The following is a 115,343-nucleotide window of genomic DNA, read 5'->3' as shown; positions in this document are numbered from 1 at the left end:
TCTGTGCGCGTCCCATTCGCTTGGGGTCAGTGAGGGGTTGAACGCCGAATTCTGCGGCTGACACGACGGTTCATACAAACGCTCTCGGTGATCGTTCCATGGCACGTAGTAATGGTGGCGACAATCCAATCCATCGTTGTGTTTGGTCGCACTGGGGCTGGAGTGAGCCATGATGCGGATGCGCCAGGAGTGAATTCGCGGACCCCAATTCGAAAAGGCCCTTGACCTGCGGGTTCGCTGAATTTATACCCGCATCAAAGGTGATGATCGATATATGACGCGTCGGGCCATTGGGCGCTTGTCGAGGCAGTTGGATCCAAGTCCTCTTTGTGTCCGGTAGGGCCAGGGCCCGGTCATTCTTTCGGACTTGAAGGGGTCACCTGCCAGGTGCCCGATCAATTACCTTCGCCGGGGAATCTGCACACCGTTTGATTGCTTATTGACCGGTTGGTGGAGTCGCCGGGACGGTGCCGTTACGTACCGTTTTCACCTATCGCTTCCCAGCGGTTCGAGTCGCTTGAGGCGATGCGACGACAGCACAACGCAGCGGAGGTTCGGTTATGAGCGAGCAGACCCCAGGCACGCACGGCGTCAACCGACGCGATCTGATGCGACGGGCGGGCGCCGCAGGCGCGCTGGTCGCCACCGGGTTGGCGCTGCCGCTGGGCCGTTCGGTGCAGACCTCGTCGGTCAGCCTGCTGCCGTCGAACAAGATGCCCAAGCCGTTCAAGGCGCCGTTCCGTCGACCGCCGGTGCTCAAGCCGCGGGCTGTCACCCGGGACGCCCGCGGCTTCTACACCCAGCACTACACCGTGAACGAGCGCCTGGGCGCCACCGAGATCGCGCCAGGCATCCAGACCCCGGTCTACGGCTACAACGGCATCTTCCCCGGGCCGACCATCGAGGTGAACCGCGGCGTCAAGACGGTCGTGCGGGTGCGCAACAAGCTGCCGAACCTGCACCCCGATCTCGGGCACAGCTTCGCCACCTCCACCCACCTGCACGGCTCGGCGTCGGCGCCGCAGTACGACGGGTACGCCAACGACATCACGCCGCCCGGGTTCTACAAGGACTACCACTACCCGAACTTCCAGCCGGCCCGAACGCTCTGGTACCACGACCACGGCGTGCACCACACCGCCGAGAACGCCTACTCCGGCCTGGCCGGGATGTACATCATCCGTGACGCCGCCGAGCGGGCGCTGCTCCCACAGGGGGAGTTCGACGTCCCCCTGGTCATCAACGACGTGATGCTCGGCGCGGACGGCCGGTTGGCCTACGACGACAACGACCACTCCGGACTGTGGGGCGACATCATCCTGGTCAACGGCGTGCCGTGGCCGAAGATGAAGGTCAAGCGCCGGGTCTACCGTTTCCGGGTCCTCAACTGCTCGATCGCCCGTTCGTACCGGTTCCGGCTCAGCACCGGCGACCCGGTGACCATGGTCGCCACCGACGGCGGCCTCATGCCGGTGGCCCGCAGGGTCGACCAGTGGCGCCACGGCGGCGCGGAGCGCTACGAGATCCTCATCGACTTCCGCAGGTACAAGCCAGGGCAGAGGATCGAGCTGCGCAACCTCAGCAACGACAACAACCGCGACTACAGCAACACCAACCGGGTGATGCAGTTCGAGGTCACCGACGACGCGTTCTCCACGGTGAACAACCGGATCCCCACCACGCTGGTTCCCAGCGCCGCCACGAGCCTGAAGCCATCGCAGGCCAAGCGTTCCCGGTACCTGCGGGTGCACCGCAGCAACAGCGAGTGGAAGATCAACGACCAGAGTTGGCATGACGTCGTCGCCAGCGGATACACGAGCGTGGTGTCCAGTCCGGAGATCAACGAGGTGGAGATCTGGGATATCGAGAACACCTCGGGAGGATGGTTCCACCCGGTCCACATCCACCTGGTGGACTTCCAGATCATCGGTCGCAACGGCAGACCGCCGTTCGACTACGAACGCGGCCCCAAGGACGTGGTGTACGTCGGCGAGGGCGAACGGGTGCGGCTGCTCATGCAGTTCGCCCACCAGCGGGGCAAGTACATGATCCACTGCCACAACCTGCCGCATGAGGACCACGACATGATGCTGCAGTTCAGCGTCGGTCTCAAACCCGGCGCGATCGACCCCAACGACCCGATCAAGGCGGCGCCGCCGCGTCGGGACACCCTTCCCCCCAACGCATGAGACGCGCCGCGCGGCGCTGGGCGGGCGCCGTCGCCCGCTGGCGGCGACCCGGCCGGACCGTCCTGAGCTGGACGGTGACGGCGCTGGCCGCCGCGTCGGTGGTCGTCGCCGCCCGGGTGTGGGTGGTCGAGCCGTTGCGGGTCGGGTCGGACAGCATGTCGCCCACGGTGGACCGGGGCGCGGTGGTGCTGGTGGAGAAGCTCTCCCCGCGGTGGCGCCAGCCCGCGCGCGGCGAGCTGATCGCCTTCTGTAGTCCCGAGGACGGTCAGCTCATCCTCAAACGGGTGGCCGCTGTCGGCGGCGATGTCGTGGAGATCCGCGACGGGCGGCTGTTCGTGAACGACGGCCCGGTGGACGAGCCCAGCCTCGACGCCGCGCTCGACGACGGTCACTACTTCGGTCCGGTCCCGGTCCCGACCGGCGCGGTGTTCCTGCTCGGCGACAACCGGACGAACTCGATCGACTCCCGCGACTACGGCCCGGTGCCGCTGGGCGAGATCGAGGCCCGGGTGCTGCTGGGCGCCCGCTGATCTGCCCTGTTCGCGACGCCCGGCGTCGTCTGGCCGAGAGGTTCTTTCATGATCAGGTTTCGTTGTCGGTGGGCTGCGGCGCTGAGCGTGACGCTCAGTCTGGGTCTGTTGCCGATGCTTCCGTCGGCCGCCGACGCGGCGCCGGTCGGGCAGGGGTTCAACCTGAACCCGTCCGACCTGAAGTTCATCCTTCAGCAGATCAGGATCGCTGAGGCGCACGCCGCCGGCGGCGAGCTGCTCGGGTCGGGACCGGACCAGATTCCCAACGCGGCCAGGCAGGGCGCGGAGCTGCCGTTCGGCCTGCGCACCGTCGACGGGACTTTGAACAACCTTACCGCCGGCAAGGGCGGATTCGGCGCCGCGGACCGGGCCTTCCCCCGACTCACCGACGCCGACCACCGCGCGGGCGAGCCGTGGGCCGCCGACCCGGACGGCCCCGGGCCGTTGGCGGTCGGCGCCCCGACCTCGTACGCCCAGAAGAAGGGGCTGGTCAACGACTCGCGCCCCAGGATGATCAGCAACCTGGTCGTCGACCAGACCGCGGGGAACCCCGCCGCGGTCGCCGCCGCCGGCCCCGGCGCCACGCCAGGCGCGTCCGGCGCCTTCGACATGCCCAACACCGCGCCCGACGCCGGCCTGTCCGCCCCGTACAACTCGTGGTTCACCCTGTTCGGCCAGTTCTTCGACCACGGCCTGGACATGGTCAGCAAGGGTGGCGGGACGGTCTACCTGCCGCTGCGGCCCGACGACCCGCTGTACGACCCGAACAGTCCGACGAACTTCATGGTCCTCACCCGTTCGCTGAACCAGCCGGGCCCCGACGGCGTGCTGGGCGACAACCCGGCCACCCCGGCCGTCGACGAGAGCGCCGACGACGTCCGCGACGCCACCAACCAGACCGCGACGTTCGTCGACCAGAGCCAGACCTACGCCTCACACCCGGCCCACCAGGTCTTCCTCCGGACCTACGCCGCGAACGCGGCGGGCCGGCCGGTGTCCACCGGCGCGCTGCTCACCGGCGAGCGCGGTGGCCTGGCCACCTGGACCTCGGTCAAGGCGCAGGCCCGCGCCATGCTCGGCATCGCCCTCACCGACAACGACGTCGCCAACATTCCGCTGGTGGCCACCGACCCGTACGGCAGGTTCCTGCGCGGTCCCAACGGCTACCCGCAGCTGGTCCGCCCCGGCAACGTCCTGGTCGAGGGCGACCCGGCCGCCAACGGCGGCGCGGGCGTGGCGGTCCCCGCGGACGCGATCCGCACCGGTCACGCCTTCCTGGACGACATCGCCCACCACGCGGCGCCGGGCACGGTCGATCACGACCGCAATCCGGCCACCCCGAAGGTGGCGCTGACCCCGGACGGCGACCCGGGGACCACTGACGACAACATCGCCACCACCTACGACGACGAGATGCTCGGCCGGCATTTCATCACCGGTGACGGGCGGGCCAACGAGAACATCGGCCTGTCCGCGGTGCATCACCTCTTCCACTCCGAGCACAACCGGGTGCTGGGCGACATCAAGAACGTCCTGACCACCGAGGACTCCGACAGCCTGCCGGAGTGGCAGCTGGGGTCCGCCGGGTGGAACGGCGAGCGACTGTTCCAGGCCGCGAAGTTCGTCACCGAGATGCAGTACCAGCACCTGGCGTTCGAGGAGTTCGCCCGGAAGGTGCAGCCGCGGGTGAACGTCTTCGCCGACTACGACACCACCGTCAACTCCGCCATCGCCGCTGAGTTCGCGCATGTGGTCTACCGGTTCGGCCACTCGATGCTCACCGAGACCGTCGACCGGGTGAGCGCCGACGGCGTCCGGTTCGACAAGCCGCTGCTGGACGTCTTCCTCAACCCGCCGGCGTACTTCGACGGCGGTCCGGCCGGTCAGCTCAGTCCGGAACAGGCCGCCGGCGGCATCGTGCGGGGCATGACCGGGCAGGTCGGCAACGAACTGGACGAGTTCGTGACCGAGGCGCTGCGCAACAAGCTGCTGGGGCTGCCGCTGGACCTGGCCACGCTGAACATCGCCCGCGGTCGGGAGACCGGGATGCCCTCGCTCAACGACGCGCGGCGACAGTTCCACGCGACCGCCGGGCATCCGGCGCTCAAGCCCTACGCCAACTGGAACGACTTCGGCGCCGGCCTGCGGCACCGGGAGTCGTTGGTGAACTTCGTCGCCGGCTATGGGACCCACCCGACGATCACCGGGACGTTGCCGCAGCGCCGCGCCGCCGCGGCCCGGTTGGTCGCCGGCGATGCGGCGGTCCCCGGCACGCCCGGCGACGCGGTGGCCTTCATGGAGGGCGTCGGCGCCTGGGCGGACACCGGGACCGGCCTCGACGATGTGGACTTCTGGGTCGGCGGGCTGGCGGAGCGCCAGCTGCCCTTCGGTGGCCTGTTGGGCTCGACCTTCAACTTCGTCTTCGAGTCGCAGCTGGAGCGTCTGCAGGACGGCGACCGGTTCTACTACCTGAGCCGCACCGCCGGCCTCAACCTGCTCACCCAGTTGGAGGGGAACTCGTTCGCTGAGCTGATCGAGCGCAACACCGATGTGGAGGGTCTGCCGGCGGATGTGTTCTCCCGCCCGGACCACACGTTCCGCCTGGCCGGACTGGGTTCCTCCGGCCCGATCCAGGACGACCCGGGCACCGTGGCCGACGAGCGGGCATTGCTGACCCGGATGCCGGACGGCACGGTCCGGTACGGCGGCGACAAACACGTCGTCCTCCTCGGGACGGCCGGCGCCGACCGGGCCCGCTCCGGCGACGGCGACGACACCCTGCTCGGCCAGGACGGCGACGACCGGCTCGAAGGCGGCGCCGGCAACGACGGTCTGGTCGGTGGCACGGGCGATGACATCCTCACCGACGAGTTCGGCGACGACGACCTCAAGGGCGGCGACGGCGACGACGCGATCGGCGCCGGCGCCGGGTTGGACCTGGTCCAGGGCGGTCTTGGCAAGGACTTCCTGCACGGCGGATCGGACCCGACCGAGCACCTGGCGGGCCCGGGCGACGATGTCGTCTACGGCGGCGAGTCGGCCGACACCGTCTTCGGCGACGACGGCGACGACTGGATGCAGGGCGGCGATCAGGGCGACCTGTTGCAGGGCGACAACGGCGCCCCGTTCCAGGATGACCCGAACACCCCCGGCGACGACGTGCTCCTCGGCGAGGGCGGCGCTGACGACCACCACGCCGAGGGCGGCCACGACATCATGGTCAATGGCCCGGGCGCGGACCGTTACCTGGGTAACCTCGGCTTCGACTGGGTGACCCACAAGGGTGACCCGGCCGCGGCCGACGCCGACCTGCGCCGCACCGGGCTGGTGAATCCGGCCCTGGACACTGTCAACGACCGCTACGACCAGGTCGAGGGACTGTCAGGCTGGGACCACGACGACATCCTCAACGGCGACGACGCGACCGCGGCCACGATGATCGAACACGAGCTGATGAACACAGCCCAGGTAGACAAGGTCCGCGGCCTGCGGGCGGCGCTGGGGGGCGCCGCCAGTTTCACCGGCGGCAACGTCCTGCTCGGCGGCGCCGGCAACGACCGGATCGCCGGCCATGGCGGCGACGACATCATCGACGGCGACGCCTGGCTCAACGTCCGGCTCAGCGTCCGCACGGACCCGGCCGACCCGGCCACCGAGGTGCGCAGCGTCGACAGCGTGTTGGCGATGCAGAGCGACGTGTTCGCCGGCCGGATCGACCCGGGCCACCTCGTCATCGTCCGTGAGATCCTCCACTCGCCGACGGCCGGCGACGACGCGGCGGTCTTCAGCGAGTTCCGGGCCAACTACGACCTCGTCCAGCTCCCCAACGGGGACGTGCGGATCACGCACGCCCGTGGCAGCCGGGCCGACGGGGTGGACACCGTCCGCAACATCGAACGACTGGTGTTCGGCGCGGGCGCCGGCGCCGAGGTCGTGCGGGTCCCGGACGCGCCGACGATCGGCGAGGCCACCGCGGGCGACGCCGCGGCCATGGTCCGCTGGACGCCGGTCGCCGGTGGCGTGCCCGCCACCGGCTACGAGGTGCGGGCGTTCGCGGGCGCCGGCGCGAGCCCGGCGAAGATCGTCCGGGTCGGCGCTGCGGCCACCGCGGCGACGCTTACCGGCCTGACGAACGGGACCGGCTACCGGTTCCGGGTGCTGGCCAGCAGCGCGGTCGGCAGCAGCGCGCCGTCGGCGCTGTCCAACGAGGTCATCCCGCTGGGGCCTCCGGGCGCTCCGACGGTTGGCGTGCCGAGCCGGGGACGGGCGTCGGCGACGGTCCGCTGGTCGGCGCCTGCGGGCGCCGGCGGCGCCCTGGTCACCGGGTACCGGGTCCAGGTTCTGGCCGGGACGTCCACTCTGGTCAAGACGGTGACGGCGCCCCCGGGGGCCCGCCACCTGTTGGTGACCGGGCTGGCGAACGGTCGGGCATACACGTTCCGGGTGGCGGCGGTCAATGCCGCGGGTGTCGGCCCGCTGTCGGCCCGCTCGGCGGCGGTGGTCCCGGCGACGGCGCCGTCCGCGCCGCGGATCGGCACGGCGTCCTCGGGCGCCTCCGGCGGCACGGTCACCGCGACCGCCCGGTGGGGCGCGCCGGCCAGCAACGGCGGCGCAGCGATCACCGGCTACCGGGTGGTGGCCCTGCGGCTGTCGGCCAGCGGGGCGGTGCTCAGCACGCGGACGTCCGGGCTCCGGGCGGCGTCGGGTCGGAGCTACTCGTTCCGTCTGTCCCAGGGCCGCTACCGCTTCCAGGTGTACGCGGTGAACGTGGCCGGCGCCGGCCCCAGGTCGTCCCGGTCGAACCAGGTGACCGCACGCTGACGGCGCCCGGAGCACGCGCCGGCCGCGCCGCGCCGGTCATCCGCCGGCTGACCGGCGTAGCTGGCCGACCTGGGCATCGCCGGCGTCGCGCAGCGTCAACATGTTGCCGTTGATCTCCACGGTCCGGGTCGAGGCGAGCCAGGGCCCGACGTTGACGTTGTCGCAGCCCATCTCGGTGCTTCCAGGAAAGGACGCCTGGAACGCGCCGCCCGGGCTTGCGCTCCATCGTCCTTTGAGGGGGTTGCACCCGTCGGAACCCTGCCAGGCGCCGTCGTCGGTGAACTGAACGTATGGGGGCGTTCCCCACTTATTTGACGAGGTGGGCGTGACCGGGGTCCACCGGCCCAACAACATCCGCCTGTCGATCGCCTGCGGTGTCGCCGCGGCGGTCGGGGTCGTGGCCGTCGGGCTGGCCCCGGCCGTGGTTGGCGGATCCTCGGCGGGCTTTGAGCCGGCGCACCCCGCCAGGGCCACGGGGACGAGAACAACGCTGCTGAACAGCGCACCCAGACGCATCACGTCACAGCTTCCTTCCATTGACAGCCCAGGGTGTCGATGCGGTCATCGAGGGTCACCCCCGCAGCCGTCTGCGCTTACTCAAGGTAGTCTATTTAGGCTGTCCTGACCCGTGACCGCGCCAACCCCCGTGAAGGACCGCCATGACCGCCGCCCGCCCCACGCCGATCGGTCCCCCCGACGCGGCCACGGTGCCGCGTTACGTCAACGCCACCACGTTCGCCAGGCTGCCCCGGCTGGACCAGGTCGGCCGGGCCGACATCGTCGTCGCCGGCGTTCCCTTCGACTCCGGGGTCACCTACCGGCCCGGCGCGCGGTTCGGCCCCAACCACGTCCGGCAGTCCTCGATGCTGCTACGGCCGTACCACCCGATGCTCGACATCGCCCCGTTGACCGACTTCCAGATCGCCGACGCGGGCGACTTCGCCGTGAACCCGTTCTCCATGGACTCGACCATCGAGTCGATCACCAACGGCGCCCGTGAGCTGATCAGCGGCGGCGCCCGGCTGATGACCATCGGCGGCGACCACTCGATCGCGTTCCCGCTGCTCAAGGCGACCGCTGAACAGCACGGCCCGCTGGCGGTCGTGCACTTCGACGCCCACCTGGACACCTGGGACATCGACTTCGGCAGCTGCCACTCACACGGCACGCCGTTCCGGCGGGCCGCCGAGGCCGGCTACACGCTGCGCGAGAACTGCCTGCACGTGGGCATCCGCGGGCCGCAGTTCGAGAAGGAGGACCTGGCCGCCGACGCCGACCTCGGTTTCCAGATCGTCTGGGGCGAGTGGTTCGACGAGCTGGGCATCAAGGGCGTCATCGCCCGGATGCGCGAGCGCCTCGGCGACCACCCGGTCTACGTGTCGGTCGACATCGACGTGCTCGACCCGGCGTTCGCCCCGGCCACCGGCACCCCGGAGGCCGGCGGTTTCTCGTCCCGGGAGCTGCTGGCGCTCATCAACGGGTTGGCCGGGCTCAACGTCGTCGGCGCCGATCTGGTGGAGGTCGCCCCGGCCTACGACCACGCGGAGATCACCGGTATCGCGGCGGCCCGGATCGCCTACGAGCTGATCTCGGTGATGGCGGTGGACCTGCACCAGCGGGCGACGGTCGCCGAGTTCGCCGAGGCGACGCCGGCCGAGGTCACCGAAGCGGTCATCGCCGAGGTCGGCGCCGGCGGGAGCAGCCCCGTGGCCGGTGACATGCCGTTCGCCGCCGTCGAACGCTGACCGGCCGCGCCTGAGGGCGGCGTAGACTCGGGCCACGGTGTCGAAGTCGTGGTTCAGGCCGGTCGAGGCCGGCCCCTGGGCTGCCGCCCGGCAGGCCGGTCTCATCATGGCGTTCGTCGCCGCCCTCGACTTCATGATCGTCGCGATCAGCATCAACCCACCGGCGCAGGTCGCCGTGGCCATCGCGGACACGATCGTGGCCGCCGTCGCCTGGTTCGGGCCGTGGCGTCGCTGGGCCCCGCAGTGGCAACTCGTTCTCGCGGCCCCGATCATCGCCATCATCACGTACGCCACGCTCGCCTTCGACGGCCTGGCCGCCGGCACCGGCCCGTACTTCGTCCTCCTGCACGCCTGGGTGGGTCTCAATTTCAGCCGCTGGGTGGCCTGGGCGCTCGCGCCGGTCACCGCCGTCTGCTACGCCGGCAGCCTGCTCTCGGTCGAGCAGAGCGCCGAGACGGTCGCCAACGCCGTCACCATCGTGGTGGCCGCGCTGCTGGTCGGGCTGCTCATCGCCACCCAGATCGACGCCCAACGCAGGGATCGGGACCGGATCGCCAAGGCCGAGCGTTGGCGGGCCGCGCTCAGCGCCACTCTCGCCCACGACCTGCGGTCGCCGCTGGCGACCATGCAACTGGCCGTCGAGCTGGTCCGTGGCGAGGACGACACCATGTCGCCCACCGAGCGGGCCCGGCTGCTCGACAACGTCCTGCGTCAGGTCGACCGGGTCAACCGGCTCGCCGCCAGCCTGCTGGACATGGAGCGCATCGACGCGAACGGCTCGCTGCGACTCGACCTGGAGCAGGTGCGGTTGGCCAACGTCCTCTACGAGGCCGTCGAACTGGTCGGTTCGGCCGGCATCGCCGTCGACGTCGACCCGGCCCTGTCGATCGAGGTTGACCGGGAGCGGCTGCTACAGATGCTGGTGAATCTGCTCGCCAACGCCCGACGGCACGGCCAGCCGCCGGTCGTCGTGCGGGTCGAGCAGGTGCCTGGCTGGGTGTCGATCGAGGTGCGCGACCACGGCCCGGGCGTGGCCGACGCCGTCCGTGGGTCGTTGTTCGGACGATTCGCCGCCGTCGACGCCGACGGCTCGGTCGGTCTGGGCCTGTGGATCGTCGACCAGCTCGCCCGCGCGCACCACGGCCGGGTCCGTTACGAGCCCGCCGAGCCGGGGGCGCGGCTGGTTCTCATGCTGCCGACCCGCCAGCCCGGACGGGTGACCGGCTGACGGAATCTGCTCGGAAAGCCGCCCCAGCGAGCGTGATCTTGCGGCAATCTCGACCTCAGTGTGCCAAGCGTCACCTGGCACTCCCAGCGCGGGCCGTTGTCGCATAACGTCCGCTCAACGGTAGACGACCGGCCGGTGACCGACACCGGTCCTGTCGGCGTCGGCCGGCGTCACCCGACGCGAGCACCCCACGGCGATCAGGAGGCTCACATGACTGGCCAGCAGCCGGCTACCCGGTCTACCGGCAAGTTCGTCTATGCCTTCGCCGAGGGCAACAGGCATCTCAAGGATCTGCTCGGCGGCAAGGGCGCCAACCTCGCCGAGATGACCAACCTCGGGCTGCCGGTGCCGCCAGGATTCACCATCACCACCGAGGCGTGCCAGGCGTACCTGGCTACCGGCGCACAGCCGCCGGCGCTCGCCGAGCAGATCACCGCGCACCTCAACAAGCTTGAGGCGGCCATCGGCCGGACCCTCGGCGATGCCGGTCACCCCCTGCTCATCTCGGTGCGCTCCGGGGCCAAGTTCTCGATGCCCGGCATGATGGAGACCGTCCTCAACGTCGGCCTCAACGACGCCAGCGTCGTCGGGTTGGCCGCCCAGACCGGCGGCGAGGCTGGCGACCGCTTCGCCTGGGACTCCTACCGCCGCCTCATCCAGATGTTCGGTAAGACCGTCTGCGATGTGCCGGGGGAGGCGTTCGAGCACGCCATCGACGCGGCCAAGGCGGCCAAGGGCGTCACCAGCGACCTCGACCTCACCGCCGCTGACCTGCGGGCGTTGGTCGACAGCTACAAGAAGATCTTCGTTGAGCACGCCGGACGGGACTTCCCGCAGGACCCGCGTGAGCAGCTCGACATGGCTGTCGGAGCCGTCTTCCGGTCCTGGAACTCCGACCGCGCCGTGCTCTACCGCCGCCAGGAGCGGATCCCGGCCGACCTGGGCACCGCAGTCAACGTCCAGTCGATGGTCTTCGGCAACCTCGGCGCCGACTCCGGCACCGGCGTGGCCTTCACCCGCGACCCGGGCACCGGCGCCCGCGGCGTCTACGGCGACTACCTGGCCAACGCCCAGGGCGAGGATGTCGTCGCCGGCATCCGCAACACCCTGCACCTGGACGAGCTGGAGCAGCTCGACAAGGCTTCCTATGACCAGCTGATGTCGATCATGGCGACGTTGGAGGCGCACTACCGCGACCTGTGCGACATCGAGTTCACCATCGAGCGCGGCAGGCTGTGGATGCTCCAGACCCGGGTTGGCAAGCGGACCGCGGCGGCGGCGTTCATCATCGCCAACCAACTCGTCGACGAGGGCGTCATCGACATCGACGAGGCCCTCGGCCGGGTCAGCGGCGCCCAGCTCGCCCACCTCATGTTCCCGGCCTTCGACCTGGACGCCGCCCCCGAGCGGCTGGCCAAGGGCATCGCGGCCTCGCCCGGCGCCGCCGTCGGCACGGTCGTCTTCGACTCGCGTCGGGCCGCCGAGATCGTCGCCGCTGACCCGGGCGCCCGGGTCATCCTGGTCCGCCGGGAGACCAACCCCGACGACCTGCCCGGCATGATCGCCGCCCAGGGCATCCTCACCTCGCGCGGCGGAAAGACCAGCCACGCCGCCGTCGTCGCCCGCGGGATGGGCAAGACCTGCGTCTGCGGCGTCGACGCTCTCGACGTCGACGTGGCCGGCGGGCGGTTCGCCATCGGCGGGGTCACCGTCAACGACGGCGACACCGTCTCCATCGACGGCACCACCGGCGCCGTCTATCTCGGCGAGGTCCCGGTGCGGCCCTCGGAGGTCGTCCAGTACTTCGAGGGCGCCGTAGGCGCCGAAGCATCCCCGCTCGTCACGGCCGTGGACCGGCTGCTGCGGCACGCCGACGGCGCCCGACGCCTGGGCGTGCGCGCCAACGCCGACACCGGCGAGGACGCCGCCCGCGCCCGCCGGTTCGGCGCTGCCGGCATCGGCCTGTGCCGCACCGAGCACATGTTCCTCGGCGACCGCCGGTCGCTGGTCGAGGCGCTGGTCCTGGCCGACACCGACGCTGCCCGTACCGCGGCGCTGGCGGCTCTGCTGCCGTTGCAGCGGGCGGACTTCATCGAGATCTTCACCGCGATGGACGGACTGCCGGTCACCGTCCGGCTCATCGACCCGCCGTTGCACGAGTTCCTGCCCGACTACACCGAGCTGTCGGTGAAGGTCGCGTTGGCGCAGGCGCGCGGCGAGGACGCCGGCCGCGACGCGGAACTGTTGGCCGCCGTCACCCGGATGCACGAGCAGAACCCGATGCTCGGGCTGCGCGGCGTGCGGTTGGGCCTGGTCATCCCGGGCCTGTTCGCCATGCAGGTGCGGGCCATCGCCGAGGCGGCGGTGGAGTGCGCGCGCCGCGGCGGCGCCCCGAAGCCGGAGATCATGGTCCCGCTGGTGGGCGCGGTGCAGGAGCTGGAGACGGTCCGGGTCGAGGCGGAGAAGATCGTTGACGAGGTCGTGGGCGGCCACGGGGTCGACGTGCTCATCGGCACGATGATCGAGGTGCCGCGGGCGGCGCTGACTGCCGGCCAGATCGCCGAGTCCGCGCAGTTCTTCTCCTTCGGCACCAACGACCTCACCCAGATGGGCTGGGGCTTCTCCCGCGACGATGTCGAGGGCGCCTTCTTCTCCCGCTATCTGGAGTTGGGCATCTTCGGGGTGTCGCCGTTCGAGTCGATCGATGTCGACGGGGTCGGCCGGCTGGTGCGGATCGCCGTCGAGGAGGGGCGGACCGCCCGTCCAGATCTCAAGGTCGGGGTCTGCGGCGAGCACGGCGGGGACCCGGAGTCGGTGCACTTCTTCCACGCCGTCGGTCTCGACTACGTGTCCTGCTCGCCGTTCCGGGTGCCGATCGCGCGTCTGGAGGCGGGCCGGGCGGCCGTCGCGTCGTCGGGCTCCGACTCCCGCTGACCGGCGCCCGTTGCCCGACGCCTGTCGGGAAACGGTGTCGTCGGCAGGTCTGGCGGTCGCTGGCGTACCCTGATCCTAGGCGTTCCGGACTTTTCGGGCGGGGGAACAGATGCCGACGACAGTGACCCGACGAGCGGGGCCAACGGCAGCCGCGGCGGCCGGGGCCATGGCGCTCGTCGCCGCCCTGGCCTCGGCGGCCCACGGGGCGCCGGCGCCTCCACCGGCTGACGGCGCGCTGATCAACGGTGTCCAGTCGATCCAGGGCAACGGCTGTGACCTACGACATACCACCATGATCCTGGGAACCCCGGCGGCGTTCGGGGCGACATTCGACCGCTTCGTCGTCCGCGACGACGGCCCGTCCGCCACCCGCAGCAGGGTCTGCGAGATCCGCCTCGATGTCGGCAACGGCGGACGGTTCGGCCAGCAGGTCACGTTCAACAACCTGCTACGCGGCCGCGCGACCGTCCCCGCCGGCGCCAGCGCGGTGGTGACCGTCCAAGCTGGTCTCGCCGGCGTCAAGCCCAGCCAGACCAGCCTGTCGTTGCGCCCGGGACCGGACCGCTCCTGGCGGACCACCGTCGTGACCAGACACCGGATCCCCGCCGGCGCCGACCGGGTCTACGTTCTACGGTTGACCACCACCGTCCGCGGCGCCAAGGCCACCCTGAGCGTGCGCCAGATCGACACTACCGGCGGCCCGACGCCGACGACCCGAGCCAGCCGGGCCCCTCTCCCGGCCTAGCCCGATACGCTTCCCCGGTGAGCGACGCGGCGCCCGACGAACGGTGGTCCCCTGAGCCGGCGAAGGAGACCGGCCAGGACCGGTCGCCGTTCGAACGTGACCGGGCCAGGGTCCTGCACTGCGCCGCGTTCCGGCGCCTGGCCACCAAGACCCAGGTGCACACCGCCGGCAGCGGCCCCGCCCACCCCGGCCCGGGCGGCAGCGGCGACTTCCTGCGCACCCGGCTCACCCACTCGCTGGAAGTCGCCCAGATCGCCCGGCAGACCGGCGAGAGCCTGGGCTGCGACCCCGACGTCGTCGACGTCGCCGGCCTGGCGCACGACCTGGGCCACCCCCCGTTCGGTCACAACGGCGAGGACGCGCTCAACGTCGTCGCCGCCGGCTGCGGAGGATTCGAGGGCAACGCGCAGACACTGCGGGTCCTGGTGCGGTTGGAGGCCAAAGTGCTCCGGCCGGACGACCGCTCGGCCGGCCTGAACCTCACCCGGGCATCCCTCGACGCGGTGTGCAAGTACCCGTGGCCGCGTCGCGCCGGCCAACGCAAGTTCGGGGTCTACGCCGACGACCTTGAGATCTTCGGTTGGCTACGCGCCGCCGCTCCCGTCGACGACCCGGACCGACGTTGCCTCGAGGCGCAGGTGATGGACTGGTCCGACGACGTCGCCTACTCGGTCCACGATGTCGAGGACGGCATCTACGGCGACCACGTCCCGGTCGCGCTGCTGTTGGCCGACGCCGACGAGCGCGCGCAGCTGTGCGCGGACGTAGCCCGGGTCCACTCGGACGAGCCGCTGGATTACCTGTCCGAGCAACTGACGGCGCTGCTGGCCGACCCGGTCCTGGCGGCGCTCGCCGGCTACGACCGCAGCCACCGCGCCCAGGTGGCGCTCAAGTGGGCCACCAGCGTACTCACCGGCCGGTTCAGCGCCGCCGCGGTCCTGGCCACCCGGGAGCGCTACGGCGCCGGCCCGCTGCGCCACTACGACGCCGACCTCATTGTCCCCCGGCAGGTCCGCGCGCAGGTGGCGCTACTCAAGGGCCTGGCGTTGCGGTACGTGCTGCGGCGGCGCGGCGCCGAGCCCGGCTACCAGCGGCAGCGGGAGATCCTCATCGAGCTGACCCACGCGCTGACGCTGCGCGCCCCGGCCGGTCTGGATCCGGTCTTCGCGCCGCTGTGGCGGGCTGCGCCCGACGACGCGGCCCGCCTACGGGTGGTGGTCGACCAGGTGGCGTCGCTGACCGACCCGGCCGCCGTCGCCTGGCACCACCACCTGGCCAGCTGATCACTGCCGGCAGCGCACACCCGGCGGCCGAACGCGCAGCAAGTCGCGGAAGCGGTAGCGGCCCATCGCCGGCGACTCCAGCACGTCCTCGGTGTCGAACGGATCCCGACGCAGTATCGCCGCTACGGCCGCCACCGGCACGTACTGAGAGACGGGTTGGGGCGCCACAATCGTTCTGAGGCGCGACCAATCGCGCGGCCGGGGAGGAGCTTGGGTCCGGGACGAGGACGTCGCGCTGGTCCGTGAATGCCACCGATGTCGATGTGACTTCGAGCTGGTCACGTCGACGGCCATCGGCGGCGGATCTCAAGGGCTAGCCCCGCCAAGCGGGCGTAGCGGCAGGCCGGCCCTGCGTTGTTGGCCTGCGGCTCAACCGTTGTCCGTGCTGGTCCGGCCGGTGCCTCAGCGGCGGCCACTCACCGGCCGAGCGCGTTGCGGGGGTCGGCGCGAACGCGCCGACCCCCGCAAGAACACTGGACCATCAGCGCGTCAACGCCGCCTTGTCCCACGCCCAGGCTGTGGCCGACCACGGGTTGCGTGGCGCCTCGAAGCCGTCGCCCTTGGCGCGGAAGACCCACAACTTGGTGGTCTTGTCGTTGTAGCGGTACAGGCTGACGAGGTCGTCCCGACCGTCGCCGTTGGTATCAGCGACCGCCAGCTTGTTGACGTTGGCGGTCCAGGTGGTGCTGTTCCATTTCTTGCTCACCGTGACGGCGCCGTTGAGCTTGTCGAAGCTCCACAGCTCCGTCTTGGAGCCACCCTCGCTACGCATCACGGCGATTTCGCTGGCGCCGTCACGGTCGAAGTCGCCGGCCACCGGCATCCGGAGGTCGGCCTTGGCCCAGTCGGTTGCCTTGCCGCTCCAGATCTCCTTGGGCTTGGCGATGCCGTTGGCCGTTGACGGCATGAGGAACAGCTTGGTCTTGTCCGCCTCGAAGACCACCGAGACGACATCGGCCTTCTTGTCGCCGGTCACCTCACCGACCACCGGCCAGCTGCTGAGCATCGGCGTATCGGTGGCGTGCTCGCTGAGGGTGACGCCGGCGGCGATCGCCTTGAATGTGAGGAACTTCGGCTTGTTGTCAGGCGACCGGCCGAACGCGCCGAAGTCGGTGCGCCCGTCGCCGTCGAAGTCGCCGGCCATCGGGAAGCCAATCTGGTAGCCGGTGGGCTTGGCGCCGGCGGTAGCCGTCTTGGGTGTGGTCTCCCAGACCTTGCGCGGCTTCGCCTTGCCCGAGTCGATGTCCTCGAACAGGTAGACCCGGTAGTGCAGGTCCTTCATCTTGTAGAGCGCGATCGCGTCCCGCTTGCCGTCGGCGTTGACGTCGCCGGTGACCATCTGGGTGCGGTTGAACGCCCAGCCCGACGGGGTCGTCCAGACCTTCTTCACCGCGCCCTTCTGCTGGCCGATCTTGCTGAACGTCCACAACGCGATGGAGTTCGTGCCCTTCGCGCTGTGGTCGTAGACTGCCGCGATGTCGCTGTCGCCCTCGCCGATGCTCTGGTACGAGTGGTAGAAAGCCTTCAGCTCGCCCAGCTTCTTCGCGGTGGCCAGCACCTTGTTCGCGGCTCGGGCCCGGTTCTTGAAGCCGTCACGCTCAGCTTCGTCGCGGATTTTGGCGACAGTGGCTTTCCAGTTCTCGAAGTCCAACTTCGCCAGGCGTTCCCGGTCCTCTTGTTTGGCGGCGTGGATGCCCTTGTCGATGAACTCGCGCCAGACCGCCTCGTCGCCGTCGGAGAGCAGCGTCTCGATGCGGTCGGAGGTGATGACGAACGCTTTGGGGTCCATCTTGTCGCGCAGCGTGCGCAGGAAGTCGTATCCGCTGATGTTCTCCCAGCTGGGAGCGCAGCCGACCACGACAGCGTTGCACGCTGACTCGCGGGCCGCCCACCGCAGCGCCTTCTCCCTAGCCTCCTTGTCGGCGGCGAGATCCTCGTTGATGATCCGTGTGGTGTCCGCGTCGAAGGCGGCGGCCAGGCCGGTGGACAGGTACGTCACCCGGTCGTCTGCCGTTCCATCCAGCGACGTCGTCGCGTCGTTGATCGTCTTCGTGAAGCGCGGCTTTTCCCGGCGTAGGTAGCCCCAAAGCTCAAAGATGAAGTCGCGATCGCTCTGGGCCAGCGTCATGGCCTGTTGTTCCTCGGTCGTCCCGAGGCTCATCTTGACCTTGGATGCCGCCTGCTGACGCCGCTCGCGCGCGATCCGCGCCAGCTCGCTGGCTTCCTTCTCGTTGCGGATGTCCCGGTCGTTGGCCTTGAAGATCTTGTCCCGGATGAAGGAGGCGCAGGCATCGCAGAGTCGACTCTTGGGGTCGTAGCCGTCCATGGCGATTTCAGCCTCGGCCCGGACCTCGGAGTTGGGCTTGGCCTTCTTCCAGACCGCCCAGGTGAAGTCGCGGTCTGGCAGCAGCAGCAACTCGTCGTCGTCGCTCGGAAGGCCGACGATGATCGCTGCCTTCGCTTTTTCTTGCATGCTGGTCATCGGGTCGAGGTCGGGAGTGGTCGGATCCTCGGACGGGCCGTCCGGATCTTCGCCTCCGGGGTCGCCGGGAGCGCCGGGGACATCGGGGTCGTTGCCGTCGCCGGGGTCGGGCAGCGCCGGGTCGGCCGGGTCGGAGTCGACGGCGAAGTGGGACGCAGGGCCGTCCGGCACGGCGACCGCCGCGCCGGGCACGACACCGGTGAGTGCCGCAGCGGCCGCCGATACGGCGACCAGCTTTCGGGCCATCCCCGCTGTTGTCTTCCTCACAGTGATCCTCCCGCGGGCCGCCCGGACGGTGGGTCAGACGGCAGTCGATTGACCGGCACCAGCGTTCTGGAGCCGACGATCCGGAATGTAGTGACGGGGAGGCGGCGACGACAAGCTTCAGCAATGTCGTTTAACCGACACTTGGTCGACCATCGACTGCCATCACTGTCATGACCTGCCGTTTAGCAGATCATGGCAATCTCCGGCCAGATTTGTCCGACTGTCGCGACGGCAGTGTCTCGTGCTGTTATGCCCACCTGGAGTTCACGGGGGCCCAACGGATCGCGGGCGGCCCAGACGCACCTGACCTGGGAGGTTTCGTGATTCGCCATGCACTTCGCGCGACGATCGCCTTGGGGCTGACAGCCGCTGTTTTCGGTACTGTCTCCGCCGCGGCTGCTGCGCCGGGATCGCCGGCAGCGTCCGAACGATCCAGTCTGGGCGCCTTCAAGCCTGCCGCGCTGTCGGACCATGACGCAGCTCTGGTCCGCTTCATCGCCTTCAAGGACCCCTACCCTCTCGTGCGCCGGACCGCGTACCACGCCTTCGCCTACGACAGCCCCACCGTGCCGCTCGTCAGGCGCTTTATCGACAAAGACTTCTCCCTGGCGCTCGAGCAGGCGCAGGCGACCGAGCAGCGGGATGAGGCGTTTATCGACCAGATCCTGCGGATGCACGACGATGCCACGTCGCCGCATGTCATGACAGAGGCGCGGCGCGCCCGCGCGTCCAGCCTTCCCGATGTCAAGGCGCGGTTCGTCGCCGACGGTTACGCCAAGGCGCGCCTCGCGGACCGCCGTATCAGGGAGTCGGAAGGTAAGCACGTGGCTGCGTTGAAGAAGTTCGACCGCGACTACGTGCTCATGCTGAGCGACAGGGCGCCTGGCAAGCAGGTCAAGATCTCAGCCGCCTGGGCCACCCGGGTGGGGTCCACTGACGCCGACATCGTCGAGTTCTACGCCTTCACCTGGGCGTCGGCCTCCAGAATGGATCTGGACCAGCATCGGATCGACTACTTCCACCGCGAGATGGCCTGGCGTAGATCTATCGCCGCGCTCGCCGATGAGGCCCTGGTCGCGCAGCGCAAAGCCGAGAACGCCTCCGCTGAGACCGAGCACGCGCTGCGGCAGGCCGCCGTCGACGCATGGGGGGCGGTGGCGGGCCAGACGACCCCGGCCCGGGTGGCATGGGTGGACGCCAGGAAGGTCGCCGAGGAGCAGGCGGCTCTGTGGGCGACGGTGCTCGCCGATGCGAAGCGCTTCGGTGGCCCGAACTGGGGCGCCGTCACCGACCCTGCCACGAAGTCTGTCGAGGAGTGGGACGAAGAGATCACCGCCGCAAACGAGCGAGCCGCCTACTGGAACGGGGTGCTGCGCCAGGCCCAGGCGGCCGCGGACGCCGTTCGCCCCAAGGCCCCGCGTTCCGCTGGCTGACCTGCGATTCGCCCTACCCGGCAGTCATGGAGCACGTCCATGCGCCGACTGCATCCAGGCCACCGGCCGCAACCCGGTGACCCATCAACGAGACCTGAGAGGAAGGCGCGGTCATGAACGCGCGTAGCTGGTTCGTGGGGGTGTTGACGGCGGTGGTCCTCGCGCCGCTCGCCCCGGTGGTCGCCCACGCGGCGCCCAAAGCCGACGGCGGCTCGCCGACCCTGGCGCAACAGGCGCTGGCGTCGTTGCGGGAGCAGGAGCAGCAACGACCACGATGGCAGGGCCGCGCCAACGGGGACAACACCCCGCAGGCCGTCGCCCGCCGGACGGTCATGAACATCGCCGAGACGACTGAGGACCCGGAGATCCGGGAAGCCGCCGAGGCGGCGCTGGCCGGCGGACATCCAGCCATCATGGAGTTCATCTCCAGCGGGCACGCCGCGGCGGAGAAGGCCGCGAAGGCCCGCAAAAGCAAGGCTGATCACGACAACATCGCGGCGATTGGCAAACTGGGCGTCGGCGGCCCTTGGTTCAACGCCGAGGTCGAGCGGGTGTTGAAAGGAACACCGGAGGACCGGGTCGCGTTCCTGTCGTACGGATCGAAGCTCGCGGCCGCTGTCGACGAGCGTGAGCGCGGCTGGTCGGCTGCCCGGGCGGCCCAACTTCGGTCCCGCGTCCAAGCGTTGACCACAGCAGGCGGCGTCAACGTGGCCAAGGCCGCCAACAACGCGCTGGCCAAGGGTGACGCCGCGATCCTGGAGTTCTTCACCAGCGACGCCTACATCAAGGCAGCCAAGGCCGATACCGACGCGTACGAGGCCAAGCTGAAGGCCGACGAGGCGGCCTTAGCGGCGACCCAGGAGCTTATCGAGCTCGCTCGGCGGGCGGGGGAGGCTGCCGAGGCGCGAACCCAGATCATCAAAGCCAATGGCGAGGCGGTGCTCCAACTCCAGACCGCCGCGAACGCGATGAACCTGGCGGCGGACCACGCCCGACAGGGCGAGCGGGTCATCACCGGACCGAGCACTGTGGCCCAGAAGTCGCAGGAGCTCGGAAAGCTCAAGCCGCTCATCGCCAACCAGGTGGATGCCGCGCACAGTGCCGCGGTGCTGGCCGAGTCCGCCGCACGGACCGCTGGCACGCATGCAGACCGGCTAGTCAAGATCGATATGCCGTACGGCGCCCAGTGGCGAAACCTGGCCGAGAGCATGAGCCAGGCCGCCGCCGCGGCGTCTGGCGCCACCCAGACCGCGGCGCACACCATCGACGCCACGATCGCGGCGAACAAGGCCACCGGTCACGCCGACCAAGCGGAGGCGCACAAGGCCAAAGCTGAAAAGTTCCTGCTCCAGGCGCAGAAGCACGCGAAGGCGGCCGAGGCCCTCGCCCGGGCAGCGAAGATCGAGGCAGATGCGGCCGAGAACGCCGCCGACCGCGCGCACGACGCCCGTCTGCTGGCCGAGAAGGCCGAGGCTGAGGCAGAGGCTGCGGCCGACCGGGCACACCAGAAGCGTCTCCTCGCCGAGCAGGAGCGCGACAACGCCGCGCGCTGGCGGGGCGTCGCCGAGTCGGAACGGGCGAAGGCTGCCGGCGCCTACCAGACAGCGCAGCGTAACGCCACCATCGCCAGCGGCGCTCGCGCCGAAGCCGTCCGGCTGGCCGGCGACGCGACCCGGGCTCGCGAGCGGGCCGAGGGTGTTGAGGAGCGCGCCAGCGAGGTTCGCGACCGCGCTGAGGAGCATGAGGCAGCCAGCGCCCGGGCGCGTGACAACGCGGTGCGTGCTGAGCGGGCCAAGCGGGCCGCCGACGCCCGTAAGGCCGCCATTGAGGCCGCTGCGAGGCAAGCTGAGACTCAAGCCGACAGGGACGAGGCGCTGGCGCTGCTCCCGCAGGCGAACCAGGCCGCTGGCGACGCGACCGCCGCCGCAAGCGGCGCCCGGGGCGCGGCCAACACCGCCACCGGCGCCGCCGCCGGCGCCCGAGCCGCCGCGACCGAAGCTCAGCGTGCCGCCGGCCGCGCCTGGCACGCCGCCGGGCAGGCTCAGGCGGCGGCCGGTCGGGCCGACGCAGCGGCAAGCGCCGCCGAGCGGGAGGCCCAGGTCGCTCACGCTGCAGCACTGCGCGCCGACGCCGCCGCGGCGACCGCCACCCATCAGGAGATCGAGGCCCGGGACCGGGCCGCCAACGCACAACGGCTTGCCGAGCAGGCGCGCAACGAGGCCATCCAGGCGCTGTGGGCAGCACAACGCGTGCGGGCCGAGGCCGACGCGGCCGCTCGGGAGTCCGTTTCGGCATCCGAGCAGGCGGAGAACGCGGTGCGCAGCGCGGGCGCGGCCCGGCAGGCCGCCTCGGCGCTGGCGCAGCCGGCGAGCACCGCGATCGTCCTGGCTGCCCCGTTCCTCGGCGAGGACCTCGCCGCCGATTTCGCCACCCAGGTGGCCAAGCTCGCGCTGAGCATCGGCGCGGAGCAGGCGACGCAGGCCGAGAACAGGGCCAACGAGGCCAACGCGGCCGCGGCGCGCGCCAGCCAGGCCGCGGAAGAAGCTGCGGACCTGGTGCGACCGGCTTTCCAGGCCGCGGCTGACGCAGCCAAGAGCGCCGCCGTAGCGGCGAAGGAGGCGGCGCGGGCTCGTAAGGCGGCAGCACGGGCAGCCAAGGAAGGGGCGCTGGCCCGCGAGGCTGCCGCCCGGGCGCACCAGCACGACCAGCGGGCCCAACAGGAGGCCAGCGCCGCACGTGCCGCTGCCAACCAGGCAGCCAGCGACGCCGCCATCGCCGGCCAGGCCGCCAGCGCTGCGCAGGGCTACGCGGACCGGGCCAACGCTGCCGCGAACCGGGCCGAACTCGACGCTGCGGCAGCTCAGAAGGCGGCGACGGCCGCCGAGAAGGAGGCCAAGCGGGCTCAGGACTCGGCCGCGCGGACGCAGAAATCGGTCGACGCCGTCGTCAAGTACGCCGAGAAGGCGCAGGCCAACGCGGACGAGGCGGAGAAGGCTGCCGAGCGCGCCGAGGACGCAGAGCGCGAAGCGGCGGCCAAGAATATAGACGCCCCGCCGGTGCAACTTTCTGCCGCCGAGGAGGCCGAGCTCAGGGACGTCCTCGGCGAGGAGGCCTACCAGGCGTATCTGGCGGCCAGAAATCTCAGCCTCAACGGCATCAAGCAGTACTTCGAGGACAACTGGAAGACGATCCTCGCAGGCATCGTTGGCTGGGACGACATCAAGGACTGCTTCGTCAAGGGCGACTTCGTCGCCTGCCTGTGGACGGTTGCCAGCATCCTGCCGATCGGCAAGGGACTCAAGCTACTCAAGACGCTCGGCGAGCTCATTCCGGGGCTCATCAAGCACTACGATAAGATCAAGGACGCCAAAAAGGCCCTCGACGATGTTGTCGATCGCTTCCGGGGCGTCAAGGGCTGCAAGAAGAAGCCGCGCGCTTTGGTCGCAGCAGCACGTAGCGACGATCCGGCAGATATCTGCGGGATCCCAGGCGGGGGCCTGAACGCTCATGAGGGCGTGGGCGGTGGTCACGTTCTCGCCAAGCACTCAGGCAAGAGCGACGATTGGCTGCGGGATCGGCTGGCGAAGGAAAAGAAGAAGCCGATGGTGTCCACCTTCACCGACCAGGCATCCGCGGAGAAGGCCATCACGCTGGCGCTTCAGCAGCAGCGCAAGAAGTTGGCAGCGTTCCTCAACAAGCCGGCCCAGCAGACGACCAGGATCACTGCTACTGGTATCTCGGGCTATGGTCGGGTTCTGGAGCGCGGCGCCAGTCAGACCCGGCCCGGATCCACGGTGATCGTCGAGATCGCCCGGGATCCGAATTTTCCGGGCAGCTATCGGATCAATACCGCATATCTTTCCTAGTGCCCCGCCAGCGCAACATCGAAAAGAGATTGACATGGACGAAGATCGACTCGAGGAGTTAAAAGACTTCATCGGCGTCAATTTCGGCGAGGACTGGGACATGAACGGCGACACCGATGACGCCGTAATCGAGGCGGCTATCAGGTTGTACATGGATTCGCCGTACGGGCTTGAGGGCTTGTATCCGGTCGTCCCGGAAATTGACCTGTGGTTCAGCGCCGATCCGAATGACGAGACGACGCGTCGCTTCCTGCGGGACGAGGTGCGGTCCTACTACGACCCTGAGGACTGGGGTCAACGGAGCAACGAGTGGCTTCGCAAGGTCCGTGATCGGCTCGTTGTGGGGTTCGCGGAGGACCGTAGACGCCGAGGTCTCCCTTCTGCCTAGTCGCTCGTGATCATGACAGCCCGGCCCCGCCGGCGCCTGCCCCGGCCTTCGCCGGGCGTGGCCGCCGACGGGGCCGGACTGCGACGGTGGCCCACTGGCTGGCGGTCGTGCGGGGCACGGTGGGGTGGCGTGTGTGGTCGGGGCGCCGCCAGGCAGGATGGCACCCGACGGCGAAAGGGGCCACGATGGCGGGGCGGATCCGGGACGAGGACATCGCGTTGGTCCGCGAACGCACCAACATCGTCGACGTGATCTCCGAGCAGGTGACGCTCAAGTCCGCCGGCGGGGGCAACCTCAAGGGCCTGTGCCCGTTCCACGACGAGAAAACCCCATCATTCACCGTTGCCCCTGGTCGAAATGTCTATTTCTGCCATGGCTGCGGGGTCGGTGGCGACGCGATCCGGTTCGTCATGGACGTCGACCACCTGTCGTTCGTCGAGTCGGTCGAACGGCTGGCCGCGCAGGCCAACATCCAGCTGCGCTACGTCGAGGGCAGCGCCGCCCCGGTCCGTCAGGGCCAGGGCCAGCGGCAACGCCTGGTCGCCGCGCACGCCGCCGCCGCCGAGTTCTACGCCGAGCAGCTGATCAGCCCCGGCGCCAGGATCGCCCGCGAGTTCCTGGCCAAGCGGGGCTTCGGCCGCGAGGACGCCGCCGCGTACGGCTGCGGGTTCGCCCCCGACAGCTGGGACGCCCTCACCAAACACCTGCGCGCCCGCGGCTTCACCAGCGACGAGCTGAACACCGCCGGCCTGGCCAAACCGGCCCGCTCGGGATCGTTCATCGACCGGTTCCGCCGCCGCCTGGTGTGGCCGATCCGGGAGCTGTCCGGCGACGTCATCGGCTTCGGCGCCCGCAAACTGTTCGACGACGATGACGGCCCCAAGTACCTCAACACCCCCGAGACCCCCATCTACAAGAAGTCGACCGTCCTCTACGGGGTAGACAAGGCCAAGCGGGAGATCGCCAAGCGCGGCCAGGCCGTCATCGTCGAGGGGTACACCGATGTCATGGCCTGCCACCTGGCCGGCGTCACGACGGCGGTGGCCACCTGCGGCACGTCGTTCGGCGCCGAGCACATCGGCGTGCTGCGCCGCCTGCTCATGGACAGCGACGACGTCGCCGGTGAGATCATCTACACCTTCGACGGCGACGCCGCCGGTCAGAAGGCCGCGCTGCGGGCGTTCGACTCGGACCAGAAGTTCGTCGGCCGGACGTTCATCGCGATCAGCCCAGACGGCATGGACCCGTGCGAGCTGCGCCTGGCCCGTGGCGACCTGGCCGTCCGGGATCTCATCGCCAGCCGCGAGCCGTTGGTCGACTTCGCCCTCAGACAGACCCTGGCCCGCTACGACCTGGACACCGTCGACGGGCGGGTCGAGGCGATGCGCCGGGCCGCGCCGTTGGTAGCTCAGCTCAAGGACCGGGAGAAGCGACCCGAGTACGTCCGCAAACTCGCCGGCGACCTGGGCATGGACCTGGAGCCGGTGCAACGGGCCGTCGCGGAGGCGGTCCGTGGGGCGGCGTCGGCGCCGGCCCAGCAGCGCCGGTCGTCCCCGGCGCCGGACAGCCCGCAGGCGTTGGTGGAACGGGAGGCCCTGAAACTGGCCCTTCAGGTTCCGGTGCTGGCCGGACCGATGTTCGACGCGGTCGGCGCCGACAGCTACCGGCACCCGGTGAGCATCGCGGTCCGGCAGGCGGTGGCCGACGCCGGCGGCACGGCCAGCGCCACGGCGGCCGCCGGCGGCGCCGGCTGGCTGCACCAGGTCCGGGACCACTGCCCGGACCTGGCCGGGCAGGCGCTCGCCATCGAGCTTGCGGTGGAGCCGCTGCGGGTCGACGGCGAACCGGACCCGTACTACGTTGCGGTCACCCTGGCGCAGTTGCAGCTGGGCGCCGTGTCGGGGCGGATCCGGGAGTTGAAGTCGAAGGTGCAGCGGATCAACCCGGTCGCGCACAAGGACGAGTACCTCTCGCTGGCCGGGGAGCTGTTCTCGTTGGAGCAGCACGCCCGCGCTCTGCGGGAGCAGGCGGTGGGAGGTCTGTGATGGCGTTCTGGAACCGTGACCGACTGCCGGCCGGGCGCCGCCCGGACCTGGACCGGGACGAGCGGGTGGCGCGGTGGGCGCTGGTTGGCGACGTGGCGGTGGTGGCCACGAACCGCGGCCTGTGGCTGCCGGGACGCCCCCGGCTGGGCTGGCACGAGATCAACAAGGCCACCTGGTCCGGCCGGGAGCTGACGGTGGTGGCAGCCGAGGCGATCCAGGAGCGCGACGGATACCAGGTCGTGGTCGACCTGCCCGCGATCTCGCTGCTGATCGACAGCCCGGGGGACCTGCCCGACGAGGTGCGGGCCCGGGTCACCGGTTCGGTCGGCCCAACCCAGCACTACGCCGGCCCGGACAACGGGCCCGGATTGCGGGTGGCGGCCCGCCGGGTCGCCGGCCGTGACGGTCTCACCTGGACGGTCCGCTACGACGAGGGCGTCGATCCGGACGGCCCCGGGGTGCGCGTCGCGACTGACGATCTGGTCGCCGCCGCACGGGCCGGGGTCCTCGACAAACCCTGACCGGCGGTGTCGGCCCCCGGGCTGACCGGCTGGTCGGGGTGGGTTCCGGAAACCGTTCGCGACTTTCGGTGGCGGGCGTTAGGGTCCCGGCCGTGGCTGACAACGCGACCGCGGCGGGTCCTGACGCCGACCTGATGATTCATGCGCGGGGGCTGGTCAAGCGCTACGGGAGCTTCACCGCCGTCGCCGGGATCGACCTCGACGTGCCTCGGGGCGAGGCGTTCGGGTTCCTCGGCCCCAACGGCGCCGGCAAGTCGTCGACGATGCGTATGGTCGGCTGCGTCTCGCCGCCGACCGAGGGCACGCTCCGGCTGGTCGGGAGGGACCCGCGGCGGGACGGGCCGGCGATCCGCGCCCGGCTCGGCGTGTGCTCGCAGAGCGACAACCTCGACGGCGAGTTGACCTTACGGGAAAACCTCACCACCTACGCCCGCTACTTCGGCATCGACCGGCGCTCCGCCCGACGGCGCGCTGACGAGCTGTTGGAGTTCGTCCAGCTCGCTGACCGGGCCGACAGCCGCGTGGAGCCGCTGTCGGGCGGGATGAAGCGACGCCTGGCGATCGCCCGGGCGTTGGTCAACGACCCCGAGGTCGTCCTGCTCGACGAGCCGACCACCGGCCTGGACCCGCAGGCCCGGCACCTGGTCTGGGAGCGGCTGTTCCAGCTCAGGAAGCGCGGCGTCACCCTCGTGCTCACCACCCACTACATGGACGAGGCCGAGCAGCTGTGCGATCGGCTGGTGGTGATGGACGGCGGCCGGATCGTCGCGGAGGGGTCGCCGCGGGCTCTCATCGCCGAGCACTCGACGCGTGAGGTGGTCGAGCTGCGCTTCGCCGACGACCACCGTCCGTACGCCGGCAAGCTCGACGGTGTCGGCGAGCGCCGCGAGGTGCTGCCGGATCGGCTGCTGGTGTACGCCGACGATGGCGACGCCGCGATGGTCGCGGTGCACGCCCGCGGGTTGACGCCCGAGTCGGTGCTGGTGCGCCGCAGCACCCTTGAGGACGTCTTCCTGCACCTCACCGGCCGGACATTGGTGGATTGATGACCACTGCGGTGATCGGGGTGTTCGAGTACCAGTGGGTGGCGTTCCGGCGGGTGTGGCGCAGCAGTGTGACGATGTCGTTCATCCTGCCGCTGTTGACGATCCTCGGGTTCGGGGTGGGCGTCGGCGCGTATGTGCCGAGCGTCGAGGGGCTGCCGTACCTGTCGTTCGTGGTCGCCGGGCTGCTGGCCTCGACGGCGATGCAGACGGCCGTCGGCGACGCGACCTGGCCGGTGCTGGACGCGTTCATCTGGAACCGGCTGCACTACGCGCAGGCCGCGGCGCCGCCGAGCCCGGCCGACATCGCGGTGGGCCGGCTGCTGTACATCGTCAGTCGGGTGATGATTCCGGTGGTGGTGTTCCTGGCGGTGGCGTACGCGTTCGGGGTGCCGCGGTCGGTGTGGGCGTTGGCGTCCGTGCCGGTGTGCGCGGCGCTGGCCTGGGCGACGGTGGGCCCGTGCATGGCGTTGAGCGCCGCCGTCGACTCGGATCTCCAGCTCAACTTGTTGTACCGGCTGGTGGTGCTCCCGATGACGCTGTTCTCCGGGGTGTTCTTCCCGGTGGAGCAGTTGCCGGAGGCGCTGCGCTGGCTGTCGTTCGTGTTTCCGTTGTGGCACGGCGTCGACCTGTGTCGGGTGGCGATGCTGGGCGTCGATCCGTCCTGGCCGGTGTGGGCGCACCTGACGGTCCTGGTCGCCTGGGGTGTGGCGGGGACCTGGGTCATGGTCCGGGTGTTCGCCCGGAGGTTGGTCCAGTGACCGCGGCGGGCGGCGCAGCGGCGAGGGCGGGAGCGGCCACATGGTGACCTCGGCGTTGATCCGGCTCGGCGTGGGCTCGGCCGGGGTGGTCGCGGTGGTGGAGCGGAACTTCGCGGTGTTCCGGCGGGCCCGGTTCCTGGTGTTGCTCTCCGGGGTGGCGGAGCCGATCCTCTACCTGCTGTCGATCGGCGTCGGCGTGGGCGCGCTCATCGGCGACATTCGCCTGGCCGACGGCCGAGCCGTGCCGTACGTGGCGTTCGTGGCGCCGGCGATGCTGGCCTCTGCCGCGATGAGCGGCGCGGTCGCGGAGACCGTCTTCAACTTCTTCGCCAGGATGCGCTACCAGAGGCTGTACGACGCGGTGCTGTCGACTCCGGTGCGTCCGTGGGAGATCGCGCTGGGCGAGCTGGGTTGGGCGACCATCCGCGGGGCGCTGTACTGCGCGGTGTTCCTGGCGCTGATGGTGGGCATGGGTCTGGCATCCTGGGGCGCTGCCGCGCTGGCGCTGCCGGCGACGTTGCTGGTGGGCGTGGTGTTCGGGGCGATGGGGATGGCCGCGTCGACGTTCCTGCGCAGCTGGCAGGACTTCGACCTGGTGATCACCGTCCAGATGGCGTTCTTCCTGTTCTCGGCGACCTTCGTCCCGGTGGAGCGGTTCCCGACCGGGCTGCGTTGGCTGGTGGAGCTGAGCCCGCTGACACAGGGGGTGCGGCTGTTGCGCGGCATCCTGGTCGGCGGGGAGTCGGGTTGGTCGATGGCGCTGGCGGCGTCGGCGCTGGTGGCGTTCGCGGTGGTCTGTTTCGCCGTGGCGGCGAGGCGGATCCGGCGGCTCCTGTGCCCGTGACGGCCGCGGGGTATCACCGGCTGGCCTGGACGCTCCTGGGATCGTGCCGGTGTTCCTCCGGGGGAGGGCCGCCGGGCATACCCTGACGACGTACCTGTCTGACAAATCGGTTTTGTCGCCGACGGCGGACAGGTGTGAGGAGGAGGGTCATGGCCACGACGATCTCGTCCGTCGCCCCGCCCTGGGAGGCCGCCGCCCGGGACTTCGCCGCCTGGCGGGCCGGCGACCAGGCCGCCCTCGACCGGCTGGTGCGCGCGGTGACCCCGGTGCTGTGGCACCTCGCCCGCTCCTACGGGGTGGACCGGGACACCGCCGATGACGTCGTCCAGACCACCTGGCTGTCGCTGGTGCGGGGCGCCGACTCGGTCCGGGACCCGCAGGCGGTGTGGCGCTGGGTCACCGTCACCGCCCGCCGTGAGGCCTGGCGGGCCGCCCGGGCCCGCCAACGTGAGGCCAGCGCCCCCGACGAGGTCCTCGACGTCGCCGGCCCGCCCGCGCCGAGCCCGGAGCCGGCCGTCCTGGCCACCGTCGAGGCCCGCGCCCTCTGGCGCCAGGTGACCCGGCTCGACGACCGCTGCCGTCGCCTGCTGCGCGTCATCGCCTTCGACGACCGCCCGGACTACAGCTCGCTCTCCGCGGAGCTGGGCATGCCGGTCGGGAGCATCGGACCCACCCGGGGACGGTGCCTGGACAAACTTCGTGCCCAACTGGCCGATGATCCAGAGTGGAGCGGACGATGAACGAGGACCGGGCCCTGTTGGACCAGCTCAAGGGCATGTGGGAGGCCACCGACCCGAGCCCGGCCGATCTGGCCGAGCGGGTGCTGTTCACCCTCCAGCTCGAGGACCTTGAGGTCGAGTTGATGAAGCTCACCGACATGCCGGTCCTGGCCGGCGCCCGCGGCGCCGAGGCCACCACGACCATCACCTTCAACTCGCCGACGTTGACCGTCATGCTCACCGTCTCCGGCGACCGCATCGACGACGACGGGCAGCAGTTGCGCCGCGTCGACGGCTGGATCGCCCCCGCCGCCGCGCTGCGGGTGGAGCTGCGCTCGGCGTCCGGCTCGCAACGGACCACCGCTGACGCCGACGGCCGGTTCTCCCTCGACGCCGTGCCTGGCGGACTGGCCCAGCTACGGATCGAGCCGACCGACGGGGCCGCCGTGGCCCTGGGTCGCCCGGTCGTCACCCCCGCGGTCCAGCTCTGACGACACCACCACGGAGGGATTGTCATGACTGATCCACACACCACCGCCGCCGCGTTCCGACCGGGCGACGTGGATCCGCCGATGCCCCCGCCGAGCGTCCTGGCCCAGTACGGCGCCCGGTCGTTGGACAACGCCACCGCGGCCCTGCTGCCCGGCCAGTCGATCCGGCCCACCGCGTACGTGGGGGACCGGCTGCTGGCCCGCGCCGACGCCGTCGACCGGGCGCTGCCTGCGCTCCAGGAAGCCGCCGACGAGCTGGGGATGAGCGTCGGCGTCGACGAGGGCTGGGGTGGCCGGTCCGCCGCCGCCGTCCGGCTGTGGGTGCGGCCGACGGGGGATAGGCCGGTGTCACTGGACGCCTGGCAGGTGCTCCAGACCGCCCGCGCCCGCTCCGGCCCGGACACGCTGCGCGGCGTCGGCCTGGACCACCTCATGTTCAGCACCACGACGTTCTTCGGCGCCCCCTACTACTCGGCGAACCCGTACTACTCGGCTAACCCCTACTACTCGGCCAACCCGTACGGTGGGGGCACGATCGCCCAGTACGCGCTGCCCGGGTACGGCGGCACCCAGCCGGTGGCGATGGTGGCCCCTGCCCCGGTCCGCGCCGACCTCAAGACCCGACCGGTGGTCGCGGTCTTCGACACCGGCTGCGGCGAGCACAGCTGGCTCACCGACGGCATCCTCACCGACGTCACCATCACCGATCCGGTGACCAGGACCGCCGAGGCGGTCGGCTACACCGTCCCGGACCCCGAACGCACCGGGGACCTCATCGGCCCCCTCGACGGCGGTCGGGACCCGCTGGCCGGGCACGGCACGTTCATCAGCGGCCTCATCCGCCAGGTGTGCCCGGACGCCGACATCCTCGCCGTGCGGGTCATCCGCTCCGATGGGGTCATCGCCGAGTCGGACCTGCTGCGGGCCCTCGAACAGGTCGCCGACCTGGCCACCCGGCACGCCCATAAGCAGGAGCACGGGCAGCGGGTCGACGTCGTCTCGCTGTCGTTGGGCTACTACCACGAGTCCCCCGAGGACGCCGCCGCCGACTCCGCCCTGTTGGCGGTGCTCAACCGCTTCGGCGAGCTGGGCATCCCGGTGGTCGCCGCCGCCGGCAACGACGCCACGATCCGGCGGCTGTTCCCGGCCGGGTTCAGCCCCCGACCAGGCGGCCCCGCGCCGGAGCCCGGGCGGGTCCCGGTGGTGAGCGTCGGCGCGCTCAACCCTGACGGCAGCGTCGCGCTGTTCAGCAACAGCGGTGCCTGGGTGCTGCGCTGGGAGGCCGGCGCCGCGCTGGTCAGCACCATGCCGCCGTTCATCAATGGGCTCAACCCGGCGGCCAGCGCCCCGGACCCGACCGGCCGGGAACGCCGCTCGCTGGACCTCGACAACTTCTCCGGCGTCCCCGACTTCACCGGCGGGTTCGCCGTCGGGAGCGGCACCTCCTACGCCACGCCGGTGTTCGCCGCCAGGCTCGCCAAAGCCCTCCTCGACCAGGCCGTCCGACCGGAGGGCATCCCGCTGGAGGCCACCGGGGACCAGGCCCTGGAACGTGGCTGGCGGGCTCTGGCCACCTACTTGAAGGTGTGAGCGTGGACCAGGCCGCCCAGCTCCACGCCCAGGCTGTCCAGGAGACCGAGCGCGGCCGACACGACCGCGCCCGGCGGCTCCTACGCGCGGCCCTGCGGGCCCGGCCAGACGCGCTGTGCCGGGCCCGCATCCTCATCAGCCTGGCCTTCCACGAGGCCGAGCAGCAGAGCCTGGTCGCCGGCCTGACCCTGCTCGACGAGGCGGACGCCACCCCCAGCCTGCCGGACCGGCTCCGAGGACTGGTCGCCAGCCAGCGTGGCCTGCTGCACATGCGCGCCGGCGCCCTGGGCCCGGCGCTGGACGGCTACGACGCCGCGCTGCGGCTGCTCGACGAGTCCGAGCCGCAGGACATCTGCCGGGCCCTGCTCAACCGAGGCATGCTGCGACTCAAGCCCGGGTCGCTGGCCCGCGCCCGCGCCGACTTCGCCCGCTGTGTCGACATCGCCAACCGGCACGGCCTCGACCTCATCGCCGCCAAAGCCAGCCACAACCTCGGGTACCTGTCGCTGCTCGCCGGCGACCTCCCCCGGGCGCTGCGGGAGATGGACACCGTCGCGCCGACCCTCGGCGAGCAGTCCCCGGCGTCGGCTGCCGTCTACCACGTCGACAGGGCCCAGGTGCTGCTCACCGCCGGCCTGTTCACCGAGGCCGACGACGACCTGGCGCAGGCCGACGAACTGTTCCGCCGCGCCCACAGCCGCCAGGACCAGGCTGAGGCGGAGCTGGCCAGGGCGCAGCTGGCGCTGCGGCAGCGCCGCTGGTCCGAAGCCCGTCGCCTGGCCACGGCCGCCCGCCACAAATTCAGCTCCCGCGGCGCCGCATCCTGGGGTCTGCTCGCCGACGCCGTCCTGCTCTCCGCCGATGTCGGCGCCGGCCGCGGCCTGGCCGCCGTCCAGACCGCCGGGGCGGCGCTCGCCGCCAGCCTGACCGCCCACGGACTCCGCGACGAAGGACGGCGGGTGGCCCTCACCGCCGCCGCCGCCGCGCTGCTCCGCCGCGACGTCCGCGCAGGCAGCCCCGGCCAACGCGCCCTGACCGCCCGGCAGATCGCCGCCAACGCGCTCACCCTGCGCCGCGACGACCCTATCGGCACCCGGATGCAGGCCCGCGCCGTGCGCGCCGATCTCGCCGACGCCGAGGGCCAACCTGCCCGCGCGCTGGGCGAGCTACGGGCCGCCGTCGCCGACCTGCACCACCACCAGGCATCGTTTGGCAGCCTGGACCTACAGGCCGCCGCCGCCGCCCATGTTGAACACCTGGCCGCCCAGGGGCTGTGCCGGGCCATCGACCAGGGCGCCCCAGCCAGCGTCCTGGCCTGGACCGAACGCGCCCGCGCCCTGTCCGCGCGGCTGTCCCCGGTCGTCGCCCCCACCGACCCGTACGCCGCCGAGATGCTCGCCGAACTCCGCCACGCCCGTGACGAGCTGCGCGTCCAGGAGCTCAACGGCGTCCCCGACCCGGCGCTGCGGACCCGCTGCCTGGCTCTGCAACGCCAGATCCGGCAACGCGCCTGGTACCGGCCGGGCCCACGCCTCGTCACCGCACCCGCCCCGCTGCGCGACATCGTCGACGAGCTCGCCGGCCAGGATGCCACCCTCATCTCCTACCTGGACGTCGACAATCAGCTGCACGCCCTCGTCGCCAGCGCCCAGCGGCGGATCGTCCGCCCGCTCGGGCCCTCGGCGCCCGTCGCCGAGGTGCGCCGCCGGCTGCGCGCCGACCTCGACCTGCTGGCCACCGAGAGCTTGCCCGACGTGATGCGGACAGCCGTCCGGGCCTCCACCCGCAGCTCGTTGGCCAGACTGGACGCCCTGCTGTGGCAGGCCGTCGCCCCGCTCGTCGCATCCGGACCGTTACTCATCTCGCCGCCAGCCACGATGGCCACCATCGCCTGGCCGCTCCTCCCGTCGTTGGCCGGTCGGGCGCTGTCAGTCGTGCGGTCACCGACCGCCTGGCTGCGCTCCCGGGCCAACGCGACCATCCCGCCGGCCCCACAGGTCGCCGTAGCGGCCGGGCCGGGAGTCGCCCGGGCCGAGGCCGAGGCCAAACTTGTCGCCGAGGCATGGCCGGTGGCTGAAACGCTCAGCGGGCTCGCCGCCACCGCCGCCGCCGTCCGGGACGCCGCCGAACGCTGTGACGTGCTGCACATCGCCGCCCACGGCTTCCACGAACACGACAACCCGCTGTTCTCCTGCCTACGGATGTCCGACGGGCCGCTGTTCGGCCACGACCTCGACGGCCTTGCCCACCCACCCCGGCACGTCATGCTCTCGGCGTGCGAGCTCGGCCTGGCGCACGCCCGCCCCGGGGACGAGACCCTCGGCATGAGCGCCGCGTTGCTGCACGGGGGCGTCGGCAGCGTCGTCGCCGGGGTAGCCCGCATCTCCGACGAGACCGCCTACGCGGTGGCCCCGGCGCACCACGCTGGGCTACGTCGCGGGCTCAGCCCGTCAGCGGCGCTCGCCGCGGCGCTGCCCAGCGGCGACGCCGACCCCGCGCCGCTGGTCTGCTTCGGCAACGGCTGGTGACTGTGCGTCCAGTCCGGCGCCGACCCTTCCGAATCCGCCTGGCCGTGGACAGCACGGAACGGGCGCGCTTCGTGAGCAGCGCCCGTCCCGGTCGTCGGCCGCGTTGACGCGGCGTGCGTCAGCGCGGGTTGTTCGACGTGCCGATGCCCGTCCCCGAACTGCGGTTACCAGTGGACGGGGCGCCCGTCGTGCTGGTCGTCGAGCCGCCGGAACGGCTGCCGGCGGTCGCCAGCGGCTTGTCAGCGCCGTGACTGAGCTTCTCGCCGAGCTTGGAGTGGGTGAGCTTGTCGTTGACCGTCCCCTTGCCCTCCTCGTAGAGGCGGGTGGCCTGCGCCTGCACCACGCCAGCGGCCTCCTGGACCGAGGGGTGGTCCCAGAACTTCCGGGCGGTCAGCGCGATCTGCTCGTACTTCTCCCGCCCTGCCCGCGAGCCGAGGACATACCCTGCGGCGGCCCCCACAGCGAACCAAAGCTTTCCGCGCATCACGCGCTCCTTCCTCGATGGCGCCGGCCAGGTCTGAACGCCGGGCCGACGGTGGCGGTGCGCCACCTGCGTCGTTCGTGCGTCAGTGCATACCCATCCTCCGCCTTCGTTATGCATGACGTGGCCCGGTGGCGAAACTCGTCAGCCCAGTGGGGTACGGACCGGGCAGCTCATGTACTCTTGTCCCCAGTCGCACGGCCCGTCCGTGGCGATCCCCGATAGCTCAATTGGCAGAGCAGCCGGCTGTTAACCGGCAGGTTATTGGTTCGAGTCCAATTCGGGGAGCTTGACTCAAGAAGGTCCGCACCCCAGTGGTGGCGGGCCTTCTCCCGTTGCGGCGCCGTGCGTGGACTCTGAGTCCCAACCGGCCGGAGGGCTACCACGAACGGGTTGATCCGGTAACCTCTTCGCTCATTGGGGCGGTAGCTCAGCCGGTTAGAGCAGGGGACTCATAATCCTTTGGCCGTGGGTTCGAGTCCCACCCGCCCCACCAACGGGTGCATCGCGCACACCGCGCCTTCGTCCGCCCTTCCTACCCCGGCCGCGTCCGAGCCTCCACCGCTCTGCCCGCCGGGGCGGTTTCAGCGATGGCGCGGACACGGCTGACGGCTATCGGTGCGGCTATCCGCGGCTCTCGAACGTCAGTGACGACTCGGTGAGGATGTCGCGGCCCAGGACGGTGCGGTACACCTCGTCGACGCTGCCGTACGAGGCGTCAGCGAGGTCCAGGCCGAGCGCTTGGGCGGCGTGGCGGACGGCGGTTTCGTCGGGGCCTTCGACTTCGAGGTAGGTGGGTAGGTCGGGCCAGGTGTCGATGTCGTAGGTGACGCCGTCGAGTTGCCATTCTTCGCGGTAGTTCTCCTGGTAGCGCTTGGCGGTGAAGCCCATCGCCTGTAGCACGGTGCGGGTGGCGTCGAGGTCGACGACCTCGGTTTCGGCTTCCAGGATGCTGTCGATGGCTGACGGGCCGTTGCTTACCTGCTTGTAGGTCAGGAAGGTGCACTCGCCCTGTTGGCGCAGGCGCAGCCAGCCGCCTTGGCGTCGGTTTCGTCGTTGATGAAGACGATGCGGCGCATGAGGGTCCGCGGCATGCTCTGACGGGCGCCGCGACTATCCAGCTATGCGGTGATCTTGTCTGGGTCGATGTCGAAGAAGCGGGCTTCGTACTCGGTCTGCATGGTGGCCTTCCGGTCGGTGACTGGCTGCGCCGTTGCCGGCGTCATCGTGTCGCCCCGGCGCAGGCGGAGGTGGCTCAGTGGTGGAGCAGAGCGGTGCGTGTGCAGGCGGTTCACCCGCTAAAGGCTGTTTGTGGAGTCACACACCGAAAGCCCGTGTCATCGTCTTGCATCGTTCGCGCGGCGTCATTGGTGGCGCAGGCCTGAGCGAGCCGGAACGGGCTGGTGAAGGCGCTGCCACGAAGCACGAACCGTCCGGGGTCAGTCTCGGTGGAGCACCACTCCCAGATATTTCCGCTCATGTCGTAGCAGCCGTAAGGGCTGGTTCCGCTGTGGTAGCGGTCCACCGGGGTGGTGCGGTCGATGCCGGACTCCACGACATTGCATTTGGCGGCCGTGGGCTGATCACCCCAGGGATAGGTGCGGCCGCGCTCTCCGCGCGCTGCCTTCTCCCACTGCTGCGAGGTGGGCAGCGCTTTTTGTGCCCACTGCGCGTAGGCGGTGGCGTCGTCGTGGGTCACGTGGACGATCGGGTGTCGCCTGATCTCAGGTGGGTAAGTGCCGTTGGGCCAGTGGGCTGGCCGGCGGTGTCCCGTAGCCTCGATGAAGTTGGCGTAGTCGGCGTTGGTCACCGGTTCGGCGTCGATGTAGTAGCCAGGGAGCCACACCGCCTCGCGGTCGGATCCGAATAGGAAGATCCCGGCGGGTACGAGAACCATCTTTTTGCCGTCGCTCGGGCTTCGCACCGGAGCAGGCGTGTCGATCGACGGGACGTGCTCGGCTGGCGCCGCTGCTGTCCCGGTAACGTCTACGGCGTTCGGCGGACCACCGACCACAAGGTGAAATCGCTGTTGCACGGCGGCGTCGAATCGGCTCAGAGCCGTGTCCAGGAGGGCTTGGCTGTCTGGGGTCGGCGCTATCGCCGCGCCTCGGGACTCCCACTTGGACACGGTGCGGTCGCTGATGCCGAGGTGCGAGGCGAACGCTCGGACTGTCATCCTCGCTGCTTCGCGGAGCGCGCGCGCCTCGCGGCCGGTCCACCGTTGCACCGTCGCCATATTGAACCTCCACCCCTCTTGCCGGGGCGGAGTCTAGTCCGTTCGTGACCGGTACAGCTGGCCCGAAGACCACCTCCGGCAGCGACCCGGTGTTGCTCTACAGCGGGTCGCCCATGTCTTCGTTGAACTCCTGGGTCAGCCTGCGCAGCTGTTCGCCGGCAGCTACGACCGGCCGACCGTTGATCGACGCGACCGGACGGAGGCCGACGGCGGCATTGGTGACAAACACCGCGTCGCGCCCGAGAGCGTCCTGGGGGGTCATCGTGGCGTGCGCGACCTTGAGCTGCCGCCGCTCGGCAAGCTTGCTGACCAGGCGCATCGTGACTCCCACGAGTTGATCGCCGTCGGGCCACAGCAGCGTCGAGCCGCTGAGGAAGCCGATGTTCCAGGTGGCGCCTTCCGTGATATGCCCGTGCCGGTTGACGAAAAGCACGTCGTCGTGGCCGGCCAGCTGCGCGGCGCGGCGGTGGCTGAGCGTGCCGAACAGGCCGACGTGTTTGACGGCAGGAGCCTCGCGTTCGTACTCGGCGGTGCCTAGCGCCAATGGTGACAGCGGCCCGCCGGCGGCAGATTCGCGGGTTGTCACGAGGATCCGCGGCCGGCAGGCGGCGGCCGGCCGACCGAGCTGGAGGTGCGGGTCGAACACCGTCACCCGGGCGATGACGTCCCCGCTCGGGCCTACGGCTGCGCGGACGAACCGACGCACGTCCTCAGGATCCAGATCCGCTCCGAAGACGCGCTTGCAGTCGCTGACGAGGCGGTCCATGTGCATCCCGAGCCCGCGGACACGCCCGTCGACAACCCGCATCGAGGTGAAGTGCCCGTAGTTGCACAGCGCCAGGGCAGCGAGGTCATCCGGGTTCACCGGCTGTCCTTCGAGCTGAATCATGCGCCCATCATGACACCGGCCGGGACCTCACTCGTGGTGCGCGGACCGCCGGTTCGACAGCGGTTCAGCAGCGGTGCGTTGGCCGTACCTTCACGACAGCGGCCGACGCGATGACGCTGAGTGCATGTTCGTCACCCCAAAGGCGCTGTCCGCGCGGCCCAACCCCAGGCGCCTCCAGTCACCAGAGGGCGCAACCGTCCTGCGCTTCGCGGCGCCGCCGAGCCAGCAGCGCAAGCATCATCCGGCCGATCCGGTGCCAGCCCGGTGCGCCGACGTTCCTGCTGGCTCCTGGTCAGCAGCCGTTCTCCATGCGCTCCTACGCGACCGGTCGGATGCCGCCGACGTGCGTTGGCGCCGATGGTGCGTCAAACTGCTGCGCAGCGATCGTCTCGGTCCCGAGCAGCTGCACGATTGGTGGACAGTCGTGACCGAGTTCGACCCGGTCCTCGCCGGCTATGCCGCAAACCCCGTGCCAGTGCCCGACGGAACTGTCGTGGTGGCCGGCAGCGGCAAAGAGCAATTCAAGACGTTTAACGTCAGCACCGCTGCGGCGGTGCTCGCTGCCGCGGCCGGCGTGCCGGTGGTCAAGGGAATCTCCCGGTCAGTGTCGGCGGTCTCCGGCGCCACCGACATCCTCGAGGCACTGGGCATTCGCCCGGTAACAGGTCCAGCGGCCGTCGCGCAGGTACTGGACCGGTACGGCATCGCGTTCGTCGCGTACCCGCAGTTTTGCCCTCGATACGCGGCCCGGTACGACGGCGTCTTCGACACGCTGAATCCCGCCAGCTTCTTCATGCCGGTCGCCACGATGTGTGTCCGGGCACGCAGCTTCGTCCTCGGCCTGGCCCACCACGAGGTCACGCTCGCGGCCGCCGCGCTGCGACGCATTCGGCCCGACCTCGCCACCGGCATCGTCGTGTCCACGGAACTGTCCCCCGGCGAGACCGTCGACGAGTACGGCGACGTCGGCGCGCTCAGGGTCGCCCGACAGGTCGCCGGCGTCATCACCAGCGACCTGAGCCAAGGAGCCCCACCCACCGAGTCCTGGCGGCGAGCCGTGGCGCACCGGTCCACCCACGACGCCAACGCCGCACTCGTGGCTCAAGCCCTAACCGACGGAGCCGACACCCCGGCCACCCGGCTGGTCGAAGTGAACGCCGCCCTGATCCTCGAGGCCAGTGGCGCCTCCGGAAACGCACGGGAGGCGGTCGGGCGGGTCCGCGACGCACGCCGGTCAGGCCACGCCATGCGACTGCTGACAACTCTCACCAACAACCGATAGGAGCCCGAAATGCCTGCTGAACTCATCGAAGGCCACGCCGCCGCCGCGGTGTCCGGACATCTGGGCCCGACCGCCGGCCGGTTCACCCACCTCGACGACGCCCTATCGGTACTGGACACCGCACAGCGGGACGGACTCGCCATCGTCACCGGATTCGGTCCTACGAACGCGCCGACGGCCGGAACCCTGTCAGTCATGCTCGGTGCCGTCGAGCTGCAACGACGGCTCGAAGCTCCCATGACCGTCGTCATCTCCGACCTCGGCGCGTGGAACTCCCGCAACGTCCCCTGGCCGGCGCTGATCCGGGTACGCGACCAGATGTCGTCGTTCCTGATCGAACTGGGCCTCGATCCGCGGACGGCCGGGTTGCGCTCGCACCTTGACCACGACAACCTCATCCGAGCTGGCCGAGTCGCCCGCTACCTGTCCCGCGCCGACTTCCAGCAGCACCGCGAGAGCCTGCTGGAGCTGTACGCCGACCATGGCCTCCTCGGCAGCGAGATCGGCGTGGTCGTCGACTCGCTCTACACCGTCGCCGACGTGCTCGGGCCCTTCGACTCCGGCGCGTCTCGCGTGCTGATGGTCTCCGGGATGGAAGAGGCGTACTTCACCGACCTCGCCCGGCTTGTGCTCCATCGGCAGGCCGACGCCGGCGAGCTGAGCCTGGGATGGGACGGCCGGATCGGCGCGCTCTACTTCCGGGTCCTCGAAGGGCTCGCTGGCTACCCGAAGATGTCCAAAAGCATCCCGGCCTCCAGCATCCACCTCAACATGACTCCCGACGAGATCGCCGAACAGGTGCTCAGCGACGACGGCACCAGCCAGACCGCCCTGCTGTCGGCCATCGAGCTGAGCAGCGGATGGGCCGTCCAGGATGTCGAAGCGGCGCGCCGAGCCTGCGCTGAACGCACCGAACGCCCCGGCCCCTGGCTCGAGATCCGCCGGGAATTCTGCGACACGTTCAATGCCTTCGCCCACACGTGGCGGCGGTGCGCGCCGTGACCGGGTCGATTGTCCTGCTGGGTGCCTCCGGGCGGCTCGGCGGCGCCGCGCTCCCGCTGTTCACCGCCGCCGGCTTCGAGGTCATCGCCGTCAGCCGCACGCGACCCGAGCCCCGGCGCGACAGTATGTGGATCGGCGCGGACCTTACCGATCAGCGGGCTCAGACTGCGGTGGCCACCGCCGTGGACCGCTTGACGGCCGGACAACAGCACGTCTGGGTGGTGGACAGCGTCCTTGACCGCAGCGGCGTCGATGCCATGCGCCGAAGCATCGACGCCGCCACCACGACTGTGCTGCGACTGCACACGAACCTGGCAGGACGGGGCCGGACGTGCGTGTTGATCGCCGCGAGCACCACAGCTGTCCTCGCACCCGGACTTCTCCAGACACCGTACGGGCTGACCAAACGTCGGCAGGTGGTCACGTACGCCCGCACCGGCCTTCCCGGCGGCGCGCTCCTCCTCCCTCAACTGGCGTCAACCCCGCCCTTCCCCAGCCGCTGCACGTTCAGCGAGGCGGCGCAGGAGCTGGTCAACTGCGCCCTGCGAGGGCCGGCAGGATTTACCCTGCGCATTCCCGCCGGGGTCGGCGCCACGACCGGCCCGAACGCGACGGCCATCCACAGCGAGGGGTCCGCGATGCTCGCTCACCTGTACAGCCTGCTGCTGCGGCGGGACTCGATGTACGCCCACCGTGCGGCGGCCCGCGCCCGGCTGCGCCTCACCCCCCGGCGGCTACGAAGTCTGGTTGACCACCGCCTCGCCCCGCCGGAACTGGTGCGCCGCTTCACCCACCGCTACCGCCTGACCGTCATCGACGACCGGGATCCCCGATTCACCCCTACCCACGAAGGAGCCGACCGTGTCTGACGCCAGCGTCGACGTTCTCGTTATCGGGTCAGGGATCTGCGGCCTGACCATCGCTATCACCGCAGCACGCCGTGGCCTATCCGTGCGATGCATCGGCGACGGCGGACCAAGTGCCTCGGTGGAGAACTTCGGGCAACTGCACTCCGGCGCGGTCTACGCTCCGGTCCTACCCGCCGTCGCGCAGGCATGCTGGCAGCACCGCCACCGGTGGAACGACCTCATCGGACCGGCACGGGCGGGCGGAACGAACGGGCTGGCGTTGTTCCACACCACCGACGCCGTTAACCGATACCGCACCGCATGGCAACGGCTCGGAATCGACGTCACGGAAGTCGACGCCCACACCACCGCACCCAACCGACAGGCAGCGGCAGCGTTCCGTCTACCGGACCACAGTGTGCATCTGCCGACGCTGCACGCCAGCCTCCTTGACCTTGCCCGGGCCAGCGACGTGCGGACGGACAATGGATACGAAGTGGCCCTTCACCGCGACCCCAGCACCGCGCTTGTCACAGTGGGGGATGTGACGACACGGGCCCGCACGGTTGTTCTGGCGACGGGAGCCGCCACCCCGGATCTGCTGACACACGCGGGAATCGAGCACACGCTTCGAACCCGCCGCATCGCGTGGGCCCGGCTTCCGCATACGGTCCCAGAGACGCTGACCTACTGGCTCGACGGCGACATGCTGGCGATCAGCCCGGACCGCGACTGCGTGCGAGTGGGCCTGCCCGGCGTCGCCGGACGGTACGGCACCGCCGAAGCAGAACACGCCCGACTGTGCGCCGCGCTCGCCCGTCGCGGCATCCATCCCGGCGGCCTCGACCTGCGCTGGGGTGCGGTGTGCGAGCCCGGCCAGGCCGGCCCGTCGACCCTCGTTACGGACCTCCGCGATCCGCCGCCGGGCTGGACTCCTACCGCGAACCTGATGGTCGCGCTGCCAGGCAAGTGGACCACCGCGTGGCAATGCGCCGATAAGGTCGTCGAGGCTATCGGCTGACCCGCGCGCTCAGCGGATGCCGATGGCCTCACGCACCCGCTCGAGCAACGGCTGGCTCTGCTTGCGGGCCTTCTCCGCGCCATGGGCCAGAAGGTCGTCAAGTTCGCTGCCCGGCGCCATCAGCGCCTCGTACTTCTCCCGCATCGGCGCGAACTGGTGGTTCAGCGCGTTGGTCAGCCTGGCCTTGACCTCGCCCCAACCCATCCCGCCAGCCAGCAGCGCCGCCCTGGTGTCAGCCACGACATCCGCGGTGCCGAAGTGCTCCAGCAAGGTGAACACCGACGAGGAGTCAGGGTCCTTGGGCGCCTCGACCGGGACGCTGTCGGTGGGGATACGCCGGATGGTCTTTCGCAGGGTGGCCTCGGGGGCGAACAGCGGGATCGTGTTGCCGTACGACTTGCTCATCTTCCGCCCGTCGGTGCCCGGCATCGTGTGCGCCGTCCCCTCCGCTGGAACAATGGGCGTGGGGATCTTGAAGGCGAACTGTTCGCCGTAGACGGCGTTGAACGCGCCAGCGATGTCCGCGGCATACTCCACGTGCTGAAGCTGGTCGCGGCCGACTGGAACCACGTCCGCGTCCATAAGCAGAATGTCGACGGCCATCAGCACCGGATAGTTGAACAGGCCCATGTTCACGCCCGCGTCCAGGTCATCCTTGCCCGCCTCACGGTTGCGGTCGCGCACCGCCTTATAGGCGTGCGCTCGGTTCATCAGACCCTTGCCGGTCACGCACGACACCACCCATGCCAGCTCGAACGTCTCCGGGATGTCCGACTGCCGGTAGAACGTCGTGCGGTCCGGATCGAGTCCGGCCGCCAGCCAGGTCGCCGCGACCGAACGGGTGTAGTGACGCAGCAGGTCGCGGTCGCGGATGGTCGTCAGCGCGTGGTGGTCGGCGATGAAGTACACCGAGTCGTAGCTGTCGGCCAGCTCGAGAGCCGGGAGGATCGCACCGATGTAGTTGCCCAAATGCGGCTCCCCGGTCGGCTTGATACCGGTGAGCGAGACCTTACGCGCCGTCGAACCCATGCCGGCGACTGTACCGCGAGCCACCGCTTGGGCTCCGCCCCATATCAGCCTCCTGACGCCTAATGACGCGGTGATCAAGGTTGAGACAGGCCCAGCCGTTGCGGCAAGTCCGCCATCCTGCTGAAGACGCCCTCAACACCTTGGTCCGAGGCGTTGGCGACGTAGCGCAAGACCCGCATCCCAGCCGCTCTCGCCGCTGAGACTCCTGACTCGCTGTCCTCGATCACCACGCAGCGCTCCGGCGATACGCCCATGGTCTCCGCCGCGAACAGGAACAGATCCGGTGCCGGCTTCCCCCGCAGCACCTGTGACGCCGTGAACACCCGACCGCGGAAGTAACAGGCCAGTCCGGTGGCGGCCAGCGTCAAGGCGACCTTCTCCGGTCGCCCGTTCGAGGCCACACAGTAGGGCGTCGTCAACTGGTCGAGCACCGCGGTCACGCCCGGCACGGCCTGGACCCGCTCAGCGAGCGCCCGGTCCACGGCCAGCGTGAGATCATCAAGCCATTTCTGCGGCAGCGGCGCGCCCAATCGAGCGGCGATCAGCTCAGCGGTGGCGCTCGTGGTGAGACCAGTGAAATCCCGAAGACATTCCGCATCGGTGATCGTGGCACCGAGCCGCCGCATCCGCTCCGCCAGCACCCCGAGGACAATCGGTTCACTGTCGACCAGCACACCGTCACAATCGAAGATGACCAGATCAGGGCAGCGCTGGACGGTCATGTCGCACTTCCGCCCAGCCACGATTTTGTGCCGGTGATGGAGGGGTCATCCTTGCGGCGCTCAATGTTCGGCATGGCGCGGGCAACGGTAACCTAGAAGTCGGGCGTGCGCTGACGGTGGGCCAGGTGCGCCAACTCCTGGCCGAGTACGTAGTCGCCCAGCGTCGGCGGCAGCTGACCGTCTGGTGATGCGCGATGATGTCCTGTGACGCACCGGCTGCCGGAGACTGTGCGCCACGCGTGCTCGGATGGCACGCACCGGCTTGCGCCGAGCGTCCAGCATCCGTCATCGAGCGATCTTCGTAAGGAGCCTTGTGAGCGCCCTCGGTAGCTTCATCTGGTCGATCGCGGACCAGCTTCGGGGCCCCTACCGCCCCAACCAGTACGGCAACGTAATCCTGCCGCTCACCATCCTGCGACGCCTCGACTGCATCCTGGAGCCCGACCGGGAGACGGTGCGGGCGCTGGCGAAGAGGTACGACAACCCCGTCCGGCTCAGGATCGAGGTCAAGAAGGCGACCGGCAGGCCGTTCTACAACACCTCGAACTACTCCTTCGCCAACCTGCTGGCGGACGCCGACGGACTGGCGGACAACCTGGCCGACTACATCGACCGGTTCTCGCCCGACGTCGACGTATTCCAGTACTTCGACTTCAAGAAGGAAATCCTCGCCCTGGAGAAGGCGGAGCTGCTGCGCGCGGTCATCACATCCTTCAATGCAGTCAACCTGCATCCGCGTAAGGTCTCCAACGCCGACATGGGTGATGCGTTCGAGTACATCATCCGCAAGTTCAACGAGGCTGCGAACGAGACCTCCGGCGATCACTACACCCCGCGCGACGCGATCCGACTGCTGGTGGACCTGCTGTTCGCCGAGAAGGACGCCGACCTGACCGAGGCCGGCATCGTCCGCACGCTGTATGACCCGACCGCGGGCACCGGCGGCATGCTCACCCTGGCCGAGGAGCACCTGCTCGCGCAGAATCCCGACGCGAAGTTGAGCCTGTACGGCCAGGAGTACAACCCGCAGTCGTACGCGATCTGCAAGTCCGACCTGCTGGCCAAGGGGCACGACACGACCAACATCGCCTTCGGGAACACGCTCACCGACGACGCGTTCCCGAGCCGCAAGTTCGACTTCTGCATGTCCAACCCGCCGTACGGCGTCGACTGGAAGCAGTACGCCAAGGCGGTCACCGCCGAGCGTGACTCCGCCGGCCCCTACGGTCGGTTCGCCCCCGGGCTTCCGGCGACCTCAGACGGGCAGATGCTCTTCCTGCTGCACCTGGCCCACAAGATGCGCGCCCCGTCCGACGGCGGCGGCCGGGTCGGGATCGTCATGAACGGCTCGCCGCTGTTCAACGGCGGCGCCGAGTCCGGCCCGTCCAACATCCGCCGGTGGCTGCTGGAGAACGACCTGGTCGACGCGATCGTGGCGCTGCCGACCAACATGTTCTTCAACACCGGCATCGCCACCTACATCTGGATCCTGGACAACACCAAGCACCCCGTTCGCAAGGGCCTGGTCCAGCTCATCGACGGCACGTCGTTCTGGACCAAGATGCGCAAGAATCTAGGCTCCAAGGGCCGTGAGATCAGCGACGCCGACCGTGCCAAGGTCGTGAAGCTGTACGCCGACTTCCGCGATGCCGACCCGGACTACTCGAAGGTGCTGCGCAACGACGAGTTCGGCTACTGGACCATCACGGTCGAGCGCCCGCTGTTGGGCGAGGACGGGAAGCCGGTTGTCGACCGCAAGGGAAAGCCCAAGCCGGACAGCAAGAAGCGCGACACTGAGAACGTCCCGTTCACCTACGGCGGCTCGACCGCCGGCGCGGCCGGCAAGATCGAGGTCATCCAGGCGTACTTCGACGCCGAGGTGAAGCCCCACGTCTCCGACGCCTGGATCGACTGGACGAAGGTGAAGGTGGGCTACGACATCCCCTTCACCCGCCACTTCTATAAGTACGTCCCACCCCGCCCCCTCGCCGAGATCGACGCCGACCTGGAAAAGCAGGTCGCCAAGATTCTCGACCTGCTGCGAGAGGTGGAGCAGTGAGTGCAGGTGCGCCGTATCCCTACTACAGGGACGAGTCGCGCCAAACGTTCTCCCGCATTCCGAGTCATTGGGATGTTGCCAGAGCGCGGCACCTCGTGCGCATCCGAACTGGCACCGGCGATACCGTTGATGCGGAACTAGATGGTCCATTTCCGTTCTATGTCCGGTCTGACGCACCACTTCTGTCGAGCAAATGGGATTTCGATACCACGGCGGTACTCACTGCGGGTGACGGGGCAGGCGTCGCTAAGGTGTTTCACCTCGTCGCAGGTCGCTTCATGGCGCACCAACGCGTGTACGTACTTGATGACTTCCGACGGGTGACGCCAAAATTCTTCTATTACGCCTTCAGTAACTTGTTTCATCTGATGGCCTTGGATGGAAGCGCTAAGTCGACCGTGGACTCCGTTCGTAGGCCGATGATCGCGGATATGCCGTTCGCTATCCCCCCGTTGGACGAGCAGCGAAGTATCGCCGGCTACCTCGACCGCGAGACCGCCCGCATCGACACGCTCATCGAGGAGCAGCAGCGCCTAATCGAGATGCTCCGCGAGCGACGCACAGCGGTCATCGCGAATGCGACTGCGCAGGGTGAGGACGTAGAACTGCGGCGCGTCATCGCGGTTCTACGTCAGGGGTGGAGCCCCAACTGCGAAAGTTGGCCGGCCGACGGGGTAGCGGAGTGGGGGGTCCTCAAGGTCGGGTGCGCGAACACTGGACGATTCAACCCCGCTGAAAACAAGCGACTTCCAGACGACGAGACTCCGCGGCCAGAGCTTGCGGTTAATCAGGGCGAACTCGTCATGTCTCGTTCTAATACTAAAGATCTAGTGGGTGCTGCTGCCGTGGTCGACGGGAGCTACCCGCGGTTGCTTCTCTCCGATCTTACGTACGGTCTCTCGCTTGCGGACGACGCGGATCCCGCGTTCGTGGCGTACGCTCTCGGGTCTCCTCGCATGCGTGCGCAGATCGGTGCTGCATCCAAGGGCATGAGTCAATCGATGCAAAAGATTTCTCAGCGAGACATTCGAGAGCTTCGCCTGCGATTGCCGGCCCTGACTGAGCAGCGACACATGGTCGCCCATCTCGACGGGCAGACGGCGAAGATCGACGCATTGATTGCTGAGACTGGGCGATTCATTGATCTCACTCGCGAGCGCCGGTCCGCGCTGATCACGGCGGCCGTGACGGGGCAGATCGACGTGCGGGAGATGGCGTGATGGCCGACCACCATGAGGGCGTGTTCGAGTCCGAGATCTGCGCCTATCTGGAGGCTCACGGGTGGCTGTACTCGGCGGACGACACCGGCTATGACCGGGAGCGGGCGCTCTTCCCCGATGACCTGTTCGCCTGGTTGGAGGAGACCCAGCAGGCGGCGTACGCGAAGGCGTTGAAGGCCGCCGGCTCACAGGCGAAGTTCCTCGACGTGCTGGCCACGGCGCTGGACAAGCCGCTGGAGCACGGCGGCGGGACGCTGAACATCCTGCGCAACGGCGTGCAGTACATCGGCGGTGGTCGGTTGAAGATGGCGCAGTTCCGCCCGGAGACCAGCCTGAACGCGACCACCAACGCGCAGTACGCCGCGATGCGGGTGCGGGTGATGCGGCAGGTGCGTTTCTCCACCGCCGACCAGCGCAGCATCGACTTGGTGTTCTTCGTCAACGGGCTGCCGGTGGCGACCGTCGAGTTGAAGACCGACTTCACCCAGTCGCTCGATGACGCGATCAACCAGTACCGCAAGCACCGCCACCCGCTGACCAACGGGCGGCCGGAGCCGCTGCTGTCGTTCGGGCACCGGGCGCTGGTCCATTTCGCGGTCTCCAACGACCTGGCGGCGATGACCACCAGGCTGGAGGGCGAGAAGACGCACTTCCTGCCGTTCAACACCGGTCACGACAGCGGCTCGGGGAATCCGCCGGCTGAGGGCGGGCGGTCGGCGACGGCGTACCTGTGGGAGCGGGTCTGGGAGATGCACGCCTGGCTGAACATCATCGGCCGGCTGATGATCGTGGAGACCCGGGAGGAGTGGGACGTCGCGACCGGGACGTCGGTGCGGCGTACGAGCATGCTCTTCCCCCGGTTCCACCAGTGGGAGGCCGTGACGAACATCGTGGCCGCGGTGCGCGAGGAGGGGGTGGGGCGTCGCTACCTGATCGAGCACTCGGCCGGGTCGGGGAAGACGAACACCATCGCCTGGACCGCGCACCGGCTGGCACGGCTGCACGTGGACGACGTGAAGGTCTTCGACTCGGTGATCGTGGTTGTGGACCGCACCGTGCTCGACGGCCAGCTACAGGACGCGATCCGGCAGATCGACGGGTCGGGGAGGATCGTGACGACGATCAGTCCCGAGGACGTCCGCAAGGCGGGGGCGAAGTCGAAGTCCGGGCTGCTGGCGACCGCGTTGAAGAATGGCGAGCTGATCATCGCGGTGACGGTGCAGACCTTCCCGTTCGCCCTGGAGGAGATCCGGGCCGACAAGGGTCTGAAGGGCAGACGGTTCGCGGTGATCGCCGACGAGGCGCACTCCTCGCAGTCCGGCCAGATCTCCTCGAAGCTCAAGGCCGTGTTGACCGCGGAGGAGGTCCAGGAGATCGAGGAGGGCGGCGAGGTCGACGTCGAGGCGATCCTGGCCGCGGAGATGACCGAGCGGGCCGAGTCGGAGAGCATCTCCTACTTCGCGTTCACGGCGACGCCGAAGAACAAGACTCTGGAGCTTTTCGGCCGCAAGGGTCCGGACGGGAAGCCGGTCGAGTTCCACCTCTACTCGATGCGGCAGGCGATCGACGAGGGTTACATCCTCGACGTGCTGCGGGGCTACCAGTCCTACGACACCGCGTTGAAGATCGCTGGCAAGGCGGGGGGCGGCGATGGCGACCAGGTGGAGGAGGCCGCCGCGCGTAAGGGGTTGATGCGGTGGGTGAAGCTGCACCCCACCAACATCAGCCAGAAGGTGCAGATCATCGTCGAGCACTTCCACACGAACGTCGCCCACCTGTTGGAGGGCACGGCGAAGGGGATGGTGGTGACCGACTCGCGCAAGGCCGCGGTGAAGTACAAGAGGGCGATAGACGCCTACATCGTCAAGCGGGCCGCCGAGGACGTCTCGTACCACTACCGCACCCTGGTCGCCTTCTCCGGCTCGGTGACCATGGCCGACGATGAAGAGTGGGCGTCGGACTGGGGGCCGCAGCCGGGCAGGGACGACGAGTTCACCGAGGCCAACCTGAACCCCGGCGCCGGCTCGGACCTGGCCGCCGCCTTCAAGGGCACGACATACAAGATCATGCTGGTCGCGAACAAGTTCCAGACCGGCTTCGACCAGCCGCTGCTGTCGGCCATGTACGTCGACAAGAAGCTCTCCGGGGTCGCCGCCGTGCAGACGCTCTCCCGGCTCAACCGCACCCACCGCACCGCGGGTGGGGAGCAGAAGCGCAAGACGTTCGTCATCGACTTCGTGAACAAGCCCGAGGACATCCGGGCCGCGTTCGAGCCGTACTTCACCAACGCGACCCTGGAGACCGAGACCGACCCGTACGTGGTCGTCCACCTCGCCACCAAACTCGCCCAGGCGGGGATCTACACGCCGGAGCAGGTACGCGAGGTCGCCGAGCTGTGGGTCACCCGCAGAGGCAACAACGCGCTCTCGGCGGCGATCAGCCCGCCCAAGTACGACTTCGCCAGCCGATACGTGGCCGCGATCGAGGCCGACGACAAGGTCACTCTCAACAGCCTCGACCTGTTCCGCAAGGATGTCTCCACCTACGTCCGGCTTTATGACTTCATGAGCCAGATCGTCGACTACGGCGACTCGGAGCTGGAAATGCTGTCGATCTTCCTGCGGCTCCTGGAGAAGGTCATCGCGGACTCGTCCTGGAGCGCCGAGGTCGACCTCTCCGACGTGGTCCTGGTCGGCGTCAAGCACCACAAGCGGACCGCGGTCGACATCTCGCTCACCGGTGACGGCGAACTCAAGGGCATCGGCGCCGCCGGCACCGGCACCCGCAAGGAACCCAAGTACGTCGCCCTGCAGGTCGTCATCGACAAGATGAACGACCTGTTCGGCGCCGAGTCGTTCACGGCGTCCCAGGTGCGGGAGTTCGTGCAGGGGCTGGTGGAGCAACTGCTCACCGACCCCGACCTGATCAACCAGACCAAAGTCAACTCGAAGAAGCAGTTCATGGAATCACGGGACTTCCAAGCGGCGGTCACTGAGGCGGTCGTCGACAACCAGGCGGCCCACAACACCATGGCCGACTACTTCTTCAGCGACGGACCCGGCGTCAACGCTGTCATCGTGGCGCTCGCGGACGCCTTCTACGAGGCAGCGATCGATCAGCCGAGTGACGCGTGATCGCGCCGGCTCCGGTTGGAGGTCCTATCGCCACCCGGCTCAAGACCGCCACCGTCACCTACGTCAGACCGCACGGCTACGACTACGAGGGAACCCGGGGGCCATGGCCGTAACCGAGGGCAACGGGCACCCCAACAACGGTGACTCAGGTGGTCCGCTGTTCGTCGACGGATGGCAGGTCGGGGTGGCCTCGGTCAGCAAGAGCCCGGCGATGTACACCCCGATCCACCCGCACCGCGCCTGGATCAGAAACACCACCAGGATTTGACGAAGACCGCCGCCGTCGCCGTCCGGGCTGAGACGCTTGGACCCATGGTTAATGGGACGAGCGGAGGACCCGCCCGGGCGGCGACGGCGGGCTGGCGGTGAACGTCAGCGAGCTGCTCGTCGAGCAGTACGGACGACTGCCCGACCTGGCGCGCGCCGCCGTCGAGGAGCTGACCCCGGACCAGCTGCGGTTCGCCCCGGCCGCCGGGGCGAACCCGATCGGCTGGCTGGTCTGGCACCTGACCCGGGTCCAGGACAGCCACATCGCCGAGATCACCGGCCAGGACCAGGTGTGGGCCGGCGGCGACTGGGCGACGCGCTTCGGCCTGGCGGCCGATCCCGACGACACCGGCTACGGGCACACGCCCGAGCAGGTGAGCCAGGTCCGTCCGCGGAGCTGGAAGGACCTGGCCGCCTACCTCGACGCCGTCGCCGCCAGGACCGACGCGTTCCTGCGCGCCCTTGCCGACGACGACCTGGACCGGGTGGTCGACGAGAGCTGGGACCCGCCGGTCACCCTCGGCGTCCGGCTCGTCAGCATCGCCGACGACGACCTCCAGCACGCCGGCCAGGCCGCGTACGTCAGGGGGCTGCTCGCCGCCGACCGGTGAGCTGCCGTGCCGCCGCCTGTAGCTGACGAGTCGGCCGGCAACGGCTCAGCCCATCGACTTCGCGCCGTCGAGCGCCTCCCGGATGATGTCGGCGTGCCCGGCGTGCTGGGTGGTCTCGCCGATGAGGTGCAGCAGCACCCGTCGGGCGCTCCAGCTGGCGCCGGGAGGGAACCACGGCGCCTCCGGCAGCAGGTGCGCGGCGTCGAGATCCGGCAGGGCCCGGATCAGCTCATCGGTGCGGCTGGCCTCCGCGTCGTAGGCGGCCAGCAGCCCGGTGAGGGTCTCCCCGTCGAGCATCCGGAACGAGTTGGTGAACTGTTCCATGGTCGACGGCTCCTGCCAGTCCGGCATCGCCGAGGCCCCGCGTTCGATGAAGCCCCGCCAGTTGCGCTCCATCAGCGTCACATGCTTGACGAGTCCGCCCAGGCACAGCTCGCTGACGGTGGTCCGTCGGGCGGCCTGTTCGTCGTCGAGGTCACGGCAGGTGTTACGCAGGAAGAACCGGTGGGTGGCGAGCGACTCCAGCAGGTCGGCCCGCTCCCGCGACAGCGTCTCGTCGTTCATGACTGGCCCCAGACGAGGCAGAACGGGTGCCCGAACGGGTCGGCGAAGACGCGGAACCCGCCGCCGTCGCCGTCCTGCCCGCCGGGGAGCGTGGTGGCGCCGGCGGCCAGGACCCGAGCCTGTTCGGCGTCCACGTCGTCGACCTCGATGTCCAGGTGCATCTGCTGCGGGTATGCCCGGTCCGGCCAGCGCGGGGCCTGGTAGCCGGCGACGTTCTGGAACATCACCGGCAGACCGTTGGACGCGCTGATCATGGCCCCTTCGTCGCCCTCGTAGGTGATCTCCTGACCGAGGACGGCGGCGTAGAAGCGGGCTGCCGCCCGCCCGTCGGGCACGTCGATGGCCACGTCGGCCAGGGCGACGCCGGTGGCGCCGTCGCTGGCGCACAGGCACAGCGGGTGCCCGGCCGGGTCGGCGACAACGACATGGCGGTCGCTGCCGCCGTCGAGCCGGACGGCGCCGAGCGCCACCGCCCGCTCCGTCGCCGTCGCCAGGTCCGGGACCTGGAGGTCGAGGTGGAACTGCTGGGGCGCCTCCTGCTGGTCCGGCCAGCGGGGCGGGACGTGGTCAGGGGCCCGTTGGATTGCGACCCGGACACCGACCGCGGCATCCATGGTGATCCAGTCGGCGTCGGTGTCGGCGGTTTCCTTGAAGCCGGCCAGCTCCTGGTAGAACCGCGCCGTCGCGGCGAGGTCAGCCGCGTCGATGACAAGTGTGTGTAGTTGGGCGCTCATGACCGCAGGGTCGCATCCGCCTCTGACATCCAGTCGACGACGACGAGGCCGCTCTCGGTCCCCACCCCGATGACGCCGTTGGCGACTGAGACCGCGACCGCCTCGCTGCCCAGCTCGATGCGGCGCGCCCCCTCGCCCTTGAGGGTCCGTGACTCCACCGCCGCGCCGACCGCCACGATCACCCGACCGGTCGACGGCGCGTAGGCCAGCGCGCTGACCGGCTCAGCGAACCGCAGCTCAGGCATGGTCAGCGCTGCCGGCTCGCGGCGTAGGCGCCAGCGCCGCTTGCGTCCGGCGTCCAGGTCCCAGATCCGTACCGTGCGGTCCCGGCTGCCGGAGATGGCCACGGGATGGCCGTCCAGGGTGGCGGTGACCACGGCCGTGACGCTTCCGCTGTGGCCGGTGAACGGGTCGCCCATCGGCCGACCGGTGGTCAGGTCCCAGACCCGGACCGTGCCGTCGCCGCTGCCGCAGACCGCGACCGGGTGTCCGTCGACCTCCCCGCTGGCCACCGCCATGACGCCGCGGGCGTGACCGGTGAGCGGGTCGCCGATGGGGGCGCCGCCCACCAGATTCCACATCCGCATGGTGTCGTCGTAGCCGCCGGAGATAGCGACGGTCTGGTCGTTGAGCTTGCCGAACGCCACCGCGCTGACCCCGCTGGCGTGCCCGTGTAGCGGCTCGCCGAACGGCTTGCCGGCCGCCAGGTCCCAGACCCGGACCGCGCCGTCGTCGCTGCCGGAGATCGCCAGCGCCCGCCGCTCCAGGCTCCCGACCGCCACCGCCGTGACGCCGCTGGTGTGCCCGGTGAGCGGCTCGCGGATCGGAGCGCCGGTGACCAGGTCCCAGATCCGCAGCGTGTGGTCGTGGCTGCCGGAGACGGCCACGGGCGTGCCGTTGACCTCGCCGAGCGCCACCGCCCGCACGTCGTGGGCGTGGCCGGCGGCGGTGTGGTCGATCGGGGCGCCGGTGGCCAGGTCCCAGATCCGGATGCTGTTGTCGTGGCTGCCGGAGATGATGATGGGGCGTTCGCCCAGCTTGGCCAGGGCAACCGCCCGCACCCCGCTGTCGTGGCCGGTCAGCGGCTTGCCGATGGGCCGGCGGGACTCCAGGTCCCAGACCCGGGCGGTGTTGTCGTCGCTGCCGGTCACCGCGATCGGACGGCCGTCCAGCTCGCCCACGGCCACCGACACGACCGCCTCGGAGTGGCCGGTCAGCGGGCCGCCCAACGCCTCCCCGCTGGTGAGGTCCCAGACCCGGACGGTGCGGTCGGCGCTGCCGGAGACCGCGACCGGCTGGTCGTTGACCACGCCCAGGGCCACCGTCCAGATGCCGCTGGTGTGGCCGGCGAGGCGATCGCCGATCGGTCTGCCGGTCGCGAGGTTCCACAGCCGCAGCGTGTGGTCGTGGCTGCCGGAGACGGCGACCGGACGGCCGTCCAGCTCGCCGACCGCCACCGACGTGACGCCGCTGCTGTGACCGCCCAGCGGCGACCCGACGGCCTTGCCGGTGGCCAGGTCCCAGATCCGGACGGTCTGGTCGTCGCTGCCGGAGACCGCCGCGGGGTGGCCGTCGCGTTCGCCGACGCCGACCCCCCACACCCAGCCGGTGTGCCCGATGAGGGGCTCGCCGATCGGCTGGTGGGTGGTGAGGTCCCAGACCCGGATCCGCTGGTCGGCGCTGGCGGAGACGGCGATGGGGCGGCCGTCCATGACGCCGAGCGCGATGGACCAGATGCCGCCGGTGTGCCCGAGGAACGGCTTGCCGATGGGGTGGCCGGAGGTGAGGTCCCAGACCCGCAGGGTGTGGTCGGCGCTGCCGGAGACCGCCACCGGGACTCCGCCCAGCTCACCGGCGACGATCGACATCACCGAGTCGCCGTGCCCGGCGAACGGCTCGCCGACCCGCCGGTCCACGTCGGCGAAGTCCCACAGGCCCAGGGTGTGGTCGCGGCTGCCGGACAGGACGACGGGGTGCCCGTCGCGGTGCCCGAACGCCATCGTCGTGACGCTGCCGGTGTGGCCGGCGAGGGCCTTGCCGAGCGCGGCGCCGCTGGTGACGTCCCAGATCCCGACGGTGTGGTCGGCGCTGCCGGAGACGACGATCGGGTAGCCGTCCAGCTCGCCGGTCGCCACGGCCAGCACCGCGCCGGTGTGCCCGGTCAGCGGCTTGCCGATGGGGCCGCGGGTCGCCAGGTTCCAGGTCCGGATGGTGTGGTCGTGGCTGCCGGACAGCGCGAGGGGATGGCCGTCGAGGTGCGCGAAGGCCACCGCGGTGACGCCGGCGGTGTGGCCGGTGATCGGGGTGCCGATGGCCTTGTGCCCGACCAGGTCCCATACGCCGATGCTGTGGTCGTCGCTGCCGGAGATGGCTACGGGCTGGCCGTCGAGCTGTCCGATCGCCACGGAGGTGACGGCGCCGGTGTGGCCGGTGAGCGGGGCGCCGTGGGCGGCGCCGGTCGCGAGGTTCCACACCCGGACGGCGCGGTCGTCGCTGCCGGTGACGGCGACCACGCGGCCGTCGAGCTGTCCGATCGCGACGGAGGTGATGGCGCCGGTGTGGCCGGTGAGTGGGGCGCGGTGGGCGGCGCCGGTGGCGAGGTTCCACACGCGGACGGCGCGGTCGTCGCTGCCGGTGACGGCGACGGGCTGGCCGTCCAGCTCGGCGAAGGCCACCGCGGTGACGGCGCCGTCGTGCCCGGTGAGCGGCTCGCCGATCTGCTCGCCGGTGCCCAGGTTCCACACCCGGGCGGTGCGGTCGTCGCTTCCGGAGATCGCGACGGGCTCGCCGCCTAGCTGCCCGAACGCCACCGACAGCACGCCGCTGGCGTGGCCGGTGAACGCCCGCCGCCGGGCGCCGGGCGCCCACGCGGCCCACCGGGTCGACCACGGCCGGTCGACGCCGCTGGCCGCGATGGCCCCGGCCAGCCCGGTCACCTCGCCGCACCGGGCGGCCAGCTCCAGGTAGGCGGCGCGCTCCGCCGGCGCTCCGCCGGCAGCGTCGAGCAGCTCGTCCGCCCGGCGGTAGGCGTCCGCGGCGGCCAGCGCCTCGTCGGACGTGGCCGTCGCGAGCGCCGCCAGCACCGGCGGCGGGGCCGCCGACACCAGGAACAGCGCGTCGGTGAGCAGCTCGTCGACCTCGCCGGCGTGGGCGGCGTGGGTGGCCAGATGCGCGCGGGTGTAGGGGTGGGCGTGCGGCCAGTCCCGACCGCCGTCGGCGCGGGTGGGCGCCGCCTCGGTCAGCGCCCGGACGATCGCCCGCTGGTCCTGTCCGGCGTCGCGGTCCTCGCGCAGGCACTCGGCCACCGCAGGGTGGGGGAGCCGGCGCACGGACCGGCCCTGCCAGAGCGTTTCGACCAGGTACGCGCCGCAGGCGTCGCCGAGCCAGGACAGGTCGTCGTTGGTGTGGCGGCTCTCCGGCGTCAGCGCGTTGGCCAGCCGGGCCCAGACGTCCTCCCAGGGCAGGCCCGCGCTCTCGGCGTAGGCCAGGGGCAGCAGCAGCTCCCGGGCCCGCTGCGCGTCGTCGCCGAGTCGCAGTTCGAGGTCCTGGCGGACGGCTTCGGCGATGGTCGTGGGCAGTCCGGCGCGCCACTTGCCGTCGGCCGGGTCGGCGGGCTCGGCGGCGGCCGCGGCGGTCCGGGCTGCCAGCTCGGCCACCAGGAACGAGCCATTTGCGGCCACGGCGATCGCGTCGACGGTCTGGATGAGGACTGCCGCGGGTACGCCCAGGTACGGGCTGGCGGGCGCGCCGGTCAGGGTGGCCGTGACGTGGGCGCGCAGGGCGTCCGAGTCGGCGAACCCGACGGCGTCCAGGTCGAGCAGGAGCGGATCCCCGCCGAGCGCCGGCAGCAGGGCGGAACCGGCGCCCAGGAGCAGCCTCAGGGCCCCGGCGCCTGGCTCGACTTCGTGCCCGATGATCGGGCGCAGCAACGAGCGGGCCAGGTCGGCGGGGTCGGCGGCCTCGTCGACGCCGTCGAGAAGGATCGTCACCGGACGAGGCGGGAGCTGCTCGAGCAGCGCTTCGATGGTTCCGGCCGCGCTCTGCGTGGCGGCCCGGATCTGCGTGAAGATCTCGCCGGTGGTCAAACCGCTGGCGTCGAGGCTGGCGTCGAGGCGGCCGGTGATCGCCAGCGCGGCGTCGGGCCGGGCGTCGGCGGGCAGTTCCGGCTGCCGGTCCGGGTCCGCCAGGGCGCTGACGATCCCCAGGGTCGCGCTCTTGCCGGCGCCTGCCTGGCCGGTGACGACGGCGGCGCGGCGCCCGTCGGCGGTGCTGGTGAGCCAGCGGGCGATCTCGATGAGCGCCTGGTGGCGCCCGGTGAACGACCTGGGCGCGGTGGCCGGCCGCGGCTCGTGCCGCGGGTTCGGCAGGAACCCGGTGGCCCTGCCCGCGCCGGGCTGGTGGACGCCGACGCTCAGGGCGGCCGGCAACGCCGGGTCGAGGGCGAGGACGCGGACGACAGCGGCGATGTCGAGCTCCGGCTGGGCGCGCCCGCCAGTGGCCGGGTGCGCGACGGCCCTGGCGAACGCGTCCGCGAAGGCGGTGGCGGGGGTGGTTTCCTCCCGGACGGCCAGCACGACGACGGTCCCGGTGGTGCTCCAGCCCGCGACGGCGTTGTGTGCCGTCTCGGCGGCTTCCGCTCCCGCGACGACGAGGTCCATGATGATCAGCGACGACCGCGGTGGGGAGTCGACCGTGAGCCAGTCGACCAACTGCCTGGCCCTGACGACGGCGCCTTCGGCGTCTTCGGCGACGGCCTTGATCGTCAGCTCGCCGTCGTCGGCGAGATCGCCACGCCCCTGGAGACACAGCGTCACGCGGTCGTCCGGGCGCCGGTCGTCGGCGAGCGCGAAAGCCTGAACCGCGTCGCGGATCCGCTCGGGGGTCCGGCTCAAATCGATGATCGGCAGGCGCTGGTAGCCGAACGTGGCGGCGAGCTGGTCGGCCACCGCCTGGTCTTCGGTGGCTGTCGTCAGCAGCAGTCGGCGACCGCCCGGGGCGGCCTCGGCGGTCACCGGAGCGCCCGGCGGATTGCTGCGCTCAGGTTCCGTCCAGCGACCATACGCACCCCATTCGGCGCTGCGGGGCAGTCGAGATGCCGGCGATAAAGGCGAATTATCCGTGAAAGGCAAGCTTAAAGGAATGTTCTTTTTGGCAAGCCTGAATGTCCCCGAAGCCGCGCGTTCGCCGACTCGAGGCTGGCGGGAGCGGGTCCCCTGACCGTCGGGGTATCAGGGTGTGCGCATGCTGCGCGCCATCATCCCTCGTCGTTGAAGACCTACCGCGAAGTATTGACGACCCGGACCGAATCGTCCTGATCTGCGATCACCTGATCGATCCCGTGCTCGCGACCGGTCGCCCATCGAGCCTCGGGCGTCCGCGGCGGTCGCTTTTGACGTCCGGCGTCCAGGAACGGCTCGAGGTGTTGCGCGGTGGCGGTACGTTGCACAGCCGTCGCCGGGACTCTGCCGCCCGCGGCCGACCCCGGGAGTTCCGAATGACTGACGCAACACCGTCCGCGAAGCCGGACGAGGATCCGATCCCCGACGCCCGGCCGGCGCCGGCTCTCGACGCACAGCCGGCGCCGGCTCCCCACGCTCCGCCTGCTTTCGCCCCCCAGACGCCGCCGACGGCGCCGCCGGGCCGGCCGCCGCGGCCGATGCCCCCTCGCCCGGGGTTCGTCGCCCGGCACTGGCCCGCGCCTACCCGTTCCGGCTCTCTCGCGCTGCCGGCCGCGATCGGCGTCTCGGCTGTTCTGGCGGCCCTCTTCGTCCCGTTGACCGCCAGCGGTGTCGGCTGGTTGTTGGGCGGCGCAGGCATCGTCGGCGCCGTCGCCGTCGCGACAAGGAGCATCGGCACGGACCTGCCCGCCCGCGAGCGCCTCATCCGCGCCGGCTGGGCGGCCGCCGCGCTGGCCCTGCTGTCGGTGCTGACGTTCCGTAACGCCTGGTGGCTGGTGACCTTCTGCGTCTTCGGCGCGCTCGGCTGCGCGATCATGGCTACGGTCGGCGGTCGTTCCGCCCGGGCGATCATGTTCGGCCTGATCGGCGCGCCGGTGGCGACCGCCCGGTGCCAGGCGTGGGTGGCGCGGTCCCTGGTCAGGGTGTCCCGTGAGTCGGGCGCCCAGGTGGCGACCGCCCGCCGGCTGACGCTGTCGGTTGGCTTGTCGATGCTGGTGCTGCTGGTCTTCGGCAGCCTGCTGGCTTCGGCGGACGCCGCGTTCGGCGAGGTCCTCTTCGCGATCGTCCCGGAGATCGGGTTCGGCTCCGTGGTCTCTGGCGTTTTCCTGTTCCTGGTGGGCGGGTTCATGGCCGGAGGCATCATGTTCGGGCTGGCGTCGCCGCCGGACCTGAGCGGGTGGGAGGGTTCGGCCACCAACCAGGTTGGGCGAACCACCTGGGCCCTGCCGATCGGCACGCTGGTCGTCCTGTTCGGCGCGTTCGTCGCGGTGCAGCTCACAGCGCTGTTCGGCGGTCGGGAGCACCTACTGAGGACCGCTGGGCTCAGCGCGGCCGAGTACGCCCGCTCCGGGTTCTGGCAACTGATGATCGTCACGATCCTGACGTTGGCGGTGGTGCTTGCCGTCACCCGCTGGGCCAAGCAGGCCCCGGGCCCGGACCGGCGGCTGCTGCGCGTCCTGCTGGGCCCGCTGTGCGTGCTGTCGGTCGTGATCGTCCTGTCGGCGCTGAGCCGGATGTACACCTACCAGAGGGCGTACAGCTTCACCGGGGAACGGATCTTCGTTATGTCGGTGGAGCTGCTGCTCGGCCTGGTGTTCCTCATGATCCTGGCCGCTGGCGTCGCCTGGCGGGGGGCCTGGGTTCCGCGAGCGGTCGTCGGACTGCTGGTGGCGATGCTGCTCGGCCTGGCGTGGATCAACCCGGAGGGTTTCGCCGCGCGCGCGAACGTCGCCCGCTACCAGGACACCGGGAAGATCGACCTGTGGTACCTGCGGGCATTGTCGGCCGATGCGACGCCGGCGCTGGCCAAGCTGCCGCCGGAGATGCGCGCCTGCGCGCTGTCCTGGATCAGCGAGGAGCTTCGTGGCGAGGACCGTTGGCACGAGTGGAACCTGGGCCGGGCCCGAGCCCGGGCCGCCCTGCGTAAGGTCGGGCCGTTGACCGGTCAGGGTTGCCGGGACGCCAGTCGGTACGACGACAGCGGGCGCGGCCGGCTCACGCCGGCCGCGCCCAACTGATCAGCAGCGGTCGGTGACTACTTGGCGGCGGCGGGCGCCGCGCCCACGTACGCCTGCATGGTCAGCGTCATGGTGACCAGCTTGTTGTCGTCGGTGCTGGTCGAGACGTTGCCGATGAGGACGGCACGGTCCATCGTGTCCTGGACCCGGGCCACGAACGCCTCCGTCTGCTGCTGACGCCCGGTGACCGTCAGGGTGACCGGCAGCGCGAACACCGCCGGGCTCTGTCCGGTCATCGGGATCGGCGCGGCGACGCTGACGTTGGTGACCGACACCCGGGTGTCGGCGCCGGCCCGTTGCAGCTCGGTGATGAAGTCCGGCATCCCGGCGTCGGTCGGCAGCGCCAACCGGGCCCTGGCCAGCTCCTGCTGGTACCGGGCGGCGTCGGCGCTGGCAGCCCTGAGCTCGATCAGCCGGCGCTGTTGGCGCACCAACTCCAGCTCGCTCTGCTCAGCCTGCTCGCGCAGGGAACTGACCTCGGTGACGGCCGGGCCGATGAGCAGCAGCCAGGAGAGCGCGATCAGCGCGACGGCGCCCAACGCGCCGCCGGCCAGCCAGACCCGGTCTGTGGTGCTGCGCTTCATCATCGTCCCCCGTTGGTGGTCGAGTGCCGGCCGCCGAGCGCGGTGGCCGTGATGTCCAGGTGCAGGGTGAATTCGACACCGCTCTTGGGTTGCTGGGTGATCCCGTCGAGCATCGGGTTACCCACGCCCGGCGTGGCGCGCAGCGTGTTGAGGTAGGTGGCGACGTCGGTCTTGGCGCGTGCCTTGCCGCTGATCGTCATGGAGCCGACGAGGCGCTCGCCGGTGGCGTCCGGCAGGCGGGCGCCGGGCGCGGCGCCGGCGGCCGGCGCGCCGCCGACGCCGGCCGGCCCGGCGGCGGCGCCCACGGTCCCGTTGATGCTGGTGAAGCTCAGCCCGCTGGGCGCCGTGGCACGTAGCGACGTGACCAGCCCGGCCCACCGCAGGTCGTTGGCCATCAGTGTGGCGAGCTGACGGTTAACGGTCGCGGTCTGGGTCTGGGCGTCGAGGACGGAGGCGTACTGGGTCTGCTGTTTACGCGCCGACGCGACCGCGTCCTGGGCGTCGGTCAGCTGCGCCTGGGTCGCCGTCGACCAGGCGAACGTGCCGGCGAACCCGGCGGTGACGACCACCCCGGCGGCGACCAGGAGCGCGATGGCCTGGCGGCGGGACCTCTTGTGCTGGCGGGCGTCGCTGATCTCCAACGGGAGCAGGTCGGCGTAGATGGCGGGGATGCGCAGCGGGTCCTGCAGGTGCTGGGCGTTCTTGACAAGGTTCGTGGACATCAGGCCGCTGCTCCCAGGCTCAGGCCGATGGAGACGGCCGCGGACGAACGGGATCGGTCGAGGCTGTCGTGCTTGCCCCGACTGGGGCGGGTCAGCCGCATGATCGGGTCGGCGAGGATCACGTCCATCTCGAGCTGGACGCGAAGGGTTTCGACCAGACCGGCCAGCTGGGCCCCGCCTCCGGTCAGCGAGATCCGGCGGACGGTGGTGGTCTGGTCGCCGGCGGTCAGGTAGGTGAACGAGCTGCGGATCTCGTTGACCAGCGGGCGCAGGCTCTCCCGGATCAGCTCGGCGACCTCCGGCCCCTCGTGGAGCTGGAGTCCGACGCGGCACTTGAGCGCCTCGGCCTCCTCGGCGCTGACGCCGAACCGGGCGACGATCGCTTCGGTGATCTCCGCGCCGCCGCGCGGCACCGAGCGCACGATGCGGGGCACCCCGTCGAGGTGGACGACGACCGTGGTGGTCTGCGCGCCGATGTCGACCAGCGCCTCCACCTGGTGGTCCAGGCGTGAGGACGAGCGCAGCAGGGCGAACGAGGCCAGGTCGACGCGGACCACTTTCAGCCCGGCCTTCGCGGCGGCCTTGACCTCCGACAGGACGGCGTCCTTGGGCGCGGCGATGAGCAGCCCGCGCACGGTCTTGCGGTCGCCGGCGTCCTCCAGCGGGAAGAAGTCGAGCAGGGAGCGTTCGACTGGCAGCGGCAGCGAGTCGCGCACCTGGAACGGCAGGGACTGCTTGAGCTCACGCGGCGGCAGGTTGGTGACGACCATCTCGCGGACGACGATCTGCGGGTTGCTGATCCCGAGCACGACGTCGCGGCTGCGGAACTTCGTCTGCGACCAGAGCTTGCGTAGCGCGGCGCTGACGACCGGTTGGTCGACGACGACGCCGGCGCGCATGGAGCCGGGCGGCAGGGGCGCGATGCCGAAGTGGCTGACGGCCAGGCCGTCCTTGCCGCGGGCAGTCTCCACCGCGCGAATGGACATCGCGCCGATGTCCAGGCCGATGGGCGTCTCGGCGGCCATGTTGGTTCCCTTCTGACGGTGGAGGTGCGGGCAGTGCGGGCGGGTCAGGCGCCTGGCGGCGCGAGCAGCGCCACGTACCAGGAGGCGAGCGGTCCGCCGAGAAAGATCGCGACGAAGGCGCCGGCGAGCATCGCCGGCCCGAACGGGATGGCGGTGCGGCGTCCGGCCCGGCCGACAGCCATGAGGGTCAGTCCGGCGAGGCTGCCGATGATGAACCCGGCGAGGGTGCCGACCCAGACCGTTCCCCAGCTCATCCAGCCCAGGTACAGGCCGAGCAGGCCGGCGAGCTTGACGTCGCCGAAGCCCATTCCGCCGGGGTAGACCAGGGCGAGGGCGAAGTAGATCCCGAACAGGACGGTCATGGCGAGGAGGCCGCGCACCGCCGTTCCCCAGGCCCCGTCGATGATCACCGCGGGCGCCAGCAGCGCCGCGCCGACCACGTAGGAGGGAAGGACGATCGTGTTGGGCAGTCGCTTGACGTCCAGGTCGATGACGGCCAGGGCGACGGCGACGGCCGTGAGGTACAGGTACGCGGGCAGTTCCGGGGTGAGTCCGAGTCGGGCTGTCACCGCGACGAACAGCATCGCGGTGACAGCCTCGACCAACGGGTATCGCACGCTGATCGGCTCGTGACAGTGGTGGCACCGGCCGTGCAGCATCAGCCAGCCCAGCACGGGCACGTTGTGCCGTGCGGCGATGGGCGTCTCGCAGCGCGGGCACCGGGAGCCGGGCCGCACGAGCGATTCGCCGCGCGGCACCCGGTGGATGACCACGTTGAGGAACGATCCGACGAGCAGTCCGAGGACCGCGGTTGCCAGATACAGCGCCGTCATGGTGGTCACCTCCTCTCCGGGTGGCGCGCTGTCAGGTGGTTACGGGCAGGCGGTGCCGGCGGCCTTGGCCGGCGAGCCGCCCGAGGCGCTCTCGTAGGTGAAGTAGTTCTCGCCGCCGGAGTTCACCGCGCAGAGCGTGAACGAGGCGCCGCCGCCGGCGTACTTGAGCGTTGTGCCGTCGGACTTCTTGGCGACCGCGTCGAACGCCGCCTGGGTGGCGGGGTAGCCGGCGATCGGGTTCTTGGTGTACTCGGCCTCGACCGCGGCGATGCCGGCCCGCAGGTCGGACTGGGCCGCCTTGTCGGCCGCGCCCTTGCGGTAGTTGCTGTACGTCGGGATGGCGATGGCCACCAGAACGCCGATGATCACGACGACCACGAGCAGTTCGATGAGCGTGAAGCCGTTGTCCCCGCCGTCACGCCGGGCGCGCAGGTCTCGGAGTAGGTGCTGCATGGTGGTTCCTCCTCGGTGGATGGTGTGGTGCGTCCCGGAGTCCGGGGGGGCTTAGGTGGGGTGCGTCCCTTTTGTCTTACTGGATGTTCTCGTAGATCGTGAACATCGGGAGGTAGAGGCAGATGATCATTCCGCCGACCAGGGCGCCCATCACGACGACCATGATCGGCTCCAGGGACGACGTCAGCTGCTCAGTAGCCGTGTCGACCTCCCGGTCGTAGAAGTCGGCGATCTTCCCGAGCATCTGACTGATTTCGCCGGTCTCCTCGCCGACCTCGACCATCTGCGTGACCATGGCCGGGAACAGCTCCTGCTCGGCCATCTGCGCCGACATCGGACGGCCCTCCCGGACCGCGTCCTGCAGGCCCTTCATGGCCTCGGTGACCACGGCGTTGCCGGTGGTCGCGCCGACCACGCTGAGGGCGTTGAGCATCGGCACGCCGACGTTGAGCAGCGTGCCCAGGTTGCGGGAGAACCGGCTCATCGCCAGCTTGCGCAGCAGCGGACCGAACACCGGCAGGCGCAGCTTGAACCGGTCGAACGCCAACCTGGTGGCAGGGTTGCGTTTGAGTTCCCGCTGGAACAGCAGGACGCCGCCGACGCTGAGGGCCAGCAGCACCGGCCCTACCCAGGCGATCGCGTGGCTGGCCGAGACGATCAGCTGGGTGACCAGCGGTAGCTCCCCGCCGAGCTGGGCGAACATGTCCTCGAAGATCGGAACGATGAAGATCAGCACGGCGGCGATGAGGATGACGCTGAAGGCCATCACGATGGCCGGGTAGGTCAACGCGCTCTTGATCTTGCTGCGGAGCGCGGAGTCCTTCTCGAACGTCACCGCGACCTGTTCGAGAGCCTGGTCGATGAAGCCGCCGGCCTCCCCGGCCCGCACCAGCGCCACCATCAGCATCGGGAACACCTCGCTCTGGCGGCCCAGCGCGTCCGACAGCCCGATACCGGCCTCGACGTCGGACCGGACCTCGGTCACGGCCTCCTTGAGCACCGCGTTGCTGGTCTGTTCGGCGAGCACCCCGAGCGCCCGCAGCAGCGACATCCCCGAGGACACCAGGGTGGCGAACTGTCGGGACAGGACCGTCAGGTCCTTGAGGGTGACTTTGGGGCCGAAGCCCGGAACCGTGATGTCCCGGCGCAGGCCCTTGCCGGCCTCCTCGACCACCAGCGGCATGTCGCCCCGCTGGCGCAGGATCTGCACGGCAGCGGCCTGGTTGAGGGCCTCCACCCGGCCCTTGGCGCGGTTCCCCTTGGTGTCGACCGCCTGGTACTCGTACGTCTTGCTCTTGGTCGCCGTCATACGATCACGCCCGTCCAGTGAGTCGCTTGAAATCGTCGGGGGAGTGGGCCAGGGCGATGGCGTCCTGGTAGTTGATGACCTGGTGGGCGACCCGCTCTGCCAGGCTCTGGTCGAACGAGACCATCCCGTCGCCGGTGCCGGCCTGCATGAAGGTGGGGATCTGCATGGTCTTGCCCTCGCGGATGAGGCTGCGGATCGCCGACGTCGCCGTCATCACCTCGGCGATGAGGACCCGGCCCCTGCCGTCGGCCCGCTTGCACAGCGCCTGGCTGACCACGCCCTGCAACGTCGCCGACAGCTGCGAGCGCACCTGGCCCTGCTGGTGCGGCGGGTACATGTCAAGAATCCGGTCGATGGTCTGGACGGCGCTCTGGGTGTGCAGCGTCGCCATGACGAGGTGGCCGGTCTCTGCGGCGGTCAACGCCGTCGCGGTGGTCTCCGGGTCGCGCAGCTCGCCGACGAGGATGATGTCGGGGTCCTGGCGCAGCGCGTGCCGCAGGGCCGCGCTGAACGAGGCGGTGTCGCTGCCCACCTCACGTTGGTTGACCAGGGACCGCTTGTGCGGGTGCAGGAACTCGATCGGGTCCTCGATGGTGACGATGTGCCCGGCCCGGTTGCGGTTGGCCAGGTCCAGCAGCGACGCCAGCGTGGTCGACTTGCCGGAGCCGGTGGCCCCGGTGACCAGCACCAGCCCGCGCTGGAGCTGGGCGAAGGACGCCACCCCGGCCGGCACGCCCAGGTCCTCCAGTGGACGGATCTCGGCGGGGATGGCGCGGAACACGGCGCCGTAGGAGCCGCGCTGCACGTAGGCGTTGACCCGGAACCGGGAGACGCCCTCGACGCTGTAGGCGAAGTCCAGCTCGTGATCACGCTCGAACTTAGCGAGCTGTTCGGGGTCGCACGCGGCGCGCACCAGCATGGTGGTGTCGCCGGGGCTGAGCTGGTCGTAGCCGGCGAGCCTGCCGAGCGAGCCGTGCACCCGGACGGTCGGCGGGGCCGCCGCGGTGAGGTGCAGGTCCGAGGCCCCGGCGGCGACCATGTCGCCGAGCATCCGGTTGAGGTATGCCCGGTCGCCGGCGACGGCGGCCGGCGGCGCGGCGTAGCCCACCAAGTGATTGCCCATGCCGCCCCGATCCCCTCCCGTGCCACAGTCAGCTCGACTGAAGCTTCGGCGCCGCGGGCGGGGACCTTAGCCGCCCGGTTCGGCCGATTTCGGGGCCAGGTGGTCGGCCATTCAGACAGAGACCCGCAGGACTTCCTGGATTGAGGTCTTGCCATCCAGACATTTGGTGTATCCGTCCACGCGGAGGGTGCGCAGGCCCTGGCCGATGGCGACCTTCTGGATCTCGCTGGACGGGGCCCGGGCGACGGCCAGCGCCTCGATCTCCTGACTCACCCGCATCACCTCGTGCAGCGCGGCCCGTCCCCGGTACCCGGTGGCCGAGCAGGACCGGCAGCCGCCCGGGCGCCACAGCCGCTCCGGCATCCCCAGCAGCTCCACGGGCCAGTTGACGTTGCCCAGCTCCTCGGCTGTCGGCGCGTACTCGACCTTGCACCAGTCGCACAGTTTGCGGGCCAGCCGCTGGGCGAGCACGCAGTCGATGGACGAGCCGACCAGGAAGGGCTCGATGCCCATCTCGGTCAACCGGGTGATCGCGCCGGGGGCGTCGTTGGTGTGCAGGGTCGACAGAACGAGGTGGCCGGTGAGCGCCGCCTCGACGGCGATCTGCGCGGTGTCCTTGTCCCGGATCTCGCCGATGAGCACGACGTCGGGGTCCGAGCGCAGGATCGCCGGCAGCACCGCGGCGAACGTCAGCCCGGCCTTCTGGTTGACCTGGACCTGGTTGATGCCCGGCAGCCGGTACTCGACCGGGTCCTCCACCGTGATGATGTTGATGGTCGGCTCGCTGATCGCGCTGAGCGTCGCGTACAGGGTGGTGGACTTGCCGGAGCCGGTCGGGCCGGTGACCAGCACCATGCCGTGCGGCTTGGAGAACGCGCCGCCGTACAGGTCGAAGTTGTGCTCGGTGAAGCCGAGCTTGTTGATGTCCAGCTCGACGCCGCCGGTGTCGAGCACCCGCATGACGATCTTCTCGCCCCAGACCGTGGGCAGGGTCGCCACCCGCAGGTCGACCGCGCGCCGGCCGACCCGCACGGTGACCCGACCGTTCTGCGGGATCCGCCGCTCAGTGATGTCGATGTTCGACATGATCTTGATTCGGGACAGCAGCGACGCCTGTACGCCCCGAGGCACCGAGTCCAGCTCGTGGAGCACCCCGTCGATCCGGTACCGCACCCGCATCTCGTTCTCGGTCGGCTCCAGGTGCAGGTCCGAGGCCCGGTTCTGGATCGCCTGTTCGATCAGCGAGCTGACGTACCGGACGACCGGCGCGTCCTCGCTGGTCTGTTCCAGCTCCTCGGCCTCGGCGACCGAGCGCTCGATCTCCCCGGCGGTGGACTCGGCGAAGTCAGAGCCCTCCCGCTGTAACCGCTCGATGATCTTGCGGACCTCGCTGCGGGCCACCACGACCGGCCGGACGACCATCCCGGTGGCCGCGCGCACATCGTCGATCGCCATGACGTCGGCGGGGTCGGTGATGCCCAGGATCAGCTCGGTGGCGGTCATCGACAGCCCGACCACCCGGTGCCGGAGGATGAGCGAGAGCGGTACCTTCGCCAGCGCCTCGTCGTCGAGGGGGTAGTCGGCCAGGTCGGCGTGGGCGTAACCGAAGCCGTCCGCGGCGGCCTTGGTCAGCTCGCTCTCGGTGACGATGTGGTCGTTGATGAGCACGTCACGGATGGTGCGGCCGCTACGCTCGGTCTCCTTGACCGCCTGGTCGATCGAGACCGGGTCCACGCCCATCCGGCGTAGCGCGTCCAGCAGGGGGTAGAAGGTCGGATTCATGGCCCCCCTCGCCGTCGCAGTCGCCGTAAAGCGGCGTACTGGCGCGTCGCCGTACAACTGGCCTTCGGTACCCGGGAGAGTTACCTAAGCGACTTGATCGTACAGAACGGACGACCTGCCGGAGAGGGAAGCGCGGACGCGGACCTACGGTATCGTAGGTTACGACACCGTAAGTTTCTCTGTCCGGCCCCGCCGGCGCTCATCGGCTGTGCCGGCGACCTTCGCCCGGCGCGGTCCGGCGCCCCGGTGGAGGGGACGGACCTCGGCGCCCCGGGAGGGACCGTGACCTCTCACGAACCGACTGCGACCGCACTGCTCCACGAGTTGGAGTCCGTCGTCGAGACGAACCTCAACCGGCACCTGGCGATCGCGAAAGAGTGGTTCCCGCACGAGTTCGTCCCCTGGAGCCAGGGCTCGGACTTCGACGGACCGCTCGACGGCCAGGCGTGGGAGCCCGGCCAGTCGAAGCTCAGCGAGGTGGCGCGCACCTCGCTCATCGTCAATCTGCTCACCGAGGACAACCTCCCCAGCTACCACCACGAGATCGCCGCGATCTTCGGTCGCGACGGCGCCTGGGGTGAGTGGGTGCACCGGTGGACCGCGGAGGAGGGCCGCCACGGCATGGCCATCCGGGACTACCTGCTGGTCACCCGGGCGGTCGACCCGATCGCGCTGGAGCGGGCCAGGATGACGCACATGGAGTCGGGCTTCATCAGCGACCACACGATGTCGATGCTCGACTCCATCGCGTACGTGTCGTTCCAGGAGCTGGCCACCCGGGTCGCCCACCGCAACACCGGTCGGATCAGCGACGATCCCATCTGCGACCAGCTCCTGGCCAAGATCGCCCAGGACGAGAACCTGCACATGGTCTTCTACCGCAACCTGCTTGAGGCGGCCATGACGCTTGCCCCCAACCAGACCATGCGGGCCATCACCAACGTGGTGAGCAACTTCCAGATGCCCGGACACGGCATCGAGAACTTCCAGCGCAAGTCGGTGCAGATCGCCATGGCCGGCATCTACGACCTGCGGATCCACCACGACGAGGTCCTCGCCCCGGTCCTGCGTAAGCTGCGGGTCCTGGAGACCGCCGGCCTCACCGGCGACGGCGCCGTCGCCCGCGACGAGCTGGGCGCCTTCCTCGACCAGCTCGACGGCCACGCCACCCGGTTCACCGAGCGCCGGGACGCCATCAGAGCCCGCGCCACCGCTAACCGCTGAAGAAAATCCGCCGCCGCCGGGAACCGCGCCGCTGAGACCGCCGTCACATCGCCAGCACAGCAAGGGGCGGTTTGCCGGCATGCGGGGCCGGGTATCGCTGCCCCCCGGAGGGTGGGGCCGGAAACGGCGGCTTCGGCGACTCGTTCGCCGGAGCCGCCGACCAGTCCGACATGACCCGGCACAGGAGGACCCCGTGACCAACCTCACCATCAGGGAAGACCGCCCCACCGAAGGCGTCGTCGAGATCGCGCCGGTCGGGGAGATCGACATGGAAACAGCCCCAGATGTCCGCGACGTCATCAACCGGGTCCTGGTCGCCGAGCGCCCCCAGGAGATCCGGCTCAACATGCGCCTGGTGTCGTTCATCGACTCGGTCGGCATCAGCGTCCTGGTCGCCGGGTTCCAGGCGGCCGGCATCGGCGGCGCGAAGCTGAAGGTCACCGAGCCGTCGACGGTCGTCCACCGGCAGCTGTGGGTGACCGGCCTACACGGCCTCTTCGGCGCCCCCGCCCCGGCGCTCGCCTGAGCGACCGCCCGCGACGGCGCCCACCGGGAGCGCTACCAGCTCACCGGCTCGCAGATCGGGTGTGACCGTGGCGGCTCCACCTGCAACGTCGCGTGCTCGACGTGGAACTTCTCGTGCAACGTCCGCTTGGCGTCGTGCAGCACGGTGGCCACGTCGGCGTGCCAGTCGAGCTTGAGGTGGGCTGAGGCCACCTCCATCCCGGAGGCCAGGGTCCAGACGTGCAGGTCGTGGACGTCCGCCACGCCAGCGACCTCCGCGAGCGCCCGCTCGACATCCACCACGTCGATGTGGTGCGGGGCGTGTTGGATGAGGATGCGCACTGCGGCGCGGGCGAGTTTGTAGGTGCGCGGCAGGATGAACACTCCGACGGCGATCGCCGCCAGCGGGTCGGCATAGGCCCATCCTGTGTAGTGGATGATGAGGCCGGCCAGCAGCACGCCGCCGGCGCCGAACAGGTCGCTGAGCACCTCGAGCGACGCGCCGCGCATGTTGAGGTTCTCCTTGGCGCCAGAGCGCAGCAGCAGGAACGCCACGATGTTCGCCACCACCGCGGCCGCTGCGACCGCGATGACCGGCCCCGCCTCGATCTCCGGCGGGTCGAACAGCCGCCCGATCGCCGTGTAGAGAACCCAGACCGCCACCCCGGACAACAGGACCGCGTTGGCCAGGGCAGCGAGGACCTCCAGCCGGTACAGGCCGAAGGTGCGCTGGGGGTCGGGACGAGTGGGCCGAGAGCTGTGGACGGCCATGAGCGCCGCCAGGGCCATACACATGCCGAGCACGTCGGTGAGCATGTGGCCGGCTTCGGACAGCAGCGCGATGGACCCGGTCTGGTAGCCGATCACCGCCTCGGCGATGGTGAGCGTCGCCATGATGATGACCGCCGCGGTCAGCCGGCCGATATGCTTCCTGCCGGCGCGGAGGATGTCCGCGCCGTGGTCGTGACCTGCTCCCATTTGCCCTCCACCGGCCGTCGCCGATGTAATCTATAGTGAATTGCGCATGTGTTGCAAGCTGACCTGATCCTCTGGCAGCCACGAGGCGTCCACGCTCACCGTCGTCAACCGTTGGGTGGCCCGGGACAGCGCCACGTACAGGGTGCGAGCCCCCGACGACGCCTCGCCGAGAATCTGCGCCGGCTCCACCAACAGAGTCGCGTCGTACTCCATGCCCTTGGCTTCAAGGCTGGTCACCGTCTGCAACCGCTCGGCGGACAACCCGGCCACCCACCCGGCGACCTCGTCCCGACGCTCCACCGCCGTGATCACCCCGACCGTGCCGTCCACCTCGCCGAGCAACGCCCTTGCCTCGGCCGCGACGACCGCCGCCAACTCCCCGGCCGCGACCACGACGTGACGCGGCGCCACGCCGGTCGAGCGCACCGCCACCGGCAGCGGCAGCTCCGGGGCCACCCGCCGGATCACCCCGGCGGCCACCGCGAAGATCTCCGCCGAGTTCCGGTAGTTCGTCGACAACGTGTACGCGTTGCGGCGCTTGGCGCCCAGCGCGGCCTCCCGGGCCTGGTCGACCTCGGCCTGGTCGCCGGTCCAGGCGCTCTGCGCCGGGTCACCGACGATCGTCCACGAAGCGTGTTTGCCGCGCCGCCCCAGCATCCGCCACTGCATCGGACTGACGTCCTGCGCCTCGTCCACCACGATGTGCGCGTAGTCGCGGTAGTCGTCCGGCCGCTGCCGGGAGGCCTCCCGGGCCGCTCGCTGACGGTCCGCGAACGTCGAGACCTCGCTCACGCCCGGAGCGATCTGGAACGCGTCCCGCTTGACCTTCCTGGGCCGGCGGGGCTGGCCCAGCATGGCGTCCAGCTCGTCCAACAGCGCCACGTCGGCCACCGTCGGGCCGACTTCCAGCAATTCGGCGAACGAGCCGGCGAGCGCCTTTGTCTCGGCGTCGCTGAGGACGCCCCGCCCGCACCGGCGGACCCGCTCAACGTCGGAGAGCCAACTCAGCACCCGCAGCGGCGTCAACCGCGGCCACCAGGCGCGTAGGAAGTCCCGGAACGTGGCGTGCTCGGACAGCTCCTCCTCGAAGACCGCCCGTTTGGGCAGCCGGCCGCCCAGAGCCGCCGGCGCCTGGCGCCAGAGCGCGGCGAAGATGTTGTCGAAGCCGACCCTGCGGACCTCGTTGCGGCGGGCGCCCTTGGGTAGGGCGGCGCGCCTGGCCTTCTCCAGCTCGTCGTGGTCCAGGCGGAGCAGCCCGCCCCGGTACAGCAGGCGCAACTCACGTGGCGCCCCCGGCACCGATCCACGGGCCGCGCGATCCAGGACCGTCCGCATCCGTAGCGAGCCCTTCACCGACGACAGCGCGACCGGGTCCACCCGACGGGTCGGCCGGACGCTCGCCATGAGCCCGCCCAGGGAACGCAGCGTCGCCGCGTCCTCGCCGAGCGAGGGCAGGACGGCGCTGATGTACTCCACGAACACCGGCGACGGGCCCACCACGAGCACGCCGCTGCCGGCGAACCGGTTCCGGTCCGAGTACAGCAGGTACGCGGCGCGGTGCAGCGCCACGGCCGTCTTGCCCGTGCCGGGGCCGCCGGCCACGATCGTCACCCCGGACGCGGGGGAGCGGATCGCCTCGTCCTGCTCGCGTTGGATCGTGGCGACGATGTCGCGCATCCCGCGGGTGGTGGTCCGTGACAGCGACGCCAGCAGCGCCCCGTCCCCGACCAGGTCCATGCCGTCGGGGGCGTTGGTCGCGTCGAGCAGGTCGTCGGCGATGCCGGTGACGGTCTCTCCGCTCGACTGGATCATCCGGCGCCGGACGACGCCCTGCGGGTCCGCCGGCGTCGCCTGGTAGAAAGCCGCCGCCGCCGGCGCCCGCCAGTCGATCACCAACAGCTCGGACGTCTCGCTGCGGACCCCCAGCCGGCCCACGTAGTGGACCTGCTTGTCGAGCCGGTCGAGCCGGCCGAAGACCAGCCCCTCGTGTTCGGCGTCCAACGTGTGCCGGCGCTGGGCGGCGTGGAAGACCATCGCGTCCCGCTCGACCAGGGCGCCGAAGTTGCCGACCCGGGCGATCCCGTAACCGGCACGTTCGGCCGCGGCCGCCTCGATGCGTAGCGTGGCCAGCCGCGCGTACACCCGGTCGAGATGGCGCTGCTCGACTGCCATCTCGCGGGCGAGGACACCGTCGGCGCTGGAGTCGGCGTCGGCGCGGTGGTCCACGTCGACCGGCTCGTCGGTCATTGATCTCCTGGGGCGTGAGCGGGCAGGGCGTGTCTGGCGACTCTACTCATCCGTTCCGGGGCGGGTGAGCGCCGGACGCTACTGACGGGTCGCGTCGACGGCGGACCCGTCCCCGGCGGGCGTCTGGTCCGCGTCGGCGACGGCGCGGTGGGCGCGCCGCTTGAGCCACCACGTCGTCCCGAGCCCGACCACGACCGCGGCGACCAGGCCCACCCACGAGAAGCCTTTCAGCCACTGCTGGGCGACCTGGCCGAGGTAGTACAGCGCGAACACCGTGCCGAACGCCCAGACCAGGCCCCCGCCGGCGTTGGCGAGCAAAAACTTGCGGTACGGCACATGCATCGCCCCGGCCAGCGGCCCGGCCAGGATGCGCAGCAGCGCCACGAAACGTCCGAAGAACACCGCCCAGACGCCCCAGCGGCCGAACAGACGTTCGGCCTGCGCCAACTGCGGCGGCCCCAGGTGCTTGGGAAAGCGACGGCCGAGACGTTCGAGCAACGGTCGGCCGCCGCGCCGGCCGATGGCGTAGCCGATCGAGTCGCCGATGATGGCGCCGGCGGCGGCGAACGAGGCCACCAGGAACGGGTCCGCTTTGCCCGCGGCGGCCAGCAGCGAGGCGCTGACCAGGGCGATCTCGCCGGGCAGCGGGATGCCCATGCTCTCCAGACCGATGATCAGGAAGATGAGGGCGTAGAGCCCCTGGATTGGCAGGGCGGTGAGCCAGGACTGGACGTCGGGCACGGCGGGACCTCAACGGGGGCGACGACGGGTGAGCCTCACGAACCTACCCGACGCCGCCACCGTTGCCGGTCCTCATCGGTCGGCGCTGATCCGGTTCGCCAGGCGCCCGTCGGCGTCGGGCTCACGCCGCGAACGGCGCCTGGCTCGCGCCGCCGGCGCCGGTCGCGAGGGCGGCGAGCGCGACGTCCATGATGACGTCGCTGACCGCGTCCGGGCGCTCCAACATGAGCATGTGGCCGGCCCCGGGGCAGGTCACCAGCCGGGTCCCGGCCAGGGCGTTCGCGATGCCCTGGGCGCAGGTGGGCGGGGTGATCCGGTCCTGGTCCCCGACGAGCACCGCCGCTGGCAGGCCGGGCAGGCCGCGCAGGGTGTCCAGGCGGTGCTGGGTGCCCAGCGAGGCGCGGAACCCCCCGATCGAGCGCAGCGACGACCCGGCCACCGCAGCGCAGGCCAGGTGCAGGTCGTCGGGGTCATACCGGTCGCCGAACATCAGCCACCGGATACCGGGGCGCAGCGCCTGCATGAGGGGGCGGTGCGGGCGCACATCCCCGCACCGGGCCATGACGTACGTGCTGGACAGCTCGATCGCCCGGACGATCCGCGACAGCGGATGCGGCAGCCCGTACTCGGTGTGCGTGTGACCCTCAGCCGTGGTGGACACCATGACCACGCCGCCGACGGTGGCGTCGAAGGCCGCCCGGTGAGCCGCCGCATACTCCATGATCGTCATCCCGCCGAGCGAGTGGCCGACGAGCACCATCGGGCCTTCGCCCGCCACCGTCTGGATGACCTCGGCCAGGTCGTCGCCGAGTTGCTCCAGCGTCGCGGCGCGCCGGTTCGTCGGCGAGGAGCGGCCGTGGCCCCGGGCGTCGTAGGCGACCACGCGCAGCGGCGCCGCCGCGTTCGCGGTCAGGGCGGTTACCTGACGGTGCCAGATCCGTCGGTCGAGCGTCCAGCCGTGCAGCAGCACCGCGGTGGCCGCGGCGTCGGTGGGGCCGTGGGCTTCCAGATGAAGCCGGACGCCGTCGCGCAGGCGCACCGTGATCTGCTCGTCCGGGGTTGGCGGGCGGTTCATCGGTCACCTCCAGCGGGAAGCGCTACCTCAAGGTGTACTCGTGAGTAACGGTGATCGTCGACTAGTTGTCAAGGCAACTGCCGTACCGGTGGGCCATTCGGTCCGTGAAGCTGACCCGACGGCTAACGCCGTCGCGGCGTGGTCGGAGATGCCAGACGACGCATGGGCCGCACCCAACCGGGTGGCGGCCCATGCGTGACAGCGGGTGGATCAGCTCTCGAAGACACCGGCCTCGACAAGTCGGGCCTCGGTGGCGTCCCAGGCGTCGTTCGGGTGGGTCTCGGCCAGCGACGCCAGCTCGACCCGGATCTTCGGCCCGTGCCCAGCGACGGCCAGAACCCGGATCTCCTCGACGAAGGCGTCCGAGCTGGTCGACAGATGGGTCGTCTTGCCGTTGGTGAGGTTACGCACGTATGCGTGCTTGCCGCCATTGAGCGGAATGACGTACTTGAACTCACCAAGCACGCTCAGTGCGCCACCCTGGCCGGCCTGGCCGGCGCGGACGGATGCGCGGGCGGTCTTCGAGGTGTTGCTCGCCACGGGAGGCACTCCTTGGGAACGTACGAAGCTTGACGCCGAACCTTACACGACCGCGTCGCCTGCCTCCGACAGCGCGGTCGGAGGAGTCGGATTTCGCAGTTCCCTGGCGCCCCAACGGCCTCAGGCGTCATCATGGTAACGCTCCATGGGACGCCGGCAGCGGCCGTCAAGGGACTTTCGCCAGCTGTCGACACGCCGGGCGCCGAGGTCGTTGGGGAAGACGCACCTCGTCTCCAGGAGGTCACCGGTGTCCACGCGTGGCGTTGTCTACGTGCACTCCAGCCCGCTCGCCGTCGGTCCGCACGTCGAGTGGGCCATCGGGCGTGTCCTCGACACCCCGGTGAACCTGCGCTGGTCCGCCCAGCCGGCCGACCCGTCGGCCAGGCGGGCCGAGTGCGACTGGACCGGCCGCCCGGGCACCGGCGCGGCGTTGGCCGCTGCCCTCCGGCAGTGGCCCATGATCCGTTTCGAGGTCGTCGAGGAGCCCAGCCCCGGCTGCGACGGCGAGCGCTTCATGCACGTGCCGGGCCGCGGCCTGTTCCACGGCGTCACCGGCGCGGCCGGAGACATCCAGCTCAGCGAGCACCGCATCCACGCATTGATGGCCGGCGTCCGGGGTCCCGAGGGGCTCGCCCACGCCCTGGAACGGGCGCTCGGGGTGGCCTGGGACGCCGAGCTGGAGCCCTACCGGCTGGCCGGCGACGGCGCCCCGGTGACCCTGCTCACCCAGGTCGGCTGAGTGCCCCATCGTCGACGATCTGTCGACCAGGCGCCGGGCCGACGCTCCGGTACCGTCGGCGCCATGATGGACATCGGCGGCCGGCTCCGGCGCCTGCGACCGCTGACCGCGCTGGCTCTCGTCGCTGCTCTGGCCAGCTGCTCCGTCGCCGAGTCCCGGCTGGCGGACCCCCAAGGCGCCGCCCCCTCGGCGCCGCCACCGGCGCCGTCGGTGAGTCTGCCGGGTCTGGACCGGTTCAGCGACGCCGACCTCGTCGGCCAAGTGCTCATGCCCTACGCCTACGGCTCGTCCGCCACCGCGGTGAGCGCCGGCTCGGTCGCCGGCAACCAGCGGCTCGCGGGCGTGGACACGCCCGCGCAAATGATCGCCAGGTACCGGCTCGGTGGTCTCATCCTGGTCGGATTCTCCGCCGACGACCCCACCGCCGCCAGCCAACCCACCAGCAACGTCGACAGTGCCCCGCAGGTACGCGAGCTGACCCGGGGCCTCCAGGCAGCCGCCGGCCAACTGCCCGCCCGGGCGCCGCTGCTGGTCGGCGTGGACCAGGAGTACGGCGTGGTCCGGCGGATCGAGGACAAGGTGACCGCGCTGCCGTCGGCGATGGCGTTCGGCGCTGCCGCCAACCCGGCGCTGACCCGCGACGCCTGGCGGGCCGCGGGCGTCGAACTGTCGGCGTTGGGCGTCAACATGGACTTCGCGCCCGTCGCCGACGTGCTCGGCGACGGGCCCGGCGGGGCGATCGGGTCCCGTTCCTACGGCGCTGAGCCCGCTGCGGTCGCCCAACAGGTCGGGGCCGCCGTGCAGGGGCTTCAGGCCGCGGGGGTGGCCGCCGTCGTCAAACACTTTCCCGGGCACGGGCACACCGTCGCCGACAGTCACCACCGGCTGCCCCGGCTGGCGCAGACCCGGGCCGAACTGGCCCGCGACGACCTCCCCCCGTTCGTCGCCGGGCTCCGGGCACAGGCGTGGGCGGTCATGTCCGGCCACCTCGACGTCCGGGCCGTCGATCCGGGCGTTCCGGCCTCGTTCTCGTCGAAGGTCCTCAACGGCCTGCTGCGCGAGCAGCTCGGCTTCACCGGCGTCGTCGTCACCGACGCCCTCAACATGGCCCCCGCCCAGCGGTGGCCCGCCCCGGAGGCCGCGCTGCGCGCCCTGCTGGCCGGCAACGACCTGCTGCTCATGCCCGACCAACTGCCCGCCGTCCACGCCGCCCTGCTCGCCGCGTTGGGTGACGGGCGGTTGCCCCGACCTCGGCTCGTCCAGGCCGTCGGCCGGATCCTTGAGCTGAAGCGACGACTGACCGGACGGCCCCAACCAGGGATGGACGTGCTCGGCGCCGTCGCCCACCAGCGGGCCGTGGCCGCGCTGGACCGGGCGGCCGTCACCGCCCTGCGCGGCCCCTGCGGGTCGCCGATCCGCGGGCCGGTCACGGTCACCGCCGCCAAAGGCCGGGAGGCCGCACGGGACCGCCTCATCACCGAGCTACGCGCCACCGGCGCCACCGTCACCGACTCCGGTGGCATCGTCGTCCACCTCGTCGGCTACGGCGACACCGCCGCCGACCTGCGAAGCGACGCCCACGTCACGGTCGCCATGGACACCCCGTACGTGCTGGCGTCGGCCCGTTCGCCGGTGCTGCTGGCCACCTACTCGTCCACGCCGTTGGCCATGGCCGCGTTGGCGGCGGTCCTGGTCGGACGGCTCCGCCCCACCGGCCGGGCGCCGGTTCAGGTCGGGCCGCTGGCACGGGGCGTGTGCTGAGGCGGCGTCACGTCCGCCGGGACGGGCCCGCTGGTAGCGTGCCGCGGGTGAAACCCCAGGACGCGGCGCGCGCGTGGGCGCCGGCTGTCGTAACCGTCGCCGCGGTCGGCGCGCTGCTGCTGGCCGCCGGCGCCCCGCCGGCCGCGCTGGCCGCCTACGCCGCATACGGTCTCCTCGCGGTGCTCCTGCCCGGAACGCTGGTATTCCGGGCTCTGCGCCGACGACCGCACACTCTGGTCGAAGACCTGACCTACGGGGCCATCGTCGGCCTGGCGTTGGAGCTGCCCGCCTGGGCATTGTTCTCCCTCGCGGGCGCCCAACGGTGGCTGTGGCTGTGGCCGGTGCTGGTGATCGCCCCGTTCCTGGCCGCGCCGCGGCTGCGCCGGCACTGGCGGCCCACCTACCCCACCGCCGCGCCGCGCGGCTGGTCCTGGTCCGTCAGCGCCGTGATCGTCGGCTTCGCCTGGTATCTGAGCGAGTCGTTCCTGTTCCGTAACCCGGTCCTGCCCGGCGACGACAGCCAGCAGCAGTACATCGACCTGGCCTTCCAACTCTCGCTGGCGGGGGAGGCCACCCACAGCTTCCCGCTGGACGTGCCGCAGGCCGCCGGCGAGCCGCTGCGCTACCACTGGTTCGGGTTCGCCCACATGGCCGCCGCCAGCCTCATCAGCGGGGTCGATCTGCCCACAGTGTTCTTCCGGCTCGCGGTGCCGGCGCTGTGCGCGCTGGCGGCGCTGGCGGCGGCCGTCACCGGATGGCGGATCAGCGCACGCCCGTACGCAGGGGCGCTCGCCGCGGCGCTCATGTTCGCCATCGGGGAGTTCGGGTTCGAGAACGGCGTCCGGCAGCTGTTCGGCACCCAGGCCACCTTCATCGTCTGGGGCAGCCCGTCGATGACGTACAGCTGGGTGCTGCTCCTGCCGCTGATCGCCACCGCAGCCGGCCTGCTGCGTGGACCGACCGACGGCGACGCGCCGCCGCCGTTCGGGCGCGGCGGCTGGGCTCTGCTGGCGTTGCTGCTGCTCGCCTCCACCGGGGCCAAGGCCAGCTCGGCGCCCGTCGTCGCCGGCGCCGCCGCGTTCGCCGTGCTCGTCTGCCTGTGGCGTCGTCGTCCCGCCCGCCCGGCGTGGGCGCTGTTCGGGGCCGCCGTGGCAGCCCAGGCATTCGCCACCGTCGTGCTGTTCAACTTCGAGAGTCATGGCGTCGTCGTCGACCCGTTCTCCGGGCTGCGCCCGTACGTCGAGCCGGGCGCCGCCCTCGGCTGGGTGGCCGTGACGGTGGCGTTCGCGCTCAACATGCAGCTCCGGCTGGCCGGTATCGCGCCCCTGCTGTGGAGTCGCCGTGGCCGGCTCGACCCCGACCAGGCGTTCCTGGCCGGCGGGGCGCTCGCCGGACCAGCCGTCTACCTGGCGCTCGGGCACCCCGGCAGCAGCAACCAGTATTTCCTGCGCGCCGCATTCGCGTTCGGGGTGATGCTCTCCGCCTGGGGGTACGTCGAGCTCTGGGAACGCTCAGCCCTCACCCGCGCCGCCCGCTGGCGGTGGGCGGTCGGCGCGGCCGCCGTCGGGTTCGCTCTCGTCGCCGCCCAGTTCCTGGCCGGGCCCGCCGGATCCGTCGCCCCGCCGGCGCACCGCCCGCTGCTGCCGCTGCTGCTGTGGGCGGCGCTGTTGACGGTCGTCGCCGCGGTCGCGTTCCTCGGCTGGCGCCTGGCCTGCGGGCCAGGCCCGCTGCTGCGCCGCCGGCTTGGCCTCGCCGCGCTGACCCTCGCGCTCGTCGCCGGCGCCCCGGGACTGCCGATGGACGCCGCCGCCAACCGGGCCAGCCCCAACGGCGGCGCGTACGTCAACGTGCCGATGCCGAGAACCCTCGTCGACGCCGCCCGGCACGTCCACCGGCACAGCCGGCCCGACGACATCGTCGCCACCAACGCGCACTGCCGGGAGATCGTCGAGGGTCACTGCGACGCCCGGTCGTTCTGGCTCAGCGCCTACGCCGAGCGCACCGTCCTCATCGAAGGTTGGGCGTTCGCTCCCCGGGCCGTTTCGTTGGGAACGAGCCCGTACGGGCCGTTCTGGGACCAGGCGCTGTTCGGCGCCAACGAGGCGGCCTTCACCGCCCCCACCGCCCAGGGACTGACCGCCCTGCGCGACCGGCACGGCGTGCGTTGGCTGGTCGTGGACCGGCAGGCGGGACGCGAGTCAGCGGCGCTCGCGGCGTTGGCTGACCTCAGCTACCAGAATGGCCGCGCCGCGGTCTACCGGCTGCGCGAATAGCGCCGCGCCCGCCTCCCGGCGTCGTGTTCTGCTGGGTCGGGTGGCGGTCAGGCAGGTCGGTGGGCGCGCAGCATGAGCGACACCCCGGGCAGCGCGCGCACCGGCAGGTACCGCTCGGCCGTGATGATTGTGGACAGACCCAGGTTGACGACCGCGGCCAGAGCGTCGAGGTCGCTGCCGGTGGACCTGCGCCGGCGCCAGGCGGCCACCGGCCGCAGCACGACGTTCCAGCTCCACAGGGAGTCCACCACCAGACCCGCCCGCACCACCAGTTCGAGCAGACCAGCCCGGTCGTACCGGCGCACATGCCCGACCGCCTCGTCGTGGGCCGACCACAGCCGCATGTCGCACGGCACGGCGATGAGCGCGTTGGCGCCCGGACGTAGCACCCGCGTGATCTCCGCCGCCGCCTGGTCGTCCTGTTCGATGTGCTCCAGGATGTCGAAGGCCACCACCAGGTCCAGGCTCGCCGACGGCAGCGGCAGGGCGCGGGCGTCCGCGCGGATGACGTTCAGGCCACGCTCGCGGGCCACCTGCGCACCGTCCTCGCTGTACTCCAACGCGACCGGACGCCAACCGTGCGCCCGTAGCACCCGGGTGTTGCCGCCGCCGGCCGCGCCGATGTCAAGCGCCGCCCCGGGGCGCTGACCCGAGCGGGCGATCCGGCGCAGATCCCGGGCCAGCAGGGCCCGGCGCTCCCGGTACCACCAGTGGGTGTCCTCCAGGGCGGCCAGTTTCCGGATCTCGGTCGCTTCCACGCCGGCCACCCTAGCCGAACAAACCGGCTCACCGTCCGGCCGTGGCGCTGCCCCGCGCCGTTGCTAACGCCGTCGGCGGGCGGCGTTGGCGTGGATGGCCGCACGCACGTACGCGGTCAGGCCGGGCGCCAGCTGGTCGTAGTACGCCGTGAACCGCTCGTCAGCCATGTACATGTCGGCCAGATTCTCGTGGATCTCCAACGAGCAGTCGTAGAACCAGCGGGTGGTGTGCGCCCGGTGCGCCTCGGCGGCGTCCATCGCCCGTTCGCTGGTGGCCGGCGAGCCATCCCGCATGGCGTCGACGAACGCGGCGTTCACCACGTCGCCATCGGCCTTGATGCGTTCCCAGTCCTGCCTGGTGTACTGGGCGGCCTTCTTCTGCGACTGCGCGTACAGCGGGCTGTCGCCCCACCGCTCGGCGGCTTCGGCCGCGTACTCCTCGAACTGGTCGCCGAACAGTTCCCGCTGTTCCTCTTTGGTCAGCTTCATGCCGTGTTCCTCCGCTGCGATCGCTCGGTCGAGGGCTGTCACGAGCTGGGCCAGCTCGTCCAGCCGGGATGTGACCGCGTCACGTTGACGCCGCAGGTGCTCGCCCACCGTGTCGGGGGCGGCCAGCAGCTCGGCGACCTCGTCGAGGGAGAAGTCGAGCCGCCGGTACAGCACGATGTGCCGCAGCCGGATAAGGTCCGGCTCGGTGTACCGGCGGTAGCCGGCCCGGGTGCGGTCGCTGGGCGTCAGCAGGCCGATCGCGTCGTAGTGGTGCAGCGTGCGGACGGTCACCCCGAACTCCCGGGCGACCTGCCCGACTGTCCAGGTGACGGCCTGTGTCATCGCGGTCATGTCCCTACCGTGCCGCCTCACGTCGCGTGAGGGTCAAGCCCTGCACGCGACGCGAGACCAGGTCACAGCGGAATGTTGCCGTGCGCCCCACGGGCGGCCGGGGCCGCGGCGAGCGCCTCGGCGATCCGCCGGCGGGTGTCCGCCGGGGTGATCATCTCGTCGACGACGCCGATCTCCAGCGCCCGGTTCACGCCGCCGGCGATCTCGATCTGCTCGGCGATGAGGTTGGCCCGCAGCCCGTCGCGCTCCTCGTGCGGGGCGGCGGCGAGCTTCTTGCGGTGCAGGATGTTCACCGCGGCCGACGCGCCCATGACGGCGACCTCGGCGTTCGGCCAGGCGAACACAGCCGTGGCGCCCAACGACCGGGAGTTCATGGCGATGTACGCCCCGCCGTACGCTTTGCGGGTCACCAGGGTCACCCGCGGCACGACTGCCTCGGCGAAGGCGTGCAGTAGCTTCGCGCCGCGGCGGACCACGCCGTCCCACTCCTGGCCCAGGCCCGGCAGGTAGCCGGGGACGTCAACCAGGACGATGAGCGGTACGCCGAGCGCGTCGCACATCCGGACGAACCGAGCGGCCTTCTCGGCGCTCGCCGAGTCCAGACAGCCGCCCAGGCGCAGCGGGTTGTTGGCGATGACGCCGACGGTACGGCCGGCGAACCGGCCCAGCGTGGTGACGATGTTCGGCGCCCATTTGGCGTGCAGCTCGACGCCCGGGGCGTCCAGCAACGCCTTGACGACCGGTTTGACGTCGTAGGCGCGGGTCGCCTCGGCCGGCATCAGCGCGGCAAGGTCGTGGCCCTCGGCCTCGGCGTCCGGCGGGCTGATCCGGCCCTGCCGGCCCAGCAGCGAGGCCAGCGCGCGGGCCTGGTTGAACGCGCTCTCGTCGTCCTTGGTGGTGATGTGGACGACGCCGGAGCGGCGCCCGTGCGGCTCGGGGCCGCCCAGCCGGGCCATGTCGACCTGCTCGCCGGTGACGCTGCGGACGACCTCGGGCCCGGTCACGAAGATCCGACCCTTGTCGCTCATGATCACGATGTCGGTGAGCGCCGGCCCGTAGGCGGCGCCGCCGGCGGCCGGGCCGAGCACCACCGAGATCTGCGGCACCCGGCCGGAGGCGCGGACCATCGCCGCGAAGACCTGTCCGACGCCGTCGAGCGCCGTGACGCCCTCGGCCAGCCGGGCCCCGCCGGAGTGCCACAGGCCCAGCACCGGGATCCGGTCCCGCACCGCGGCGTCGATGGCATCCACGACGTGCCGGCAGCCCTCGACGCCCATGGCGCCGCCCATCCGGGTGGCGTCGGTCGCGAAGGCGACCACCGGGGCGCCCTCGACCTCCCCGCGCGCCCACAGCACGCCCGAGTCGTCGGCGGGAATCGCCAGGCGCAGGGTGCCCGGGTCGAACAGCGTGCGCAGGCGCAGCTCGGGGTCGCGGTAGTCGGTGTCCGGCTGGGCGGAGACGACGGAGGAACTGTTCACTGCAAGCCTCCTGCTTGTTCTGGGGCGGCGGAGATGGTCAGACCCGGGTGAACAGGAGGGCGACGTTGTGCCCGCCGAAGCCGAACGAGTTGTTCAACGCGGCCGGCACCTCCATGTGGCGGGCCTTGTGCGCGGCCACGTCGATGTCGAGGTCGTCCTCGGGGTCGTCCAGGTTGATGGTCGGCGGGATGACGCCGTTGTGGATCGCCAGGATCGTGGCGATCGACTCCAATGCGCCGGCGGCGCCGAGCAGGTGCCCGGTCATCGACTTGGTCGCGGTGAGCACCGGGTGGGTGCCCAGGGCCGCGCGCAGCGCCTTGATCTCGCCCATGTCCCCGACGGGGGTGGACGTAGCGTGCGCGTTGACATGCACCACGTCGCCGGCGGCGACCCCGGCGTCCGCGAGCGCCCGGGCGATGGCCCGCGCCGCGCCCGCGCCCTCGGGGTGCGGCTGGACGATGTCGTAGCCGTCGGAGGTGAGTCCGGCGCCGGCGAGCCGGGCGTAGACCCGCGCCCCGCGCGCGGCGGCGTGGTCGGCGCGCTCCAGCACCACCACGCCCGAGCCCTCACCGAGGACGAAGCCGTCGCGGGCCTTGTCCCACGGGCGGGAGGCCCGCTCCGGGTCGTCGTTGCGGGTGGACATAGCGCGCATCGCGGCGAACCCGGCCAGCGGCAACGGATGCACCACGGCCTCGGTGCCGCCGGCGATCACCACGTCGGCGCGGCCGGAGCGGATGATGTCCAGGCCCAGCGCGATCGCCTCGGCGCCGGTGGCGCAGGCGCTGGCGACCGCGTGGACGCCGGCCTGCGCGCCCAGCTCCAGGCCCACGTGCGCGGCCGGCCCGTTCGGCATGAGCATCGGGACGGTGTGCGGGGAGACCCGCCGCGGGCCGCTCGTCTCCAGGATGTCGTCCTGGGCGAGCAGGGTCAGCAGGCCGCCGATGCCGGAGCCGAGGCTGACGGCGAGGCGCTCGACGTCCAGGCCGGCGCCGGCGAGACCGGCATCGGCCCACGCCTGCTGGGCGGCGATCAGGGCGATCGCCTCGGACCGGTCGAGCCGGCGGAGCCGCACCCGGTCCAACACCTCGGACGGGTCGACCACGAGCTGCGCGGCGATCCGCACGGGCAGCTCAGCGGCCCACTCCTGGGTGAGCAGGCCCACCCCGGAGCGGCCAGCGAGCATCGCGTCCCATGTAGACGCGACGTCGCCCCCGAGTGGCGTGGTCGCCCCCAGGCCGGTGACAACGACGTCTGGCTTAGTCAACGCGATGCCTCGCTTCTCTCGTGTGCTGGTTAGAACTCAGTCGGCCGGAAAACTCAGGCGGCCTTCTCGATGAACGAGACGGCGTCACCGACGGTCTTGAGGTTCTGCACCTCGTCGTCCGGGATCTTCACGCCGAACTTCTCCTCGGCGGCCACGACGACCTCGACCATCGACAGCGAGTCGACGTCCAGGTCCTCCGTGAACGACTTCTCCTCGGCGACGTCGGCGGGAGCGACCCCGGCGACCTCTTCAAGGATGGCGGCGAGCCCAGTGGTGATCTCCTCGCGGGTCATGCGTTTGGTTTCCTTCCGATCGGGTGAGAACCGTCGTGCGGATCGGCCGTACGACGGAAGTTGGGAGACTACGGGCAGCGGATGACCTGACCGGCGTAGGTGAGGCCGCCGCCGAAGGCGAACAACAGCACCGGGGCGCCGCTGGGGATCTCACCTCGCTCGACCATCTTCGACAACGCCATCGGGACGCTCGCGGCCGACGTGTTGCCCGACTCCACGATGTCCATCGCCACGGCGGTTCTCTCGGTGAGCCCGAGCCGCTTGACGATCCCGTCGATGATCCGCGTGTTGGCCTGGTGCGGGATGAACGCGGCCAGCTCGGTCGGGTCGATACCGGCCTTCTCGCATGTCTCCCGGGCCAGCGGGGCCAGCGCGGTGGTGGCCCAGCGGAACACCGTCTGACCCTCCTGCGCGACCCGCGGTTTCCAGCCCTCGACCCGGATGGCGTCGCTCTTCTCGGGCACCGAGCCCCAGACGACCGGGCCGATCGCCGGGGTCGCGTCGTCGCTGGCGCTCACCACAGCCGCGCCGGCGCCGTCGGCGAAGATGACGCAGGTGGCGCGGTCCGACCAGTCGATCATCTCGGACATCTTCTCGGCGCCGATGACGATGGCGTTGCGGATCGCCCCGGCGCGGATGCCGTGGTCGATGAGGCCGAGCGCGTACGAGAAACCGGAGCAGGCGGTGTTGACGTCGAACGCCGCCGGGGCGTCGACGCCGAGGTTGCGGGCGACCCGGGTGGCCACGTTCGGGCACCGGTCGGCCGACGAGCAGGTGGCCACGACGATGGTGTCGATGTCGGCGGCGGTCAGCCCCGAGGCCGCGAGCGCTTTGGACGCCGCGGCAGTGGCCATGTCGGCGACGGTCTCGTTCTCGGCGGCGATCCGGCGGCTGGCGATGCCGACCCGGGAAAGGATCCATTCGTCGTTGGTGTCCACCAGCTTCGACAGGTCGTCGTTGGTGACGACCTTGCTCGGCTGGTAGTGACCGAGCGACACGATGCGGCCAGTGGCCATCAGCGGGCACCTCCGAGACGGGCGAGCGGCTGGCCCGGGGCGACCGGGTCGTCGTGGTCGGCGAGCCACTCGGTGAGCGTCCCGGCGCTGTGCGCGACGATGTCCTGCGGACCCTGCCGGGTGATGACCCGGCCGATCCTCTGGCCGTCGCGGATGGCGTCGCCCTCGACCAGCTCCGGGTCAGGGGAGAAGGTGCCGGCGGCCGGGCAGACCACGACCCGGAACTGGGGGGTCGGCTCGTGGCTGGGCGCCGCGCCGTGGCGGGCGATGAGGTCGCGGGCGGCCGGGAGGTCGTCCGGGGTGTTGAGGTTGACCAGCTCGGGGGCGCCGCGCTCCTTGAGCTCCCGCTTGAGCAGGCCGGTCAGGGTGCCGGCGGGGGCCAGCTCGATGACTGCGGTGACGCCGAGATCGGCGAGGTTGCGCATACACAGGTCCCAGCGCACCGGGGCGATGACCTGGCGAACGAGCCGCTGGAGCATCTCCCGGCCGTGGTTGACCGCGCCGCCGTCGGCGTTCGACAACAGGATCCGCGACGGGTCGCTCGGGGTGATGCCGGCCGCCACCGCCGCCAGCGCCCGCTCAGCCGGCGCCATGTACGGGGTGTGGAACGCCCCGGCCACGCTCAACGCGCGGACCCGCGCCCCGGCCGGCAGGTTGTCGGCGAGCTTGGCCAGCGCGTCCACGGCCCCGGCGGCGACGATCTGGCCGGCGCCGTTGCGGTTCGCCGCGTACAGCCCCAGGCCCTCAACAGCGGCAACGACCTCGTCGGGGTCGCCGCCCAGGACGGCTGCCATGCTGGTGGCCTCCAGGGCGCACGCCGCGGCCATCTCTCGACCGCGCACCCCGGCGAGGGTGACCGCCGCGTCCGGGCTGATGACCCCGGCGAGCGCCGCGGCGCCCAGCTCGCCGACGCTGTGGCCGGCGGCCACAGCCACGTCGTAGAGCGGGAGCTGCTCGGCGGCCAGCAGCGCCGCGGCCACCAGCAACGGCTGCGTCTTGGCGGTGTCTCTGATCTCTTCGGCGTCAGCATCCGTGCCGAGGTGGACCAGATTGACCCCGGACAGCGCGGACCACCAACGGAGACGAGCCTCGACCCCGGGCAGCGTGAGCCACGGGGCGAGGAAACCTGGCTTCTGGGCGCCCTGACCGGGCGAGAGTACGGCGAGCACGTCACGAACTCTCCCGGAAAAGACGATCACATGTTGGTGCCGGGAGTCACCAAGTCGCACAGCAGGCTTTGTAGGGTTCCTACAAAGCGACCCGTCCGCGGGATCGAACTGTGTCACGAGTCACGGGATCTTCACGCCGCCGGCTCACCCCTTGATGAGCAGGACATCCTGCAGGTCTCGCAGCGGCGCCTCGGGCGACCCCACCCGGCGGGTCCACGAGCCGTCGCCGGCCAGATCGAACGCCGCCGTCTCATCCGACATCGCCAACGCCAACACCCGATCCAGCTCGCGGGACGCGGTCAGGTCGGTCACCCGCACCAACGCCTCGACCCGCCGGTCGAGATTCCGGTGCATGAGGTCCGCCGAACCGATCCAGATCTCCGTGTCGCCGTTGTTGCCGAACCGGAACACCCGCGAATGCTCCAGGAACCGCCCCAACACCGACACCACCCGGATGTTGTCCGACAGCCCCGGCACCCCGGGCCGCAGCGAACACATGCCACGGATGATGAGATCGACCCGGACGCCCGCCCGCGATGCCCGGTACAGCGCGTCGATGAGGTCCTCGTCCACCAGGGCGTTGACCTTCATCTGGACCAGGCCGTCCTCGCCGTGCTCGATCTCCCGCTCGATCCGCTCCATCAACCCGCGGCGGATCCCGTACGGGGCCACCAGCAGCCGCCGGTACGACCGCTGCCGGCTGTAACCGGTCAGCAGGTTGAACAACTCCGTCAGATCGGCCCCCACCTCCGGGTCGGCCGTCAGCATCCCGAAGTCCTCGTACAACCGGGCTGTCTTCGGGTGGTAGTTGCCGGTGCCGATATGGCAGTACCGGCGCAGCTGGCCGCCCTCGGCCCGCACCACCAACGCTGTCTTGCAGTGCGTCTTGAGCCCCACCAGCCCGTACACCACATGGCAGCCGGCGCGCTCCAGCTTGCGGGCCCAGCCGATGTTCGCCACCTCGTCGAACCGGGCCTTGATCTCCACCAGCACCACCACCTGCTTGCCGGCCTCCGCGGCGTCGACGAGGGCGTCCACGATGGGGGAGTCGCCGCTGGTGCGGTACAGCGTCTGCTTGATGGCCAGAACGTCCGGGTCGGCGGCGGCCTGCTCGACGAAACGCTGCACGCTCGTGTTGAACGAGTGGTAAGGGTGGTGGACCAGAATGTCGCCCTCCCGCAGCGTCGCGAACACGCTGCGCGGGGTTTCGCCGTCCACCAGCCTGGGATGCGTCGCCGGCACGAACGCCGGGTCCTTCAACTCCGGCCGGTCCACGCCGCTGTAGAGCTGCCACAGACACGACAGATCGATGACGCCCGGAACACGCAGGATGTCGTGGGCGTCCATGTCCAACTCGCGGGCCAGCAGGTCAAGCACATGATCCGAAACGTCCGCCGCCACCTCCAACCGCACCGGCGGCCCGAACTTGCGCTGCGCCAACTCCCGCTCCAACGCCTGGAGCAGGTCCTCATCCCGGTCCTCGACGACCTCGAAGTCGGCGTTACGGGTCACCCGGAATAGGTGATGCTCGATCACCTCCATGCCGGCGAACAGCTCGTCCAGGTGGTTGCCGATGAGCTCCTCCAACAGCAGGAACCAGTCCCCGGACTCGCGGCTCACCGGCACCAGCCGGGGCACGTTGTTGGGGACCTTCACCCGCGCGAACAGCTCCGTGCCGCCGTCCGGGTCGCGGATCGTCACCGCGAGATTGAGCGACCGGCTGGAGATGTATGGGAACGGGTGCCCCGGATCGACCGCCAACGGCGTCAGGACCGGGAACACCTTCTCCCGGAAGTAGCCGCGAAGGCCGCGGCGCTCGTCGTCGGTCAGGTCGGCCCAGCGGACCAGATGCACATCCTGGTCGGTCAGCTTCGGGGCAACATCGTCACCGAAGCACCGGGCGTGCCGCTCCACCAGCTCCGCCGTCCGCTCCGCCACCAGCCGTAGCTGTGTCCGCACCGGGGCGCGGTCCCCGCTGCGGACCGGCAGGCCCGCTTGAAGACGACGTTTGAGGCCGGCGATCCGGACCATGAAGAACTCGTCCAGGTTCCCCGCGAAGATCGCCAGGAACTTCGCCCTCTCCAGCAGCGGGGTGGCCGGGTCCTCGGCCAGGGCGAGCACCCGGGCGTTGAAATCCAGCCACGACAGCTCGCGGTTGAGGAAACGGTCAGGCGGCAGCTCAACATCAACAGGGGGCGTCACCCCCACATCATCGCCCGTCTGAGGTGAACAAAACCCAAACGCAGCGTGCAGATCAGGCGCGCGCGGGCATCGTCGGCAATCCGACCCGGGTCACCCGCCCGTCCACGCCGTACGCCAACGCCACCCGCTGACCCGGGCGCAGCAACCGCAGCCCGGAAGCCGCGAAGGCCGACCCGTCGAAGACCACCTCGCTGCCGTCATCGAGCAGCACCGTTCCGCTGCGCTCGTCCGGATCGAAGGTCGCCACTGTGCCCTGCATCCGACCAGGCTAACCCGACACAGCCGAGCCGATCACGGCCTGCGGCGACGCGTGCGTGTCAGCAGCACCGCGCCGCCGACCGCCAGCCCCAGCACGACAACACCGGCGCCGTCGACCAACAGCGTTCGCTGACTCCAGGCCCTTTCGCCGCCGCCCGGCAGGATCTGTGTGCCCTGTGTGGTGGCATCACCTGGGCGGCCGGGCCCGACCGGGTCCGGCGCGGGGTCCAGCGGCGGCACCTCCGCAGTCAACGCCCTGACGGGGTTGACGATGCCGAATCCGTACTCCTCGTCGCGTCCGGCTGGTCCCTTGTCGTCCGCTGTCGACGTCATCCGGTGGACCACCTCGGGAGCCGACAGGTCGGGGTAGCGGGCACGTACCAGAGCGGCCACCCCGGCGACGATCGCGGTGGCGTCGCTCGTCCCGCTCCCGGTCCCGTACCCGCCGCCGGTGCCTCGCGGCCTCGTCGAGGTGATGCCGACCCCCGGGGCGGTCAGCGCGAGCTGCGGGCCAGTGACCGAGAAACCCGCGCGCCGCCCGCTCCGGTCGACCGCGCCGACAGCGACAACTCCGTCGTAGCGCGCCGGGAACCGCACCTGTCGCGACTCTGGTCGGTTCCCTGCCGAAGCGACGAGCAAAACGTCCGCTGCCCGTGCCTCGCGGATTGCGAGTTCGAGGCCGATTCCGCCATGATCTCCAAAGGACATCGAAATTACCTTGGCGCCCTGGCCTGCGGCCCAGCGGATGGCGGTGGGTGTCTCGCCTTTGAAATCTAATCCGCCCCATGTGTGACGGACTGGAAGAACCTTGGCCTTTGGAGCAATACCGAGGACTCCCCCAGCGCCGCCACGGCCACGGCCGGCGATCAGCCCAGTCATGGACGTGCCGTGGCCTCTGCGATCCATGTCACGTCGGACCTCCAAGTCATTTCCACTGGGTTCCCGAAAGTCTTTGCCGGCAAGGATCGCGTCCACCAGATCTGGGTGGTCAGCGTCGACACCGGTGTCAATCACTGCGACAGTCACGCCATCGCCCTGCGACAAGGAGTGTGCCGTTCCTATAGCCAGTGATCTCAAGTGCCATTGGCTGGCTCTTACGGTGTCTGCCGCTGCGCCGGGCAGGCCGCCGATGCAGATGAGGCCGCCAGCCATCAGTGCAGACAGGCCAAACCTTAGGCTAACCAGCAGCGACCTCACTGACCAATTACCTTTCCTGGACCCGGATCGTGCGGTTTAGGCGCTGGCGGTGTATCGATAACCGGCGGGACACCGACCGGACCCTTCCACTGGACGTCGGCAGCTCGATAGGTCGGAGTCGTACCCTCGCCTCGGGCCGGCCGGCCGCCGCCAGCGAGGTTGGTTCCGATCGGAACGCCAGGCGGTTGAACGGCCGTACGCGTTGTACCAGTCGAACTGCCCTGAGCAGCCCCGCCGATGACCCCACCAGGACCGGGCCGTGCCAGTCCCGAACCGGATGCGGGAGGCGCTGGATTCCCACCGCCGATGACCCAACCCGACGGCGGGGCGCTGCGCTTTCCGACCACGCCGGGGTGTGCCGGTTGAAATGGCGTCGTCGGAGACTTCGGAATGAGCGGCCATGCGTGAACACCGGCCGGTGCCAGCGCTGAGGTCGGGCCCGGCCCGCCAATGGCGCTTGGCTGCGCCGCGCCAGCCGACGACGATCCCGCTAAGCCGAATTCCTCTGTCGAGCCTGGTAATCCGGTGCTGGCCGGCGCGCCACTCCCACGCGTCAGCGGAGGAACGGTAATGTCGCCCGGTAGCGATGTGTTGGGAAAGTCGTCGATCGAGTCGACATCTTTCCAACGCATACGTTCCATTTGGGCGAAGCTGGCCGAGTAGTCCCTGACCGCCGCCTCGGCGCGGGCCATCACTTCGCGGGCGCGCTGGTTCAGCGCGTCCTCGGCGCCGTCCCAGGACGCCAATGTCAAGTCTGTTGACTTCTTCCGGTACTCCCGGTGGATGGGCTCCAGTTCCCGTTTCGCTGTCGCCAGGGTTTCCATGACGCCCCACAGCGCGTGGGTGTTCGCCGACGCGGCGACGCCGGCCGCTGTCATGCTCTCGGACAGTTCGTCGAGTCTGGCTACGAAGGCCGCGGCGGCCTCGCTCTCCTGCGGTGGCCATCGTCGGACGATCGCCTCGCGGCAGGCGACGAGTCGGTCGCGTTGCGCCCGGACGGCGTCCGTCACCCGCATCCAGGTGCGGACCTGCTCCCATCCGCGCGGGTCGTCTTCGCCGTGCGCTGATTCGCAGATGGTCGGGACGGTGTAGGCGTTCCAGTTGAGGCATGCGTCAACCGGCGCCGGGCCGGAGCGGACAAGTCCGGACAGCGGGTCGGTCACCAGACCTCCTCTGGCGCGGCGCCACCATCGGTCGCGGTGTCGGGGACCGGCGGGACCCTGTTGAGCGCCCGCGCGAGCTCGCGGCTGACGAGGTCGGCGTTCGCTGCGGCCATCGCGTCGGTGGCGCCGTAGCGCTTGGCCACCGTTTCGGCGGCGGTGGCCATGGCGTCGGCGGCGGCGACGTAGGCGTCGAGGGCGTCGAGGGCGCTGACCAGCGACTGCCGGTAGATCTCCTGGGCTACCTGGACGCCGGGCGCGATGGCCCGTTCCCCGAAGGGCACCCCTTGGCCGAACTGGTTGACGGCCTCGTGCGCGCGGGGCCGCAGGTTGCTGTCGGTTTCGGCGCGGACCTGCCCGGCGAAGTCGGTCAGGCCGTCCAGCTCGACCCGGATTCCCCGGGATGGCGGCGCGCCGCCCTGGTCGACCGGCATGGAATCTCCTCACGACGTCTTGGCTGCCGCGGCGGCGCCGTTGCCACTGGCCGGCGCGTCCACAACCGACACAGCAGTTAGGCAGGGTAGTTCAGTCGCGCCGTCCTGTCCGCCCCGGCGGTGTGGTCTCAGCTCGCGAGTGGTGCGGTGAGTTGGCCTGCGAGCACGGCACGGGTGTGCGGGCCGAGGCCGAGAGCGGCGGCGGCGGCAAGATCGGCGGCGGTGTCGACGTCCAGTCGCAGCCGGGAGGGGGCGGGGGTCAGCGCGACGGCGCCGATGGCCTGGTGCGCCGCGGCCGAGTCGGGCCCGAAGCGGGGTGCCAGGTCGGCGCCGACGGCGGCGGCCAGCAGGGTCGTTCCGGCGCCGGCGGCGTCGGCGACGAACGTCGCGCGTGGTCCGCAGGCGTCGAGCGCCGCGGCCAGGTCGGCGGCCCGCAGCGCGGGTAGGTCCCCGGTCAGTGCCGCGGGTCGGGCGTCGGCGCGGCGGGCGAGGGCACTGCCGTGCCGCAACGCGCCGTTGAGACCGGCGTACTCGGGCTCGGCGACGACAGTGGCGCCGAGCTGGCGCAGAGCGGCCGTGGCGACGGGGTCGTCACAGACGACGAGCACCTCGACATGCCCCAGCGCGGCGGCGACGGTGTCGCACGCCAGCGCCAGCGCCAGCGCGGGCCCGGGGGCGTCGACGGCGCTCCGGAGCCGGCTCTTGGCCGTCGCGAGCCGCTTGAGGGGGACGACAACCATCCAGCGCATGAGCGCATGATGGCTGGTCGGCGGAGGTAGGCGACCGGCGGGTCGGGAGGTTGGGCCCGGCCACCGGGTTTCCGGGGCCCCCACCGACCAGGCATGATTGTGGCCAGCGGGCGCGTTCGACGCGGCCGGGCGCCGGGTCGTTCCCGGCGGCGGCGCGGAGGCCGGAAGGAGATCGGTGGCACGGCGCAGACTGGGCTTCTGGCGCCGCTTGGCGATCGTGCTGGCCAAGCCCGCGTTGTTGCTGCTCACTCGCCGCGTCTGGCGAGGTGCCGAACATCTGCCCGCCGCCGGTGGCGTCATCGTCGTGGCGAACCACGTCTCACACGCGGATCCTCTCATCACGGGTCATTTCGTGTACGAGGCTGGGCGCTGGCCGTGTTTTCTGGGCAAGGCCAGTCTGTTCCGGATGCCGCTGGTGGGTCTGTTGCTGTCCCGGGTAGGTCAGATCCCGGTCGAGCGGGGGTCGGTCAACGCGGCCCGTTCGCTGGAGATGTTGGAAGCGGTCGTGCGCGCTGGCGGCGTCGTGATGATCTATCCAGAGGGCACGACGACCCGGGAGCCTGATCTGTGGCCGATGACCGGCAAGACCGGGGCGGCGCGGCTGGCATTGGCGACCGGGGCGCCGGTGGTTCCGCTGGCCATCTGGGGCCCCCAGCGGATATTCGACCCACGCACCGGGGCGCTGCGGCTGCGGCCACGGACCCCGGTGACCGTGGTGGCTGGACCGCCGATCGATCTCGGTGGGCGTTGTGACGGGGAGCCGAGCAAGGAGACATTGGCGGAGATGACCGACAAGATCATGCTGAGGGTGCGGGACATGCTTGCCGAGATCAGAGCCGAGACGCCGCCGCCGCTGTATCCGAGGCGCCGACGCCCGGCCGGCGCCTCGCCGGTCGTGGATGTCACGCCGCTGGAAGGAGCCGCGTGAAGGCTGCGGTGCTCGGCGCCGGGTCCTGGGGAACCACCGTCGCCAAGATCCTCGCGGACGCGGGGTCGGACGTCGTCGTGTGGGCCCGTCGCGACAGCGTCGCCGCCAACATCAGCCAGCGGCACGTCAACCCCGACTACATCGGCCAGGCCCGGCTACCGGCGCGGGTCAGCGCCACCACCGACGCGGCGGCGGCGATCAGCGGCGCCGAGCTGGTCTTCCTGGCGGTCCCGTCGCAGACGCTGCGCGGAAACCTCGCTGGCTGGACGCCCCACCTCGCCAGCGGCGCCACCATGGTGTCCCTGATGAAGGGCATCGAGCTGGGCACGTCGAAACGGATGAGCGAGGTGATCATCGAGACGGCCGGGGTCGCCGTCGACCGGGTCGCCGTCGTCTCCGGCCCGAACCTCGCGGGGGAGATCCTCGCCGAGCAGCCCACCGCCACCGTCGTGGCCTGCGCCGACATGGACCGGGCCACCGAGGTCCAGAATGCCCTGACCACCCCCTACTTCCGGCCCTACACCAACGACGACGTCGTCGGGTGTGAGCTGGGCGGGGCGGTCAAGAACGTCATCGCGCTCGCCTATGGCGTCGCCACCGCGATGGGCCTGGGCGACAACCTCAAGGCCACCCTCATCACCCGCGGCCTCGCCGAAACCGCCCGGCTCGGCCAGGCGCTCGGCGCCGACCCGTTGACGTTCGCCGGGCTCGCCGGTCTGGGCGATCTGGTCGGCACCTGTTCGTCGCCGCTGTCGCGCAACCGCACCTTCGGCGAGCACCTCGGCCGAGGGGAGACCCTGGAAGAGGCGCAGAAAGCCACCAGGCAGACCGCCGAGGGCGTCAAGAGCTGCCTGGCCATCCGCGACCTGGCCCACGCCCACGGCGTCGAGGTCCCGATCACCGAGCAGGTCGAGCGGGTGTGCCATGAGGGCCTCGACCCCCGGCAGGCGCTGCGGACCCTCATGAGCCGGGACACCAAGGCTGAATGAACGCCTCACTCGGCGACGGGACCCGCTGCGTGTGCACGTCAGGCTGCCCGAACCCGTCCCGGCCAGCCGTTCCTACCCGGGCCGGTCTTCGCCGCGCCGTAACATCTGGACCCGTCCGGCCCGCCGGAGACGGCCGTCTACGCCCGCGCGGAGAACCCCACCCGTGAGCTGTTCGAAGCCGCCGTCGGCGAGTTGGTGGAGGGCGGCTGCGTCGCCCATGCCAGCGGGCTTGGTCGCTGCCGCCCCTTCCCGGCCGCTTTGTCGGGCGCGGGTACGGTGGCTCCATGGCTGAGCCCAAGATCCGTGTCGCGGTGGTGTTCGGTGGCCGTAGCCCCGAGCACGGCATCTCCTGCGTGAGCGCCGGCAGTATCCTGGCCGCGCTCGATCCGGACGAGTTCGAGGCGGTCCCGGTGGGTATCACCCGCGAGGGCCGCTGGGTTCTCGTCGCCGGAGACGCCGGACAACTCGCCATCGCGGACCGTCGGCTCCCGGAGATCACCGACAACTCCGGCGAGCCGGTGATGTTGCCGGCCGACCCGACCCGGGCGGCGCTGCTACCGGCGCCCGACCCGGACGCGGTGGTGGCGCCCGACGCCCCGGCCGTCGCGCTGGCGGTGTCCGGGGTGGACGTGGTCTTCCCCGCGCTGCACGGCGCCTACGGCGAGGACGGCACTATCCAGGGCCTGCTGGAGATGGCCGGCGTCCCCTACGTCGGGGCCGGGGTCTTCGCCTCCGCGGCAGCGATGGACAAGGAGTTCACCAAGAAGCTCGCCGTCGCCGCTGGGATTCCGGTCGGCCCGTACGCGGTGCTGCGCGCCGGCCAGTCGCTGCCGCCAGCCGAGCGGGACCGCCTCGGGTTGCCGGTGTTCGTCAAGCCGTCCCGGGCCGGGTCGTCGTTCGGAATCTCGAAGGTGACCGATTGGGCAGCCTTGGACGCCGCCGTCGCCGCCGCCCGCGCGATCGACACGAAAGTGCTGGTGGAAGCGGCGATCGTCGGCCGGGAGATCGAGTGCGGGGTGCTCGAAGGCGAAGCGGGCGGCGCCCCCGAGGCGTCACCGATCGCCGAGGTGCGGGTGGTCGCGGCCCACGATTTCTACGACTTCGAGGCCAAGTACCTGGACGACTCGTGCGAGTACGACGTCCCCGCGCGGCTGTCCGAGGAGCTCACCCGGCGGGTCCAGGAGCTGGCCTGCCAGGCGTTCGACGCCGTCGACTGCGCGGGCCTGGCCCGGGTGGACTTCTTCGTCACCGACGACGGTCAGGTGCTACTGAACGAGATCAACACGATGCCGGGGTTCACCCCGACGTCGATGTTTCCGCGGATGTGGGCGGCTGCCGGCCTGGAGTACCCGAAGCTCGTGGCCAGGCTGATCCGTTCGCCGCTGAGCCGCTGAGCCGCTGAGCCGCTGAGCCGTGGATGGGCGGATGGGTGGTGAGGGGTCCCGGTGGTCAGCGTGTTGGCCAGGGCGCCCAGTCAGCCGCGACAGCCGAAGGGCACGTTCGCGGTTGGAGGCAGCGCGGCGGCGACGGGTCCGGAGAACTCGATCGCCCACTGGCCGGCGCTGCCGTAGACCGTGGGGATGTGGACCCGCACCGGGATGGTCCGATCGACGGTCGTGAAGTCGATGCCGGTCGGGGTGACGGTCGAGTGCCAGCAGACGCTGTCGAGATTGAACACCAAATCCGTGCCAGGGTAGGTCGGCGCCGTGCCGCCGCAGGCCATCGTGATCGCGGGTTCCCCGTAGGCGGTGCTGGTGGCGTCGGCCCCGACGACCGGACGGCGGGCCAGGTGCCGGATCGCCGGCGGTGTCCGGGCGACGACATCCGCGCAGGCGCGTCGGGTGGCGGCGCCGGTCGGGACGACTGGCATGGTGACCGGGGTGGTCGCCGAGACGCCGGGCGGCGTGCCTGGCTGTCGTGACTCGGCGGCCGGCGCGGGGCTGAGGAGGAGGTAACCGCCGAGGCCGATGGCGAGCGCGGTCGGAACGGCGACCGCCGTGGCCCAGCGCGCCGCGCCACGCGCGATCTCGTCAGCCATCTACAGGTTCACCACGGTGCAGGTCGTGGTGCGGGTGATGCTGGGTATTCGTTGGATCTCGCTGAGGACGAGCTTGCCGAGCGCGTCGAGCGTGTCGGCCTCCGCGACGACGATGACGTCGTACGGTCCGGTGACGACGTCCACTCGGACAACACCGGAAATACCCGAAATAGTTGCTGCAACGTCTTGTGTCTTGCCGATTTCGGTATGAATCAGGATGTATGCCTGGACCACGACAACTCCTCGGTCAGCGCTGGTGGGAGTCCGTAGCTCGACGCTACCGCACCTGACAGACCCGCCAAGGGGGGCGTCGGCGCCGCCGCCGACGACTGCGCGATTCTGGTACGGGGACACGGGCACACCACGATGGGGAGTAACGGATGAGTGTGGCGCACGCGGGGGAGTTCGGGCTGATCGCACGGGTCACCGCCCGGTTGCCGGAAGCGCCGAACACCCTGCTGGGTCCAGGTGACGACGCCGCCGTGGTAACCGCCAGCGACGGTCGGGTCGTCGCCTCGACCGACGTCCTGGTGGAGGGCCGGCACTTCCGGCGCGACTGGTGCTCCGCGGAGGACGTCGGCCACCGCGCCGCCGCCGCCAACCTGGCCGACATCGTCGCCATGGGCGCGCGTCCGACCGCGTTGCTCGTCGCCCTCTGCTCGCCGCCGGACCTGGCGGCCACCTGGGCTGAGGAGCTGGCCGACGGCCTGGCGGCGGAGGCCGTTCTGGTGGGCGCTGGGGTCGTCGGTGGCGACATGTCGGCCAGCCCGACCCTGACGATCGCCGTCACCGCACTGGGTGACCTGGAGGGGCGGGCGCCGGTGCTCCGAACCGGCGCCCGCCCCGGCGACATCGTCGCGGTGGCCGGCCGGATCGGCTACGCCGCGGCCGGCTACACCGTGCTCTCGCGCGGCTTCCGCACCCCGAAACTGCTCGTGGACGCCTACCGCCGCCCGCAGGTGGCGTATCTGGCGGGACCGCGGGCCGCCGTCGCCGGCGCCACGTCCATGATCGATGTCTCGGACGGCCTGCTGGCTGACCTGGGGCACATCGCCCGGGCCAGCTCGGTGGGGATCAACGTCCGGCGGGACGCCTTCGTGGTCCCGGCGCAGATGCGCGACGCCGCCAGCGCCCTGGGCGTCGACCCGATGACCTGGATGCTCGGCGGCGGCGACGACCACGCCTTCGCCGCCACGTTCCCGCCGCATGTCACCCTGCCCGAGGGCTGGCAGGCGGTCGGCGCGGTCACCGAGGGCGCCGACGTGACGGTCGACGGCCGGCCGTACCGGGACGGCCCCGCTGGCTGGGACCATTTTCGCGCCGCCGGGCCGCAGTCGTAGTCTGGCGTGTGTGAGTGAACTGAAGATCGTCGTTGCCCGGTACACCGACCCGGATGCCCAGCTGCTCATCCGGGCGACCCTGCGGGACCTCGGCGAGCGGTACAACAGCAGCGGCGACGAGACGCCGGTGGATCCGACTGAGTTCGATCCGCCGCACGGGGCGTTCCTCGTCGGCTACTTCGGCGCTGACCCGGTGAGCTGCGCCGGCTGGCGCAGCCACGGCGACAACGGGCTCGTCGCTGAGCTGAAGCGCATGTACACCGCTCCCCAGGCCCGCCGTAAGGGCCTTGCCCGTCGGATGCTCGCCGCGGTGGAGGACTCGGCCCGCGAGCACGGCCGGCGGCGGCTGATCCTGGAGACCGGCTCGAAGCAGCCGGAATCGATCGCCATGTACCAGGCGTGTGGGTACGCCGCGATAGACAACTTCGGGTTCTACAAGGAGTACCCGGGTGTTCGTTCCTTCGGGCGTGACCTTCACTGACAGGTCCGGAAACGGGCATCATCCGAACCCGTCCCGCCAGCCGAAGCCGAGCCGTACCGCAAGCAGAGCCAAAGCGACGCAGCGAAAAGCGGCCAGGCCCTCGCGATGAGGAGCCCGGCCGCTTTCGACGCGCTGGTGGACCGCGTCAGGCGCGGACGACCTTGCCGGCCTTGATGCAGGACGTGCAGACCTGCAGCTTCTTGGTAGTGCCGCCGCCGGCAGGCGTACGTACCGACTGGATGTTCGGGTTCCAGCGGCGGTTGGTCTTCTTCTTCGACCACGGCACGTTGTGGCCGAAGCCCGGCCCCTTGCCGCAGACGTCGCACACGCTAGCCACGGGAATCTCCTGAGGTTTAAAGTCATACGTAACCGGTCGGCGTCGTCTCACGGCACAGCCTGAGTCAGCGAGAGCTGATCGCAGCTGGGTTCAGGCTAGGGCATGCAGTGGAGCGCGCCGTCCCGGTCGAGCAACCTCGCCAGGTTACCTGACCGCCGATCTCGGGGACAATCGGACCTGGACCCCGACACGCCGCGCCCTCACCAACGCCGGACGCTAATGCGCCCCTGGCTACGCTGCACCGGTGCCGGACGCCGAGCCGACGGGGGCCCAGATGAGCGAGCAGACCACCCTGGACACTCCGCTGACCGCGCCCCTCGGCGCGAAGACGGCCAAGGCCCTCTCCACCCACCTGGACCTGCACACCGTCGGCGACCTGCTGCGGCACTTCCCCCGCCGGTACGACGAGCGCGGCGAACACACCGACATGAGCCAGCTCGCCGTCGGGGAGGAGGCGACAGTGCTGGCGCAGGTGCGCGGGGCGTCGGCGCGTCCAATGCGGGCCCGCCGCGGCACGATGCTCGAAGTCACCCTCGCCGACGGGGCCGGCGGCGTCCTGTCCTGCACGTTCTTCAACCAGCCCTGGCGTCAGAAGGACCTGACCACCGGCCGGTGGGGCCTATTCGCGGGCAAGGTCACCGAGTACCGGGGCAAACGGCAGCTCAACGGACCTGACTACATCCTGCTGGCCGACTCCGACGACGCCCTCGGCGAGATCGAGGAGTTCGCCGGTGCGCTCATCCCCGTCTACCCGGCGGCGTCCGCCGTCCCGACCTGGACGATCGCCCGCAGCGTCCGCGTCGTCCTGGACACCCTCACCGAGGTCGACGACCCTCTGCCGGCCACCCTGCGCGCCGACCGCAACCTCACCGACCTGCTCACCGCCCTACGGGACATTCACCGCCCGGCCGGCCACCCCGAGCTGGCCCGCGCCCGGCGCCGCCTCAAGTGGGACGAGGCGTTCGCCGTCCAGCTCACCCTGGTCCAACGCAAACACGCCGCCGCGGCCTGGCCGGCCCGGCCCCGTCCAGCCCGCGATGACGGCCTGCTCGGCGCGTTCGACGCCACCCTGCCGTACGAGCTGACCGCGGGTCAGCGGCTCGTCGGGGACCGGATCGCCGCAGACCTGGCCACCGCCCACCCCATGCACCGGCTGCTCCAGGGGGAGGTCGGTTCCGGCAAGACGCTGGTGGCGCTGCGCGCGATGCTCCAGACAGTCGACGCCGGCGGCCAGGCCGCGCTGCTCGCCCCCACCGAGGTCCTGGCTGCCCAGCACCAGCGCAGCATCGCCGAGCTGCTCGGGGCGCTCGGGCGCGCCGGCGAGCTGGACGGCGACCCGCGCGGAACCCGGATCACCCTGGTCACCGGGTCCCTCGGCGCCGCCGCCCGGCGCCGGGCCCTGGCCGAGGTCGCCAGCGGCGAAGCCGGACTGGTCATCGGCACCCACGCCCTGCTCTACGAAGGCGTCGACTTCGCCGACCTGGGACTGGTCGTCGTCGACGAACAGCACCGCTTCGGCGTCGAGCAGCGTGACGCGCTGCGGGCCAAGGCCGAGCAGCCCCCGCACGTCCTGGTCATGACCGCCACCCCGATCCCGCGCACCGTCGCGATGACCGTCTTCGGCGACCTGGAGGTCTCCTCCCTCACGGAGCTGCCGCGCGGGCGCTCGCCCATCGCCACCCACGTCGTCCCAGCCGCCGACAAACCCGCCTACCTGGAACGCGCCTGGCAGCGGGTGTGCGAAGAGGTTGCCGCCGGGCACCAGGCGTACGTGGTCTGCCCCCGCATCGGCGACGCGGCCGCCGACGACGACGCGGCCGCCGACCCCGACGCCCCCGCCGACGAGCCCACCCGCCGGCCGCCCCTGGCCGTCGCCGAAGTGGCGCCGCTGCTCACCGACGGCCCGCTGCACGGTCTACGCGTCGATGTCCTGCACGGCCGGCTCCCCGCCGACGCCAAGGACGCCGTGATGCGCGCCTACTCCGCCGGCGACCTCGATGTCCTGGTCGCCACCACCGTCATCGAGGTCGGCGTCAACGTCCCCAACGCCACCGCCATGGTGGTCCTCGACGCCGACCGTTTCGGCGTCTCCCAACTACACCAGCTCCGCGGACGGGTCGGTCGCGGCTCGGCCCCCGGCCTGTGCCTGCTGGTCACCGAAGCCGACGAGGGAACGCCGGCCCGCGAGCGCCTCGACGCCGTCGCCTCCACCCTGGACGGCTTCCGGCTCGCCGAGCTGGACCTGGAGCAGCGCCGCGAGGGCGACGTGCTCGGCGCGGCCCAGTCCGGGCGGCGCTCGCACCTGCGGATGTTGTCGTTGAAGCGGGACGAGAAGCTCATCGGCGAGGCGCGCGAACAGGCCATCGCCACCCTGGAAGCCGACCCCGAACTGCGTTCTCTGCCAGGTCTCGCCGCCGCCGTCGACGCCCTGGTCGACGCCGACCGCGCCGAGTTCCTGGAGAAGGGCTGACGCGGCCAGCGCGGGCCACATTGGAGGGTACGGGTCGGTATTGTGCGGCAGCTGGGTCAACGACTCCGGTGGAGTGGTGATGTTCTTCCCTGACGGCACGTTCTCGGCATCCGGTCTTGCGGCCTGCGTGGATGAGAGGGGCAACGGGCCGGAGGACTCCGGCGCCGGAGTCTGGGAGATGGACGGCCCCGAGTCGTTCACGCCGTATCAGAATCTGTGGTTGGAGTTTGGCGGCACAGGCGCTCCGGACCGGATGAACGTCACCAGATGGAAGGCGCAGTCTGATGACATCGTCTACCTTTTTGGTGATCTGGACGCCCCCCCGGCGTGTGCCAGTTCTGCCGTTCCAGCCAATGAGATCGTGCGCCGCCGTCAGGGCCAGCCCCGCAGCATTCGGTCAAGCCCGTCCGCGCCGACGCCCGCGCCCGCGGCGTGGGGCCGTCGGCGTGGTCGCGTAGCGTCTGCGGACGTGACCAGGATCGTGGCGGGCGTGTATGGCGGCCGGCGGCTGGCCGTCCCGGCCGGGGACAGGACCCGGCCCACGGCGGACCGGGTGCGGGAGGCGTTGTTCAGCGCGCTGGAGTCGCTGGTCGACTTCGACGGCGCCCGGATGCTCGACCTCTTCGCCGGATCCGGAGCGGTGGGTCTGGAGGCGCTGTCGCGTGGCGCTGAGCATGCTCTGCTGGTGGAGGCCGATCCGAAGGTGTTGCGGGTCCTACGCGAGAACATCGCCACCCTGGGCGTCGCGGACGTCGCGTCGGTGGCCGCGGGGAAGGTCCAGACAGTTCTTGCCGCCGGGCCGCCCGGGGCTGGTTACGGCGTGGTGTTCGTCGATCCGCCGTACGCCGTCGACGAGGCGGAGCTGGACGCGGTGTTGGCGGCACTGGGGGAGCGTGACTGGCTGGCGCCGGACGCCGTGGTCGTGGTCGAGCGGTCCCGGCGCTCGCCGGAGCCGACCTGGCCGCGGGGGGTTGAGCCGCTGAGCGGTCGGCGCTACGGGGAGACCGCCGTTTGGTACGGTCGCCGGTCATGAGACGCGCTGTCTGTCCGGGCTCCTTCGATCCGGTGACGAACGGGCACCTCGACATCGTCGGCCGGGCTAGTCGGCTGTTCGACGAGGTCATCGTTGCCGTAATGATAAATCCCTCGAAATCCGGAATGTTCTCGGTTCCTGAACGCATCACGATGTTGCGCGAGGTAACGACCGACCTGCCGAACGTCCGGGTGGAGACCTTCCAGGGGCTTCTGGTGGATTTCTGTAAGACCCACGATGCTCCCGTGGTCGTCAAGGGCCTGCGCGCGGTGAGCGACTTCGACTACGAGCTTCAGATGGCGCAGATGAACGTCGGGCTCGCTGGGGTCGAGACGTTGTTCATGCCAACCAACCCGCTCTATTCGTACCTGTCGTCGAGTCTGGTCAAGGACGTCACGAAATGGGGCGGCGACGTCTCGCAGCATGTACCCGAATCGGTCCATCGGCGGCTACGCTCGCGTTTTGACAGCGGCGCTCAGCCCGAATGATCGTCCAGGGATCTTCGGCTGTCTGACGGCGACGACCTGCGGTTGAGCACCGGCGATGGGCGGTCGCGCGTCGGGAGACCCGATTGTCGGAGCGCGGTTGAGCGTCAGGCCGCGGTTCCTGGGCAAGACGAATACGCGACGCGCGGTGTTGATCGACGCGAAGCTTGCCCGGCGGCCGCATTATGGGTACGTGCGGGATGCTGATGCGACCGACCCGACTGGTCGGCCCAATGATGACGGGAGTGATGCGCCGGTGGATCCGCTCGATCGCATCGACGAGATCATCGCCATGACCGAGAGCGCGCGGTCGGCGCCGATGTCGCGCAGCAACTGCGTGCTGGAGCGCGCCGAGCTGATCGGCATGCTGGAGGATCTGCGCGCCGAGCTGCCGGCCGACCTGCGTCGGGCCTCGGCCCTGCTCGACGAACGCGATAAGATCGTCGATGCCGGCAAGCGGGAGGCGGACCGGATCATCACCGAGGGCGAGGCCGAGCACGCCAGGCTGGTCTCGGTCAACGAGATCACGGTGGCCGCCGAGCACGAGGCGGCCCGGTTGGTCGCCGAGGCGCGGGCGGAGGCGCAGCGGCTCCGTGACGAGGTCGACGACTATGTCGACACCGCGTTGGCGAACTTCGAGCAGTTCCTCACCCGATCGCTGTCGTCGATCGAACGCGGGCGCGACAAGATGCACGCCCTGCGGGAGATCGGCTCGTTCGTCGGGGACGAGGAACAGCGCCCGCTGGCCATCTGAGCCGTGGATTCGACGCGGCCGCCGCGGCTCGGGTAACCTGTCGTGTCGGCCTGCCAGGCCGAGATTATCCATTCTCCGCACCAGTGACGTGCGCTCCCGTCGGCATGAGCCAGCGTGAGTCCCGCCGCGTGTGGAACCACCATCGGGTCCTGATCACAACATGCCGCAACATCCCGTACCGCGCCTTGACGCCCGGTCGCCGCTGGTCCTCGACACGAGAGACCTGCCTCGACGTCCGGGCGCGATGCGTGCCGTCAATCGCGCGGCCCCGGCGCCGGCGGATCTCGGTGTGGAGATGATCGGGGTGCCCGACGGCGCCGACCTGAGCCTGGATCTGAGGCTTCAGTCGGTTTCCGAGGGGGTGCTCGTCTCCGGGGTGGTGACCGGCCCACTAGTCGGTGAGTGCGGACGGTGCCTGCGCCCGATCTCCGACACGCTGCGGGTCAGCGTGCAGGAGATGTTCGCGTACCCGGGCAGCACCACCGACGCCACGGCCGAGGATGACGAGATCGGTAGGCTTCAGGACGATCTCATCGACCTTGAGCCGACCCTGCGGGACGCGGTGGTGCTTGTGCTGCCGACGAACCCGCTCTGCCACCCGGACTGCCAGGGCCTGTGCCCGGACTGCGGCGGGCTCTGGGATGATCTGCCGGCTGACCACAGCCACCTTCAGGGCGACCCTCGTTGGGCCGCGCTGAGCACGTTGACCATGACTGAGGAGTAAGAGCCGTGGCCGTCCCGAAGCGCAAGATGTCGCGTAGCAACACCCGGTCCCGCCGGGCGAACTGGAAGGCTACGGCCGTCGCGACTGTCGCCTGCGCGCAGTGCAAGTCGCCGAAGCTGCCGCACGTCGCGTGCGCCGTCTGCGGGACCTACAACGGTCGTCAGGTCATCGAGGTCTGAAGACTTTCTGTCCGACGGGACCTAGGCCGCGCCGGTAACGGGCGTCGCCCCGGTCCCGTCGGCTGAGCACCCAAGGAGCCCAGTGGCGCCACCGACCAACGGTCGGCCGGCACGCGCGCATCCCTCCGTGACCTCGACGTCGACGACGTCGCCGGGGCCGGTCCGGATCGCCCTTGACCTCCTCGGCGGGGACGATGCTCCCGCCGTCGTGGTTGACGGCGCTGTGCGGGCCTGTGCCGCCGACCCTGATCTGCGCCTGCTGCTCGTCGGCAGCGTGGGTCTGCTCGATGAGGCGGTGCGTGCGTTCCCGGCCTCGGCCCACGGCCGGCTCACGCTGCGCCCCGCCCGTGGCGCTGTCGGCATGGCCGACGCGCCAAGCCGGGGCAGTCGTGCCGACACCTCGGTCCGCGGCGCTGTCAACGCCGTCGTCGAGGGCGTCGCGGACGCTGTCGTGTCCGCCGGCGCCAGCGGCGCGTCGGTGACCGCGGCGGCCCTGGGTCTTGGCCGTCTGCCGGGCGTGCGTCGGCCCGCGCTGGCCGCCACCCTGCCCGCTGCCGCCGGCTCGCTGGTGCTGCTCGACGTGGGCGGCTCGCTCGACCACTCGCCGGCCACGCTGCTGCGTCACGCCCAGCTCGGCGCCGCGTACGCGGCCGCGGTGCGCCCCGACGTCCCGCCCCGGGTGGGGCTGCTGTCGATCGGCGTCGAGCCGGGAAAGGGCGACCGGTCCCGCCGGCTGGCGGCCGTCGCGCTGGCCAAGGCGCCGCTGCCGGCCGGCGCCGGCTATGTCGGCCTGGTCGAAGGGCACGAGGTGGGGCTGGGTAGCCGGGCGAACGTCGTCGTGACCGACGGCTTTACCGGAAACATCCTGCTCAAGGGCGTCGAGGGCGCATACGCGATGGCGGGCGCCCCGCACCCCGCCCCGGCCGCCGCGCCGCTGCTGGGCGTCAACGGCGTCGTCGTGGTCTGTCACGGGGCGGCCGACGGGGCGGACATCGCCTCCGGCATCGCGCTGGCCGCCGCGCTGGCCCGCGACGGCGTCGTCGCACGTCTGACCAGTCTGCTCCCCGAGCCTGTGGAGGCCACCGGATGACCGACCGCGCCGACCGACGGCGACCTCCCATCGCGCACCTGGAAGCCGCCGTCGGGGCGACGTTGGAACCGGACCTGCTGCGGCGGGCGCTCACGCACCGTTCGTACGCCTACGAGAACGGCGGGCTGCCCACCAACGAGCGGCTGGAGTTCCTCGGTGACTCCGTCCTCGGCGTGGTCGTCACCAGCGCCCTGTTCCACCGGCACCCGGACCTGCCCGAGGGACAGCTGGCGAAGCTGCGGGCCAGCGTCGTCAACATGCGGGCGCTGGCGACCGTCGCGCGGGGCCTGGGCCCGGACGGACTGGGGCCGTACCTGCTGCTGGGCAAGGGCGAGGAGACCACCGGCGGCCGGGACAAGGCCAGCATCCTGGCCGACACCCTGGAGGCGCTGCTCGGGGCGATCTACCTCCAGCACGGTCTCGACAAGGCCAGCGAGGTCATCCACCGGCTGTTCGACCCGCTCATGGCCGAGTCCTCGCAGCGCGGCGCTGGTCTGGACTGGAAAACCAGCCTCCAGGAGCTGACCGCCTCGCTCGGCGCCGGCGTTCCGGAGTACCGGATCGAGGAAGAGGGCCCGGACCACGCCAAGACGTTCACCGCCTGGGCTGTCGTCGCTGGGGCGCGGTACGGCGGAGCCACCGGGCGTAACAAGAAGGAGGCCGAGCAGTTGGCGGCCGAAGCCGCCTGGCTGGAGCTGTCCAAGCCCGGCCGGGTTGCCGCGTCCGAGGTGTGACATGCCCGAGCTGCCCGAGGTGGAGACGGTCCGGCAGGGCCTGGCGCGATGGGTGACCGGCCGGCGGATCGCCGCCGCGCAGGTGCTGCACCCGCGGGCGGTGCGTCGCCACCCGGCCGGCGCCGACGACTTCGTGGCCGTCCTGGCCGACCGCCGGATCACCGCCGTGCGGCGGCGCGGCAAATACCTGTGGCTGCCGCTGGACAGCGGCGACGCGATCGTCGGCCACCTGGGCATGTCCGGCCAGTTCCTGCTGCTGCCGGCCGACGCGCCCACCGGACCGCACCTGCGAGCGCGGTTCGACTTCGCCGACGACGGGCCACAGCTGCGCTTCGTCGACCAGCGCACCTTCGGCGGGCTGGCCGTCTCGGCCGGCGGCGCCGAACTGCCCGCTGAGATCGCACACATCGCGCCCGACCCGTTCGACCCCGCCTACGACGAGGACCGGGTCGTCGCGGCGCTGCGCCGCCGCCGTGGCGGCGTCAAACGGGCCCTGCTGGACCAGACCCTCATCTCCGGGGTAGGCAACATCTACGCCGACGAGGCGCTGTGGCGGGCCGGACTGCACGGCGAGCGCCCCGCCGACGCCCTCACCGACCCGACCGCGCGGGCCCTGCTCGCCGAGGCGCGCGCGGTGCTGGCGGAGGCGATCACCGCCGGCGGCACCAGCTTCGACGCGCTGTACGTCAACGTCAACGGCGAGAGCGGCTACTTCGACCGGTCGCTGAACGCCTACGGGCAGGAAGGCCGACCGTGCCGCCGGTGCGGCACGCCGATCCGGCGGGAGTCGTTCATGAACCGGTCGTCGTTCTCGTGCCCGCGGTGCCAGCCCCGTCCGCGTGCTGCCCAGACTGCGTAGCGGGCGAAGGTCCTACGTCGTTGCCGGCGCCGGGCTGATCATCCACCGGGGCAGGCCCGCGTAGGGCAGCGGCGCCCGGCGCTCGGTGACCAGGCCGAAGCCCGCGCCGCGCGCCGCCAGCGTGCGCCGGGCATCGTCGACGAGGTTGTCGGGGACGGCGTAGACGAGGTGCCCGTCGCCACGGCGGACGCCCTCTCCGGTCCACGGCAGGTAGGCCGACCAGGGGCCTTCGAAGACGCACAGCTGCGCGCCGAGTTCCCGGTACACCGGGGCTGGCGGTGTTCCCGGGTTGAGGACGACCTCGTCGAAACCCGCCCGCCTAGCCGCGCTGACCGCCACCGCGACCGCCGTCACCTGGTCGACGCCGGTGGGGGCCTGGTCGAAGAGGATTCCGTTCACCGGGTAGCGTCGCCAGGCGGCCACGTCGGCCAGGACGGCCGGCAATGGCCGCTCGGCGTATCCGAGGTCGACGTAGCCGAGCATCGGCGTCCCGCGCTGGGCGAGCCGGCCGGTGGCCGCCACGTACGGCGGCTCCAGCTCCACCCCGGGTCCGTTGTGGACATTGACGACAATCGTGGCGCGGGCGCCGAGCGCGGCCGCCCGTTCCCACAGGTCAGGGTCGTCGACAGGGTGCTTGTACAGCGGGAGCAGCGCTCTCATTCCGCGTCCTCGCCTTCCTCGGGCTTGGCGGCCATGGCCACGCCGGCGAGCAGCGACAGTAGCAGGGCCAGGACGACCAAGGGGAGCGCTCCGGCATCGAGCCGGCTGTCGTGGTAGATGCCGGCCAGCGCCACCGATCCGAGCACCGGGGCGGCGGCCAGGGCCGCGGCGGCGGCGAGTCGACGGCGGGCGCTCATCAGCAGCACGGCGCCGAAGATTCCGGCGAGCATGGTTCCCGCGGACACCGCCAGCAGCAGGCGTCGGTCGGCGTCCGCGACGAGCGCTGACGCCTGCCAACTCGCGGCCTCGGCCAGCACCAGCCAGGCGATGGTCCCGCCGAGCACCAGCGGCATCGCCAGCGCCGCGGCGGCCAACCGGCGGACCCGGCGCGGGGCGTCGCGTTCGTCGTTCTCGTCCCTGGCCCGCAGGCTGGCAGCGTGGGCGGCGCTGTGCCAGCCGATGAACAGCTCCAGCGCGGGAACCGCGGCCACCAGCGGGGCGAGCGCCACGGCGGCCGAGCCGTCGACCGGGCCGAGCCGCCAGACCATGACGAAGGAGATCGCCTGGGCAAGTCCGATAGTCATGTACGCCGCTGCCGGGAGCAGGTCGGCGCCGGCGATCCGGCCGAGTCGTCCGCCATCGCCGGTGGCCGGCTCGGGTAGCCATCGCCAGGCCCGGGCAAGCCCGGGGACGAGCAGCGCCAGCAGCAGCGCGTCATCCGGGAGCGGGCTCGGCGGCAGCCAGCCGGCCATGGACAGCGCCGCCGCGACGATCGCCGGGGTGAGCCAGCGCAGCAGCGCGGCCTCCGACCGGGTAACCAGGGCGGTCGCGACGGCGGCGAAGAATGCCAGCTCCGTTGTGGTGACGACGGCGGTGATCAGCGGCTCCTCGCCCAGCAGCCAGGCCGGCCCGCTCACCAGGGCCATCAGCCACGCGCCGGCCACGCCGAGGAAGCCCAGTCCCAGGAGCCGGGTTGCCGGGCCGGGGCCACGGTGTGCGGCCACGACATGACCCAGATAGCCCAGGAGCTGGCCGGTGCCCCAGCCAAGGACGATCACCGCCGCCGGGGCCTGCCACGGGGTGCGCCGGAGCGCGTCGTCGGCGGCCAGGGCAAGGATCAGCGGCGTCAGATACAGCGCCGCCCGGAGCAACGCCTGCCGAAGGTAGGGGCGCGGTGGCGCGGGAGGCGCCGCCCGCACGGCCCGACGGGCCAGTTGGTGCCGGTAGTCGCGGTGCAGGTGGGTGAGGACGGCGTCGGCGAGGCTGAACACGTCGGGGTGGCCGAAGCGGCCGGCGGCGACCCGGTCGTTGATGCCCGCCGCCTCGATCCGGGCGGCGACCTCGTCGACGTCCACGACGTCCAGGAACTCAGGGGCGAGCCGTTCGGCCAGCTCGGGGACGGCGGTGGCGGCGCCCACCCCGGCCGGGGTGGGCGGGGGCGTGCCGCCGGTGAGGACGCTCGAGGCGCTCACCGGCTCACCGCCGGCCGGAGAGGGCCGCCGCGTCGGTCTCGACCGGTTGCCGACGGACCTGACGCGGCATCCGGGCCATGGTCCGGGACCGGATGCTCGGCCCGACGTTGAGCGGCTGCGGCCCGCTGACCGGTTGCGACCCGGCGACCGGCCGTGTGGTGGCGCCGTGCCTGGCGGGCAGAGCGCGCGCCGGTATCGGGGCAGGCTCGGCCAGACGACCGCCGACGCCCAGCCGGACCTCGGTGTAGAGGGCGTCGTAGGTGTCGAGCATCCGGCTGAGGCTGAAGTTCTCCAGGGCCCGCGCGCGGGCGGCGGCGCCGATCGCGTCGCGGCGGGCGTGATCGGTCAGCAGGGTCACGCAGGCGGCGGCGAAGGCCGCCGGGTCGCCGGGGGCGCACACGAGGCCGGCGTCCCCGACGGTGTCGGCGACCCCGCCCACGTCGGTGCTGACCGTGGCGCGTCCGCACATCATCGCTTCGACCACGGTGTACGGCATGCCTTCCGAGATGCTCGACAGGGCCACGACGTGGCCGGCGGCGTACGCTTCCCGGCTGCTGGCGACCGGCCCGCAGAACGTGACGGACCCGCCCAGGCCGAGCGAACCGACGAGGGCGTGGCAACTGTCGGCGTACGGCTGGTTCGTCGACGGGACCGGACCGACGAGCCGGAGCTGCGCCGTCGGCACGCTCCGGCGCACCAGGGCGAAAGCCCGGACGAGGGTGTGCAGGTCCTTGAGCGGGTCGATCCGTCCTACCCAGACGATCGTCGGCGTCTGCGGTGTGGCGGTCAGGGGAGGGTAGCGGTCGGGGGAGACTCCGTTGGGCACGACCATGGTCCGGGTTGCTGGCGCCCCTAGACGCCGCTCCCAGCGTTGGTTGAAGCGGCTGACGGAGGTGACCAACCCCGCCTCGGCGTAGCCGATCTTGGCGAGCGCGCGGTAGAACCGCAGCATGATGGTCTTGACAGCCGGGGTGACGGCAGGGTTGCGCTCCAGGTAGCGCTCGCGTAGGTAGACGCCGTGCTCAGTGATGAGGTAGGGGACGCCGTCGCGCCACTTCGCTGCCAGCGCCACCAGCAGCGGCAGCCCGGCAGCGACCGCGTGGCACACGTCCACCTGACCGAGCTGGTGGGCCAGCGGGCGCAATGCGTGTTCGAGCAGCATGCCGGCGTCCATCGCCTCCTGCCGCGACAGGCCCGGCAACGGCAGCCGGATGTCCTGCTGTGTCAGCCGGGCGCTGCGCCAGGCATGGCGCAGCGGCCCGGCCAGGGGCACGTCGTGCAGCGGGTGCGCGCCGTCGTCCGACAACACCGCCAGCTGCCGCAACGCGGCCCCGAAGGCGTCGACGCCGGCCGGTCCCTCGGTGAACATGCCCCACAGCAGGCCGGCGGCTGCCTCGGCGGCGGCCCGACGCCGGCGGCGCCGGGCCAGCATTCCGCGGGCCGGCGCCGGTCGATCCCAGACGGCGACGTTGCGCACCGTGCTGACGTTGCCCGGCAGGTCGTAGGCCAGCTTTCCGCTGGCCGCGAGCCCGCTGAGCGCCACGAGGGTGAACGTGTGCCCGGTCAGCCCGCTGACGAGCTGATGGCACCAGGTGCTGACCCCGCCGTGAGCCAGCGGGTACGTGCCCTCGTTGATCAGTGCAATGCGCAACGTCGGTCCTCTGGGAGATGGTCGGCGGCTAGTCCCGGGGCAGGCGCAGCGTGAGCGGACTGCGTGAATCTACTGTGGCCCAGCCGGAGACGCCGGGGCCATATCCGGTCGGGACCCGCAAGCCCCGTTCGGCCCCGCTGACCCGGGTCTGCCGCGGCGCCGTGAACGGCGCCCGCACCGCCCGGCGGCTGTCGTTGACGACATGCACCCGGTCGCCGATCTGGTATGCCCGCACGGCCCCGCTCCGGACCGCCGCCCGCCATGCGTTGAAGTCCTCGAGCAGCTCCGAGGCCTCGGTCATGGTCGGGTTGAGCAGGGTGACATGGTTGGCGTAGATCGCCCGGTACTCCGCGAGCACCGTGTCCAGGACCGGGTACAGGATGCGGTCCTCGGTGATGTTCGACTGGTGGACGTAGTGCGGCCGCGGGTCATTGGTGATCATGTGGCCGAGCATGACGCGCGCCTCCACCGGCACGATGTGCTTGTCGAACGCGTCCGCGCCGACCAGCGGCGGGATGCACGACGACGATGCCTCGCAGTTGCCGCTGCCGCCGTCAGCCTTCGACGTGTAGATCCAGTTGTACTGGTCGACCTCGTCCATGCGGGTGCCGACGTTGTAGAAGATGTTCATCGGGTGCCGGGGCAGGGTCAGCGCCGTGCCGATCTTGCGGCTGGCCTTCTCCAACGAGTTGTCCGACGCGATGATGCCGATCTTGTTGGCCTTGAGCGCCGCAGCGAGGTTCGGGTTGTCGATCGGCTCCTTCGGGACGCTGCGAAGGCCCGAGTGTTCGCCGGTGACCAGCTCGGTGGGGGCCATCGAGACGCCGTTCTTCGCCGCCCACTCGACGTTCTGCGAGATCTGGGTGCTGATCGTGTTCTGGCTGATGTACTGCCGTTTGCCGTTGGCGTCGTTGACGCAGCTCATCGCCGCGTCGCGCTGGCAGCCGAGGTACTCGTGGCCCCATGTGTGGTTGAGCCAGCGCAGCTCGTCCTTGTTCGCCAGCACCGACTTGGTGAGCGGGTCGGCGGCGCCGCCGGCGTCCGTGGAGCCCTTGGCATTGAAGGCGACGTCCAGAGACACGTTGTTGTCCCGCTGCCACCGGACCAGGTGCTCGACGTCGGCCGGGACCATCCGGATCTGCTCCGGCGCCGGGCCCACGCTGTCCGGACGCTGCCAGCGGGCGTTGGGCATGAGCACGTCATCGATGTGGACGCTCAGGAAGTTGCGCCAGTAGCCGACGTACACCCCCTTGGTGAGCCACTCGACAATGCCGTGCGCCAGCACCCTGGCGTGGGTCTGCTGCGCCCCGAGGGTGACCGTCAGCACGAGGTCCTCGCGGCCGTCGTGGGCGTAGACCCCGGCGACGACGCCCGGCGCGGCGTTTGCCGGCGCGCCGGGAACCGGCATGGTGACGAGCGGTGTGAACGACTCCCCGGCGGGAAGGTTCACCAGCGGGTCCGCCACCGCCGCGTAGCTCTCGTCCACGGTCGGGTTGAGGTTGTCGAACGGCACGCGGCCGTTGAGGTAGCCGAAACCGTCGGCGATGGCCGCCGGGGTGACTGTGGCGGTCATGCCGTCGACTGTGCCGCTCCACCGCGCCGGCCCCAGGCCGACAGCCGGGTTGGCCCAGGTGTAGGCGATGAGCTGACGGATCTCGAACTCCTTCTCGAACTCGGTCAGCGCCGTCAGCTCCGCCTGGGGCAGCGCATTCTCGTCCGCCAGCACCACGGCCTGGAACTTGGCCCGGGGGCGGCCGCCGACCGTATCGGACAGGAACGCCTCGGTGATCTTCGGTCGGTTGGCGTCCCGGGTGTCGACGATCGTGTACGGAACCCCTTCCTGTTCCAGCGTCGCGGTGACGGCGCCGACGTTGGAGCGCCCGTCGGTGATGACGAGCAGCTTCATGTCGATCTGGGTCTCAGCGTTGGCGCTCGCCGGCAGCGGGGCCGCGACCAGCGCGGCTGCGGCCAGGGCTGCGGCCAACCAGCCGCGTCGTGAGCGTCGACCCGACCGGTTGCGGTCTTTGGACATATGGACTCCAAGGTGTGAGGGTGGAGCGGTGCTCACCGGGTCACGACGGCGGACCAGGCTGAGGACACAATCGATGCGAGGTCGTGCCGGGCCTGCCAGCCCAGCACCGTTCGGATGCGATCAGCGATGGCGACGACGGCGGGTGGGTCGCCGGCGCGTGCTGGCACGATGTCGGCCGGAAGGTCGACATCGCAGATGCGGCGGACCGCCTCGATCATCTCGAGGACGGAGATCCCGACGCCGCGGCCGACGTTGAGAACATCCTGGCGGACCGTCCCCCCGCGGAGCGCCAGCGCGGCGGCGACGTGTGCCTCGGCGAGGTCACGCACGTCGATGAAGTCACGGACGCAGCTGCCGTCCGGGGTGGGGTGCCGGCCGCCGTACACCTGGGCGCGGCGGCCCTCGGCGACGGCCCGCAGCAGGCGGGGCAGCAGGTTCGTCTCGCCGATGTCAGCCAGGGGCATCGAGGCGGCGCCGGCCACGTTGAAGTAGCGCAGCGCGATGTGGCGCAGGTCGGTGGCGGCGCTGACGTCCCGCAACATCCACTCGCCGACAAGCTTGCTGCGCCCGTACGGGTTGCTGGGCGCGGTGGGGCTGGACTCGCTCACCCGGCCGGCGGCGCTCTCGCCGTAGACGGCCGCGCTGGAGGAGAAGACGAACGACCGGACTCCGGTGGCCGTGACAGCCTGGAGAACAGAACGAAGCCCGTCGATGTTCTCCCGGTAGTACCGCAGGGGGTCGGCGACCGACTCCCCGACGTCCTTGCGGGCGGCGAGGTGGATGACACCCTCGGCGTCGTAGTCCCGAAGCGCGGCTGTCACCGCCGCGCAGTCCGACACATCCGCTTTGATCAGGGGCACGGAGGCAGGCGCCCGCGTGGCCAAGCCGGTCGAGAGGTCGTCGAGTATGACAACCTTTTCGTCCGCTTCCAAGAGGGCGTGCACGATGTGGGCGCCTATGTAACCTGCGCCGCCGGTAACAAGCCATGTCACGGCACGGCAGGTTACCGATATCGATGCCTCGGGCGAGAATCTGAGGCCAAACTGAGTCGAAACTTGTCAATAAATGGCCGGTTGGCTGAGGCCGGTCACCCGATGGGTCAGCGAGCGCCGAACATCTGAGTCCACAGCGGGGTATCGCCGCTGTCGTAGGCGAGGCCGACGGCCGTCGCCTTCGACTTGCAGTTGAGGATGTTGGCCCGGTGACCCGGGCTGTCCATCCAACCCTGGACGACCAGTTCGGGGGTCCGGTGGCCCTTGGCGATGTTCTCGCCGGTCGGCGCCTCGTAGCCGGCGGCCTTCGCCCGGTCCCAGGGCGAGCGCCCGTCCTTGCTGGTGTGGTCGAAGTAGCCATGGAGCGCCATGTCGGCGCTGTGGGCCCGGGACGCGGCGCGCAGCTTCTCGTCCGTGCGGGCGGCATCGCATCCGTTCGCTTCGCGTTCCTTGTTGATCAGCGCCGTGACCTTGTCCTCGATCGCCGTCTTGCCGCCGCCGTTGGTCACCGGACGGGCCGGGCGGTTCGGCCGGCGCTGGAGCGTCCTGGTGCGGCTGGTCGTCGGCTGCCGGGCGGGTGTGGCGGCGGCGGGCGCGGCGGCCCTGGCGCTGGCCGGTGTCCTGGGCGTCGGCGTTCCGGCGTCGGCGGGCGCGCCGGCCCCGCCGCCCGGCGCCAGGGCCGCGGGCGGCGCGTCAGCGGCCACCGGCATCGGCTCGGCGTCGGTGGGCGAGTACGCCACGAAGCTGACGGCGCCCAGCAGCGCCAGCAGACCGCCGATCATGCCGGCGGCGCGCCAGGGTCGCTGCCTCGGGGCAACGTGCCTGGCCCGGTGTCCGCTGGCGGCGGCCGCGGTGTCGAAGTGCCCCCGTTGTGCGTTGAGGTCGCCTACCCAGATGTGCTCGTCCGGGTGGTCGTTGCGGCGCGGCCGTGGCATCTCGGCCCTGTTCAGGTGTTCCGGTCGGGGTCCGGTGGGGCGTGCCACGACGTTCCTCCTCGATTTCGGTCGAACTCGCCGGGAGAGGCGGAATCGGACGCTATCGATCGTGTTGTCGTGGAGGCAACCGGGGAAAGGCAGACTTAAAGTTTTGCTATGTCTGCGAAGGTCGCGCTCAGAGTCCGTATCAGCGCTGTCCGTGACGGTGATGCGCAGGTCAGCCGCACGATGGCGACGAGCGTCCGCTTGACTCATGGCGGATACCGACGGACTATAGGAATGTCGCCAGTCGCGCCCGGCTGGAGCCATGATTTCGGTGACAGGGCCTGAGGCGCCGCAGAAGCGGCCCGCGGAGATCGTCATCGGTGTAGATATCGAGTACCGGCAGGGCCGTGAGTCCCCCGGCGCTGCACGCAAGATCCAGAAAAGAAGAACCGAAGACCTCGTGTTGTGGCTGTCGGTTGTCTGAAAAGGGGATCTTGGAATCATGGCTCGGCAGCCGCGGATGACGACAGCGAATCATATGGGCGCGCGAAAGCCGTAGGACCGGCAACGCATGACAAGGAGACGATATGGCGAAGGCCCTTTATGGCCACGTCGGTATTGCGCGGGATCGCCGCGTCACCGATGAGGTCACCCGTCTGCGTGCCACCGTGCGGGCACTCGAATTCGAGATCGCCCG

Annotated in this window: 97 protein-coding genes, 2 tRNA genes and 3 pseudogenes (2 of these 102 only partly in view); 54 read left to right on the top strand and 48 right to left on the bottom strand. The window is 70.8% G+C overall.

Annotated elements, in window-relative coordinates; translation table 11 throughout:
- On the bottom strand, position 1 holds a 1-nt sliver of the coding sequence (locus ABD287_RS04245) for an Ig-like domain-containing protein (RefSeq protein WP_344168481.1). The gene continues 1,682 nt to the left of window position 1, outside the view; just 1 of its 1,683 coding nucleotides falls inside the window; only part of the start codon is in view: it crosses the left edge, with 1 base visible at position 1; its stop codon lies off the left edge, out of view.
- Between the two features lie 559 nt (positions 2–560).
- On the opposite strand from ABD287_RS04245, the gene ABD287_RS04240 reads away from it, so the two are divergent.
- From ABD287_RS04240 to ABD287_RS04230, 3 genes are all read left to right on the top strand, one after another.
- Positions 561–2,189: a multicopper oxidase family protein gene (locus ABD287_RS04240; RefSeq protein ID WP_344168478.1), complete on the top strand. Its 1,629-nt coding sequence runs from the start codon at positions 561–563 to the stop codon at positions 2,187–2,189.
- On the top strand, positions 2,186–2,719 hold the full coding sequence (lepB, locus tag ABD287_RS04235; protein ID WP_344168475.1) for a signal peptidase I: 534 nt from the start codon (positions 2,186–2,188) through the stop codon (positions 2,717–2,719). Before ABD287_RS04240 ends, lepB begins: the two co-directional genes overlap by 4 nt.
- 87 nt (positions 2,720–2,806) lie before the next feature.
- Positions 2,807–7,540: a peroxidase family protein gene (locus ABD287_RS04230; protein ID WP_344168472.1), complete on the top strand. Its 4,734-nt coding sequence runs from the start codon at positions 2,807–2,809 to the stop codon at positions 7,538–7,540.
- A 36-nt stretch (positions 7,541–7,576) separates the two neighbouring features.
- On the opposite strand, the gene ABD287_RS04225 is transcribed toward ABD287_RS04230, so the two are convergent.
- The gene (locus tag ABD287_RS04225; protein WP_344168595.1) at positions 7,577–8,056 is read right to left on the bottom strand and encodes an META domain-containing protein; all 480 of its coding nucleotides are present in this window, start codon (positions 8,054–8,056) and stop codon (positions 7,577–7,579) included.
- Between the two features lie 143 nt (positions 8,057–8,199).
- Here ABD287_RS04225 and speB point away from each other — a divergent pair, with 143 nt between their 5' ends.
- The 5 genes from speB to ABD287_RS04200 all read left to right on the top strand — a co-directional run bounded on the left by speB (position 8,200) and on the right by ABD287_RS04200 (position 15,475).
- A complete protein-coding gene (speB, locus tag ABD287_RS04220; RefSeq protein WP_344168469.1) occupies positions 8,200–9,285 on the top strand; it encodes an agmatinase in 1,086 nt (361 codons plus the stop codon).
- A 37-nt stretch (positions 9,286–9,322) separates the two neighbouring features.
- On the top strand, positions 9,323–10,513 hold the full coding sequence (locus tag ABD287_RS04215) for a sensor histidine kinase (protein WP_344168466.1): 1,191 nt from the start codon (positions 9,323–9,325) through the stop codon (positions 10,511–10,513).
- Between the two features lie 210 nt (positions 10,514–10,723).
- Entirely contained in the window at positions 10,724–13,447 is a 2,724-nt protein-coding gene (ppdK, locus tag ABD287_RS04210) for a pyruvate, phosphate dikinase (RefSeq protein ID WP_344168463.1), read from the top strand.
- Between the two features lie 109 nt (positions 13,448–13,556).
- The gene (locus ABD287_RS04205; protein ID WP_344168461.1) at positions 13,557–14,192 is read left to right on the top strand and encodes a hypothetical protein; all 636 of its coding nucleotides are present in this window, start codon (positions 13,557–13,559) and stop codon (positions 14,190–14,192) included.
- Between the two features lie 17 nt (positions 14,193–14,209).
- Positions 14,210–15,475 carry a deoxyguanosinetriphosphate triphosphohydrolase gene (locus ABD287_RS04200; RefSeq protein WP_344168459.1) on the top strand — a complete coding sequence of 422 codons (1,266 nt, stop codon included), beginning with the start codon at positions 14,210–14,212 and terminating at the stop codon, positions 15,473–15,475.
- Between the two features lie 481 nt (positions 15,476–15,956).
- On the opposite strand, the gene ABD287_RS04195 is transcribed toward ABD287_RS04200, so the two are convergent.
- The gene (locus ABD287_RS04195) at positions 15,957–18,203 is read right to left on the bottom strand and encodes a hypothetical protein (protein WP_344168457.1); all 2,247 of its coding nucleotides are present in this window, start codon (positions 18,201–18,203) and stop codon (positions 15,957–15,959) included.
- Positions 18,204–18,394: 191 nt separating this feature from the next.
- On the opposite strand from ABD287_RS04195, the gene ABD287_RS04190 reads away from it, so the two are divergent.
- The 12 genes from ABD287_RS04190 (at position 18,395) to ABD287_RS04135 (ending at position 34,453) form a co-directional block, all read left to right on the top strand.
- Entirely contained in the window at positions 18,395–19,657 is a 1,263-nt protein-coding gene (locus ABD287_RS04190) for a hypothetical protein (protein WP_344168455.1), read from the top strand.
- 113 nt (positions 19,658–19,770) lie between these two features.
- Positions 19,771–23,523, top strand: a complete 3,753-nt coding sequence (locus ABD287_RS04185) for an RNase A-like domain-containing protein (protein WP_344168454.1) — start codon at positions 19,771–19,773, stop codon at positions 23,521–23,523.
- A gap of 34 nt (positions 23,524–23,557) precedes the next feature.
- On the top strand, positions 23,558–23,911 hold the full coding sequence (locus tag ABD287_RS04180; protein WP_344168453.1) for a contact-dependent growth inhibition system immunity protein: 354 nt from the start codon (positions 23,558–23,560) through the stop codon (positions 23,909–23,911).
- 185 nt (positions 23,912–24,096) lie between these two features.
- Complete coding sequence (gene dnaG / locus ABD287_RS04175; protein WP_344168451.1) at positions 24,097–25,956, top strand: DNA primase; 1,860 nt, start codon at positions 24,097–24,099, stop codon at positions 25,954–25,956.
- Entirely contained in the window at positions 25,956–26,477 is a 522-nt protein-coding gene (locus ABD287_RS04170) for a hypothetical protein (protein WP_344168448.1), read from the top strand. Before dnaG ends, ABD287_RS04170 begins: the two co-directional genes overlap by 1 nt.
- A gap of 134 nt (positions 26,478–26,611) precedes the next feature.
- Positions 26,612–27,523 carry an ABC transporter ATP-binding protein gene (locus ABD287_RS04165; RefSeq protein WP_344168592.1) on the top strand — a complete coding sequence of 304 codons (912 nt, stop codon included), beginning with the start codon at positions 26,612–26,614 and terminating at the stop codon, positions 27,521–27,523.
- On the top strand, positions 27,523–28,281 hold the full coding sequence (locus ABD287_RS04160) for an ABC transporter permease (RefSeq protein ID WP_344168445.1): 759 nt from the start codon (positions 27,523–27,525) through the stop codon (positions 28,279–28,281). Before ABD287_RS04165 ends, ABD287_RS04160 begins: the two co-directional genes overlap by 1 nt.
- 40 nt (positions 28,282–28,321) lie before the next feature.
- Positions 28,322–29,125: an ABC transporter permease gene (locus ABD287_RS04155; protein WP_344168443.1), complete on the top strand. Its 804-nt coding sequence runs from the start codon at positions 28,322–28,324 to the stop codon at positions 29,123–29,125.
- Between the two features lie 149 nt (positions 29,126–29,274).
- Positions 29,275–29,865 (top strand): RNA polymerase sigma factor, encoded by a 591-nt coding sequence (locus ABD287_RS04150; RefSeq protein ID WP_344168440.1) that lies wholly within the window; start codon positions 29,275–29,277, stop codon positions 29,863–29,865.
- The gene (locus ABD287_RS04145; RefSeq protein ID WP_344168437.1) at positions 29,862–30,335 is read left to right on the top strand and encodes a hypothetical protein; all 474 of its coding nucleotides are present in this window, start codon (positions 29,862–29,864) and stop codon (positions 30,333–30,335) included. The genes ABD287_RS04150 and ABD287_RS04145 overlap by 4 nt, the downstream gene beginning before the upstream one ends.
- A gap of 24 nt (positions 30,336–30,359) precedes the next feature.
- Positions 30,360–31,925 carry a S8/S53 family peptidase gene (locus tag ABD287_RS04140; protein ID WP_344168434.1) on the top strand — a complete coding sequence of 522 codons (1,566 nt, stop codon included), beginning with the start codon at positions 30,360–30,362 and terminating at the stop codon, positions 31,923–31,925.
- A 2-nt stretch (positions 31,926–31,927) separates the two neighbouring features.
- Positions 31,928–34,453 carry a CHAT domain-containing protein gene (locus ABD287_RS04135; protein ID WP_344168431.1) on the top strand — a complete coding sequence of 842 codons (2,526 nt, stop codon included), beginning with the start codon at positions 31,928–31,930 and terminating at the stop codon, positions 34,451–34,453.
- Between the two features lie 118 nt (positions 34,454–34,571).
- Here ABD287_RS04135 and ABD287_RS04130 read toward each other — a convergent pair whose 3' ends face one another.
- Entirely contained in the window at positions 34,572–34,937 is a 366-nt protein-coding gene (locus ABD287_RS04130; RefSeq protein WP_344168428.1) for a hypothetical protein, read from the bottom strand.
- 212 nt (positions 34,938–35,149) lie between these two features.
- Here ABD287_RS04130 and ABD287_RS04125 point away from each other — a divergent pair.
- Positions 35,150–35,222 (top strand) — tRNA-Asn (locus ABD287_RS04125).
- A 131-nt stretch (positions 35,223–35,353) separates the two neighbouring features.
- Positions 35,354–35,430, top strand: a tRNA-Ile gene (locus ABD287_RS04120).
- A 128-nt stretch (positions 35,431–35,558) separates the two neighbouring features.
- Here ABD287_RS04120 and ABD287_RS04115 read toward each other — a convergent pair.
- The 4 genes and pseudogenes from ABD287_RS04115 to ABD287_RS04100 all read right to left on the bottom strand — a co-directional run.
- Positions 35,559–35,975: pseudogene (locus ABD287_RS04115) on the bottom strand (CYTH domain-containing protein); the annotation flags it as partial.
- Between the two features lie 80 nt (positions 35,976–36,055).
- Complete coding sequence (locus ABD287_RS04110; protein WP_344168425.1) at positions 36,056–36,229, bottom strand: hypothetical protein; 174 nt, start codon at positions 36,227–36,229, stop codon at positions 36,056–36,058.
- Positions 36,226–37,170, bottom strand: coding sequence for an SUMF1/EgtB/PvdO family nonheme iron enzyme (locus ABD287_RS04105; protein WP_344168422.1), 945 nt, complete (start codon positions 37,168–37,170; stop codon positions 36,226–36,228). Before ABD287_RS04105 ends, ABD287_RS04110 begins: the two co-directional genes overlap by 4 nt.
- Before the next feature lie 97 nt (positions 37,171–37,267).
- Positions 37,268–38,059 carry an aminotransferase class IV gene (locus tag ABD287_RS04100; RefSeq protein WP_344168419.1) on the bottom strand — a complete coding sequence of 264 codons (792 nt, stop codon included), beginning with the start codon at positions 38,057–38,059 and terminating at the stop codon, positions 37,268–37,270.
- Positions 38,060–38,183: 124 nt separating this feature from the next.
- Here ABD287_RS04100 and ABD287_RS04095 point away from each other — a divergent pair, with 124 nt between their 5' ends.
- The 4 genes from ABD287_RS04095 to ABD287_RS04080 are packed head-to-tail and all read left to right on the top strand — an operon-like array spanning position 38,184 to position 42,212.
- Positions 38,184–39,341 carry a hypothetical protein gene (locus ABD287_RS04095; protein ID WP_344168417.1) on the top strand — a complete coding sequence of 386 codons (1,158 nt, stop codon included), beginning with the start codon at positions 38,184–38,186 and terminating at the stop codon, positions 39,339–39,341.
- A 9-nt stretch (positions 39,342–39,350) separates the two neighbouring features.
- Positions 39,351–40,343 (top strand): nucleotidyl transferase family protein, encoded by a 993-nt coding sequence (locus ABD287_RS04090; RefSeq protein WP_344168414.1) that lies wholly within the window; start codon positions 39,351–39,353, stop codon positions 40,341–40,343.
- Positions 40,340–41,212 (top strand): NAD-dependent epimerase/dehydratase family protein, encoded by an 873-nt coding sequence (locus ABD287_RS04085; RefSeq protein WP_344168411.1) that lies wholly within the window; start codon positions 40,340–40,342, stop codon positions 41,210–41,212. The genes ABD287_RS04090 and ABD287_RS04085 overlap by 4 nt, the downstream gene beginning before the upstream one ends.
- Positions 41,205–42,212, top strand: coding sequence for an NAD(P)/FAD-dependent oxidoreductase (locus tag ABD287_RS04080; protein ID WP_344168408.1), 1,008 nt, complete (start codon positions 41,205–41,207; stop codon positions 42,210–42,212). The genes ABD287_RS04085 and ABD287_RS04080 overlap by 8 nt, the downstream gene beginning before the upstream one ends.
- Positions 42,213–42,221: 9 nt before the next feature.
- On the opposite strand, the gene ABD287_RS04075 is transcribed toward ABD287_RS04080, so the two are convergent.
- Both ABD287_RS04075 and ABD287_RS04070 read right to left on the bottom strand, forming a co-directional pair.
- Entirely contained in the window at positions 42,222–43,241 is a 1,020-nt protein-coding gene (locus tag ABD287_RS04075) for a tryptophan--tRNA ligase (RefSeq protein ID WP_344168405.1), read from the bottom strand.
- 74 nt (positions 43,242–43,315) lie between these two features.
- On the bottom strand, positions 43,316–43,963 hold the full coding sequence (locus ABD287_RS04070) for an HAD family hydrolase (RefSeq protein WP_344168402.1): 648 nt from the start codon (positions 43,961–43,963) through the stop codon (positions 43,316–43,318).
- Positions 43,964–44,276: 313 nt separating this feature from the next.
- Here ABD287_RS04070 and ABD287_RS04065 point away from each other — a divergent pair, with 313 nt between their 5' ends.
- The 5 genes from ABD287_RS04065 to ABD287_RS04045 all read left to right on the top strand — a co-directional run bounded on the left by ABD287_RS04065 (position 44,277) and on the right by ABD287_RS04045 (position 51,254).
- Positions 44,277–46,022, top strand: coding sequence for an N-6 DNA methylase (locus tag ABD287_RS04065; protein WP_344168399.1), 1,746 nt, complete (start codon positions 44,277–44,279; stop codon positions 46,020–46,022).
- Positions 46,019–47,242, top strand: coding sequence for a restriction endonuclease subunit S (locus ABD287_RS04060; protein WP_344168396.1), 1,224 nt, complete (start codon positions 46,019–46,021; stop codon positions 47,240–47,242). Before ABD287_RS04065 ends, ABD287_RS04060 begins: the two co-directional genes overlap by 4 nt.
- Positions 47,243–47,262: 20 nt before the next feature.
- The gene (locus ABD287_RS04055) at positions 47,263–50,376 is read left to right on the top strand and encodes a type I restriction endonuclease subunit R (RefSeq protein WP_344168393.1); all 3,114 of its coding nucleotides are present in this window, start codon (positions 47,263–47,265) and stop codon (positions 50,374–50,376) included.
- A 103-nt stretch (positions 50,377–50,479) separates the two neighbouring features.
- Positions 50,480–50,644, top strand: a complete 165-nt coding sequence (locus tag ABD287_RS04050) for a trypsin-like serine protease (protein ID WP_344168390.1) — start codon at positions 50,480–50,482, stop codon at positions 50,642–50,644.
- A gap of 97 nt (positions 50,645–50,741) precedes the next feature.
- Complete coding sequence (locus ABD287_RS04045) at positions 50,742–51,254, top strand: mycothiol transferase (RefSeq protein WP_344168387.1); 513 nt, start codon at positions 50,742–50,744, stop codon at positions 51,252–51,254.
- A gap of 45 nt (positions 51,255–51,299) precedes the next feature.
- On the opposite strand, the gene ABD287_RS04040 is transcribed toward ABD287_RS04045, so the two are convergent.
- From ABD287_RS04040 to ABD287_RS04030, 3 genes are read right to left on the bottom strand one after another with little or no spacing between them, the layout of a single operon-like run.
- Positions 51,300–51,818: a DinB family protein gene (locus ABD287_RS04040; RefSeq protein ID WP_344168384.1), complete on the bottom strand. Its 519-nt coding sequence runs from the start codon at positions 51,816–51,818 to the stop codon at positions 51,300–51,302.
- A complete protein-coding gene (locus ABD287_RS04035; RefSeq protein ID WP_344168381.1) occupies positions 51,815–52,552 on the bottom strand; it encodes a VOC family protein in 738 nt (245 codons plus the stop codon). Before ABD287_RS04035 ends, ABD287_RS04040 begins: the two co-directional genes overlap by 4 nt.
- Positions 52,549–57,564, bottom strand: a complete 5,016-nt coding sequence (locus ABD287_RS04030) for a WD40 repeat domain-containing protein (protein WP_344168378.1) — start codon at positions 57,562–57,564, stop codon at positions 52,549–52,551. The genes ABD287_RS04035 and ABD287_RS04030 overlap by 4 nt, the downstream gene beginning before the upstream one ends.
- Positions 57,565–58,046: 482 nt before the next feature.
- Between ABD287_RS04030 and ABD287_RS04025 the strand changes: the two genes are divergently transcribed.
- Positions 58,047–59,747, top strand: a complete 1,701-nt coding sequence (locus ABD287_RS04025; RefSeq protein WP_344168375.1) for a DUF4153 domain-containing protein — start codon at positions 58,047–58,049, stop codon at positions 59,745–59,747.
- 17 nt (positions 59,748–59,764) lie between these two features.
- Here the strand turns inward: ABD287_RS04025 and ABD287_RS04020 are convergent, their stop codons facing one another.
- The 8 genes from ABD287_RS04020 to ABD287_RS03985 all read right to left on the bottom strand — a co-directional run bounded on the left by ABD287_RS04020 (position 59,765) and on the right by ABD287_RS03985 (position 67,578).
- Complete coding sequence (locus tag ABD287_RS04020) at positions 59,765–60,331, bottom strand: type IV pilus inner membrane component PilO (protein WP_344168372.1); 567 nt, start codon at positions 60,329–60,331, stop codon at positions 59,765–59,767.
- On the bottom strand, positions 60,331–61,053 hold the full coding sequence (locus ABD287_RS04015; protein ID WP_344168369.1) for a PilN domain-containing protein: 723 nt from the start codon (positions 61,051–61,053) through the stop codon (positions 60,331–60,333). Before ABD287_RS04015 ends, ABD287_RS04020 begins: the two co-directional genes overlap by 1 nt.
- The gene (gene pilM, locus ABD287_RS04010) at positions 61,053–62,078 is read right to left on the bottom strand and encodes a type IV pilus assembly protein PilM (RefSeq protein WP_344168366.1); all 1,026 of its coding nucleotides are present in this window, start codon (positions 62,076–62,078) and stop codon (positions 61,053–61,055) included. The genes ABD287_RS04015 and pilM overlap by 1 nt, the downstream gene beginning before the upstream one ends.
- 44 nt (positions 62,079–62,122) lie before the next feature.
- On the bottom strand, positions 62,123–62,911 hold the full coding sequence (locus ABD287_RS04005; protein ID WP_344168590.1) for a prepilin peptidase: 789 nt from the start codon (positions 62,909–62,911) through the stop codon (positions 62,123–62,125).
- A gap of 39 nt (positions 62,912–62,950) precedes the next feature.
- Positions 62,951–63,364 (bottom strand): prepilin-type N-terminal cleavage/methylation domain-containing protein, encoded by a 414-nt coding sequence (locus ABD287_RS04000; protein WP_344168362.1) that lies wholly within the window; start codon positions 63,362–63,364, stop codon positions 62,951–62,953.
- A gap of 76 nt (positions 63,365–63,440) precedes the next feature.
- On the bottom strand, positions 63,441–64,673 hold the full coding sequence (locus ABD287_RS03995) for a type II secretion system F family protein (RefSeq protein ID WP_344168359.1): 1,233 nt from the start codon (positions 64,671–64,673) through the stop codon (positions 63,441–63,443).
- A gap of 4 nt (positions 64,674–64,677) precedes the next feature.
- Positions 64,678–65,796, bottom strand: a complete 1,119-nt coding sequence (locus ABD287_RS03990; RefSeq protein WP_344168356.1) for a type IV pilus twitching motility protein PilT — start codon at positions 65,794–65,796, stop codon at positions 64,678–64,680.
- A 111-nt stretch (positions 65,797–65,907) separates the two neighbouring features.
- Positions 65,908–67,578 carry a GspE/PulE family protein gene (locus ABD287_RS03985; RefSeq protein WP_344168353.1) on the bottom strand — a complete coding sequence of 557 codons (1,671 nt, stop codon included), beginning with the start codon at positions 67,576–67,578 and terminating at the stop codon, positions 65,908–65,910.
- Between the two features lie 282 nt (positions 67,579–67,860).
- Between ABD287_RS03985 and ABD287_RS03980 the strand changes: the two genes are divergently transcribed.
- Together ABD287_RS03980 and ABD287_RS03975 are read left to right on the top strand one after the other, a co-directional pair.
- Positions 67,861–68,802: an acyl-ACP desaturase gene (locus ABD287_RS03980; protein WP_344168350.1), complete on the top strand. Its 942-nt coding sequence runs from the start codon at positions 67,861–67,863 to the stop codon at positions 68,800–68,802.
- 193 nt (positions 68,803–68,995) lie between these two features.
- Positions 68,996–69,328 (top strand): STAS domain-containing protein, encoded by a 333-nt coding sequence (locus ABD287_RS03975; protein WP_344168347.1) that lies wholly within the window; start codon positions 68,996–68,998, stop codon positions 69,326–69,328.
- A 32-nt stretch (positions 69,329–69,360) separates the two neighbouring features.
- On the opposite strand, the gene ABD287_RS03970 is transcribed toward ABD287_RS03975, so the two are convergent.
- From ABD287_RS03970 to ABD287_RS03950, 5 genes are all read right to left on the bottom strand, one after another.
- Entirely contained in the window at positions 69,361–70,284 is a 924-nt protein-coding gene (locus ABD287_RS03970) for a cation diffusion facilitator family transporter (RefSeq protein WP_344168344.1), read from the bottom strand.
- Positions 70,285–70,314: 30 nt separating this feature from the next.
- Positions 70,315–72,456 (bottom strand): HelD family protein, encoded by a 2,142-nt coding sequence (locus tag ABD287_RS03965; protein ID WP_344168588.1) that lies wholly within the window; start codon positions 72,454–72,456, stop codon positions 70,315–70,317.
- 153 nt (positions 72,457–72,609) lie between these two features.
- Positions 72,610–73,272 (bottom strand): DedA family protein, encoded by a 663-nt coding sequence (locus ABD287_RS03960; RefSeq protein WP_344168341.1) that lies wholly within the window; start codon positions 73,270–73,272, stop codon positions 72,610–72,612.
- Between the two features lie 121 nt (positions 73,273–73,393).
- Positions 73,394–74,347 (bottom strand): alpha/beta fold hydrolase, encoded by a 954-nt coding sequence (locus tag ABD287_RS03955; protein ID WP_344168338.1) that lies wholly within the window; start codon positions 74,345–74,347, stop codon positions 73,394–73,396.
- Positions 74,348–74,557: 210 nt separating this feature from the next.
- Complete coding sequence (locus ABD287_RS03950; RefSeq protein WP_344168335.1) at positions 74,558–74,887, bottom strand: hypothetical protein; 330 nt, start codon at positions 74,885–74,887, stop codon at positions 74,558–74,560.
- A gap of 247 nt (positions 74,888–75,134) precedes the next feature.
- Between ABD287_RS03950 and ABD287_RS03945 the strand changes: the two genes are divergently transcribed.
- The 3 genes from ABD287_RS03945 to ABD287_RS03935 all read left to right on the top strand — a co-directional run bounded on the left by ABD287_RS03945 (position 75,135) and on the right by ABD287_RS03935 (position 79,660).
- A complete protein-coding gene (locus tag ABD287_RS03945) occupies positions 75,135–75,626 on the top strand; it encodes a DUF3145 domain-containing protein (protein ID WP_344168332.1) in 492 nt (163 codons plus the stop codon).
- A 66-nt stretch (positions 75,627–75,692) separates the two neighbouring features.
- The gene (locus tag ABD287_RS03940; RefSeq protein ID WP_425565497.1) at positions 75,693–77,387 is read left to right on the top strand and encodes a glycoside hydrolase family 3 protein; all 1,695 of its coding nucleotides are present in this window, start codon (positions 75,693–75,695) and stop codon (positions 77,385–77,387) included.
- 47 nt (positions 77,388–77,434) lie between these two features.
- The gene (locus ABD287_RS03935; protein ID WP_344168326.1) at positions 77,435–79,660 is read left to right on the top strand and encodes a hypothetical protein; all 2,226 of its coding nucleotides are present in this window, start codon (positions 77,435–77,437) and stop codon (positions 79,658–79,660) included.
- Between the two features lie 47 nt (positions 79,661–79,707).
- On the opposite strand, the gene ABD287_RS03930 is transcribed toward ABD287_RS03935, so the two are convergent.
- The 13 genes and pseudogenes from ABD287_RS03930 to cofC form a co-directional block, all read right to left on the bottom strand.
- Positions 79,708–80,418: a class I SAM-dependent methyltransferase gene (locus ABD287_RS03930; protein WP_344168323.1), complete on the bottom strand. Its 711-nt coding sequence runs from the start codon at positions 80,416–80,418 to the stop codon at positions 79,708–79,710.
- A gap of 63 nt (positions 80,419–80,481) precedes the next feature.
- Entirely contained in the window at positions 80,482–81,258 is a 777-nt protein-coding gene (locus tag ABD287_RS03925; protein ID WP_344168320.1) for a MerR family transcriptional regulator, read from the bottom strand.
- Between the two features lie 62 nt (positions 81,259–81,320).
- Entirely contained in the window at positions 81,321–82,736 is a 1,416-nt protein-coding gene (locus tag ABD287_RS03920; RefSeq protein WP_344168317.1) for an acyl-CoA carboxylase subunit beta, read from the bottom strand.
- A gap of 37 nt (positions 82,737–82,773) precedes the next feature.
- Positions 82,774–84,000, bottom strand: a complete 1,227-nt coding sequence (gene fabF, locus ABD287_RS03915; protein WP_344168314.1) for a beta-ketoacyl-ACP synthase II — start codon at positions 83,998–84,000, stop codon at positions 82,774–82,776.
- A gap of 53 nt (positions 84,001–84,053) precedes the next feature.
- A complete protein-coding gene (locus ABD287_RS03910; RefSeq protein WP_344168311.1) occupies positions 84,054–84,293 on the bottom strand; it encodes an acyl carrier protein in 240 nt (79 codons plus the stop codon).
- 68 nt (positions 84,294–84,361) lie between these two features.
- Positions 84,362–85,309 carry a beta-ketoacyl-ACP synthase III gene (locus ABD287_RS03905; protein WP_344168308.1) on the bottom strand — a complete coding sequence of 316 codons (948 nt, stop codon included), beginning with the start codon at positions 85,307–85,309 and terminating at the stop codon, positions 84,362–84,364.
- A complete protein-coding gene (locus tag ABD287_RS03900; RefSeq protein ID WP_344168305.1) occupies positions 85,309–86,478 on the bottom strand; it encodes an acyltransferase domain-containing protein in 1,170 nt (389 codons plus the stop codon). The genes ABD287_RS03905 and ABD287_RS03900 overlap by 1 nt, the downstream gene beginning before the upstream one ends.
- A gap of 144 nt (positions 86,479–86,622) precedes the next feature.
- Positions 86,623–88,704: pseudogene (locus ABD287_RS03895) on the bottom strand (RNA degradosome polyphosphate kinase); the annotation flags it as partial.
- Positions 88,705–88,732: 28 nt separating this feature from the next.
- The gene (locus tag ABD287_RS03890; RefSeq protein WP_344168302.1) at positions 88,733–88,939 is read right to left on the bottom strand and encodes a cold-shock protein; all 207 of its coding nucleotides are present in this window, start codon (positions 88,937–88,939) and stop codon (positions 88,733–88,735) included.
- A 32-nt stretch (positions 88,940–88,971) separates the two neighbouring features.
- Positions 88,972–90,090 carry a S8 family serine peptidase gene (locus ABD287_RS03885; RefSeq protein WP_344168586.1) on the bottom strand — a complete coding sequence of 373 codons (1,119 nt, stop codon included), beginning with the start codon at positions 90,088–90,090 and terminating at the stop codon, positions 88,972–88,974.
- A 41-nt stretch (positions 90,091–90,131) separates the two neighbouring features.
- The gene (locus ABD287_RS03880; RefSeq protein ID WP_344168299.1) at positions 90,132–91,298 is read right to left on the bottom strand and encodes a hypothetical protein; all 1,167 of its coding nucleotides are present in this window, start codon (positions 91,296–91,298) and stop codon (positions 90,132–90,134) included.
- Complete coding sequence (locus ABD287_RS03875; protein WP_344168297.1) at positions 91,295–91,729, bottom strand: hypothetical protein; 435 nt, start codon at positions 91,727–91,729, stop codon at positions 91,295–91,297. Before ABD287_RS03875 ends, ABD287_RS03880 begins: the two co-directional genes overlap by 4 nt.
- Positions 91,730–91,857: 128 nt before the next feature.
- Positions 91,858–92,478, bottom strand: a complete 621-nt coding sequence (cofC, locus tag ABD287_RS03870) for a 2-phospho-L-lactate guanylyltransferase (RefSeq protein ID WP_344168294.1) — start codon at positions 92,476–92,478, stop codon at positions 91,858–91,860.
- A 175-nt stretch (positions 92,479–92,653) separates the two neighbouring features.
- On the opposite strand from cofC, the gene ABD287_RS03865 reads away from it, so the two are divergent.
- From ABD287_RS03865 to ABD287_RS03850, 4 genes and pseudogenes are all read left to right on the top strand, one after another.
- Positions 92,654–93,406, top strand: a complete 753-nt coding sequence (locus ABD287_RS03865; RefSeq protein ID WP_344168291.1) for a lysophospholipid acyltransferase family protein — start codon at positions 92,654–92,656, stop codon at positions 93,404–93,406.
- Positions 93,403–94,395: an NAD(P)H-dependent glycerol-3-phosphate dehydrogenase gene (locus ABD287_RS03860; protein WP_344168288.1), complete on the top strand. Its 993-nt coding sequence runs from the start codon at positions 93,403–93,405 to the stop codon at positions 94,393–94,395. Before ABD287_RS03865 ends, ABD287_RS03860 begins: the two co-directional genes overlap by 4 nt.
- Positions 94,392–94,623: pseudogene (locus ABD287_RS03855) on the top strand (cystathionine gamma-lyase); the annotation flags it as partial. The gene ABD287_RS03860 and the pseudogene ABD287_RS03855, both read left to right, overlap by 4 nt.
- A 56-nt stretch (positions 94,624–94,679) precedes the next feature.
- On the top strand, positions 94,680–95,789 hold the full coding sequence (locus ABD287_RS03850; protein WP_344168285.1) for a D-alanine--D-alanine ligase family protein: 1,110 nt from the start codon (positions 94,680–94,682) through the stop codon (positions 95,787–95,789).
- A gap of 80 nt (positions 95,790–95,869) precedes the next feature.
- Here the strand turns inward: ABD287_RS03850 and ABD287_RS03845 are convergent, their stop codons facing one another.
- The gene (locus ABD287_RS03845) at positions 95,870–96,433 is read right to left on the bottom strand and encodes a DUF3515 family protein (RefSeq protein WP_344168282.1); all 564 of its coding nucleotides are present in this window, start codon (positions 96,431–96,433) and stop codon (positions 95,870–95,872) included.
- The gene (locus ABD287_RS03840; protein ID WP_344168279.1) at positions 96,434–96,667 is read right to left on the bottom strand and encodes an Lrp/AsnC family transcriptional regulator; all 234 of its coding nucleotides are present in this window, start codon (positions 96,665–96,667) and stop codon (positions 96,434–96,436) included.
- Positions 96,668–96,813: 146 nt separating this feature from the next.
- On the opposite strand from ABD287_RS03840, the gene ABD287_RS03835 reads away from it, so the two are divergent.
- The gene (locus tag ABD287_RS03835; RefSeq protein WP_344168276.1) at positions 96,814–97,773 is read left to right on the top strand and encodes a thiamine-phosphate kinase; all 960 of its coding nucleotides are present in this window, start codon (positions 96,814–96,816) and stop codon (positions 97,771–97,773) included.
- 10 nt (positions 97,774–97,783) lie between these two features.
- On the top strand, positions 97,784–98,254 hold the full coding sequence (locus tag ABD287_RS03830) for a GNAT family N-acetyltransferase (RefSeq protein WP_344168273.1): 471 nt from the start codon (positions 97,784–97,786) through the stop codon (positions 98,252–98,254).
- 145 nt (positions 98,255–98,399) lie between these two features.
- Here the strand turns inward: ABD287_RS03830 and rpmB are convergent, their stop codons facing one another.
- Complete coding sequence (gene rpmB, locus ABD287_RS03825; RefSeq protein ID WP_106316350.1) at positions 98,400–98,591, bottom strand: 50S ribosomal protein L28; 192 nt, start codon at positions 98,589–98,591, stop codon at positions 98,400–98,402.
- 274 nt (positions 98,592–98,865) lie between these two features.
- Here rpmB and recG point away from each other — a divergent pair, with 274 nt between their 5' ends.
- The 9 genes from recG (at position 98,866) to mutM (ending at position 106,919) form a co-directional block, all read left to right on the top strand.
- The gene (gene recG, locus ABD287_RS03820) at positions 98,866–101,061 is read left to right on the top strand and encodes an ATP-dependent DNA helicase RecG (protein WP_344168583.1); all 2,196 of its coding nucleotides are present in this window, start codon (positions 98,866–98,868) and stop codon (positions 101,059–101,061) included.
- Between the two features lie 469 nt (positions 101,062–101,530).
- Complete coding sequence (gene rsmD / locus ABD287_RS03815) at positions 101,531–102,094, top strand: 16S rRNA (guanine(966)-N(2))-methyltransferase RsmD (protein WP_344168261.1); 564 nt, start codon at positions 101,531–101,533, stop codon at positions 102,092–102,094.
- Positions 102,091–102,582 (top strand): pantetheine-phosphate adenylyltransferase, encoded by a 492-nt coding sequence (coaD, locus tag ABD287_RS03810; protein ID WP_344168258.1) that lies wholly within the window; start codon positions 102,091–102,093, stop codon positions 102,580–102,582. Before rsmD ends, coaD begins: the two co-directional genes overlap by 4 nt.
- 253 nt (positions 102,583–102,835) lie before the next feature.
- Positions 102,836–103,333 carry a hypothetical protein gene (locus ABD287_RS03805; protein ID WP_344168255.1) on the top strand — a complete coding sequence of 166 codons (498 nt, stop codon included), beginning with the start codon at positions 102,836–102,838 and terminating at the stop codon, positions 103,331–103,333.
- A gap of 160 nt (positions 103,334–103,493) precedes the next feature.
- A complete protein-coding gene (locus ABD287_RS03800) occupies positions 103,494–104,057 on the top strand; it encodes a YceD family protein (RefSeq protein WP_344168252.1) in 564 nt (187 codons plus the stop codon).
- 5 nt (positions 104,058–104,062) lie between these two features.
- On the top strand, positions 104,063–104,236 hold the full coding sequence (gene rpmF, locus ABD287_RS03795) for a 50S ribosomal protein L32 (protein WP_344168249.1): 174 nt from the start codon (positions 104,063–104,065) through the stop codon (positions 104,234–104,236).
- A gap of 127 nt (positions 104,237–104,363) precedes the next feature.
- Positions 104,364–105,326 (top strand): phosphate acyltransferase PlsX, encoded by a 963-nt coding sequence (locus ABD287_RS03790; protein WP_344168246.1) that lies wholly within the window; start codon positions 104,364–104,366, stop codon positions 105,324–105,326.
- Positions 105,323–106,060, top strand: coding sequence for a ribonuclease III (rnc, locus tag ABD287_RS03785; protein WP_344168243.1), 738 nt, complete (start codon positions 105,323–105,325; stop codon positions 106,058–106,060). Before ABD287_RS03790 ends, rnc begins: the two co-directional genes overlap by 4 nt.
- Before the next feature lies 1 nt (position 106,061).
- Positions 106,062–106,919, top strand: coding sequence for a bifunctional DNA-formamidopyrimidine glycosylase/DNA-(apurinic or apyrimidinic site) lyase (gene mutM, locus ABD287_RS03780; protein WP_344168240.1), 858 nt, complete (start codon positions 106,062–106,064; stop codon positions 106,917–106,919).
- A 12-nt stretch (positions 106,920–106,931) separates the two neighbouring features.
- Here the strand turns inward: mutM and ABD287_RS03775 are convergent, their stop codons facing one another.
- The 6 genes from ABD287_RS03775 to ABD287_RS03750 all read right to left on the bottom strand — a co-directional run bounded on the left by ABD287_RS03775 (position 106,932) and on the right by ABD287_RS03750 (position 114,709).
- The gene (locus tag ABD287_RS03775; protein ID WP_344168237.1) at positions 106,932–107,579 is read right to left on the bottom strand and encodes a spherulation-specific family 4 protein; all 648 of its coding nucleotides are present in this window, start codon (positions 107,577–107,579) and stop codon (positions 106,932–106,934) included.
- Entirely contained in the window at positions 107,576–109,051 is a 1,476-nt protein-coding gene (locus ABD287_RS03770) for a hypothetical protein (RefSeq protein ID WP_344168234.1), read from the bottom strand. Before ABD287_RS03770 ends, ABD287_RS03775 begins: the two co-directional genes overlap by 4 nt.
- Before the next feature lie 4 nt (positions 109,052–109,055).
- Positions 109,056–110,702, bottom strand: coding sequence for a GT4 family glycosyltransferase PelF (gene pelF, locus ABD287_RS03765; RefSeq protein ID WP_344168231.1), 1,647 nt, complete (start codon positions 110,700–110,702; stop codon positions 109,056–109,058).
- 28 nt (positions 110,703–110,730) lie between these two features.
- The gene (locus ABD287_RS03760) at positions 110,731–112,734 is read right to left on the bottom strand and encodes a hypothetical protein (protein WP_344168228.1); all 2,004 of its coding nucleotides are present in this window, start codon (positions 112,732–112,734) and stop codon (positions 110,731–110,733) included.
- Positions 112,735–112,766: 32 nt separating this feature from the next.
- A complete protein-coding gene (galE, locus tag ABD287_RS03755; protein ID WP_344168226.1) occupies positions 112,767–113,726 on the bottom strand; it encodes a UDP-glucose 4-epimerase GalE in 960 nt (319 codons plus the stop codon).
- 107 nt (positions 113,727–113,833) lie between these two features.
- Entirely contained in the window at positions 113,834–114,709 is an 876-nt protein-coding gene (locus ABD287_RS03750; protein WP_344168224.1) for a CAP domain-containing protein, read from the bottom strand.
- A gap of 268 nt (positions 114,710–114,977) precedes the next feature.
- Here ABD287_RS03750 and ABD287_RS03745 point away from each other — a divergent pair, with 268 nt between their 5' ends.
- Both ABD287_RS03745 and ABD287_RS03740 read left to right on the top strand, forming a co-directional pair.
- Entirely contained in the window at positions 114,978–115,130 is a 153-nt protein-coding gene (locus tag ABD287_RS03745; protein WP_344168221.1) for a hypothetical protein, read from the top strand.
- A 103-nt stretch (positions 115,131–115,233) separates the two neighbouring features.
- Positions 115,234–115,343: the 5' portion of a hypothetical protein gene (locus tag ABD287_RS03740; protein WP_344168218.1), read on the top strand. It continues 91 nt past the right edge of the window; the window shows 110 of its 201 coding nt (coding positions 1–110); the start codon lies at positions 115,234–115,236; its stop codon lies beyond the right edge, outside the window.

The organism is Pilimelia columellifera subsp. columellifera, assembly GCF_039532605.1.
Lineage (GTDB): Bacteria > Actinomycetota > Actinomycetes > Mycobacteriales > Micromonosporaceae > Pilimelia > Pilimelia columellifera.
The sequence above is the reverse complement of the archived record's forward strand: the minus strand, read 5'-3'. Positions and strand labels throughout refer to the sequence as shown.

Bases quoted from the DNA above. Each gene is read 5' to 3' on its own strand.
- ABD287_RS04240 (WP_344168478.1), top strand. From the start codon at position 561: ATGAGCGAGCAGACCCCAGGCACGCACGGCGTCAACCGACGCGATCTG.
- lepB (WP_344168475.1), top strand. From the start codon at position 2,186: ATGAGACGCGCCGCGCGGCGCTGGGCGGGCGCCGTCGCCCGCTGGCGG.
- ABD287_RS04225 (WP_344168595.1), bottom strand. From the start codon at position 8,056: ATGCGTCTGGGTGCGCTGTTCAGCAGCGTTGTTCTCGTCCCCGTGGCC.
- speB (WP_344168469.1), top strand. From the start codon at position 8,200: ATGACCGCCGCCCGCCCCACGCCGATCGGTCCCCCCGACGCGGCCACG.
- ppdK (WP_344168463.1), top strand. From the start codon at position 10,724: ATGACTGGCCAGCAGCCGGCTACCCGGTCTACCGGCAAGTTCGTCTAT.
- ABD287_RS04205 (WP_344168461.1), top strand. From the start codon at position 13,557: ATGCCGACGACAGTGACCCGACGAGCGGGGCCAACGGCAGCCGCGGCG.
- ABD287_RS04195 (WP_344168457.1), bottom strand. From the start codon at position 18,203: ATGGCCCGAAAGCTGGTCGCCGTATCGGCGGCCGCTGCGGCACTCACC.
- ABD287_RS04190 (WP_344168455.1), top strand. From the start codon at position 18,395: ATGACCTGCCGTTTAGCAGATCATGGCAATCTCCGGCCAGATTTGTCC.
- ABD287_RS04185 (WP_344168454.1), top strand. From the start codon at position 19,771: ATGAACGCGCGTAGCTGGTTCGTGGGGGTGTTGACGGCGGTGGTCCTC.
- ABD287_RS04180 (WP_344168453.1), top strand. From the start codon at position 23,558: ATGGACGAAGATCGACTCGAGGAGTTAAAAGACTTCATCGGCGTCAAT.
- dnaG (WP_344168451.1), top strand. From the start codon at position 24,097: ATGGCGGGGCGGATCCGGGACGAGGACATCGCGTTGGTCCGCGAACGC.
- ABD287_RS04170 (WP_344168448.1), top strand. From the start codon at position 25,956: ATGGCGTTCTGGAACCGTGACCGACTGCCGGCCGGGCGCCGCCCGGAC.
- ABD287_RS04165 (WP_344168592.1), top strand. From the start codon at position 26,612: ATGATTCATGCGCGGGGGCTGGTCAAGCGCTACGGGAGCTTCACCGCC.
- ABD287_RS04160 (WP_344168445.1), top strand. From the start codon at position 27,523: ATGACCACTGCGGTGATCGGGGTGTTCGAGTACCAGTGGGTGGCGTTC.
- ABD287_RS04155 (WP_344168443.1), top strand. From the start codon at position 28,322: ATGGTGACCTCGGCGTTGATCCGGCTCGGCGTGGGCTCGGCCGGGGTG.
- ABD287_RS04150 (WP_344168440.1), top strand. From the start codon at position 29,275: ATGGCCACGACGATCTCGTCCGTCGCCCCGCCCTGGGAGGCCGCCGCC.
- ABD287_RS04145 (WP_344168437.1), top strand. From the start codon at position 29,862: ATGAACGAGGACCGGGCCCTGTTGGACCAGCTCAAGGGCATGTGGGAG.
- ABD287_RS04140 (WP_344168434.1), top strand. From the start codon at position 30,360: ATGACTGATCCACACACCACCGCCGCCGCGTTCCGACCGGGCGACGTG.
- ABD287_RS04130 (WP_344168428.1), bottom strand. From the start codon at position 34,937: ATGCGCGGAAAGCTTTGGTTCGCTGTGGGGGCCGCCGCAGGGTATGTC.
- ABD287_RS04105 (WP_344168422.1), bottom strand. From the start codon at position 37,170: ATGGCGACGGTGCAACGGTGGACCGGCCGCGAGGCGCGCGCGCTCCGC.
- ABD287_RS04100 (WP_344168419.1), bottom strand. From the start codon at position 38,059: ATGATTCAGCTCGAAGGACAGCCGGTGAACCCGGATGACCTCGCTGCC.
- ABD287_RS04095 (WP_344168417.1), top strand. From the start codon at position 38,184: ATGTTCGTCACCCCAAAGGCGCTGTCCGCGCGGCCCAACCCCAGGCGC.
- ABD287_RS04090 (WP_344168414.1), top strand. From the start codon at position 39,351: ATGCCTGCTGAACTCATCGAAGGCCACGCCGCCGCCGCGGTGTCCGGA.
- ABD287_RS04075 (WP_344168405.1), bottom strand. From the start codon at position 43,241: ATGGGTTCGACGGCGCGTAAGGTCTCGCTCACCGGTATCAAGCCGACC.
- ABD287_RS04070 (WP_344168402.1), bottom strand. From the start codon at position 43,963: ATGACCGTCCAGCGCTGCCCTGATCTGGTCATCTTCGATTGTGACGGT.
- ABD287_RS04050 (WP_344168390.1), top strand. From the start codon at position 50,480: ATGGCCGTAACCGAGGGCAACGGGCACCCCAACAACGGTGACTCAGGT.
- ABD287_RS04040 (WP_344168384.1), bottom strand. From the start codon at position 51,818: ATGAACGACGAGACGCTGTCGCGGGAGCGGGCCGACCTGCTGGAGTCG.
- ABD287_RS04035 (WP_344168381.1), bottom strand. From the start codon at position 52,552: ATGAGCGCCCAACTACACACACTTGTCATCGACGCGGCTGACCTCGCC.
- ABD287_RS04025 (WP_344168375.1), top strand. From the start codon at position 58,047: ATGACTGACGCAACACCGTCCGCGAAGCCGGACGAGGATCCGATCCCC.
- ABD287_RS04020 (WP_344168372.1), bottom strand. From the start codon at position 60,331: ATGAAGCGCAGCACCACAGACCGGGTCTGGCTGGCCGGCGGCGCGTTG.
- ABD287_RS04015 (WP_344168369.1), bottom strand. From the start codon at position 61,053: ATGTCCACGAACCTTGTCAAGAACGCCCAGCACCTGCAGGACCCGCTG.
- pilM (WP_344168366.1), bottom strand. From the start codon at position 62,078: ATGGCCGCCGAGACGCCCATCGGCCTGGACATCGGCGCGATGTCCATT.
- ABD287_RS04005 (WP_344168590.1), bottom strand. From the start codon at position 62,911: ATGACGGCGCTGTATCTGGCAACCGCGGTCCTCGGACTGCTCGTCGGA.
- ABD287_RS04000 (WP_344168362.1), bottom strand. From the start codon at position 63,364: ATGCAGCACCTACTCCGAGACCTGCGCGCCCGGCGTGACGGCGGGGAC.
- ABD287_RS03995 (WP_344168359.1), bottom strand. From the start codon at position 64,673: ATGACGGCGACCAAGAGCAAGACGTACGAGTACCAGGCGGTCGACACC.
- ABD287_RS03990 (WP_344168356.1), bottom strand. From the start codon at position 65,796: ATGGGCAATCACTTGGTGGGCTACGCCGCGCCGCCGGCCGCCGTCGCC.
- ABD287_RS03985 (WP_344168353.1), bottom strand. From the start codon at position 67,578: ATGAATCCGACCTTCTACCCCCTGCTGGACGCGCTACGCCGGATGGGC.
- ABD287_RS03970 (WP_344168344.1), bottom strand. From the start codon at position 70,284: ATGGGAGCAGGTCACGACCACGGCGCGGACATCCTCCGCGCCGGCAGG.
- ABD287_RS03965 (WP_344168588.1), bottom strand. From the start codon at position 72,456: ATGGCAGTCGAGCAGCGCCATCTCGACCGGGTGTACGCGCGGCTGGCC.
- ABD287_RS03955 (WP_344168338.1), bottom strand. From the start codon at position 74,347: ATGAACCGCCCGCCAACCCCGGACGAGCAGATCACGGTGCGCCTGCGC.
- ABD287_RS03940 (WP_425565497.1), top strand. From the start codon at position 75,693: ATGGACATCGGCGGCCGGCTCCGGCGCCTGCGACCGCTGACCGCGCTG.
- ABD287_RS03925 (WP_344168320.1), bottom strand. From the start codon at position 81,258: ATGACCGCGATGACACAGGCCGTCACCTGGACAGTCGGGCAGGTCGCC.
- ABD287_RS03910 (WP_344168311.1), bottom strand. From the start codon at position 84,293: ATGACCCGCGAGGAGATCACCACTGGGCTCGCCGCCATCCTTGAAGAG.
- ABD287_RS03905 (WP_344168308.1), bottom strand. From the start codon at position 85,309: ATGGCCACTGGCCGCATCGTGTCGCTCGGTCACTACCAGCCGAGCAAG.
- ABD287_RS03890 (WP_344168302.1), bottom strand. From the start codon at position 88,939: ATGCAGGGCACAGTGGCGACCTTCGATCCGGACGAGCGCAGCGGAACG.
- ABD287_RS03885 (WP_344168586.1), bottom strand. From the start codon at position 90,090: ATGGCTGGCGGCCTCATCTGCATCGGCGGCCTGCCCGGCGCAGCGGCA.
- ABD287_RS03875 (WP_344168297.1), bottom strand. From the start codon at position 91,729: ATGCCGGTCGACCAGGGCGGCGCGCCGCCATCCCGGGGAATCCGGGTC.
- cofC (WP_344168294.1), bottom strand. From the start codon at position 92,478: ATGCGCTGGATGGTTGTCGTCCCCCTCAAGCGGCTCGCGACGGCCAAG.
- ABD287_RS03850 (WP_344168285.1), top strand. From the start codon at position 94,680: ATGGCTGAGCCCAAGATCCGTGTCGCGGTGGTGTTCGGTGGCCGTAGC.
- ABD287_RS03845 (WP_344168282.1), bottom strand. From the start codon at position 96,433: ATGGCTGACGAGATCGCGCGTGGCGCGGCGCGCTGGGCCACGGCGGTC.
- ABD287_RS03835 (WP_344168276.1), top strand. From the start codon at position 96,814: ATGAGTGTGGCGCACGCGGGGGAGTTCGGGCTGATCGCACGGGTCACC.
- recG (WP_344168583.1), top strand. From the start codon at position 98,866: ATGAGCGAGCAGACCACCCTGGACACTCCGCTGACCGCGCCCCTCGGC.
- coaD (WP_344168258.1), top strand. From the start codon at position 102,091: ATGAGACGCGCTGTCTGTCCGGGCTCCTTCGATCCGGTGACGAACGGG.
- ABD287_RS03800 (WP_344168252.1), top strand. From the start codon at position 103,494: ATGCCGCAACATCCCGTACCGCGCCTTGACGCCCGGTCGCCGCTGGTC.
- rnc (WP_344168243.1), top strand. From the start codon at position 105,323: ATGACCGACCGCGCCGACCGACGGCGACCTCCCATCGCGCACCTGGAA.
- mutM (WP_344168240.1), top strand. From the start codon at position 106,062: ATGCCCGAGCTGCCCGAGGTGGAGACGGTCCGGCAGGGCCTGGCGCGA.
- ABD287_RS03775 (WP_344168237.1), bottom strand. From the start codon at position 107,579: ATGAGAGCGCTGCTCCCGCTGTACAAGCACCCTGTCGACGACCCTGAC.
- ABD287_RS03760 (WP_344168228.1), bottom strand. From the start codon at position 112,734: ATGTCCAAAGACCGCAACCGGTCGGGTCGACGCTCACGACGCGGCTGG.